Raw genomic sequence first — 115343 nt, 5'->3', positions numbered from 1 at the left:
GGGCCGCCGGGGCCGACGACATCACCGTCGTCGTCGGCGGCACCATCCCGCTGGCCGACGTGCCCCGTATGAAGGCGGCGGGCGCGGCGGCGGTCTTCCCGACCGGCACGCCCCTCGACGCCATCGTGGCGGAGGTGCGCGCTCTGACGGCGGTCCTTCCCGCCTCGCCCGTGAGGCCCTGACTGGAATATCGGAACATCGCGAACTGGGAGGCACTGTGCGGGTCGGTGTGATGATCGGGCCGGAGCGCGGGGACTCCGCGCGCAAGGTCGCGCGGATGATCGACGACGTGACATGGGCGGAGCAGGCGGGCCTGGACACCGCCTGGGTGCCGCAGATACCCACGGACTTCGACGCGTTGACGGCCGTGGCCCTCATGGGCGCACGGACCGAGCGGATCGAGATCGGAACCGCGGTCGTACCGCTCCAGGCGCAGCACCCGATCGCGCTCGCGCGTCAGGCGCTGTCCGCGCAGGCCGCCGCGAGCGGGCGGCTCGCGCTGGGCCTCGGACCCTCCCACCACTGGATCATCCGGGACATGCTGGGGCTGCCCTACGAGCGGCCCGCCGGCTTCACCCGCGACTACCTGGACGTCCTGGACGCGGCGCTGCACGGCCCGGGGCCCGTCGACGTGGAGAACGGCACGTTCACGGTGCACAACCCGCTCGACCTCGGCCCGGTGGCCCCGCTGCCGGTGCTGCTCGCCGCGCTCGGCCCGGTCATGCTGGCGCTCGCGGGGGAGCGGGCCGACGGTACGGTCCTGTGGATGGCCGACGAGCGCGCGGTCGCCGACCATGTCGTACCCCGCATCACCAAGGCGGCGGACGGCGCGGGGCGTCCGGCGCCGCGGATCGTCGCGGGCATCCCGGTCTGCCTGTGCCGCCCCTCCGAGGTCGACGCGGCGCGCGAGCGGGCCAACCGGATCCTCGGGGAGGCCGAGATCTCGCCCAACTACCAGCGGGTGCTGGACTACGGCGACGCCCGGGACATCGGCGACCTGTGCGCGGCCGGTGACGAGGCGGCCGTCGCGGCCCGGTTCCGGCGCTTCGCCGACGCGGGGGTCACCGACCTGTCGGTACGGCTGCTGCCGATCGGCGAGGGCCGCGAGGAACTGATCGCCTCCAAGCACCGGACCCGCGAGGTGCTCGCCGGGATCGCGGCGGCCTTCCGATGACCTCCGGCGGTACGGTCCCCGGCCCGCTGTCCGGCATCCGGGTCCTGGAGGTCGGCCATATGCTGGCGGGACCGTACGCCACGATGATGCTCGCCGACCTGGGCGCCGAGGTCATCAAGATCGAGCCGCCGGGCGGGGACATCTCCCGGCAGGTGAGCGACGCCTACTTCGCCAGCCTCAACCGGGGCAAGCGCAGTGTCCGCTTCGATCTCACCACGGCGGACGGTCAGGCCCGGCTGGGCGAACTCGTCGCCGACGCACACGCGTTGCTGGTCAATCTCAAACCGTCGGCGATCCACCGGCTCGGGCTCACCTACGAGGCGTTGAAGAAGTGGAACGAACGGATCGTCTGCGTCGCGCTCACCGGCTTCGGCCTCGACGCCGGTGACGCCCCGGCCTTCGACTACGTCGTCCAGGCGGCCACGGGTGTCGCCGCGCTCACCGGCGACCCGGACGGACCCCCGACGCTGCCGGGCTACTCCTCCGCCGACAACTCCTCCGGCCTGACCGCCGCCCTCGGCCTGCTCGCGCAGATCGTCTCCGGGCGCGGCGGCCAAGTGGAGGTCTCATTGCGGGACGTGATGCTCTCCCAGCTCAACTACCGCGCGTCGGCCTACCTCAACGAGGGGGTCGAGCCGCGTCGTCTGCCGCTCGGCGCGCACTCCTACTACGTACCGGCGCAGCTCTTCCCCACGGCCGACGGCCACCTGGCCCTCTTCATCACCCACGACAGCTTCTGGAAGTCCTTCGCCACGGAGGCGGGCATCGAGGGCTTCCCGACGATGGCCGAACGCGCGGCGCGCCGCGAGGAGGTCCTCGACGTCGTGACCACGTCCCTGGCCACCGACACCGCGGCCGGCTGGGAATCCCGGCTGCGCCCCCTGGGCGTACCGGCGGCGGCCGTACGGACGTTGCCGCAGGCGCTGGCGGCGACGCCGGAGGCGATCGTGTCGGCCGGGGACTTCCGGCTGGTACGCGGTCCGGTCCGGGTGGCGGGCTACGAGCCGCACTACGGGCCGCCGCCCCGGTTGGGCGAGCACGGCTCGTAGTCGTCACACCATGAGGTCCCGGGAGCCTGGCTCCCGGGACCTCGTCCGTGCGGGCCTCGTTCAGACCCGCACGGCCTCCGACCGCTGGACGGTGCCGGTGACCCCGCCGGCGTCCAGGCCGGCCAGCAGCACGGCGGCCTGCGCCATCGCCTCCGGGGGTTCGACCATGTCCGGCGGGATCTCGCGTCCGCCGCCCCCGGCCTGCCAGCCCTCGGTGACGACGACCCGGGAGGGGGCGAGGCAGTTGACCGCGATGTTGTCGGACCTGAGAGTGGACGCGAGCCCCAGATAGAGGCGTTCGACGCCCGCCTTGGAGACCCAGTAGGCGTTGGCGCCCTTGTCGGTCATGCCGACGCCGCTGGTCGTCACCGCCACCATGGAGCCGCCGCCGCGCGCCCTGATGTGCGGGACGACGGCCTTGGTGACGAGGAAGACCCCGGTGAGGTTGACGTCCAGGCACAGCTGCCAGCGCTTGAGCGGGGTGGACTCGACCGGGCCGAGCCACATGACCCCGGCGTTGGCGATCAGGATGTCGATCCCGCCGAACTCCGCGACGGTCGCGGCCACGGCGGCCTCGACCGACTCCTCGGAGGTCACGTCGCAGGGGACCGCGAGCGCACGGCCTCCGGCCTGGGTGATCTGTTCGGCGACGGCGTGGATCGTGCCGGGGACCCGGCCCTCCTTCTCGGAGCGCGCGGCGACCGCGACGGCGGCTCCGGCCTGCGCGAGTCCCTGCGCGATGTTCCGGCCGATGCCCCGGCTCGCCCCGGCGACGAACGCCACCTTCCCCTTCAGCTCTCCGCTCACGTTCGGCCGGCCGTTCACTTCGGCGGGAACCGGAGAGCGCCGTCGAGGCGGATGACCTCGCCGTTGAGATAGTCGTTCTCGCAGATGTGCTCCACGAGAGCCGCGTACTCCGGCGAGCGGCCCATGCGCTTGGGATGCGGGACCTTGGGCCCCCAGTAGGCCTCCAGCTGGTCGCCCGCGGCGCCGTAGGCCGGGGTCAGGAAGGTGCCCGGCGCGATGGTGACGACGCGGATGCCGAGCGGCGAGAGGTCGCGGGCGGCGACGAGGGTCATGCCGACCACCCCGCCCTTGGCGGCGGCGTACGGGATCTGGCCGATCTGCCCCTCGTACGCCGCGATCGACGCGGTGTTCACGATGACGCCCCGGTCGCCGTCGACCGCCTCCTGCCGCGCGATGGCGGCGGCGGCCAGGCGCATCACGTTGAAGACGGCCGTGAGGTAGAAGTCGATGGTCTTCCGGAAGCCCGCGAGGTCCAGGGGTTCGCCGTCCTTGCCGACGAGCCGGCCACCGCTGGCCGGACCGCCGTGCGCGTCCACCGAGATCCTGAGCGGTCCCGCCGCCTCGGCCTCGGCCATCGCCGCCTTGACGTCGTTCTCGTCGGTGGCGTCGGTCCGTACGTAACGGACCCCCAACTCCGATTCGAGCGCCTTGCCCTTCTCGTCGGCGAGGTCGGCGACGACCACCTTCGCTCCCGCCGCGTGGAGGCGACGGACGGTGGCCTCGCCCAGGCCCCCCGCGCCACCGACCACGACCGCGGAACTCCCACTGATCTGCATCAAGGTTATCCTCTCTTGCAAGCAGGGCTCTATGTATATGAGAATAGCATTCTCATGAATATCACCATGATCCTTGAGATGGCGGCTTCGGCCGGCGATCGGTCGGTGATAACGGCGGGCGGCCGTTCGCTGACCGCCGCCGAGCTGCTGCACCGCGCCCATGCCGCCGCCCACCGCTTCCGGCGCCATCAGGCCGTCGTGTACCTGGGCGCCAACCAACTCGCCTACCCCGTCGCCCTGTTCGGAGCCGCGCTGGCGGGCGTGCCCTTCGTCCCGGTCAACTACCGGCTCGGCGAGCAGCAGTTGAACGCCCTCCTGGCCCGTCATCCGGACGCGGCGGTGCTGCGCGCCGACGACCTCGACGCCCTCCTCGACGAGCGGCCCGACGTGGAGTACCTGGACCCGCCGCAGGACCAGGACTCCGTCGCCGTGCTGCTCTACACCAGCGGGACGACCGCCGAGCCCAAGGCGGCCGTGCTCCGGCACCGGCATCTGCTCGCCTATGTGCTGAACACCCAGGAGTTCGCGTCGGCCGAGGAGGGCGACGCCTCGCTGGTGGCGGTACCGCCCTACCACGTCGCGGGACTGATGAACCTGCTGACGAACCTCTACTCCGGCCGCCGGATCGTGTACCTGGAGGCCTTCGACCCGAGGCAGTGGCTGGAGACGGTACGGCGGGAGCGGATCAGCCATGCCCTCGTCGTGCCGACGATGCTCGCCCGGATCGTCGCCGAGGTCCCCGGCGACGACGCCGAAGCGCCTTTGCTGCGCAGCCTCGCCTACGGCGGTGCCCGCACCCCTCAGCCCATCGTGGAACGGGCGTTGCGCATCTTTCCGCAGACCGGCTTCGTCAACGCCTACGGCCTGACCGAGACCGCCTCCTCCATCGCGGTCCTCGGTCCGGACGACCACTGGCAGGCGTCCGTGTCGGACGACCCGGCGGTACGCGACCGCCTCGGCTCGGTGGGCCGGGCACTGCCCGGAATCGAGATCCGGATCCGCACGGACGAGGACGAGCCCGCCCTGCCGGGGGAGACCGGACTGGTCTTCGTACGGGGTGAGCAGATCTCCGGCGAGTACGGCGGCCGCAGCGCCCTGGACGCGGAGGGCTGGTTCGCCACCCGGGACCGGGGACGGCTCGACGCCGAGGGCTACCTCTTCGTCGAGGGGCGCGCCGACGACACCATCATCCGCGGCGGCGAGAACATCGCCCCGGCCGAGATCGAGGACGTACTCCTCGCCCATCCCGGCATCGTCGAGGCGGCCGTCGTCGGGCTGCCCGACCCCGAGTGGGGGCAGCGGATCGTCGCCATCGTGGTCGGCGCGGGCGACCCGGCCGAGATCCGGCAGTGGGTCAAGGACCGGCTCCGCTCGTCCAAGACGCCGGACACCATCGTGTTCCGTGCCGAACTGCCCAAGACCGAGACCGGAAAACTGCTGCGCCGCACCCTCCTGGCCGAGTTGGAGACCACCCATGCCTGAAGCAGTCCTCGTGTCCGCCCTGCGCACCCCCATCGGCACCGCCGTCAAGGGGACCCTGCGCGACACGACCGCGTTCGACCTGGCCCACCACATCGTGACCGCCGCGGCCGAAGGCCTCGACCCGGCCCTGATCGACGACGTGATCCTCGGCGAGGGGCTCTACGGCGGCGGCGTCCTGGCCCGGCACGCCGCGGTCACCGCCGGGCTCACCTCGGTCGCGGGGCTGGCGAACAACCGGCACTGCGCCGCGGGCATGGCCGCTGTCCAGAGCGCCGCCGCGAGCGTGATGGCGGGCATGGACGAGCTCGTCGTCGCGGGCGGCGTCAACTCCGCCTCCACCTCGCCGAAGGCGCTCTTCCGCGTCAACGGGGAGTGGGAGCCGTGGATGTCGCCCACACACCCCGACCGGCCGGACGCTCCCAACAAGGACATGTCGATCACCGTGGGCTGGAACACGGCCGTCGCGGCGGGCCTGACCCGCGCCGAGCTGGACGCCTGGGCGCTGCGCTCGCACCGCAACGCCGTGGCGGCCATCGACGAGGGCCGCTTCAAGGAGGAGCTCGTCCCGATCGGGACCCCCCACGGCCTCTTCTCCGTCGACGAGCACCCGCGCCGGGACACGAGCGCGGAGAAGCTGGCCAGGCTGAAGCCGCTGCACCCCGAGATCGAGGGGTTCAGCATCACCGCGGGCAACGCCGGTGGCGCCAACGACGCCGCGGCCGCCCTGGTCGTCGCCAGTGACACGACGGCGGCCAGGGAGGGGCTGACGGTCCTGGGCACCGTACGGTCCTGGGCGTCGGTCGGCGTCGACCCCGCCGAGATGGGCCTGGCACCGGTGAAGGCGATCCCCAAGGCCCTCGCCCGCGCCGGCCTCTCCCTGGCCGACGTCGACCTGTTCGAGATCAACGAGGCGTTCGCCTCGGTGCCGGTCGCCGCCGTACGGCTGCTCGAACTCGACGCGGACACGGTGAACTTCAGCGGCAGCGGCTGCTCGCTCGGCCACCCTGTGGCCGCCACCGGGGCGCGCATGCTGGTCACGCTCGTCCACGAACTGCGCCGGCGCGGCGGCGGCATCGGGGTGGCCGCCCTGTGCGCGGGCGGCGGCATGGGCTCGGCGACGGTCATCGAGGTCCCGGCGCCCTGACATGACACCGCGCCCCGGCGGAGGTGCCTCCGTGACGCCCACCACGATCGAGCGCGAGGCACCCCGATGGGGCGTGTACGTCCCGCAGTTCCGCGCCGACATCTCCACGATGACGACGCTCGTGGCCCGCGCCGACGAGGCGGGCATCGACAACTTCTGGCTGATGGACCACCTCGTCACGCCGGGGGCCATGGACTCGGACGTGTTCGAGGGCTGGACGCTGCTCACCGCGCCGGCCGCGGCCACCATCGGGGGCGGCGGGCGGCAGCTGACCATGCCCCTGGTGGCCAAGCACGTCGACTGGTGGAGCTGCGTCGCCTCCGCCCGCGAGCGCCTCGGCGAACTCGCCCCGCTGCGCGGCGCGGCCCGCGTCTCCGCCCAGTACGCGGTGGGTCTGGTCGACGCCTCGGCCGCACCGGCATCGGCGTCGGGCAGACAGTCCGTCGCGGCCTCGGTGGCCCGGCGCATGCCCGCGCCGGGCTGGGGCGTCCCGCTGATCGGCACCCCGGACGAGCTGGTGGAGCAACTGCGTGCCGAGCGCGCGAAGGGCGTCGAGATGTTCGTGCTGCGCTTCCACGACCACCGCGATCCGACGCTCTACCGGCGGTTCATGACCGAGGTCGCCGCGCACGTGAGGTGAACCCGCGCGCGGCGGGCCGGGTCAGCCGCGGAAGCGGAGCAGCGCCTCCTGGGCGTACGAGGCGACGAGGGTGCCGTCCTCGGTCAGGACGTCGCCCCGGCCGAAGCAGCGGCCGTGCGCCAGCAGCGGGCTGTGCTGGTGCAGCAGCAGCCAGTCCTCGGTGCGCGGCGGCCGGTGGAACCAGAGGGTGTGCGAGGTGACGGCCGAGGTGAACGCCGTGTGCGCGTCCCGCTGGGAGAGATCCTCCAGACGGCGCACGGAGGTGCCGATGAGGGTCAGGTCGGTCGCGTACGCGATGAGCGCCGGGGCGAGTTCCGGGGCGACCTCCGGCGTGCGCATCCACAGGTCGTACTCGGCCGGCTCCGCCTTCGGGGAGTCCAGGTCGGCGGTCGACCGGGTCGTCCAGGGAATCAGGCCGAGTTCCACGTCGTGCTCCGGGCCGGGCACGGAGGGCATCTCGAACTCGGTCTGCTGGTCGAGCCCGTCCTCCTGGGCGTGCATCGACACCGAGGCGGTGGCGATGACACCGGGGGTCTGCCGGGCGACGATCGTCAGCGTCGCGAACGTGCCGCCTTCGCGGTGGCGCGTCACCTCGTAGCGGACGGGCTCGTCGCTGCGGCCCTCGCGCGGGAAGAGCGCGTGCAGGGACTTGACGGTCTTGTCAGGGCAGCTGAGGGCGGCCGCCCGGACGAACTGCGCCAGCAACTGCCCGCCGAACAGCCGGTGGTAGGTGAGGTGCTGGTTGTCCCCCTCGAAGCCCGTGACGGACTCGGGGGCCGATGCGTCGGCGCGCAGCTCCAGGCAGCTGAGCAGGTCGTTCCAGAGGTCGGTCACGGACACTCCCGGTGCGGATCGGTGAGATGCGGTGAGATGCGGTGAGATGAGGTGGGCTGAGGTGCGGCGCGGTTCAGCAGGCGCGCAGACGGGCGACGAGGTCCATGGCGGCTTCGCGGTCGAGGCTGGGCGGCGGAGTGAACGACAGACGGGTCAGCAGCCCGCCGAAGCGTTCCGCGACCCGGGCGGGCAGCTCGTCCGGGGCGGCTACCAGCGCGAACGCGTCGACCATCTCGTCGGTGATCAGCCCCGCCATGTCCTGCCACCGCCCCGCCTTGGACAGCGCGGTCAGCTCCTCGCTCGTGCCACCCCACCCGTGCAGTTCGAAGACACCGCGGTACGCCGGGGTGGACGCGTAGAAGGCGATACGGCCACGGAGCACCGGGAAGGTGGTCTCGATCTCCTTGTCGGTGCCCGTCACGATGAACGGGGTGCCCAGCACCTCGAAGCCGTCCAGGGAGGCGCCCACGCGGGCACGTCCCTCACGCAGGGCGGGCAGCGTCCGTTCGCGGATCCAGCGGGCGGTGGTGTAGCCGTGGCAGAGAAACCCGTCCGCGACCTCGCCCGCGGCCCGGGTCATCAGATCGCCGACGCCCGCGAGCAGTACGCGGGGCGGCCCGAAGTCGTGCGGGGGCGGGACGAAGTCCGGGGGCATGAGCGTGTGGCGGTAGTGCTCGCCCTGGAAGTCCAGCGGAGTGCCGTCGTGCCACGACGACCAGATCGAGCGCAGGGCGAGGACGTACTCACGCATCTGCGCGGCCGGTTTGCCCCAGGGCATCGAGAACCGGCGTACGACATGGGCCTTGACCTGCGAACCGAGGCCGAGCACGAACCGGCCGCGGCTGTGCCGTTGGAGGTCGTCTGCGGTGTGGGCGAGGGTCATCGGGGAGCGGGCGAGTGCGACCGCGATCGAGGTGCCCAGGGCGATGCGGTCGGTCGCCCCGGCGGCGACGGCCAGGGGGAGGAAGGGGTCCTGATTGACCTCTCCCGCCCAGGCGGCGTCGTAGCCGTGGTCCTCAAGGGTGCGGGCTCGGTCCGCGGCGTCCGACAACCCACGGACCGTACCGTCGATTTTCATGTGACGATAGTAAGGTATGCACATTCTGAGAACGAGGTTCTTGTAGCCGTGAGGCTTTTTGAGGTGGAGGTGGCACATTGGCCGGGCGGGAACCTGTCGTCCTTGTCGACGTCGAGGAGCGGATCGCCACGGTGACGCTCAACCGGCCCGAGGCGCGCAACGCGCTCAGCCGGGAGGTCACCTTCGCGCTGTGGGACGCGGTCACCGCCGCCGGGAAGGCACTCGACGTCGATGCCGTCGTCCTGACCGGCGCGGATCCCGCGTTCTGTGCCGGGGTGGACCTCAAGGAGGTGTCGGGGGAGTCGCCCCCCACCGTGATCCCCCGGGCGCCCGGTCAAGGGCCCGAGCGCGACACCAACGGCCTCTTCCGCTTCCTGCCGTTGATCGGCAAGCCCGTCATCGGGGCCGTCAACGGCGTCGCCGTGACGGGCGGCCTCGAAGTGGCCCTGCAGTGCACGTTCCTGGTGGCGTCCGAACGGGCCCGGTTCGCCGACACCCACGCCCGCCTCGGCATCATGCCGGGCGGCGGCATGACCGTGCTCCTCGCCCGGTCCATCGGGCACCGACGGGCCGTCGAGATGTCCCTCACCGGCAACTTCCTCACCGCCGAGGAGGCCCTCGGCCTCGGACTCGTCAACCACGTCGTCCCGCACGACGAGTTGCTCCCCTTCACCCGTAAGCTGGCCGCCGACATCGTCGACAACGACCAGCGAGGCGTCCGTCGGCTGCTGCGGCATTACCGTCAACTGGCCAACGCCGCCACTCTCGACGAGGCCCACCTCATCGAGGGATACATGGCCGAGACCTGGCAGCCGGGGACGAGTGAGGTCGCCGCCCGGCGCGCCGACGTCACCGCGCGGGGCCGCTCGCAGAACCGGTCCTGACGGCACGGCAGGAGGGTACGGAGGGTATGACGGCGTACGTCGTGGAGACCGTCGGCGGCAAGGTGCGGGGTGCCGAGCTCGACGAGGGCGTCCTCGCCTGGCGGGGCATCCCCTACGCGGCCCCGCCCGTGGGCCCGCTGCGTCTGCGGCTGCCGCGGCCGGCCGAGCCCTGGAGCGGGGTGCGCGACGCCACCGCGTACGGGGCGCCCGCCCTGCAGCCGCCGATGGTGATGCCGGCCGGCATGGCGGGCGCGCGGTCGACCGACGTGCCGGTGCTGCCCGCACCGTCGGAGGACTGCCTGTACGTCAATGTGACGGCGCCGGCCGACGCGGAGGGCCTGCCCGTCCTCCTGTGGATCCACGGCGGCGGTTACCAGGTCGGCACCGCAAGCGACATCGCCGGGGACGGCCGGGCCTTCGCGCGCCGCCACGGTGTGGTCGTGGTGACGTTCAACTACCGGCTGGGCGCGCTGGGGTTCCTCGCCCTGGAGGATGAGAAGCACTCCGGCGCTTTCGGCCTGCACGACCAGACAGCCGCGCTGCGCTGGGTGCGCGCGAACATCGCCGGGTTCGGCGGCGACCCGGACCGGATCACGCTCTACGGCCTGTCCGCGGGGGCCAAGTCCGTCGCCAATCTGCTGGCTTCACCCCTCACCCGGGGCATGATCCACCGGGCCGCCTCGTCCAGCGGCGGGGCGGATCACGTCGCCGACCGGGACCAGGACGCCGCCGTGACCCGGCGGTTCCTGCGCGCGCTGGGAGCCGGGGCGCAGCACCTCCGGAAGGTGAGCGCCGAGGAGATCCTCGACGCGCAGACGGCGGTGGGCGAGGGGGTGCGGGCCACCTGGCTGTGGCGACCGTCCCTCGACGGACTCGCCCTCACCGCCAGGCCGCTGGACGCCATCGCGGCGGGCGCGGCCGCGGGCATCGCGCTGCTGGCCCAGACCTGCGTCAACGAATGCGCCCTTTATCAGCTGCTGGCACCCGACGCGGCCGGGCAGACGGATCGCGTACTGGAGGAGTACTTCGGCGCCGCCGCACGTGAGGGGATCCTCGCCGCGTACACGGCGGCCCGGCCCGAACTGTCCCAGGACCGGGTCCAGTTGCACGTCGATGTCATGACCGACGAACGGTACGGCATCCCTACGACCCGCCTCGCCGACGCACAGTCCGCGCACGCCCCCGTGTGGCGCTCACGGTACGACGTGCCCCTGACCGGCCTCCCGCCCGCCGTCGCCCCCTCCGGGGACCTGCCCGCGATGCACGGCATGGACGGCACCGCCGTCTGGCTCGGCGGCCCAGGAGTGAACCAGCGGCTCCACGACGCCTTCGGAGCCTTCGTCACGACGGGCGTCCCCACCGCCGACGGCCTGCCGGACTGGCCCGCCTACGACACCGCCCGGCGCACCACCATGGTGTTCGGCGCGGCCGGGGCGCACACGGTCGACGACCCCCGTGCGGCCCGACGCGCCGCCTGGGACGGCCGGGAGTGGCAGTCGGGGACCTGGTGGCGCCTGGACGACCTCGCGGGCGATCGGCACGGCTGACCGACGGCCTCACGGGCGGGCGTCACAGCTGAGCGAGTCGCGGAGCCGAACCGCCCTCCCGTACCAGCGCCCCGGCCTCCCGCGTCAACTCCCGCGCGCTGCCCAGTAGTCCGTCCAGGACCAGAGCGCGTCGGACGTGCCGGTGCAGGTCGTGCTCGGCGGTGAAACCGATCCCGCCCAGGACCTGCTGACAGTGCCGGGCGGCTGTCAGCGCGGCCTGTCCGGCCGCCGCCTTGGCCAGCAGACAGCCGAGGTCGTCCTCGGCGGTCACGAGGGTCGCCTCGGCGCCGTCGAGCGCGACGAGGGTCTCGGCGAGCCGGTGCCGTACGGCCTGGAAGGAGGCCAGCGGGCGGCCGAACTGGGTCCGGTCGAGCACGTGCGAGCGGGCGAGCGCGAGCATCGCCCTGCCGGTGCCCAGCAGCCACCAGCCGAGCGCCCGGCGCCCCGCCGCGAGCGGCACGGGGTCACCGGCCGGGACCGTGCGCAGCGGCAGCTCCCCGTCCAGCGTGCCGCCCGGCTCGTCCGTGCGTTCCCACACGACCCACGCGCCGCCCGTGTACGGCAGCGGCAGCGTGCCCCCGACGGCACGACCCGCCGCGTGCAGCAGGACGTCGTTCAGCAACGGCGCGTGGGCGCCGGTCTCGCCGAGCAGCCGGAAGGCCGACGGGATCGCGACGTCGGGCACTTCGGTCAGCAGATCGGACCAGCCCAGGTCGGCCAGGGCGGTGTCGAGGGCGCCGCCCGACGCCGCCGTCATCGTCTTGCGGAGCGTCTCGGCCAGCAGGTCCCGCTCGGCGGCGTCCATGGTGTCAGTCCCTTCCCAGGTCCAGCAGCCGGCGGGCGATGATGTTGCGCTGGATCTCGGCGGTGCCGCCGTAGATGGTCGCCGCCCGCGAGTAGAGGTACTCCTCCCGCCACGGCGTGTCCGTCAGTTCCAGCACGCCGGGCAGCAGGTCCCGGGCCGTGTCGAAGAGGTGCTGCTCGGCGGTGGCCAGCAGCACCTTGTCGACGGAGGTCTCCGGGCCGAGCCGGGCGCCCTCCGCCAGCCGCCGCTGGGTGCCGTGGGAGCGGCAGCGCACGGTGTGCAGCGCCAGATAGGCGGCGCCGAGGGCCAGGTCGTCCCCGGCGTCGTCCGGTTCGGCCCGGTCCGCGAGCAGCCGGTCGAGCCGGGTGTAGAGGTGGGCGACGCGGTGCCAGAAGCAGGTGGAGCGCTCGTGCGGCAGCAGGTCCATCGCCAGCCGCCAGCCGTCGCCGGGGCGGCCGAGCATCCGCTGGTCGGGGACGACCACGTCGTCGAAGAACACCTCGGCGAACTCGTCCACACCGTGCATGGTGCGCAGCGGCCGTACGGTGATGCCGGGGGTGTCCATGTCGACGAAGAACGCGGTGATCCCGTGGTGGCCCGGCGCGGTCCGGGTGAGCAGGACACAGCGGGCCGCGTACTGCGCGAGGCTCGTCCAGACCTTCTGGCCGGTGACCACCCAGTCCTCGCCCCTGGGGACGGCACGGGTGGTGAGGGAGGCGAGGTCGCTGCCGGAGCCGGGTTCGGAGAAGCCCTGGCACCACTGCTCCCGGCCGCCGAGCAGCAGCGGGACCATCTCCGCCGCCAGCTCCGGACGGGCGTAGGAGATCATCGTCGGGGCGAGCACCTCGATCATCGAGTAGATGCCGGGCTCGGCCAGGCCCCTGGTCGCGACCTCCTCGCCGAGCACCGCCCGCAGTACGGCCGGCCCGCCGAGACCCCCCACCTCGGCGGGCCAGCCGTACCGCATCCAGTCCGCCTCGTGGAGGGCGCGCCGGACCCGGGCCAGCTGCGCGACCTGGCCGTCGAGGGAGTGGTCGGGCCCGGGGGACAGGTCGTGCGCGTCGAGCCAGCCGCGCAGACCCGACCGGAACTCCGTGACGTTCATGCGCCGGGGCGTTCGAACGCGTGCGGGCGGCCCGAGTCGTGTGCTCCGCTGCGGCGGATGAACGTCATCGCCCGGGTCCGCAGCCGCCAGCCCTCGGTGGTCCGCAGATAGGTGTCGTTGTAGTAGCCGATCCGCATGGCGTGGGTGGCGTGATCGATGAAGCAGAGCGGCTGGGTGCCGGTCGCGGTGTTCCCGACCCCGTCCCGGTCTCCGTCCTGTTCTCCGTCCGGGTCCCTGCCCTGGTCTCCGTCCGCGGGGAGTTCGACCACGGCCGTGCCGACCAGGAACAGGCCCTGGGGAGCGGCGGCGACCAGGGCCGGGAACTCGTCGAGGCCATAGGTGTCCCCGAAGGCGCTGTAGGTGCCGTCGGGGGTGAAGACCGCGAGCACGCCGTCGATGTCGCCCCGGGTCATGTGCACCGCGTAGCGGCCCAGCAGCTGCTGAATCTCCATCAGGTCGTCAGTGGACAAGGACCTGCCCGCCCTTCGGTGAGAATGGCATTCTCATTCACGAGTGGCAGGTTTCCATGTATGGGTCAGGGCGTCAACGGTCGCGGCGCAGCTTCGCGAAGTCCCAGCTCACGACCTTCCGTGCGGTGAGCCGGAGCCAGCCGTGCTTCCCGTCGTAGCGGAACGCGCCGCCGCCCATGTACTTGTCCGCGAAGAGCTGTTCCGGGCCGGCGAGCTCGTCCAGGGGGTCTCCTTTGCGGGGTGCCTCGCCGACGACCTCGACGCTGCCCCGTAGTTCGACGCCGCGCAGGGCCATGAAGTCGGTACCTCCGTCGTCGACGATCACGCTGAGCCGCGGATCCCGGTCGAGATCGGTCCAGCGCTGACTGCGTACCAGCGAGTTGAGCCACAGCGTGGACCCGTCCCAGACGAACCACAGGGCGCTGACATGGGGATCTCCGCTCGCTCCGACGGTCGCGACCCGGCATACCGGCTGGGTTCGCAAAAAGGCGTCCCGCTCGGTGTCGGTCATGGCGATCGCGGTTCCCCGGCGCTGTTCGCTCATCGTCTCTCCTGCCTTTGTTTGAATGGTTGATTCTCTCTTAACGAGAAGCTAGTTTCCACCAATAGAGAGGAGGAGAACCACCTCGCGCTCAAGGTGGCCGGGGCGATCACCTGTTCCCCCAGCCGGCTCGGGGACAGCACCGAGGAGGAGACCCCTTGAACCAGCCCACACCCTTCGCCGCCCTGGGGGCGGTCGCCAAGTACGCGTGGCAGCAGATGGCACCACCGCCGCTACGGCCCTTTCAGGCCTGGTTGACGTTCGCCACGTCCGCCGTGCCCTGCGCGGACGCGGCCCGCTGCTCGTGCGCCGACGCCGGCGCCACCGCCCTCCGGCCGACCGGCCGCCGAGACCGCTCGCCCTCGCCGTCCCCGGCGAGAGTGTGAGTGACGGCCCGCCATGGAGCAGTTCTTCACCTTCGGGATCGTCGGCCTGAGCACCGCCGCGATCTACGCGGTCATCGGCAGCGGTCTGGTGCTCACCTACACGACCACCGGCGTCTTCAACTTCGCGCACGGCGCGGCGGGCATGCTCTCGGCCTTCACCTACTGGCAGCTCACCGGCGGCTGGGGCTGGCCGGTACCGGTGGCGCTGGTCGTGGTCCTGTTCGTCCTCGCCCCGGCCTTCGGACTCTTCGTCGAGAAGGTCGTCCTCCGGCCCGTCCAGGCACTGGGCGAGGCCGAACGGCTGGTCATGACGGTGGCGCTGCTCAGCGGCCTCATCGCCGTCGCCCGGTGGGTCTGGGACCCCAATGTGCCGCGCACGCTGCCCACGTTCTTCGCCGACCGGAAACCCTTCCACATCGGCTCGGCCGTGGTCACCTGGCACCAGGCCCTCACGATGGCAGTCGCCGTACTGGTCGCGATCGGACTGCGGATCCTGCTGTACCGCACCCGGCCCGGCGCGGAGATGCGGGCGACCGTCGACGACCGCGCCCTGGTCGGACTCACCGGAGCCCATCCCGTACGGGCCAACAAGATCGCCTGGATCCTCGGCACCCAACTGGCGGCGATCGGCGGCATCCTCATCGCGCCGACCGTCACCCTCGACGCCGCCCAGCTCTCGCTGCTGATCGTCAGCGCCTACACCGCGGCCATCTTCGGCCGGCTCCGCAGCGTGCCCCTGACCTTCGTCGGCGCCCTCGTGGTCGGCTGCATGGAGAGCTATCTGACCGGCTATCTCCCGCAGAACGCCTATCTGCCCGGCCTCCGGCTGGCCGCACCCGCCCTGCTGCTGCTCGTGGCCCTGCTGGTGTTCCCGCACCGGCGGCTGCGCGGCCGGGACCGCAAACTGCGCCCGGTGCCGGTTCCGACCGCTCGCGGCACGGTCGTGTTCGCCGTGTGTGTCGTCGCCTTCGGCGCGGTACTGGCCTCGGTGCTCGGCGATGCCGACCTCATCACCTACGGCGCCATCTTCTCGCTCGGCGTGGTGGCGCTGTCGTACGTACCGCTGGCCGGGTACGCCGGCCAGATCTCGCTCTGCCAGCTGAGCATGGCCGGGATCGGGGCGGTCGTATGGGCCCACCTGGGCGCGCACGGGGAGTTCTGGGCCCTCGGGGCCGCCGTCGTGGTCTCCGCGGTGGCCGGAGCGCTCGTCGCGCTCCCCGCGCTGCGCCTGTCCGGGGTGTATCTGGCGCTCGGGACCGCCGCCTTCGCGGTCGTCCTCGACCGATGGATCTTCACACTGCCGGCGTTCCATCTGTTCGGGAAACGGATCGCACTGTTCGACCAGGGCTCGGTGGACGTGGCCGGCCCCCGGCTCTTCGGCCTCGACATGGACACCGCCTCGAAGCAGATGGTGTTCGCGGCCGGCTGCCTCGCACTCGCCTCGCTGGTCGTGGCGGCGGTGCGACGCGGCCGGTTCGGGCGGCGGCTGATCGCGCTGCGCGACAGCGAGGCCGCCTACGCCACGCTCGGCGGCAGCCTGCTGACGGCCAAGGTGGCGGTGTTCGCGCTCTCCTCGGGTATCGCCGGTCTCGGCGGAGCCCTGTACGGGATGCAGCAACGCTCCATCACCGCCGACCAGTTCAACGTGGTGGCGGGACTGCCGATCTTCCTGGTCGCGGTGGTCGGCGGCCTCGGCACCGTGGGCAACGGACTGTTCGCCGGGACCGCCTACATCGGCCCGACGAACGCGCTGGTCGCCGTGGCGCCCTGGGCGCAGAACCTCGTCGCCCTGCTGCCCGGCCTCGCCGGCATCGGGCTCGGCCACAACCCCGACGGCATCGTGGTGCGCTTCCGCCGCCAGTGGGAGCCCCTCGGCCGGGACCGGATCGCGCTGCCCGCCCTGCTCTGCGTACTCGCCCTGCTGTGGGTCCTGCGGCTCGGCGACCTGATCAACGGCTGGACGTTCCTGGGCTGTTCGGTGGCCGCCGGGGTGGCGCTGCGGATCTGGGCGACGATCCGGCAGACCGCCGCTCCGGCCGAACCGGAGATCCCCGTCGAGTGGTGGGGACTGCGGCGCGCCTGGCGCCCCGAGGACAGGGAGGTGCTCGCCCGTGGCCTCGCTGCGGATTAGCGGAGTGACCGTCGCCTTCGGCGGCAACCGGGCCCTGGACGGGGTCGCCCTGACCGCCGAACCGGGCCGGGTGACCGGCCTGATCGGCCCCAACGGTGCCGGAAAGAGCACCCTGTTCGACGTGGCGTCCGGACTGCGCAGACCCTCCGCCGGACAGGTCTTCCTCGACGGACAGGACGTCACCAGGACCAGCCCCGCGGGCCGCGCCCGGCGCGGACTCGCCCGCACCTTCCAGCGGCTGGAACTCTTCGGCCGCCTCACCGTCCGCGACAACCTGCTCGTCGCGGCCGAACTCGGCCCCGAGCGGCGCCGGGCGCACCACGCGGTCACCGAGACCCTCACCCGGCTCGGCCTGACCGACCTCGCCGACAGCCCGCCCGACGCCCTGCCCACCGGAGTCGGTCGCCTGGTCGAGGTCGGCCGGGCGATGGTCGGCCGGCCCAAGGTGCTGCTTCTCGACGAGCCCGCCGCCGGACAGGACAGCGAGGAGACCGAACGGTTCGCCGCGCTGCTGCGCTCGCTCACCGACGACGGCACGGCCGTGGTCCTCGTCGAACACGACATGACCCTCGTCATGGGCGTGTGCGACGAGGTGTACGTACTCGATCTCGGCAAGGTCATCGCCTACGGGCCGCCCGAGGTGATCCGAGGCGACGAGACCGTCCTGGCGGCCTACCTGGGGGACGCGTGAGCGCCATACTCGAACTGAGCGGCATCCGCGCCGCCTACGACCGGATCACCGTCCTGCACGGCGTCGACCTCCAGGTCGCCGCCGGGCAGGTGGTGGCCCTGCTCGGCCCGAACGGCGCGGGCAAGACCACCACCCTGCGGGTCGCCTCCGGAGTCCACCCCGTCGAATCCGGCCATCTCCTGCTGGGCGGCCGGGACATGACCGGAGCCGACCTCCGCGACCTGGCCCGCGCCGGTGTCTGTCTGATCCCCGAGGGCCGCGGCGTGTTCCCCAACCTGTCCGTCCGCGACAACCTCCTGATGATGACCTTCACCGGCCGCAGCCGTGCGGAGATCGAGGAGATCGCCTTCCAGCGATTCCCCATCCTCCACCGCCGTGCCTCCCAAGCGGCCGGCACCCTCTCCGGCGGCGAGCAGCAGATGCTCGCCCTTGCCCGCGGCCTCGCCACCGACCCCGCCGTGCTGCTGCTCGACGAACTCTCCATGGGGCTCGCCCCGTTGATCGTCGGCCGACTGTACGAGCAGGTCGCCGAGATCGCCCGGCAGGGCGTGGCCGTCCTGGTGGTCGAGCAGTTCGCGGCCGCCGTACTCGACATCGCCGATCACGCGGCCGTCCTCGTACGGGGGCGGGTCCAACGGCAGGGCCACCCCGACGGCGGGCTGCGCGCCGAACTGTCCGCCCTCTACCTGGGGAGTTCCGCATGACCACCACCGAGCCGCGCGCGGACCGCTTCGTCCGAGAACTGGCGGTACTGAAGATCCCCGACCCGGCCGCCGCCCGGGCCACCCTCTGGCTGCGCCTCGGCGTGCTGCTGATGGTGGGCGGCCTGGTGCTCGGCGTGTCGGGCTACCTGGTGTCCCACAACACCGTCGATCCGCTCGTCCAGGGCGACGGCCTCGCACTCGGCCTGGGCGGGATCTCCGCGAGCGTGGTGGGCTCCGCGCTCTTCCTGCGGTACTCGCTGACCGGCTTCCTGCGGTTCTGGATGGCACGCCAGTCCTACGACATCAACCTCATCGCCGATCGCCTGCTCGAAAGGGACATCCACCATGACCCCACCGGTAACGACGCCGCGCCCCGGTGAGCAGCTGGCCAGCGCCGTCTGCGGCACGAGGGTCGTCGTCGTCCGCGCCCCCGCCGACGGCTCGGTCGTACTCGCCTGCGGCGGGAGCCCGATGGTCCCCGCCACCGCCGCGAAGCCGTCGCCCCGCGCCGCGGCCGACGCCGTCACCCTCATCGGCAAGCGCTACGTGGACGCGAGCGGTGCCCTCGAACTGCTCTGCACCTCCTCCGGCACCGGCGAACTGAGCTGCGACGGCGTCCCGATGACCATCAAGGCGGCCAAGCCGCTGCCCGCCTCCGACTAGCCGTACTCCCGCCACCCCCCCCACCCGAGCCGCCTGCCTCCCCCTTCCGGAAGGGAACCCGTCATGGACCGAGACGATCTCATCCTCATCAGCGTCGACGACCACATCATCGAGCCCCCCGACATGTTCGTGAACCATCTCCCCGAGCGGTACAAGGACGACGCGCCCCAGCTGGTCCACCAGGACGACGGCACCGACACCTGGACGTTCCGGTCGACGGTGATCCGCACGGCCGCGCTGAACGCGGTGGCCGGACGGCCCAAGGAGGAGTACGGCCTCGAACCGCAGGCCCTGGACGAGATCCGTCCCGGTTGCTACGACGTGAACGAGCGCGTCGCCGACATGAACGCGGGCGGGATCCTCGCCCAGATGAACTTCCCGTCCTTCCCGGGGTTCGCGGCCAGGCTGTTCGCCACCGAGGACATCGACTTCTCGCTCGCGCTGGTGCGGGCGTACAACGACTGGCACATCGACGAATGGTGCGGGGCCCACCCCGGGCGGTTCATCCCGATGGCCATCCCGGTCATCTGGGACGCCGAACTGTGCGCGGCGGAGGTCCGCCGGGTGGCCGCCAAGGGCTGCCACTCGCTGACCTTCACGGAGAACCCCGCGGTGCTCGGGTACCCGAGCTTCCACGACCCGTTCTGGAACCCGCTCTGGCGGGCGCTGTCCGACACCAACACCGTTCTGTCGGTGCACATCGGCTCCTCGGGCAGGCTGGCGATTCCCGCGGTCGACTCACCGCCCGACGTCATGATCACCCTGCAGCCGATGAACATCGTCTCGGCCGCCGCCGACCTGCTGTGGTCCCAGCCGGTCAAGGACTTCCCCGATCTGAAGATCGCGCTGTCGGAGGGCGGCACGGGCTGGATCCCCTACTTCCTGGAGCGGGTGGACCGCACGTTCGAGATGCACTCGGCCTGGACCCTCCAGGACTTCGGCGGGAAGCTGCCGTCGGAGGTCTTCCGGGAGCACTTCCTCACCTGCTTCATCAGTGACCCGATGGGGGTGAAGCTCCGGCACGACATCGGCATCGACAACATCGCCTGGGAATGCGACTACCCGCACAGCGACTCCATGTGGCCGGAGGCGCCCGAGGAGCTCATGGGCGTGATGGAGCGCTTCGACGTGCCCGACTCGGACATCGCCAAGATGACCCACGAGAACGCCATGCGCTGGTACTCCTTCGATCCCTTCGCCCATGTCCCGCGCGAGCAGGCCACGGTGGGAGCGCTGCGGAAGCAGGCCGAGGGCCATGACGTCTCCATCCAGTCGCGCAGCCACCGGCTGATCGAGCCCGCCGAGAAGCTGGAGGCGTACCGCTCCCGGGCGCGCGCGGCGACGAGCGCCGCCTCATGAGCGACCTGGTGCTGACCGAGCGCGTCGACAACGTCCTGGTGGCCACGCTGAACCGGCCCGAGGCCCGCAACGCCCTCAACCCGGCCCTGATCGACGAGCTGTCCGGGGTGCTGCGCTCGGCCGACGCCGACCCGGCGGTCCGGGCGATCGTCCTGACCGGTGCCGGTACGGTCTTCTGCGCCGGCATGGACCTGAAGGCGTTCGCCCAGGGCGGCGGCAAGTTCGACGGCCTGGTGTGGTTCTTCCGCGAGGGCATCGGCACTCCGGTGATCGCGGCGCTGAACGGCTCCGCGCTGGGCGGCGGCTTCGAAATGGTGCTGGCCTGCGACCTGGTCGTCGCGGCGGAGGACGCCAAGCTGGGGATCGCCGAGGTCAAGCGGGGCCTGTTCGCGGCCGGGGGCGGTACGACGCTCGCCGACCGGGTGCCGCTGGCGGTCGCCCTGGAGATGGGTCTGACCGGCGATCCGGTCACGGCCGCGCAGGCCGAGCGGGCCGGCCTGGTGAACCGTGCCGTCCCCGCCGACCGGGTACGGGAGGAGGCGCTCGCCCTGGCCGGGCGGATCGCCGCCAACGGTCCGCTGGGCGTCGCCATGACCAAGAAGCTCATACGGGAACGCCGCTGGGCCGAACCGGACGAGGTCACCTCGGTGTTCCGCAGCAGGGACGCGGCCGAGGGCGCCCGGGCCTTCGCGGAGCGCAGGACGCCTCTGTGGACCGGCAGCTGACGCGCGGCGTCCCCCGACGGCCGTCGTCCGGGGCCCACGTCGCCCGGAGCGTCACCGCGGGGTGACGTCGGGCCAGGTCGGCACCTGTGCGCCGGCAGCTGCGCCGCGCGCGGTGGGTTCAGCGCCCGGCCGCCGCCGCGTCGGACGAGGAGGGGGGGCGTTCGCCGCGGTGATCTCGTCGACTACCCTCCGCGGAAGTCGTGAACACTAAACCGATTTAGTGCTCACGACTTCCGGCACACGTGCTGGGGAGCCGACATTCCGTCGACCAGGCCCCAGCCGAGCGCCTCCTCCGCGCTCAACGTGCCGCCAGACAGGGCGAGATACGCGGTGCGCTCCCGGCCGATGCGGACCGGGAGGCTCGCCGTGCCGCCCGCGCCCGGGATCAGCCCCATCCCGATCTCCGGCAACCGGAACGCCGTGTCCGGCGCGGCCAGCACCCGCCCCGCGAACGCCGCCAGCTCGATCCCGGCGCCGACACAGGCGCCGTGCAGATGCGCGGTCACCCGGGGCCCGCACTCCTGGAGCAGCGCGGCCGGGCTGCGGTGCACCCGCAGCAGATGGGCGTGGGCCGGATCGCGGGACGTCCCGAACTCCGCCAGGTCCCCCCCGCTGCAGAACGCGGGACCGTTCCCGTACAGGTCGACATGTGCGATCGAGGGATCCGCGACGGCGACGTGCAGCGCCTCGCACAGGGCGTCCCGGGTTCCGGCGTCGAAGGCGTTCCGCACCCATGGCCGGTCGAAGGTGATGGCCAGCCGGTCACCGTCACGACGCAGCCGTACGGGCTCGGCGGCGGGGCGTGGAGTGCGTGGGCGCGCCGATGCCAGCCAGGCACGGAACCCGGCGCCGCCCTGCAGCATCGAGTAGGCGAGGGATTCGAGCACCAGCCGCTCGGGCGCGGGTACCCCGACCCCCATGCGCAGCACCTGGACCAGCGCGACGGCGGCCGCGGGCTGTGCCGCCACGATGCCGGCCAGACGGTGGGCGACGGCGTACGGGTCCTCGCACCCCACCCACGGTCGCGGGGGCTCGGCGGCCCCCGTGAGCAGGACGTCGAACCCTTCGTCCGTCTCGGCCGGTTCCGCCGCCACACCGACGAGGACGCCGTCCTTCGACCCGTGCCCGCACGGCGCTTCCCGGTCGAGGTCGACCAGGCGGAAGGGCGAGTCCCTGGTCATGTCGTTCCCCTCCCCAACCGGCGGCGACTGGAGTGTAATGGGAGATCACCGGGACCGAGAAGGGGGTTTGTGAAGTGGAGAACGACACTCTCCACCGCTGGATGGAACCCGTCGAGCCCTTCCTCGGCCCCCTCCACGACGTGGCGAAGGCCTTCACCGGTCTCACCGGCGTACCCGTCGACGTGCCGACCGCCCTCTTCCTCCGCGCCCGGCTCAGCGGACTCCACCCCCCTGGCCGGGTCTCGGCCGGCGGCTCCTGCCACCTCCTGCGGACCGCCGACGGCTGGGCCGCGGTGAACCTGGCCCGCCCCGACGACCTGGCCGCCGTCCCCGCTCTCGTCGCACTCCTCGGCGGAGCAGGAAGGGAAGAGCTGCGCGAGGCGGCACGGCGGGCCACGGCCACCGAGGTCGCGGCGCACGCGCAGCTGCTCGGGATCGCCGCGGCCGCCCTTGGCTCGGCCCGGGGCACCCGCACTCCCGTACGCGCCGAACGAGGCGAAGCGGCGAGCCCGCGTGACCCGGCCGGACTGCGGATCGTCGATTTCTCGGCCCTGTGGGCGGGACCCCTGTGCGCACGGCTGTTGGGGGAGGCCGGGGCCCGGGTGGTGAAGGTGGAGAGCACGACCAGACCGGACGGCGCACGCCATGGATCGCCCGCCTTCTACCACTGGCTGCACGACGGACACGAGAGCGTGGTGCTCGACTTCGCCTCCGGCGCACCCGCCGAGATCGTCGCCGGGGCGGACGTCGTCATCGAGGCGTCGCGGCCGCGGGCACTGCGCCGACTCGGCATCCACGCCGAGGAGTTCCTCGCGGCCCGCCCCGGCCGTGTCTGGCTGAGCATCACCGGCCACGGCCGCGACGAGGACCGTATCGCCTTCGGCGACGACGCGGCGGCCGCGGGCGGCCTCACCGGCCTCGACCGCGACGGCGACCCCGTCTTCCTGGGCGACGCGCTCGCCGACCCCGTCACCGGCCTCTTCGCCGCCCACGCCGTCGCCCGCTCCCTGGCCGACGGCGGAGGAGACCTCCTGTGCCTGTCCATGGCGGCCTGTGCCGCCGCCCTCGCCGCCAGCCGTTGACGTGCTGATCACGGACGTGGAGGTCGCGGGGCACGGCCGGGTGGACGTGCGGCTCGGCGGCGGCAGGGTCGTCGAGATCGGCCGGCACCTCGCGGGGCGCGGCGAACTGGCCGGCCGGGGCGGCGCGTTGCTGGTCGGCCTGCACGATCACCACGTACACCTGGCGGCGCTGGCGGCCGAGGCCGCGTCGGTGCGGGTCGGTCCGGCGGACGTTCGCGACCGGGAGGGGCTGGTGGCCGCCCTGCGGCGGGGGACGCCGGGGGAGTGGGTGCGGGCCGTCGGCTACCACGAGAGTGTGGCGGGAGAGCTCGACCGACGGGTGCTGGACGGGTTCGCGCCCGATCGGCCGGTGCGGGTGCAGCATCGCAGCGGCGCGCTGTGGGCGTGGAACAGCGCCGCGTTGCGTGCCGCCGGGCTGGACGGCGAGGGTGACGGGCGGTTCTGGCGGGAGGACGAGCGGCTGCGCGGCTTCGTACCGCCCGTACGCCTTGATCTGCGCGGGGTGGGTTCCCGGGCCGCGGCGTACGGCATCACGGGCTTCACCAACGCCGATCCACGGCCGGGGGAGGGGCTGGCGGAACTGCTGTCGGTACTGCCGCAGCGGCTCGTCGTGATGGGGCTCGACGACGCGCCGGTGAAGTTCCTGCTCGACGACGCGACCCTGCCGACACCGGACGCACTCGCGGCGTCCATGGCCGCGGTGCGGCCCCGCCCGGTGGCCGTGCACTGCGTGACCCGGGTGCAGTTGCTGGTGACGCTGCTCGCCCTGGACGCGGCCGGACCGGTCGAGGGCGACCGGATCGAGCACGGCTCGGTGATCCCGGCGGAGACGATCGAGTGGCTGCGCCGGCTGGGGGTGTCGGTCGTGACGCAGCCGCACTTTCCGCTGGAGCGTGGACGGGAGTACGCGACGGACGTGGACCCCGACGACCGGGCTCACCTCTACCGCTGCCGGACCCTGGCCGAGGCGGGGATCCCGGTCGCCGCCGGGACCGACGCGCCGTTCGGGAGCGCCGATCCCTGGGCGGTCATGCGGGCGGCCGTCGAGCGGGGCCGCGGGGAAGCCGTGGACCGGTGGGCCGCGCTCGCCCTCTTCTCGGGCGAACCCGGACTCCCGGGCCGGGCAAGGCGGGTGACGGTCGGCTCGGCCGCCGACCTGTGCCTGCTCCACGTACCCCTGAAGGAGGCCCTCGACCTGCTGTCGGCGGACGTCGTACGCGCCGCCTTCGTCGGTGGACGGCGGATCACGCCGCAGGAGTGAAACGGGTCGCTACACGCTGTACCCGCCGTCCACTCCCAGCGCCTGTCCGGTGATGAATCCGGCACGGTCCGACGCCAGGAACGCCACCGCCTCCGCGATGTCCGTCGCGTCACCGAAGCGGCGCAGCGGGATGTTGCGACGGGTGATGTCCAGCGCCGCCGCGTCCAGTTCACCGGAGCTGATCAGCCGGGCGGCGATGCCGTCGGTCAGCATGCCGGGGGCGACGCAGTTCACGCGGACGCCGTACCGGCCCTCCTCGGCGGCCAGCGCCCGGGCGACCGCCTCGACGGCGCCCTTCGTACCCGACGACAGCCCGTCGCGGACCGGGAACCGACGGGTGGCCACGGTGGTGACGGCGACGATGCTCCCCCGGCTCTCCCGCAGCCGGGGCAGCGAAGGGTGGACGAGGTTGAAGAACGCCACCGCGTCCGCGTCGAGCTGGGCCCGGTACTGACTCGGCGTCACCTTGCTGAGGTGCACCATCGGCACATGCGGGCCGGCCGCGTACACGAGGGTGTGCAGGCCCCCGAAGGTGTCGGAGGCCTCGGCGACGGCCTGCGCGGTGGCCTGCTCGTCGGCCAGGTCGAGCCGCAGTGCGAGGACCTGCCGCCCGTGCTCCTTCACCTCGGCGGCGAGGGCGTCGGCCCCGGCCTGGCTGGCGCGGTACGTGAACGCCACGTCACTGCCGCGCTCGGCGAGCATCCGGACGACGGCCGCGCCGATGCCGCCGGTGCCGCCCGCGACGAACGCGACGCCGGCCTTGCTGGAGAAATCCGCCATGGTGTTCACAGCCCCAGGGATTTGGCGATGATGACCTTCATGACCTCGCTCGTGCCGGCGTAGATGCGGGTGATGCGCGCATCCGCGTACAGCCGGGCGATGGGGTACTCCAGGATGTAGCCGTACCCCCCGAACAGTTGCAGACAGCGGTCGACGGCCCGCGCCTGCATCTCCGTGCAGAACAGTTTGACCTTCGCCGCGTCCGCGCCGGACAACTCACCGTCGACGAGTTCGCGCACCGCCCGGTCGAGCATCGTCTGCGCGGCCTCGATCTCGGCGGCCACGGCGGCGAGTTCGAACTTCGTGTTCTGGAAGGAGGCGACCGGTGTCCCGAACACCTGCCGCTCCTTGACGTATGCGACCGTCGTGTCCAGTGCCGCCTTCGCCTGCGCGACCGAGCCGACCGCGACCGTCATCCGCTCCTGGGGGAGGTTGTGGCCGAGATAGCCGAAGGCCGCGCCCTCCTCACCGAGCCGGTTGGCGACCGGGACCCGGACCTCGTCGAAGGACAGCTCGACGGTGTCCTGCACCTTGATGCCCATCTTGTCGAGCACCCGGCCGCGCGCGAACCCGGGCATGCCGTCCTCCACGACCAGCAGCGTCAGACCCGCCCGCCGGTTGTCGGGATCGGTCGACGTACGCGCCACGACGATCACCAGATCGGCGAGCAGACCGCCGGTGATGAACGTCTTGGCCCCGTTGAGGACGTACGTGTCCCCGTCACGGACGGCGGTGGTGCGGATGCCCGCGAGATCGGAGCCCGTACCGGGTTCGGTCATGGCGACGGCGGTCAGGAGCCGGCCCGCCGCGAGCCCGGGGAACCAGCGCGCGCGCTGAGCCTCGTCGGCGTAGGCGAGGAAGTACGGCAGCACGACGTCGAGCTGGGTGCGTACGGTGCCGAGCGTGACCAGGGCACGGGCCGCCTCCTCCTGCAGCACGACGTTGTAGCGGTAGTCGTTCAGGCCCGCTCCGCCGTACGCCTCCGGTAGGGACATGCCCAGCACCCCGAGCGAGCCGAGCTTCTCGAAGAGCTCGCGCGGCAGGCGTCCCGCGTGCTCCCACTCGGTGTAGTGGGGGACCACCTCCTTCGCCACGAAGTCCCGGACGAGCTGCCGGAACGCTTCATGGTCGGCGGTGAAGAGTTCTCGGCGCACGACGTCCTCCGTGAGGATGCTCAGGATGCGGGGATGACGAGCTCGACGACGGTCGCATTGGCGGTGCCGCCGCCCTCGCACATGGTCTGCAGGCCGTAGCGGATCCCGTGCTCGCGCATGTGATGCGCCATCCGGGTCATCAGCACCGCACCCGACGCGCCGAGCGGGTGTCCGAGCGCGATCGCGCCGCCGAGCGGATTGAGCAGCGCCGGGTCGGCGCCGGTCTCGGCGAGCCAGGCCAGGGGTACGGGCGCGAAAGCCTCGTTCACCTCGAAGACGCCGACCTCCGACAGACCCACACCCGCCTTCCGCAACACCTTCTCGGTCGCCGGGATCGGCCCGGTGAGCATGAGCACGGGGTCGGAGCCGGTGACCACACCCGCGCGGTAGCGCACGAGCGGCGTCAGCCCCAGCTCGCGCGCCTTCCCGGGTGTCGTCACCAGCAGCGCGGCCGCCCCGTCGGAGATCTGGGAGGCGTTGCCCGCGTGGATCGCGCCGTCGTCGGTGAAGGCGGGCCTGAGCTTGGCCAGGGTCTCGACACTGGTGCCGCGCCGGATGCCCTCGTCGAGCGTCACGGTTCCCGCGCCCTCGGCCGACACGGGGGTGATCTGGGCCTCGAAGGCTCCGGCGTCCTGCGCCGCCGCGGCCCGTTCGTGCGACAGCGCCGAGAACGCGTCGAGCCGCGTACGGTCGAAGCCCCACTTCTGCGCGATCTTCTCCGCGGAGATGCCCTGGTTGAAAGAGAAGTCCTGGTAGCGGGCGAGGACCTGGGGCCCGTACGGCATCCCGGTGGAGCGCGCGGCCCCGAGCGGAACCCGGCTCATCACCTCGACACCGCCCGCCACCACGACGTCCTGCTGGCCGGACATGACCGCCTGCGCGGCGAAGTCCAGCGCCTGCTGGCTCGATCCGCAGGCCCGGTTGACCGTGGTGCCCGGGATGCTCTCCGGCCAGCCGGCGGCCAGGACCGAGTAGCGCCCGATATTGCTCGACTGATCCCCGACCTGGGAGACACAGCCCCAGATCACATCGTCGACCACGTCCGGATCGATCCCCGTCCGCTCGACAAGCGCCCTCAGGACGACGGCGGAGAGGTCGGCGGCATGCATGCCGGACAGTCCGCCGTTCCGCTTGCCGACGGCGGTGCGGACCGCCTCCGCGATCACTGCCTCACGCATGTGGACCCTTCCGCTCGTTGAGTTCGGCGCACCACGACCACCCGGTCTCCCGCACTACGACGACCCGTCCGCCCGGCCGGGCACCGGGCTCCCGGCGCCGCGGGCGGGCCTCGGCACCGCCCAGCGGCCCGTGAAGACCGGCGCCCGCTTCTCGGTGAACGCGGAGTACGCCTCGGGGACGTCCGCCGTGGCGAAGTTGACCGCCTGGGCCCGCGCCTCGCCCGCCAGCGCGTCCCGCATCGTGCGGTCGGCGCCCTCGTTCAGCAGCGCCTTGTTCTGTGCGAGGGCGACCGGCGCGCCGGCCACCAGCCGTGCGCCGAGGCGCTCCACGAAGTCGTCGATCTCCTCGGCGCGCACCACCCAGGTCACCAGATTCAGTGACCGCGCCTCCTCGGCGTCGATCGTCTCGGCGAGCAGTGCGAGCCGTTTGGCCTGCTGCAGGCCCACGAGTCTGGGCAGCAGCCAGGAGCCGCCGCAGTCGAGGGAGAGCCCCCGCCGGGCGAAGATCTGCGAGAACCTCGACTCCGGAGTGGCCACGACCAGATCGCAGCCGAGGGCCAGGTTCCAGCCCGCGCCGACCGCCACCCCGGTCACCTTGGCGATGCTGGGGACCGGCAACTCGTGCAGCAGCAGTGTGACCTCGCTCAGGGTCCGCATCCGGTACAGGGGGTGCGCGGTGCTCAGTCCGCCCGAGATGTCGGCGCCGGAGCAGAACGCGCCGCCGGCCCCGGTCAGCACGAGCGCCCGTACGGACCGGTCGTTCCCGGCGTCCGTGAGCGCGTCGCGCAGAGCGCCCCACAACTCCCCGTCGATCGCGTTCTTCCGGTGCGGCCGGTTGAGCGTCAGCGTCCGTACGCCGTCCGAGTCGCCCGAGAGCAGGACGGGCTCCTCGCTCGCGGCGGCGCTCGTGGCAGCGCTCACGGCAGCTCTCCCTCGGCGTCGATGCCCAGTTCGGCGAGGACGGCCGCGGTGTGTTCGCCGAGCGCGGGGATCGCCCCCATCGGCTGCTCGTAGCCGGAGATGACCGGTGGCGGCAGCAGCGCCGGAACCGGACCGCCCGGTGTGTCGATCTCGCGCCAGCGGTCGCGGGCCGTCAGATGCGGGTGCGCGACCACGTCGCTCGGGGTGTTGTAACGGGAGTTGCCGATCCCCGCGGCGTCCGCGCCGTCCTGGACGGAGGCCAGATCATGGCGCGCGCACCAGGCACCGATCTCCGCGTCCAGGAGCCCGCTGTGCGCGACCCGGCCGGAGTTGCTCCGGAAACGCTCGTCGTCCGCCAGGTCGGGGCGGCCGAGCAGCTCGCGCGCGAGGCGCTGCCACTCGCCGTCGTTGGTGGTGCCGAGGACCACGGTGTGGCCGTCCGCCGTGGGATAGGCCCCGTACGGCGCCACCGCGGGCGAGCCCATGCCCCTCGGCTCCTGATCCACCCCCGTGTGCCGCGTGTAGGTCAGCGAATAGCCCATCAGCTCCGTCATGGTGTCGAACAGGCTGACCGCGGCGGAGGTGGGCCCCTGCACCCGGCCGCGCTCCTTTCCGCAGAGCAGTGCCATGATCGACAGGGCGGCGTACAGGCCGGTGCTCACGTCGGCCATCGGTGGCCCCGCCTTGGCCGGCGCACCCGGCCGGCCCGTGGTCGCGCACGCTCCCGACTCGGCCTGGACCAGCAGGTCGTAGGCGCGCTTGTGGGAGAGCGGCCCCCCGGGCCCGTATCCGTCGATCTCCACCGCGATGAGCTCGGGATGGCTGACGGCCAGGTCGGCGGGTGCGATGCCGAGCTTCGCGGTCGCCCCGGGCGCGAGGTTGGAGACCAGTACGTCGGTGCGGTCGAGCAGGCGGTGCAGCGCCGCCATCCCGGCGGGGGACTTGAGGTCCAGGGCCACCGATTCCTTGCCCCGGTTGAGCCAGACGAAGTGCGCCGCGAGGCCGCCCACCACATCGTCGTAGTGCCGCGCGAAGTCGCCGCCCCGCGGGTTCTCCACCTTGATCACCCGGGCACCGAAGTCGCCGAGCGTGCGGGTGCACATGGGAGCCGACACCGCCTGCTCCAGGGCCACCACGGTGATGCCGGCCAGCGGTCCGGCGGAGCCTTCACGCGGCTTCTTCGGCTTCTCCGGCTTCTTCGGCTTCTTCGGCTTCTCCCGTTTCTCCGGCTTCTCGGCACTCTCCGCGTGATCACTTGCCACTGAGCTCGCTCCAATCGCGACGCAGCCCGTCCTTGAGTACCTTCTGGCCGGCGTTGCGGGGAAGTCCTTCGACGAACCGGACATGCCGCGGGACCTTGAAGTTGGCCATGTTCGCGCGGGCCCACGCGACGACATCGGCCTCGGTGAGACGGTGGCCCGGTTTCACGACGACGAACGCGCAGCCGACCTCACCGAGACGGTCATCGGGAACCCCGATGACGGCGGCCTGCTCGATGGCCTCGTTCCCGAGCAGCAACTTCTCGATCTCGGCCGGATAGGCGTTGAAACCGCCGACGATGTAGAGGTCCTTCTTGCGGTCGACGATGGAGAGGTTGCCCGCCTCGTCGAGGCGCCCCACGTCACCGGTGTGCAGCCAGCCCTCGGCGTCGACGGTCGCGGCGGTGGCTTCCGGGTCGTCCCAGTACCCGCGCGTCACGTTGTAGCCGCGCACCAGGACTTCCCCGTCGTGGCCTGCGGGAACGTCCCGGCCCTGATCGTCGACGATCCTCACCTCGACGTCCGGGATGGTCCGGCCCGTGGTGCGCGCGACCGTCTCCTCCGAGTCCCCGATCCGGGTGGTCGTCACCAGCGCCGTCGACTCCGTCAGCCCGTACGCGCTCATGACGATGTCGAAGGACAGGTCCGCCTTCATGGCACGGATCAGTGATTCCGGAATGGTGGTGCCGCCCGTCATGGACACCCGCAGCGAGGACAGGTCGAACGCGGCACGGTCCGGGTGGTTGATCAGGTCCTGGAAGATGGTGGGAGGCCCCAGCAGAATGCTGACGCGTTCCCTGCCGATGATGTCGAGCGCCCGCCCCGCGTCGAAGGTGCGCATGGGCACGACCGTCACGCCGTGCATCAGCGAAGCGAGCCATCCCGCCTTGTATCCGAAGCAGTGGAAGAACGGGGGGATGATCAGAAAGCTGTCGGAATGCGTGAAGGTGTACTCCTGCGACATCCAGCCGTAGGCGCGCAGGGACTGTCCGTGCGTCAGGACGACCCCCTTCGGATGGCCGGTGGTGCCGGAGGTGAACATCACGTCGGAGATGTCGTCCGGGGTCAGCCGGTCGATCAGGTCGTGGGCCCTGGAGTCGGGCACGGCTTCCGCCGCCCGCAGGAAGTCGTCCCAGGCGAGGTCCGCCGCGCCCCGCGGGCCGAGAATCGACACCGTTTTGCGCAGCGCGGGCAGGTCGGGATCGGCGCTCTTCAACGCGGCTATGTAGTCGTTGCCCAGGAACGACGAGGCGAAGACGGCCTTCGCCGCGGACTTGCGCAGGATGTAGGAGATCTCCTGCGCCTTGAACCGCGTGTTCAGCGGCACCACGATGCCTCCGGCGCCCTGGATGCCGAGTGCGGCGACGATCCACTCCGCCGAGTTGGGAGCGCACAGACCGACCCGGTCGCCCGGCTCGACCCCCAGCGCGACGGCGGCCTTCACGGCCCGGACCATCTGCCGCTCCAGCTCACGGAAACTCCACCGGTGGGTCCCGTCGACGAGGGCCGGCGCGTCCGAGAACTGCTTGGCGGCCGCTCTGATCACATGCGGAATACTCAGGTATTCGAGGTCGTATCGCACGGGTGAGCTCCCATCGGACAAGAAAATCCCGCCGGTCCAGGGTTAGCTGCCGGAAGGCAGTCCCAGGACCCGCTTCGCGATGATGTTGCGCTGGATCTGAGATGTTCCGCCGTACACGGACGCCGCTCTGGAATAGAGGTAGTCCCCGAAGAGCTCGCTGTCCTCGCCCCGGAGCTGCTCCTCGGGGAAGACCTTGAGCGCCGTCTCGTAGAGCCGCTGTTCGGTCCTGGTCATCAGGAGTTTGTCGATGGACGACTCCGGCCCGGCGACCTGCCCGCTCAGCCGCTCGGCGGTGCGGCGCCGGGCGTGCGCCACCAGGACCTCGTAGTCCACGAAGCAGCGCCCGATCTCGGACAGCAGCCCGTCCGGCAGGTTCCCCCGGCGCTCCCGGGCGGTGCGGCGCAGGCGCTCCACGAGCAGCCCGTACTTCGAGATGTGACCGGTGTCGAGGGCGTTGCGCTCGTACGACACCGTGGTCATGGCCAGCGGCCAGCCGTCGCCCTCGGCGCCGATGCGCTCGGACCTGGCGATACGGACGTCGTCGAGGAACAACTCGCAGAACTCGTCGTCGCCGCCTGCCGCCCGCAACGGCCGTACCGTCACGCCCGGCCGGTCCAGCGGCAGCGCGAACGCCGAGATCGACTTGTGCGCGGGCGCCGACGGGTCGGTGCGGGCCAGCAACAGGCACAGACCGCTGTACTGCGCATAGCTGGTCCAGAGCTTCTGGCCGCGCACGGTGTAGTGGTCGTCGTGCGGGGTCGCGACCGTGCTCATCCCGGCGAGATCCGAGCCGGCTCCCGGTTCGCTGAAGCCCTGACACCAGACGTCGTCACCGGCGAGCATGCGCGGCAGCCAGCGCAGCCGCTGCTCCTCGGAGCCGAACTCCAGGAGGGCGTGCGCGAGATAGCCGATCCGGGGGACCCCGGGGGCGTGGCAGGCCCCGAGTTCGTCGCTGATCGCGACCTGGTGCAGCGAACTCAGGCCCCGGCCGCCGTACTGGACGGGGACGTCGAGACCGACCCAGCCGCCGGAGTACAGCAGGCGGTGCCACCGGTGGAGGAAGACCGGGACCGGCTCGTCCGGGAGGCGTTCGGGCAGCGGGTGGGCGGCCAGCCAGGTACGGAACCGCCGGCGGAGCCGGTCGAGGTCGGCCGGATCGCCGAAGTCCAGGGGGATGTCGGTCATCGGGTCCCTTCCGGTCCGGTCGCCGCGGCTGTCTCCGGTTCGGCCAGTGTCGTCAGCAGATCGGCCGTCGTCGCCAGGGCCATGCTGCCCAGACGGACCTTGCGCAGATAGAGGTGCGCGATGTGCTCCCAGGTCTGGGCTATGCCCCCGAAGACCTGCATGGCGGTGTGGACCGCGTCGAGGGCCGATGGGCCGACCTCGGCCTTCGCGACGCGCGCCGCGGTCAGGGCGCGCGCGGGCGACTCGTTGTCGAGACACCACGCGGCATACCTGGTGGCACTGGTGCAGGCCTCCACCAGGACCGTCGCGTCGGCGAGCAGATGCTGTACGGCCTGGAAGGAGCCGATCTCCCTCCCGTACTGGCGGCGATCCCGGGCGTACTCGACGCTCTGCCGGACCAACGACCCGGCCGCGCCCACGAGTTCGCTGCTCACCATGACGAGCGCGTAGGCCTGCCAGTGCAAGTACTGCTCGGGATCGATCCGGCCGACCACCGTCACCGGGGCATCGGGCGACACCGCGCGGATGCCGCGCAGCAGGTCGACGCCCGGTACGGCGGTGCCGAGTCCGAGGCTGGTCACCGTTCCGTCGGGGGTGAGGCACAGCGCGCTGTCCGCGCCCGCGCAGTCCCAGCCGAGGAGTTCGGACGGGCGTGCGGAGGTGGGGAAGCGCAGATCGGGGGCGAGCGCGATCGTCGGTGTCGCGCCCTGGCCCGGGCCCGGTGGTCTGTCGTGCCCGAGGAGTCGCAGCAGCTCAGGGGCGAGCAGCACGGTGCCTACCAGGGAGGTGGTGAGGGGCTGCCTGCCGTGCTCCTCGGCGAGCAGGGCGCACTCCTGGACGGTGGCCGCCGGGGGTGACGAGCGCCGCAGTTCGGCGAGGCCCAGTTCGCCGAGCGCCGCCTGTGCGGAGGCGCGCGCGGACGGTTTCACCTCGTCGGCCGAGGCCATCCGGAACCGCGTGGCGAACGTACGGAACATGTCCCGTACGAGCAGGAACTCCTCCGCCTCCACCGTCAGCCCTCCTCGGCCTCGGTCGACCGGCGCCGGGCGCGGGACGCCAACTCCTCGACGATCCGGATGTGATCCGGGCTGGTCATGGTCGCCCGTTCGGCCATCAGCGCCGCCTCCATGCCGCCGCGGGACACCTGCTCCACCACCACGGCGAGGGCCATCTTGGTGGCGCGCAGCGCCTCGGCGGGCTGGGCCGCCAGTCGACGGGCCAGCGCGAGAGCCTCCTTCTGCAGGTCCTCGGAGGCAACGACGCGGTTCGCCAGGCCCAGTTCGACCGCCGTGGCGGCGGGAATGCGGTCCCCGGTGAAGAGGTACTCCTTCGCGCGGAGCAGGCTGGTGAGCAGGGGCCAGAGGGTCACCCCGCCGTCGCCCGCCACCAGGCCGACCGAGACATGGGGATCCGCGAGGTACGCGTCCTGCGCCATCAGCACCAGATCACAGCCCAGCGCCAGGCTGCACCCCAGCCCGACCGCGGGGCCGTTGACCGCCGCGACGACGGGCAGCGGGAAGCGGATCATCGCCGTCTGGATGGTGCGGTCGAGCCGGATCGAGCGCTCGCGGAGCTCCGGATCGCTGTGATGGGCCCGCAGATGGTCGAAGTCGCCGCCGGCGCTGAACGCGCGGCCCGCGCCGGTGAGGACGACGGCCCGGGCCGTGCGGTCCTCCGCGAGCTCCTGCCAGACCTCGGCGAGCCGACGGTGGAGTTCCTCGGACACGCCGTTCAGGCGCTCTGGCCTGTTCAGGGTGACGATACGGACGTCGCCGTCCGCTTCGACGGTGATGACGGAGCTGACCTCGCCCATGGGGACCTCTCTCCAGTGCCTCGGCCGCCCCAACCTCAGATGATATTAAAGGTCAGACCGAATAGCCGTCAATGATCCTGCGATGCGCCGTCCATGATGTTCCGGACATCCAGGATGGCGCACACCGGAGTCTGGGACCTCGGCGCCGGAGCCTCAGACCTCGAAACCCCGGAGTGTCGGACCTGGACCGTGAAGGGTCGGACCTGGACCGTGGAGGGTCGGACGGAGCGTCAGACCTCGGTCGGCCCGGACAGTTCCACCTGGTCCCGCCGGTCGACCTGGGCGACCGCGTCGGCGAATCCGCACACATGGCGTGCCATGCGCCGCATCGCCGCCGGGCCGTCCTGGTCGCGGATGGCCTCGGTGATCTTCGCGTGGGCGCGGGCGGTGAGCGCGCGGATGTCCGCGTCCATGAACTGTTCGAGATCCGTGGCGGCGTAGATCGACTGCGAGAGGGCGCTCATGAACCCGATCAGGAGCTCGTTGTCGCTGGCCCTCGCCACCGCGCTGTGCCAGTCGATGTTCGCCCGCAGGAAGCGCGGGATGTCGTCCCCGGCCTCGACCAGATCCCGCTGTGCGGCATCCAGTTCGGCGAGATCGCGATCGGAGCGACGCACGGCCGCCAGCGCGGCGCACGTGGGCTCGATGGCCTCCCGTGTCTCGTGCAGCGCCTCCAGCCGGATCCGCTGCCCCCGGATGACCAACTGCACCGTACTGGCCAGCGATTCGCGGCCCGGCCGGTGCACGAAGGCGCCGCCCCCGCGGCCCGGCCTGATCTGGAGGAGCTTCTCGACCTCCAGGATCCGCAGCGCCTCCCGCACCGTCGCGCGGCTCAGCCCCGTCTGCTCGACCAGTTGACGCTCGGGCGGCAGGGCCATGCCTTCGGTGAACTCGCCGGAGAGAATGCGCTCACGTACCTCCGACGCCAGGACGTCCGATGCCTTCGGGACCGTCAGGGCGTCGAAGCGCGGGTGAGACCTACCGGGCATGTACGTACTCCTGGGACCGATGCCACTGCTTTGGTTGAACCATTCAGCATAGTACGGATGCTCATGGTCACCTCGTCGCACGGCATCAGGTCACATGACCATGCCGCCGTCCACGGGCAGCACCTGGCCGGTGACGAACGACGCGGCGTCCGAGGCGAGGAAGACGAAGCTCCCGGCGATCTCCTCGGGTGCCGCCCAGCGGCCCAGCGGGATCCGGGCGAGCATCGCGTCCGCGAACTTCTTGTTGGTGCGGATCGTCTCCGTCATGGGCGTCGCGGCCAGCGGTGCCAGCGCGTTGACCTTGATCTGCTTGCGCGCCAGTTCACGCGCCAGGGACTTCGTCAGACCGATGATGCCCGCCTTGGCCGCGGAGTAGTTCACCTGGCCGAGCGTGCCGACGATGCCGGCCGACGAGGTGACGTTGATGATCCGCCCCGTGCCGTCGGTGGGCAGGAACGGCAGGGCGGCCTGCGCACAGTGGAAGGCCCCCATCAGGTGGATGTCGACGATCCTGCGGAACGCCTCCTCCTGGAGGTTCTCGAACATGTCCGGGGCGATGATTCCGGCGTTGTTGACGAGGATGTGCAGCTTTCCGTCGGCCAGTGCGGCCGCCCGGGCCGCCGCGGCGTCGGCGGACGCCCGGTCCCGGACGTCCAGCACGGCACTGTCCGCCGTCGCGCCGGTCGCGGAGATCTTCTCGGCGACCGCCGCGGCCGCCGCCCCGTCCACGTCGGTCACGAGCACCGCGGTGCCGGCGCGTGCGAGTGCCTCGGCGACCGCGGAACCGATACCGCCCGCGGCTCCGGTGACCAGTGCCGATCGTCCCGTGAGATCGAACAGACCGGTGTTGTCGGCCATCAATAGCTCCTCGGCATTCCCAGAGTGTGCGATCCCAGATAGTTCAGGATCATTTCCTGACTGATCGGCGCGATTTTCATCAGACGGGCCTCACGGAAATAGCGGGCCACGTTGTATTCCTCGGAGTAGCCCATACCTCCATGGGTCTGCAACGCCCGGTCGGCGGCGGTGAATCCGGCGTCCGCGCACAGGTATTTGGCGGTGTTCGCCTCGCGTCCGCAGGGCCGGCCGTTGTCGTAGAGCCAGGTCGCCTTGCGCAGGATCAGCTCGGCCGCGTCGAGTCGGGCGAGCGAGTCCGCGAGCGGGAACTGGATGGCCTGGTTCATGCCGATCGGCCTGCCGAACACCACGCGTTCGTTGGCGTAGCCCACGGCCTTCTCCAGCGCGACCCGGCCGATCCCGAGCGCCTCGGCGGCGATCAGCATCCGCTCCGGATTGAGACCGTCGAGGAGGAGGCGGAACCCCTGCCCCTCCTCGCCGACGCGGTCCTCGACCGGCACGCGCAGCTCGTCGATGAACAGCTCGTTCGAGGTCACGGCGTTGCGGCCCATCTTCGGGATGGGACGGATGTCGATCCTGTCGCGGTCCAGGTCGGTGAGGAAGAGCGTCATCCCGTCGGTCCGCTTGGCGACTTCGTCGACCTTCGTGGTGCGGGTCAGCAGCAGAATCTTCTCGGACTCCACGGCTTTGGAGATCCACACCTTGCGGCCGTTCACGACGTAGTGGTCGCCGTCCCGTCGGGCGAAGGTCGTGATGCTCGTCGTGTCCAGGCCGGCCTCCGGCTCGGTCACGCCGAAACAGACGTGGAGATCGCCGGTGGCGACGCGCGGAAGCGTGCGCCGTTTGAGTTCCTCGGAACCGTGCACCACCACGGGATGCATTCCGAAGATCGACATATGGATGGAGCTCGCGGCGTTCATACCGCCGCCGGATCGAGCCACTTCTTCGAGCAGCAGTGTGGCCTCGGTGATGCCGAGACCATGGCCGCCGTACTCCTCCGGAATGGTGAGTCCCAGCCAGCCGCCGCCCGCGACGGCGGCGTAGAACTCCTCGGGAAACTCGTGTTCCCGGTCCTTCTCCATCCAGTACCGGTCGTCGAAGTCGCGCAGGAGTCCGACGACCGCCTTGCGGATGGTTTCCTGATCTTCGGTCAGCTCAAAGTCCACAATTTTGGACCCCTCCGCAGCTTTGTTATGTGTGAAACATATCAAAGGTCAGACCGTACGTACAGAGTGAGGCCGCGACGGTCGTCCTGGCCGCGAAAGAGGTGCGCGAAGCCCGCGTGGGCGACGCCTGTGGGGTCGATATCTGTGGGGTCGATACCTGTGGAGGTGATACCTGCGGAGGTGATACCTGCGCGGGTGATGTCCGTGTGTGCTCTCGGGCCGGGGTGAGTCCTAGCGGTCCGCGGCCGGGTTCCCCTCGACCCACTGGATGAGCAGCTGCCGTACGTACGGGTTGCCCTCCTGGGCGGCATGCGCCAGCCGCTCCGCGCTCGCACGCGCGGCCCGCCAGGCCGCCGGGGTGTCCTCGGCGTACGCGGCGTCGGCGGCGCCCAGCGCGTCGGCCGCGAGACCGCGCAGGTCCTCGGCGAGGTCGTCGTCCGCCGCTGCCCGGTATGCCTCCAGGCGGAGTGCCGCCAGGTCCGGGGCGGGCGGAGAGGGCGGCGCCGGGGGCTGGGCGTAGCCGCTGACGGCGATGACCACGCAGAAGGTCGCCACGTCCCGGCGGCTCTCGCGCTTGCCCCGCTCGATGGCCGGCGCGAGCCACGAGGCGGCCTTCCAGTGGGAGACCGACGTGGCCACGAGGAGGGCGACGGTGAGGGACGCGACAGGAATCCAGCCGCCCACGAAGTAGCCGATCGGCCCGAGGACGACGAAGCAGGCTCCGCTGAGCAGCCATATGCGGCGGCGGCCGATGCGCAGGTGTCGGGACTCCATGCCCTTCAGTGTCGCAGGAGCGTGCGGGGAGCACGGGGGCGGTGGTGGATTCATGGAGTGGGCCGTGCGAGGTCCCGCGTGGCAGGGGGCCGCCCGCCACCGCGCACTCGTCGGCAACCGCTTTCTCCACGTCTTCCCGGTGTGTGGTGAATGGCCGGAGATCGCCCTGCCGAATCGGGCCGGGCGTACATACGATGCGGTCGATCCCGGCCTTCACAGCTCCTTCACAGGTCGGGATTGCATGTGCATGACCTTGTCATGTACATGATTCAACCAACCTGCACCGCTTGATCCAACGCACTGGTCTGCGACGGCCCTTCCCGCACCGCGTGCAGGGCCGCACCCCCCAATTCACGGCGGCACACGACTCGTACCGCCGGACATCACCAACGCAACGGATTGGAGCACCATGGCTGGTGGGCTGCTTCTGGGTGGCGCGATAGCCACCCTGTTCGCCACCGCACTACCGGGTCAGGACCCGTCCTCCGGGATCATCGACCCGCCCCCGGACAAGATCGTCATCAAGGTCGCCACGGTGAACGGCTCCGGCTGTCCGCAGGGCACCGCCGCTGTCGCGGTCTCTCCGGACAACACGGCCTTCACCGTCACCTACAGCGACTACCTCGCCCAGGTCGGAGGCACCTCCGACCCCACCGCGTTCCGCAAGAACTGCCAGCTCAACCTGATCGTCCACGTGCCGCAGGGCTTCACCTACGCCATCGCCAGCGCGGACTACCGCGGCTTCGCCGCACTCCAGCAGGGCGCGAACAGCACCGAGAAGGCGTCGTACTACTTCCAGGGCTCGTCGAACACGGCCGCCATCACCCATCCCTTCCGCGGCCCCTACAACGACAACTGGCAGGCCACGGACACCACCGACTGGGCCCAACTGGTGTGGGCACCCTGCGGTGTCCAGCGGAACTTCAACATCAACACCGAGCTGCGCGTCAACGCGGGGACGTCCGCTCCCGGCGCCACCAGCTTCATGACCATGGACTCGACGGACGGTGACATCAGCACCATCTACCACATGGCCTGGAAGGAGTGCCCCGCCTCCTGACCGACCGCTCTCCCCGTACGTACCTGACCGGCTCCGCCGCATCGGAGCCGGTCAGGCCGTCACGCTAGGGAAGCAGTCTCTCGATGGCTGCGGGCCCGTCCTCCTTCAGCCTGCGCTCGGCCCAGGCGAGGTTCTTCGGAGTGATGTCGCGCCCCGCGGCGAGCACCATGTCCTCGGCGGTCACAGGGCCGTCGGGGCAGGTGTGCAGCAGCGCGTCGGGGGTCGTCCTGTCGTCGGCCGGCACGGGCGAATCGGGTTGGCTGATTGGCATGGTCTCTCCCTCTTCCACCTGACCTGTTCTCACGCTACGGGCATTCCGCACGCCTCGCTCGACGCGTCCCGCGCGGACGCGGCTCAGGAGGGTCGGGGACCCGTGCGCCCCATTCGGACGTACAACGATGTCGGTCGTCGGCGGTGGAGGTGATGGTGGAGGGACTCGCACCCCTGCGACTGATCGGAGCTTGTCATGCGTATTCGTCTGATGGCCGCCGCCGGGCTGGCGGGCGTCGGCCTGCTGACCACCGCCGGGACCGCTGTAGCCGCCGACCCCAAGCCGGGCGGTGTCGCCGTGGGCAGCCCCGGCATCCTGTCCGGCAACGTCGTCCAGATCCCCGTCGACCTCGATCTGAGCCTCTGCGGCGACTCCGTCGACGTGGTGGGTCTGCAGAACCCGGCGGTGGGGAACATCTGCGTGAACAAGTGACCGGCTGACCGGTGAGCCGCGTCGGGCAGGGCCTACTTCTCCCACTCTGCCCGGCAGCCGGCCGCGGGATGCCGGGTCCGGGTCACCCGGTGGCTCACTCGTCCTTCCCGCCGAGCGGCTCGTGCGACGGCGGGATGATCCGGGCCGACAGGTCCGGGTCGGCCATCTCCGGGTCGAACGGGAACATGGGGCGGCGGACACGACGGTGTCCCAGCCGGACGAGGTCCTGGTCGACACCGCCCGGGGTGAGCGCGAGCTTCCAGCCGGCGGACATGTCGAACAGTTCCGGTTCGAGATAGCCGATCTTGACGACCACGATGTCGGCGCTCCGTGGGTCGAGCGCCAGGTCGGTGAAGTCGTGCTCGTGGTGGTACGGCTTGCGCAGTCCGGTGATGATCACATACACGCTGCCGACCCGCAGGACGACCTCGGTCCTGGCGTCCCGGTCCCCGTGCCGGACCGCGTGGACGACCCCGGTCATGGTCACCGGCCCGGCGTGCCGGTCGTCCACCTCGGCGCCGGCCGTGACCGTGACCGTCGCGCCGACCCCCGCCTTCTCCGCGGCCTCGACGGCGGCCGGGCCCGGCACCGAGGCGTAGACGACCGTCGGGCCGGACGGTTCCTTGAACTCCGGCCGGGCCAGGACGCGTTCGAGCCCCCAGGTGACATCGCCGGCGCCACCCGCCGTCGGATTGTCGCCCGTGTCGCTGATGAAGAAGGGCCGGGCATCGGGGGCGGAGGCCAGCGCCTCGTCGAGGCACTCGTCCAGAGATCCGGTCGGCGCGACGAACGCGAACGCGCGCCGCGCCTCCCAGAACCCGCGTGCCAGCCGCTCGGCGCCCTCGGTGACGGCGGCCTCGGACGGTCCGGTGACGACGACCGCGGCCCGATTGCGCGGTTCGTCCGCCCAGGCGTACCCGACCCAGATCGCGGCGTCGGTCACCCCCTCGGTCGCCTCCACGTCGTCGACCGCCGCGTAGACGCTTCTGGCCGGTTCGATACGGGTCGAGGTCTGCTCACCGGCCAGCAGCACGGGCACCGGGATCCAGGCCTTGACCGGCTGTGGCGCACCGGTCGTGAGCAGGTCCACGAGATGCCGGGCGGCCCGTTCCTTGGTCTCCATGTGGTCCTCGTGCGGGGCCGTCCGGTAGCAGGTGATGAGGTCGCTCAGGTGCGCGAGCTCCCGCGAGACATTGCCGTGCAGATCCATGGAGGTGGACACGATCACATCCGGTCCGACGGTCTCGCGGATCCGGGCGAGCAGCACCGCCTCGGCGTCGTCGACGCCCTCCACCGTCATCGCGCCGTGGATGTCGTACCAGAGCCCGTCGGGGCGCGGCAGGTCCGCGAGCCGCCGCAGGAGTTCGTCGGAGAGCTCGGCGAACGCGGCGGCGGTGACCGTGCCGCCGGGCAGCGCCTTGCCGACGAGCGCGCCGTGCCACTCGGCCGCGTCGCGCAGGGGTGTCCCGGGCGCGAGGAACGCACAGCGCGTCAGGACGTCCGCGCCGCGCTGCGGATGGAAGGCCGGGGCCTCGGTCCGCGCCGGTGAGAAGGTCGAGGACTCGATGCCGAGTCCGGCGATGGCGATGACGGGCCGGGCGACGGCGGTACGGGCGACGGCGGTACGGGGTTGCGTCATGGCTCCTCGATTCGGATGCGGTGGTCGGTAGGGGTTCTCGCCCCTGTACCTGTACCTGTTCCTGTTCCTGTTCCTGTTCCTGTTCCTGTCCCTGTTCCTGTTCCGGCCCCGGTCACGGCGTGGAGCGCGTGTGCCAGTGCCCGTTGCAGCGCGAACTGGCCCGCGCCGACCAGCCCCGCGTCCGCGCCGAGGCTCGCCCGCTCGATCACCAGATGCTTGGTCACCAGCGGATGGCAGCCCTCGTACAGCTGACTGCGTACGGCGGCCACGAACGGTTCGAGCGTGGAGAGGATGCCGCCGAGGTACACGGCGTCCGGGTTGAAGAAGTTGACGTTCGCGGCGAGCACCATGCCGAGGTAGCGCCCGGCCTGGCGGACGGCGCGGGTCGCCTCCGGGTCGGCGTCGGAGGCGAGGCGGACGACGTCCTCGATCGAGTCGACGTCGAGCCCCCGCTCCCGCAGGATCCGCACCAGCGCCGCACCGGAGGCGACGGTCTCCAGGCATCCGGTGTTGCCGCAGGAGCAGGGGATGTCATGGCCTGCTTCGACCCGTACGTGGGTGATCTCGCCGGCGGCGCCGGTCCCGCCCCGGTAGAGCCGTCCGTCGGCGATGACGCCCGCGCCGATCGCGGAGCCCATCTTCACCATGATCGACTGGCGTCGCTCGGCGGGCCGGACGCTGTGCTCGCCGACCGCCATGCAGTTGGCGTCGTTCTCGATCGCCGCCGGAACCCCGAACCGGTCCTCCAGCCACTCCCGGACGGGGAACCTGTTCCAGCCGGGCATGCGCGAGGGCAGCGTCACCACCCCGGAACCGACGTCGACCGGGCCCGGCAGCGAGAGGCCGACCCCCTTGAGCAGGTTCCGGCCATGTCGTTCGGCCAGCGCCTCCAGCGTCTCGGCGAGCCCCGGCAGCGCCACCTCGGGCCCGTCCGCCGTGGGAAACGGCACGGTCGAGACATCGGTCAGCCCACCGCCCGGCAGCACGACACCCACGTGCGCGTGTCTGCCCCCGAGTTCGGCCGCGACCGCGAACCCGTCACTGCCGCCGAGGCGCAGGACCTTGCGCGGACGCCCGCCGGCGGAGGAGCGCGTGCCCTGCTCCGCGACCAGTCCGTGGGACACGAGTTGACCGACCGTCAGCGAGATCGTGGACGGCGCGGCCCCCAGCAGTTCGGCGAGCTCGGTGCGCGTGGTCGCCTGCCCGGAGGCGAGAAGTTCGAGGACGCGCTCGGCCAGGGACGAGACACCCGTGACGCCCCTGCGGTGCGCCACACTTTTTTCAGGCATGGACGAAGTAACTTCCGACGGCGGGATCGAGATGCCGAGCGTACGTCCCTGAAGCGCCCTCTCCGCTTTTTTCAGAACAGCAGAAACAGGCTTTTTACAGCAGTGCGTCTGTTTCTTCGAACACGCGGGTCGTTGACTGGCTCCGCCACGTCCCCTTGCCCGTTGCCCCTTTGTTCACCCCGAGGAGAGTCATGTCCCCTGCTCGCGCGACACTCGTCGCCGGTGCGGTCGTCTCGGCGGGCACGCTGCTGCTCGCGGGCTGCTCCGGGACGAGCGGCACGTCGTCCGGGTCCCCCGACTCCATCAACTACGCGCTGCCCGCGAACTTCACCCCGAACTGGATCCTGCCGATCGGCACGGCGGCGCACCTCAACACCAACAACATCTCCATCGCCAACAGCCTCTGGGAGCCGCTCGTCGCGTACGACGGCTCGACCGGCCAGATCACCTGGAACAAGAAGGGGTCCATCGCCACCGCCGCCGACTTCGCGTCCGACGGCAGGAGTGTGAACATCACGCTCGGCGACCGCAGTTGGAGCGACGGGAAGCCGATCACCGCGCGCGACGTCGAGTTCTGGTTCAACCTCATCAAGGCGAACAAGGCGCAGTGGGCGGGCTACAACCCCGGCAAGGCACCGGACAACTGGACCTCGTTCAAGACCGTCGACGACCACCACTTCACGCTCACCTTCGACAAGGCCTACAACTCCGACTGGATGCTGGCCAACGAGCTGAGCTCGATCAACCCGCTGCCCCAGCACGTCTGGGACAAGGCCGGCGCCTCGGCCGCGGTGTCGGACGCCGACCGGACGGCCGCGGGCGCGAAGCAGGTGTGGACCTACCTCAACACGGCCGCCAAGAACATCTCCGGCTACGAGAAGGACGCGCTGTGGAAGACCATCAGCGGCCCGTACGCGGTCAAGTCCTTCTCGACCGCGGGCAAGGTCGTGCTCACCGCCAACAAGAAGTACGACGGCGGTGAGAAGCCGGACATCGCCACCGTGAACCTCCTGCCGTTCACGACGGCGGACGCCGAGAAGAACGCGCTGCGCTCCGGCGGCGTCGACTACGGCTACATCGAGGCGACCGACCTCGACCAGAAGGACCGGTTCGCCGCGCAGGGCTTCACGGTCGAGCCGTGGTCCGGCTGGGCGATCACGTACATGCCGTACAACTTCAACAACCCCTCCATGGGCGCGGTGTTCAAGCAGCTGTACGCCCGTCAGGCCGTCCAGAAGTCGATCGACCAGGCCGGCCTCGCGAAGGTCATCTTCAACGGCACCGCGGTCCCCGGCTACGGCCCGGTCCCGCAGGCACAGTCCTCCGACTTCCTCTCACCGACGCAGAAGAGCAACCCGTACCCCTTCTCGACCACGGAGGCGAAGGCACTCCTGACCGGCCACGGCTGGACCGAGCAGGGCGGCGTCATGGCCTGTACGGACCCGGGCACCGGCGCCTCGCAGTGCGGCGAAGGGGTCGCCGAGGGCACCAGGTTCCAGATGCAGGTGCTCTCGCAGTCCGGCTCGACGGTCACCGACAACATGATGAGCGCGATCCAGTCCTCGCTGGAGAAGACCGGGATCAAGTTCACGATCAAGACCGCGCCCGTCAACTCGGTGCTGTCCCAGACCCCGCCGTGCACCGCGAGCCAGTCGATCTGCAAGTGGCAGCTGTCGTTCTTCGGTACCGCCGGCAGCTGGTACTTCAACGCCTTCCCGACCGGTGACTCGCTCTTCCAGAGCAAGGGCGGCTCGAACTTCGGCGGCTACTCCAACCCCGAGGTCGACCGGCTCATCACCGCGTCCACCACCTCGAACTCCGCGCAGGCCGTACGTGACTACAGCGCGGCCGTGGCCAAGGACCTGCCGGTGATCTGGCTGCCGGAGCCCGACTACCAGATCTCGGTCGTCAAGAACGGCCTCGGCGGTTTCTCGCAGGACTCGCTCGCCAACTTCCATCCGGCGCAGTGGAAGTGGAACCGCTGACGGCATGGACACACTCCTGTATCTGACCCGGCGCGTCCTCCAGTCGCTCGCGGTGATCCTCATCGTGACGGTGGTCGTCTTCTGCCTCCTGCACGCGCTGCCCGGGGGTCCCGCACGCGGGATCCTCGGCCCGCAGGCGACCGCCCAGCAGATCGCGCAGTTCGACCACGAGCAGGGCCTCGACCGCTCGCTCCCCGTCCAGTACGTCTACTACCTGCGCACCCTCCTGCACGGCGACCTCGGCACCTCGTACACCCTGAACGAGGCGGTCTCTCGGCTCATCGAGCAGCGCCTGCCCAAGACCCTGGTCCTGACCGTGCTGTCCGCGCTGGCCGGGCTCGCGCTCGCGATCCCGCTCGGCATGTGGCAGGCGGTCCGGCGCAACAAGCCGGTGGACTACGTCATCACGACGCTGAGCTTCGTCGCGTACTCGACACCCGTGTACTTCCTCGGGCTCGTCCTGGTCCTGGTGTTCACACAACTGCTGCCCTGGTTCCCCTCGCAGGCACCCCAGGGCGACACGCTCGGCCAGGTACTCTCCCAGCCCAACGCGCTCGTCCTCCCGGTCGTCGCGGGAGCCGCCTCCATGGTCGCCGTCTTCAGCCGGTACATGCGCGCCGCGACCCTGGAGAACCTCTCCGAGGACTACGTACGCACCGCACGGGCCGGTGGCTCCCGGCCAGGGGCGATCCTGCGGCGGCATGTGTTCCGCAACTCGCTGACACCCGTCGTCGCGATGCTCGGCTACTACGTGCCCGTGCTCTTCGGCGGCGCCCTCGTGGTCGAGCAGCTCTTCAACTACCCGGGCATGGGACTGCTGTTCTGGAGTGCCGCGCAGTCCTCCGACTACCCGGTGCTGCTCGGCTGCGTCCTCGTCATCTCCGTCGCGACCGTCGTCGGCACCCTGCTCGCCGATGTCGTCCAGCGGATCGTCGATCCCCGAGTGAAGGCGGGCCGGACATGAGCGCCGTATTGCCGGTGACACCCACCGTCGAGGCGGCCGCCGGGTACCGCCTCGCGCTGCGCCGGTTCGCGCGGAACAGGCTCGCGGTGGCGGGTCTGGCGGTCGTCGTCCTGTTCCTGCTCCTCTGCTTCGCGGGCCCGCTGCTGTACTCGACCGACCAGACCCATACAAACCTCACCCAGGTGAACCTGGCACCGAGCGGCGCGCACCTGCTCGGCACCGACGCCGTCGGCCACGACGAACTCGGCCGGCTGATGTACGGCGGCAAGGTGTCGCTCCTCGTCGGCCTCGCCTCCGGCCTCCTCGCGACCGTCATCGGCACGCTCTGGGGCGCGATCGCGGGTTACGCGGGCGGCTGGATCGACGCCGTGATGATGCGGGTCGTGGACGCCGGAATCGCGATCCCGGCGCTCTTCGTCCTCCTCGTCGTCTCCGCCATCACGACCCCGGACAGCTGGGGGCTCGTCGTCGTCCTCGGCCTGGTGTCATGGCTCGTGCCCTCCCGCCTGGTCCGTGCCGAGACGCTCACCCTGAAGGGCCGGGACTACGTGCTGACCCTGCGCGCGATCGGCGGCACGCACGGCCGGGCGATCGCCCGGCACATCCTGCCGAACTCGGTCTCGACGATCGTGGTGGCGGCGACGTTCCAGGTCGCCGACGCGATCCTGCTCGTCGCGTACGTGTCCTATCTCGGCCTGGGCGTCCAACCCCCGTCGACCGACTGGGGCGGCATGCTCTCGGCCGGCCTGACCGCCGCGTACTCGGGACGCTGGTGGCTCATCGTGCCGCCCGGCCTCGCCATCATCCTCGTCGTCTGCGCCTTCAACGCCATCGGCGACGGACTGCGCGACGCCTTCGACGTGCGGGGGCGCGGATGACCGCCGACATCCTGCGGATCGAGAACCTGGGCGTCACCTTCGCCACGGAGACGGGCGAGGTGGCCGCGGTACGGGACGTGTCCCTGCGCGTCAGGGCCGGTGAGACGCTCGCCCTCGTCGGGGAGTCCGGCTCGGGCAAGTCGACCGTCGCGCTCGCCGCGATGGGGCTGCTGCCGGGCAGCGCCCGCGCCACGGGCCACGCCGTCGTCGGCGGCACCGACGTCATCGGCGCACCCGAGGAGGCCCTCGCGGGGCTGCGGGGCCGCACGGCGTCGATGGTGTTCCAGGAACCCGCGACCGCGCTCGACCCGCTGACCCGGATCGGCGCCCAGATCGCCGAGGTCATCCGCAACCACCGGCCCGTCACGGCCAAGGAGGCCGCCCGGGAGGCGGTCGCACTCCTGCGCCGCGTCGGCATCCCGGACCCGGAGACGAGGGCGTCCGCGTTCCCGTTCCAGCTCTCCGGCGGCCAGCGGCAGCGGGTGGTCATCGCCATGGCGGTCGCGAACGCGCCGAGCCTGCTCATCGCCGACGAACCCACCACCGCGCTCGACGTCACCGTGCAGGCCGAGATCCTGGACCTGCTGCGGGGACTCGCCGCCCATTCCGGCACAGGGGTACTGCTGGTCACGCACAACATGGGGGTCGTGGCGGACTTCGCCGACCGCGTCGCCGTGATGTTCCAGGGGGAGATCGTGGAGACGGGGCCGGTGGAGGACGTACTGCTACGGCCCACGCACGAGTACACCGCACGGCTGCTGGGCGCGGTGCCGCGGCTGGCGGTCGCCGGACCGGGGGTCGTCTCGCGCGCCGCCGACGGGCATCGGCCCGCCGCCGACCCGGTCGTCGATCTGCGGGAGGTGTCGGTGCGCTTCGGCCGGGGGCGCCGGGCGGTACGGGCGCTCGACGGCGTCTCGCTCACGGTTCGGCCCGGTGAGACCGTGGGCCTGGTGGGGGAGTCGGGCTCGGGCAAGTCCACCGCGGCGCGCGTCGCGCTCGGCCTCGTACCGCCGTCGTCGGGTTCCGTGTCGCTGTTCGGCGCCGACCTCGGCAGGACCCGAGGCAGGGCCCGGCGCGCCCTGCTGTCCGGTGTGGGTGTGGTCCTGCAGGACCCGGTGGCCTCGCTCGACGCCCGGATGAGCGTCGCGGAGTGCGTGGCCGAGCCGTTGCGCGTCCACCGCCGGCGGATGTCGGCCGCGGAGCGCCGGTCCAGAGTCGGCGAGGTGCTCGAACTGGTCCGGCTGCCGGGGGAGTTGGCGCACCGCGGCCCCCGCGAGTTGTCCGGCGGCCAGCGGCAGCGGGTGAGTCTCGCCCGGGCGCTGGTACTGGAGCCGCGGCTGCTGGTCGCGGACGAGCCGACGAGCGCGCTCGACGTGAGCGTGCAGCGGTCGGTGCTGGAGGTGATCGCGCAGCTCCAGGAAGAGCTCGGGTTCGCCTGTCTGTTCGTGTCCCACGACCTCGCCGTCGTACAGCACTTCGCGCAGCACGTGGTCGTCATGCGTGCCGGGCGCGTCGAGGAGGAGGGCAGTACCGCGACCACGCTCCTGCACCCGCGGACGGACCACACCCGACGGCTCATCGACGCCGTGCCGGTGCCGGACCCGGTGCTGCAACGCCGTCGGCGTGCGGAACGGCAGGCCGCCGCGGGGGTCACGGCGTGAGGGCACCGAAGGCTCGCCGGCCGACACCCGAGGTGTACGCCGGTGTCGACATCGGCGGTACGACCACCCAGGTCGTGCTCTGCGCGGCCGACCTCGACGTCGTCGACGAGGTGGAGGTGCCGACACCGGCGAGCGAGGGCGGGCGGGCGATGGTCCGCGCCGCGCTCGACGCCCTCGATCTGCTCCGGGGCCGTGTGCCCTCGCGGCTGCTGGGTGTCGGCGTCGGCGCGGCGGGCGTCGTCGACAGCCGCGCCGGCCGCATCCTCGTGGCGAGCGACTCGTTCCGCGCCTGGGCCGGGTTCGCGGTGACGGAGACGATGGAGAACGCGCTCGGCGTACCGGCCTTCCTCGACAACGACGTCAACGCCTTCCTCCGTGGGGAGGCCGCCAAGGGAGCCGTCGAGGGCGAGTCCTGCGCGCTCGGGATGACCCTCGGCACCGGGGTCGGCGGCGCACTGTGGCTGAACGGAGCGCTGTTCGAGGGAGCGCACGGGGCGGCCGGCGAGATCGGTCACCTCCCCGGTTTCGGCGAGCTGCCGTGCACCTGCGGCGGCCGCGGCCATCTGGAGACACTCGCCTCCGGCCGCGCCCTGGCGGCACGCTACGGCGAGCGGACCCGGCGGCGCCCGAGCAGTGCACGGGCCGTCGCGGCGGCGGCGGCCGACGGGGACCCCGACGCGCTCGCCGTGTACCAGGAGGCGGGGGCGGGGGTCGCCCGCGCGATCCTGATCACGGCGGGCCTGGTGGACCTCACGACCTGTGTGCTCGGCGGCGGCGTCAGCCGGGCCTGGGACCTGCTCGAACCATCGATCCGGGCCGCGCTCGCCGCCGAGCCGCCCGTCAGCGGGCATCCGATCCGGGTCGTACGGGCCCGGCTCGGGACCCGTGCCGTGGCGGTCGGCGCGGCGTCCCGGGCCCGTACGGAACTCGGCGCGGTGACAAGGGTGTCGGCACCGTGACTAGGGCGTAAGGGGCGTCATGGGTAACTACCGTTGGCCGGAAGGTGAGTTGACGACCAACGTCCCTTCATTGGTCTGTACATGACTGTAGTTGACGGGCCAGACTGTGCGCCGAAACCGCCCCCCACCGAGGAGCAGACCTCATGCGCATGTCCACCCGGCAACGTTGTCACACGGTCCTGGCCGGTCTTGTCACGCTCGCCACGGCCGCCGTCCTGTCCGTCTCCGCCACCACACCCGCCGCGGCCGCCGACACCTGGACCGAGGTGGGCTCCGACCGCGCCGACCCGCTCACCGAGAGCCAGGGCCTGACCTCGGTCGAGATCCCGGCCGGCAGCCCCAACCACTACACCGGGATCGGCACCATCCCGGTCGGTGTCAGCGTCCGCGGCTGGAACCACGTCGGAGACCCGGACGCCTCCTACAACGGCTACTACGTCGAGCCCTACCAGGCCGACTCCGGCAGCGCCAAGATGTTCCGGGTGCAGGCGCCGGGCGGCGCCTGGTCGGAGTACGTCCACGCGCTGAGCCCCGGAGAGGCGCTGAACAACTCCTTCGACACGATCACCCCGGACGGCCAGTGGATGGTGTCCGGCGAGTGGGGCACGATGACCCGGCTGCTGGTGTTCCCCACCCCGGGCGTGAACCCGAGCACCTCCCCCTCGGCCAACCTTCCGCAGGCCTCCACCATCAACCTCGACCACGCCGTCCGTGACGTACAGGGCTGCGACTTCGTCACCGCGACCCAGCTGCTGTGCTCCTCCGACGACCCGGCGGGCACCCTCTTCGGCATCACCAAGCCGCTGCTGCAGATCGACCTGTCCACCCAGCCCGGTACCTCCGACGTCACCGGCCATGTCACCGCCCTGCGCCAGCTCCCGCTGCGCAGCTCCTGCTCGGGCACCTTCGAGGCGGAGGGCATCGACTACGACCGGCGCTCCGCCACTCTGCGGGTGATCGTCGTGTCGCCGGGCTTCTGCGTCCTGACCGACAGCAAGACCTACCGGTTCACCAAGAGCTGAGGGCACGCGCGCGGCGCGTGACGCGGGGAACAGAACGGAGAACGACAGGCGCGTAGGCGTCCGACGGGGGTGAGGTCTAAGGTCGGAAGCAGAACCAGAGAGATGGGGAGGCGGCCGACAGTGGTGCAGGACGAGGCCGTGATCGGCTGTACCGGGGAGCTGCTCATCGGCACACGGGGGTCCGCCGGTCCCGGCGAGATCCTCGTGCGTGTCAGAGGCGGATCCGAGACCTTCCTCGCCTGGTCGCAGGAGCCCCTGCCCATGGGGGCGACCGTGCTCGTGGTCGAGTCCCGCGGATGCCGTGAGGTCGACGTCATCCGCTGGGTCGATCCGCTGGACGCGTTGGACGGCGATCCCGTCGTCGACGCCGGCTAAGGAGAATCAGGATGTTCGGTTACCGCGTTCCCGCTCCCGACGAGGCGATGCTGATATCGGGAGGCAGGCGGGGACTGGGGGGCGCGCCGTTCAGAGTGGTGACGGGGCACGGAAAGTTCGTGCTGCCCGTCTTCCGCAAGACCCGCTTCCTCACGCTGTCGATGTGCGAGGCCGAGGTCACCGAGACCTGTGTGACCCGGCAGGGCATCGCGCTGCACGTCCGCGCCGTGATCGCGTTCAAGGTCGGCAACGACCACGAGAGCATCATCAACGCCGGTCAGCGGTTCCTCTCCGACCAGGACCAGATGTCGGTGCTGACCGGCCGGATCTTCGCCGGTCATCTGCGCGCGATCATCGGCTCGATGACCGTCGAGGAGATCGTCACCGAGCGGCAGAAGTTGGCGGCGGAGGTCCTGGACACCTCGAAGATCGAGATGGCGAAGATCGGCCTGATCGTGGACTCGCTGCAGATCCAGTCGATCGACGACGGCGACGTCGGCTACATCGAGGCCATGTCCGCGCCGCACAAGGCGGCCATCCAGCGGCAGGCCCAGATCGCCCAGGCCCAGGCCACCCAGGCCTCGGTCGAGGCGCAGCAGGTGGCCGCGCGCAACCAGGCCGAGTACGCCCGGCAGACCGCGGTGGTGAAGGCGGAGTACTCGGCCGAGGTGGACCGTGCGCAGGCGCACGCCGCCCAGGCCGGGCCGCTCGCGCAGGCCCACGCGCAGCAGGAGGTGCTGGCCGCCCAGACCGAACTCGCGCAGAAGGCCGCCCAGTTGCGCCAGCAGCAGCTGGTCGCCGAGATCGTCAAGCCCGCCGAGGCCGAAGCCCAGCGGATCAAGGTGCTCGCCATCGCCGATGCGGAGCGCATGAAGATCCAGGCCGAGGCCGCGGCCTCGCACGACCGGGTGGCACTCGACCGGATGCTGATCGACCAGCTCCCGCTGATCGTGAAGGAGGCCGCGGGCGGTCTCGCCGGTGCCAACGTCAACGTCCTGAACGGCGCGGACGGCCTCGGTGAGATCGCCGCGGGGCTGGTCGCCCAGGGCCTGACGATCCTGGATTCGGTCCGTCAGAACCTCAACGGCCAGAACTCCGACGGCCGCTCCGGGAAGGCCGGCGGCCCGCTGGAGTTGCAGGGTTACGTACGTGTGGCGGAAAAGGACGCGGACGCGGACGTGAAAGAGGACAATCCGGCGGACACATCACAGGACGGGCCGCGCACGACGACCTGACTCCTGTGCCGAGGCCTGGACTCTCATGTGTGCGTGCCCGGAGGCACGCACACCCCCCGATCCGCGTGCGGTAGCGGACGAACCGTCAGGAGAGCCAGCCGGTGGAGCTGTTCCCGGGGGGAAGGGAGGGCGGCAGGGCACGAGGGCTGGGGACCGCACCGCCTGGAGGTCTCGGGAGCATGCCGCTCGACGATGGATCCGTCTTCAGGATCCATTCGAGCTCGCGCTGGATCCTGCGGGCCTCATTGCGGACCTGCAGCGGTATGTCGCCGCGTTCGGAGATCAGTTGGGCGTAGATCGGTGCTTCGTGCACGGGTGGCGCTTCTCCTCGGTTCTGGTGCCTTGCCTCTACGGTAAGGCCGCGGCGGCGCCGCAGTGGTCATCCTCCCAGTTCGGCCAGAACCGGAAGCAAATCGAACAGGGAATGGCACGTTCCCCCTCCGCGCCCCGCTTCCGGCGTCCCCGCGTCCCGGGGTCCCAGTAGTTCTCGCCGAAAAAACAACGCTAAGCCGTGCGGCAGCCTCTGATCTGGGCTGATCTCGGGGAAACAGCGCGATGGCCATGGGCGGCTCGGTAGCGTCGCGGCCATCCTGAGTGCCGACGAGCCACCGCTGAACGACCTGAACGACGAGCAGATCCAGAAGCTCCTGGGTGAGGTTGCCCCGAAGGTGAAGGAGCTGATGGAGGGCGTCACCCTCGCGATCGACTACTACAAGGAGGGCGGCTACGACCGGGAGACGTGGAACCGGATCTGCGACGGGCTCGCCCACGAGGCGATGAACCTGATGATGGCGCTGTCCGCTCCGGCTCATCCGTATCTGGCCCGGGACTGCGAGAGGGCCGTACGGGGGGTATCGCCGAGGTGAGCCCAAAAGGGGCCATGGGATGATCTTGAAGCTGTGAGGGCCCGGCCCGTCACCCGTTCGGCTCAGTGTCGTTGGTGGTGATATTGACTGTCGTCTGGGGCCTGGGGTGGGTTGTGACCTCGATCGAACGGACCGCTTATCCGCGGTTCAAGCGGCTGATCACCGCGCATGAGCTGCATCTGTTCTTCTCACCGACTCGCGATGAGCTGGAGTGGGCCGCCGACCGTACGGACGGCGATGAGCATCTGCTGGCCCTGCTGCTGACGCTGAAGTCGTATCAGCGCATGGGGTGCATCCCGAAGGTGGAGGACATCCCGGAGGCGGTGGCGGAGTTCGTGCGGCGGGCGGTGGAGCTGCCGGAGGGCACGCTGCCGGTGTACCGGGCGGCGAAGACCATGAAGAACCACCGGGGGCTGGTACGGCAGCGGGTCGGCGTGGCCTACGACCAGGTGCGGGCCCGGCGGATCGCCGAGGAGTCGATCCGCACGGAGGCGGCGTCGAAGAGCCGGCCTGCGGATCTGATCAACATCGCGTTGGAGAAGGTGGTGGAGGCCGGGCTGGAGCTGCCGGCGTTCTCCACCTTCGACGCGATGGCCTCGACCCTCCGCAAGGAGGTGAACGCCGAGATCTGCGGGGGTATTCACGACCGGATGAGTGCGTTCGAGCGGGCGGGGCTGCTGCGGCTGCTGGAGGAGCGCGAGAGCGACGGCACGACCCTGTACAACCGGCTGAAGAAGCCCGCCCAGGGCCCGACCTGGTCGCACTTCAAGAACCTGGCCAAGCGGCTGGAGTGGGTGGACGGGCTCGGCGACACGGGCGTGTGGATGGACGAGGTCGCAGCGGGGAAGATCACGGACTTCGCCGGGGAGGCGGACGCGGCCGACGTGGCGGAGCTGCGGGACTACCAGCCGGTCAAGCGCCTCGCGCTGGTGGCGTGCCTCACGCACAAGGCGCGGATGCGGGTCCGCGACGACCTGGCGCCGATGTTCTGCAAGCGCGTGGCGATGAAGATCAAGAAGGCCAAGGCGGAGCTGGAGGAGATCCGGCTCGCCGAGCGGGAGATCGTCGAGGCCCTGATCGGGAACTACCGCACCGTGCTCAAGCACATCGACGAGGGCGGCCCGGCCCAGGAGGCGTTGGAGAAGGCCGCGGCGATGACCGCCGAGGCCCGTCAGGCTCTGGAGGGCCTGGACGAGGAGGCGTCGGTGGACGAGGTCGCTGCGCGGCTTGAGGGCAGGGTCTCCCCGGCAGTCCTCGCCCTGGTGAAGGCACAGATGGTGCAGGCCGGCGGGTTCGGCGCGGTCACGAAGGCCGTGGAAGGCTTCGGCGGGTTCGCCAAGGAGTACGAGCAGATCGAGAAGGTCTCCGCTCACCACGGCAACTTCTGGGAGGTGCTGCTGTACGGGCAGATCGGCCGGGATGGGGCGGTGATGTTCGACCTGGCTGAGAAGTTGGAGTTCACCGCGACGTCGGAGGACGGGCGGGTACTGGACGCGCTCGCGCACGCCCAGCGGCACCAGGCGGCGCGCGGCGAGTACATCAGCGCCCTGAGCGAGGACGGCCGCGCGGTGTGGACATCTCCTTCGCCACCCAGAACTGGCAGAAGGCCGTCCTCGACAAGACCCGGCCGGGGCGGTTCGTCCGCAAGCACTTCGAGGCGATGGTCTTCACCGCGCTCGCCGAGGAACTGCGCAGCGGCGACGTCGCGGTGGTGGGCTCGGAGGAGTACGCGGACTGGTCCACGCAACTGCTGGCCTGGGAGGCCGTCAAGGAGAAGCTGGCGTCCTACCTGGTGGAGGTCGGTCTGTGTGAGGAAGGCGAGGCGGGCGAGTTCGACGCTGCCTTCTTCCGCCGGCAGCTGGACCTGATGGGGATTCTGGCCCGCACGGCGTACTGGGTGGAGTGGTGGCGCCGGTTCGGCCCGGCCTCCGGCAACGAGCCCAAGCTTCAGGACCCCTTCGGCAGGTATGTGATCACCACGTTCGTCAAGGGCACCAACATGGGCCCGTACGAGGCCGCCCGCCACATTTCCGGGGTGAGCGGGCACGAGCTGGCGTACACGGCGAACCGGCACTTCTCCCTGGTGCTGCTCAACGAGGCGGTCGCAGACCTGGTCAATGCCCACGCCCGCCTCGACATCTCCCAGGCGTGGGGCGACGGCACCGCGGTGGCCGCCGACGGCACCCACATGGACACCTACCTCGACAACCTGCTGGCCGAGACGAGCGTGCGGTACGGCAAGCCGGGCGGGATCGCCTACCACCACGTCTCGGACACCTACATCGCGCTGTTCACGCACTTCATCCCGTGCGGGGTGTGGGAGGCGGTCTACATCATCGAGGGTCTGCTGAAGAACACGTCCGAGGTGAAGCCGACCACCGTGCACGCGGATACCCAGGGCCAGTCCCAGCCGGTGTTCGCGCTCGCCCACCCGCTGGGCTTCGACCTGATGCCCAGGATCAGGAACTGGAAGGGCATGACCTTCTACCGGCCCAGCAAGACCACGGAGTACGTGCACATCGACGCCCTGTTCGGCGAGGTGGGCAAGAACTCAATCGACTTCGACCTGATCGAGTCGCAGTTCCGCCACCTGATGCGGGTGGCCGTCTCCGTACGCGAGGGCCCCATCTCTTCTTCCACGCTGCTCAAGCGGCTGCGGTCGGGCTCCAAGAAGAACGCCACCTACGCTGCCTTCCGCGAGGTCGGCCGGGTGATCCGCACCGTGCAGCTGCTGCGCTACCTCTCGGACGCGCCGCTGCGCCGGCGGGTGACCGCGGCGACGAACAAGGTCGAGTCGTTCAACCGGTTCTCCCAGTGGATCGGGTTCGGCAACCGCGGTGTCATCGCCGACAACGACCCGGTCGAGCAGGAGAAGGCGATGAAGTTCAACGCCCTGCTCACGAACGCGGTCATCTTCCACAACGCCCTGGACATCGCGGAGATCGTGCGCCAGCTCCTGGATGAGGGCCACGTCGTCGACCCCGAGGACCTGGCGCACATCTCGCCGTACCTGACCGAGCACATCAACCGGTTCGGCGAGTACTCCACCCACGAACTCGGCCTTGAGCCCGAGGCGTACGACCCGCACCTGGACGTCGACTTCAGCCCGCTGCGCGGCGACGGCCCCGGCGCGGACGGCTACGGCCAGGCAGCCTGACCATCGATGCCAGGTCACTACTTCAGCGGCAGCGTGATGCCGTCCCGCGCCAGCGCCATGCACACGCACGCGCACTTGGATCGGCGAGTGTGAGGCCGGTGCTGGCGGCCGCCGCGGGTATCGGCGGGCAGATTCGCGACCAGTTCCGCAAGCGCGTCCGCCGTGAGGTGGGCCGATTCCTCGGTGCGAGGCCGACGGCCCCGGGAAGGGTGGCCACGGGGCGCCGTCCGGCGCTGAATCGCCGGCCCTGGCTGCGCCGTCGTATCCGTTCTGGATGTGGGCCCGCCGGGAGCGGTGCACTGTGTGCGGATCAGCGGGCGATCGAGATCGCGAAGGGAGCGAAGCCGCTGGACCGAATCACGTGCGGTACGAACAGGATCGCGGCCTCCGTGGCGCGGGCGGTCTGGATCCCGCCGAGATCAGTGATCCACTCCTTGCGCCAGCCGAGGTCGATGAGCAGTTCACGGACGGTCTGCTTGGCCTGCGGGTCCTCGCCGGAGAGGAAGGCGGTCGGCGCCTGGGTGAGCGTGGCGGGCGCGGTCATCACCGGGAAGAGCATGGTGTTGAGTGTCTTGACGACGCGCGTTTCGGGGAGCGCTTCCTGGAGTTGCTCGGCGAGGCTTGAGCCGGGGTAGATCAGGTCGGCGGGCAGTCCGTCCGGTCCGTCGACGGTGGCGTTGGAGACGTCGACGAGGATCTTGTCGCGCAGTTCCTCGCGCAGGGCGACGAGCGTCTCCAGCGAGCCGGCGCCCGGGGTGGCGTTGATGACGATCTGGGCTGTCCGGGCAGCGTCGGCGGCGGCGCCCGGCGCGCGGTCCGCCACGGTCACCTCATGCCCTGCCCGGATGAGGGCTGTGGCCAGGTTGCCGCCGACGCGGCCGTTTCCGAGTACTGCGATCGTGGTCATGATGATCTGGTCCTTCCGTGTGTGCAGGTTGTGGTGCGCGGTCAGCGTGAGAGCGTGGCGACGGCCTCGGCGTGGACGCCGGGCGCGGCGGCCAGGAAGCTCTCGCTCTGCGGGGTCCAGGGGCGGCCCTCGGCGTCGGAGATCTGTCCGCCGGCCTCGGTGACGAGCAGCGCCCCGGGCAGCAGGTCCGCGCGGGCGCCGGCGAACTGCCAGAAGGCGTCGATCCGGCCGGCGGCCACGTTCGTCAGGTGCAGGGTCGCGGGCACGGAGGTGCGCACGACGAGCGCGTCGAAGAGCATCGCGCTGATCGAGGAGCCGACGCGCCGCACGACCTTCTCGTCCTCGTCCGGCCGGGCCTGGCTGGTGGCCACGATGCCCAGGCCGAGGTCCGCGGTCCGGGAGACGTGCAGCGGCCGGCCGTCGAGGTGGGCGCCCGCGCCGGTGAGCGCGGTGTAGGTCTCGCCGGTCAACGGCAGGTGGACCACGGTGAGCACCGGCTGGTTCTCCCGCACGAGGGTGGCGGTCACCGCCCACTCCGGCAGGGCGTGCAGGTGGTTGACGTTGCCTTCGGCCGGATCCACGACCCACCATTCGCCGGGCGGCAGCGCCCCGCCGTCCAGTTCGTCCTCCACCCAGCCGGCGTCCGGGCGCAGGCGCGTGAGGCGGGGGCGCAGGATGTCGAGGGCCGTGTCGTCGTTGGCGGCGAGCGCGCGCATCAGCTCTTCGCGGGTCTGGTAGCGGACCACCTCGCCGAAGCGCTCGCGCAGCGCCGAACCGGCCGCGCGCACGGCGATCGCGGTCTGGCCGAGCAGGTCGGCGTCGGAGGCGGCGACGTCAGTGGTCTGAAGCGTTTCGGACATGGTGGTACTCCCGTGTGAGAAGGGGGTGATGAGGTCGGTCGGGCCAAGGTGTGCGTTCCGTCTTGCGCTCTCGTCTCGAAGGTATAGAGCCCCTTGATTAACTTCAAATGCATGTGACGCACGGCTAGGATTACTCACATGCAATTGGATTTGAACCTGCTCGCCGCGCTCGACGCGCTGCTGGAGGAGGGAAGTGTGGCCGGGGCTGCCGCGCGCCTGCACGTCACCGCCCCCGCGATGAGCCGGAGTCTGGGCCGAATCCGGCGCACGACCGGGGATCAGATCCTGGTGCGCACCGGCCGCACGATGACCCCGACGCCGTATGCGATCGCCGTCCGGGAACAGGTGCACGAGCTGCTGCACCAGGTTCAGGGGGTGCTGGCACCGAGCCGTGAACTCGATCTGGCAACGTTGGAGCGCACTTTCACCCTCCGCTGGCACGATTCCCTGGTCGCCTTGAGCGGCCCCGCACTGCTTGCGGCCGTGCGCGGACAGGCGCCGGGCGTGCGATTGCGCTTCGTCGCGGAATCGAGCATCGACACCCCCGAGTTGCGGCGCGGCGAGGTCGACCTGGAGGCGAACGCCAACCGCCCGAGCGCACCGGACATCCGTGCCGAGAACGTGGGCGAGACCCGCCTCGTCATCGTCGTGAGGCAGGGGCACCCCCTCACCCGCGTCAGGACCGTCACCGCAAAGCGGTACGCCGCCGCTGAGCACGTCACCGTCTCGCGACGTGGAAACCACAGCAATGCCCTCGACGACGCCCTCGCGCGGCTCGGCCTCACCCGCCGCGTGGTGGCGACCGCGCCCACGGAAGCGGCCGCGCTGGAGTTCGCGCGCGGCTCCGATCTCCTGATCAGCGTCCCCGAAGCCACCACGCGGTCCGCGGTCGCCGACCTCGGCCTGGTCGTGCTCCCCCTCCCGCTCGAACTGCCATCGGCACCGATATACCTGTCGTGGCATCAGCGCTACGACACCGACCACGCCCACGCCTGGCTGCGCGGGCTGGCGCGAACCGCGCTGGCCATGTGCGGAGCGTCGTAGTCGGCGCCGTCCGGCCGCTTCACCCATACGTCCACGCGACCACAGCGATCTGCTTGAACGTCAGCAGCGGCTTGTCCGTGGGGGTGCTGGCCGTGGGGGCGGCCAGACCGACGCCTGCGGCTCAGGATCGCGGAACTGTGGGAGGGCGTCGGCGTGGCCCTCGGAGATCTGGGCGAGCAGCCGGCCCTGGTCCTAGTCCATCACGTATCTCAGTGCCAACGGCTGTACCGATGCCCCAAGGCCGATTTCATCCAGCAGGGAGAGGGTGGGCAGGCCGCCGGTCAGGCTCAACCTGACACTACCGGTCCACGGTCCCGCCGCAGTCGTCTGTCGGCAAACGTTCGTTATCTTGAGCTCCGAAATGCTGTGCCCCGATGACCTGGGGCGATGCGGTAAGGACAACGTCCTGAGGCAGCTCACGAGGCTGGCCGGGGTCCTGTCAGCAGGGTCCGATCGTTGCCGAACCTCGACCTTGGCGGCGGGCCTCCGGAACGGGCGGGCTCTGGAGTCTGGCGACGCGGAGGTCGCCGAGCGCGTGAGCGAGTTGTTCTCGGAGTTGTCGATTTTCCTCGGTGAGGCGGCGGTTGCGTTCGTTGGCGGCCTCCAGGCGCCGGATGAGCGAAGCGTCGGAGGCTCGCTGCCGGGCCGGAACCGGGTCGCCGGAGGCTCGCTGTCGATCGGTCCGCAGGCGTTCGATGTCGGCTCGCAGGTCGGGCTGGGTGTAGAGCCAAGATCTTGAGACGCCGGCGGCACGAGCCACGATGTCGAAGGTGACGGCCGTGCCTGCGGCGTCGATCTCGCGTAGGGCCTTGATCGCCTTGGCGCGGGTGTACTCGTGGCGGTTGCCGGCCGCGGCGACGATGTGGCGGGAGTTGTCAGCCCGCATCGGTCACCTCCGCTCCGCCGGGAGCTTCGTCGCCCTCCAGGGAAGTGATGATCCGGTCGAGGTTGCCGAGGGCCTGCTGGTTCATCTCGACGACGCGGAGCTGGCCGCGGGCCTCGGCTGCCGAGACGATCTGTAGGAGTTGCTGGCGCTGCTGTCGGTGCTGTGGCAGGAACTCCTGCGTTGTCACGAACATCGGGCACGTCAGGCAGGCATTGGCGTGCGGGCAGCTCTTCTGCACAGGCAAGCCGCAGAAGCCGTTGGGTAGGGCCTGGGTGACGCGGCCGAGACGCTGTTCGGCCCAGGACGCCTCGGCCAACGGCCCTTCGGGGTCGAGGGCGACGGTCTGGCCGGTGATGTCGACCTTGCGGACCTGTTCCCAATGCCGGCGGATCGTGGTGTCGCTCAGCCGGGCGTAATGCGCCGTCATCATGTGGGAGTCGTGGTCGAGGATCCGGCGCACGACTTCCTGCGGGACGTCTCGGTTGATCAGCCGTGTCCCCAGTGTGTGACGGAACTGGTGAGGGGTGACCTTCACGAGGCGACCGTGTTCGTCACGGACGTCGCATGCCTTCAACCACTGGTGCATGGCGGTCCGGTAGACGTTGTTGTCCGTGGGCTCGTGCCCGTCTGTGTTCTTCAGGGATCGCGGGAAGAGCACCGGAGTGCCGTGTGGCCAGCGATCACGAAGGCGGCGCTGGTGATCTCCGATCTCGCGTTCAAGCTCTTCGTCTCGTCCGGGATGCCTCCCTGTTCGGCGCACCACTCGGTCAGGGCCTGGGTCTGGCCCGCCCACAGCAGCAGTGCCCAGGCGAGTTCGTCCGGGCTGTGGGCGGCCATGTGTGCGGCGGCCTCGGTATCGGTGGTGGTCACGTGCTGGTCGGAACAGACCAGGCAGCCCTGGCCGACGCCCGCGTAGTCGACGAGCTGGGCCAGGGGTTCAATCTTCGCCATGCCCGGCAAGCTACGCCGCCCGGCCGCCCTCGTCCGGGAGTTCGCCGCAACCTCCCCCGACAGACTGACCCAAGGTAGGCACCGGAAGAGGGAAGATCGGCGGGTGACGATGCCGCCGCCGATGCCGCCGATACCCCTCCCGCCGTTCCCGCCCATGCCTGTCCCTGCCCTGCCTTCCTTCCAGCAGACCAAGGCGGAGGCCAAAGCGATCCTGCTGGCCGGGGCGGATGCTCCGCTGCCGTCCGCAGTCCGGCGTCATCAGGAACGGGTCCTGACCCGCCTCCGTGACGCCCTGACCAATACGGGCAAGGGTCATCGGCTGTACGTACTGGAGGTCGCCGGGCCCATCTCCCGCGTCAAGATCGGCCGCAGCAACGGTCCCAGGGGACGCATTCGCCGACACATCACCCTGATGAACGGCTTCCAGTACGGTCTCATCGACGCCCACGTCACCGACCCAGTGGACGACCTGCTCGCCATTACCCGGGCTGAGAACCAAGCCCATACCGGGGTGGGCAAGCGCTACAAGCGGATTACCGGGGAGGAGTTCCGGGACGCCGACTTCGCGTTCGCCGGGGCTTGGGCCGACATCGCCGTCTTCCTGCACCAGCCACAGGAAGACACCGAATGATCCCGGCGCCAGCTGAACGACGGGCCTCCCAGCTGTGAGGCACCCTCGGCTCAGCGCGTGCTGTCGCCGGGCGCGAGCAGGCTGGCGACTCCGGCGATCACCGCTTCGCCGGGGCCCACCACCGCCCGGCGGGCCGTCGCGGGCAACGGCAGTCGTCCGGTGAGCACGGAGCGGTGTTTCATAGGTGACCCCCGTTTCAGCACCGGGCGCCGACCGTATCGCCGCAGGTCGATTTGTTTCACGGGCCGTTTCCTTCCTCTTGGCCGGTGAAACGCACTTCTGAAACGATCCCGGCGTGATCACCGATCCGTACCGGCTCGTCGAGTCGCACGCCTGCCCGATGTCCACCTGCCAGGCCCCGGCCGGCTCCCCCTGCCGCACCACCTCCGGCAAGGTCGCACTCAAGTACCACACCGCCCGCTTCCAGCTCGTGCCCGCGCTCCGCTCCGAACTGCACGTCGCCACCCCCGCCGTACGGCACCCCGGCGCCGTCTGGACGGCCCTGCCGGTGCAGAAGCTCGCGGCGCCGGCCGTGCCGATGGAGGTCCGCCTCGCGTATGCCCGCGTCTCCAGCCGGACGCTGGAGATCCAGTCCCAGATCGACGCACTCGAAGCCTCCGGCGTGCACCGGCTGTTCCAGGAGCAGATCAGCACCCGGGTCAGGGAACGCCCGGAGATGAAGGCCGCCCTGGCGGCGGCCCGCGAGTACCGCTCGCTGGGGGCGAAGGTCATCCTCGTGGTGCACGAGATGAAGCGCCTGGGCCGCGGCGCCCTGGAACTCCTCAAGGTCGCCGAAGAACTGCGCGACGCCGAGATCGAGCTGGAGTTCCTCACAGGCCCACTGGCGGGCAAACACCACCCGGCCGGCCACGGCGCCGCCCTCTTCGCCTTCTTCGCCGCCATGGCGGAGTCCGAACGCGACTACATCCGCGACAAGACCCTCGAAGGCCAGGAGACCGCCCGCACCCAGGGCAAGACGATCGGCGGCGTCAAGGTCTCCGACGAGGACATGCTCGCCACCGCCCTGCGCCTGCGCGACGACGAACGCCTCTCGCTGCGCGAGATCGCCTCCCGCCTCGTCATCCGCACCGGAAAAAAGCGCGGCCAGCACCCCGCCCCGGCCACCGTCATGCGCATGCTGCGCGAGCACGACGAGCAGACAGCCACGGCCACTCTGGAGCCCAAAGCCTGACCTGCGACTCAGTCCTTAGCGTTGTTTTTTCGGCGAGAACTACTGGGACCCCGTCCCGCTTCCGGCGCCCCGCGCACCGTTGAGGCTGCCCTACGAGTCGTTGGCGCTCGACGGACCGAAGAACTCGATCTCCGCTATGGAGACCTGCTTGTTCCCTGCCGCGCCGTAGGCCGAACGGATGATGAAGCGCACCTTGGTGACGTCACCCACGCGGAACTTGCGGCGCTGGCCGCCCGCACTCTGGTCCAGGGTCAGGAAGCGGGTGCTCGTCTTGCCGTCCGCGGTGGTGACACGGGCCTCGATGCGGTGCGGCAGCGCGGACTCGGTGAGCTGGTCCGGGCGGGCCGACACCCCCGAGGTGATGATCAGGTCCAGCAGCCGGGTCGGCTGTTCGAAGCTCGCCTCCAGCCACTGGCCCTCCCCGGACTGCGAAACGCCGGGTCCCCACCAGGTGTTGTTGAGCTTGTCGAAGGCGAGCCCCGCGCCGTGGCCGGAGTAGGAACGGGACGCCTTGACGCTGTCCGGGCCGACCGGGGCCCGCTTGGCGAAGTGGTCCTTGACCGCCTGCACCGCACTGCCGGTGTTCATCGCGGCGAACACCAGCAGGCTGAGCACGACCGCGCCGACCACCCAGTTCATGACCCGTCCGAAGCCCCGGCGCAGCCGCGGCCGCTCCCCGGCCCACGCGGTCTCGCCGGTGCGGGAGTCGAGCAGCCGCCGCCACCAGGGCAGCCGTCCCGCGGTCTGCCGCTCGCCGGCCATGGACAGCGCGCAACGGCCGCAGAAGTGCCGGTCCGGACGGTTGGGAGTGGCGCACCAGGGGCACGGCACACCCCCGTCCGCGCCGTGTTCCGCACCCGGGGCGCGGACCTGCGGGCGGTTCGCGACGGGGCGGCCCGGCAGCACGGGCGCCACCGAGGGCGTCGCCGCGGCCCGGGGTTCCGGGTCCGCCACCGGCACCAGCAGGGACCTGGCCCGTTCGGCAGCGGAGTCCCGGTCGGGTTCGGGGTCGGGGCCGGGCGCGGCGGACGGCAGGGGTTCGGTGGCCGCGGTCGCGTCCGGCCGCGCGCCGACGTCGTTGCGCCGCAGGGGAGTGGTCGCGTGGGGGTCGGGGGCGGGGACCGGGTGGGGACGTGCGGTGTCGACGGCCGTCGGGATCGGGGCGACCGAGTCGGCGCGTACCGGCGTACTGGGGGGCGTGTCGCCCCCGGCCGGTCCGGCGCCGAGAGCACCGCGCTCGGGCGCGTCGACGGAGGCGGGCGCGGAGCCCGCCCGGTGGACGGTCCCGTCCGCTTCGGCGACGCCCCTCGGGTGCGAGCCCACGGCGTCCGCCCCGTGGACGGCGCTCACCGCCGGCCGCGCGTCGGCCCCGGACGCCGCGTCGTGTGCTGTACGCGAGGTCCCGGTACCTGCGCCCGGTCGTGCGAACGCGTCCCATCCCGGCTCACGGTCGGCGGACCCGGCGCGGGCCGCGCCCGCCGCGGCGGGCGCCCCCGCCCAGTCGAGCACCGCGCCGCAGGCGTCGCAGAAGGACTGGCCGGGCTCCGCCCGCGTGCCGCACTCGACGCAGGACGGGGCGCGCCCGGGGTCGGTGCCGGGGGTCTGGCTGGTCATTTCTAGGAAATCCTTTCGGCGGCGGTCACCTGGACCGTGTAGGGCATGTGGGCGGGACGGGCGGCCGCCACGAGACTCTCCAGCCGGTACTCGTCCGCCGGGGTCGGATCGGGCAGCCGCAGAGACACGTGGAGCCGGGGGCGGCGGTCGCCGGGGACCGGTCCGAGCGGGCGCGGGTCCCAGGCGGCCGCGCCGCTCTCGGTGATCTCCGGCTCGACTCCGAAGGCGAGACGTATCGCTTCGGACAGGCCGCGACGGGTGCCTCGTACGCGGTGCAGATACGCGGCGGCGGCGACGGCCGCGCGCAGCCGCGCGTCCGGTTCCGTGCCGTCGACCTCGGCGCCGACCCAGGTGGCCAGCCAGCGGGCGAAGTCGGCGGGTGCGAGCGCGGGGTCGAAGTAGGTGTGCAGACAGTCGAGGGCGAGCAGGATCGGCGCGACGACCTCGTCGAGTCCCGCGACGAAACGCAGTGCGAGGTCGTCGTCGGCGAAGACCGCGGGAAGCATGCCGGCGATCGGCGTCGAGGACTCCAGGCCGTCGATGGAGCCCCTCATGAGCCGTCCCCGATGACACGGACCCGGTGGTCGAAGGAGAACACCAGGGAGGGGGCCTCCAGGTCGATCCGGTCGGTCGGGTCGCCGCGCTTGCCCGTCAGGGGGTCGGCGGGGTGGAGCTGCACCGCGTCGACGAGTTCGACGCCGGGGACGCGCTGCAGCACCGCGAAGACCTCGCCCGCCTGCACGGGTCGGCCGAAGGGCCAACCGGTGCCGTCGGCGCCGCCGGTGAGCGGGTCGAGGTGGCGGTAGAGCGCGTCATGGGCCTGGCGGCGGACCCGGTCGGTGTCGACCCCGCGGAAGGCGTGCACGGTCGCCACGACGGTGATGCCCTGGTAGAAGGGCGGCCCGACCGCGAGCCGGGTGCCGATCAGCCGGTGCTCGTCGAGGTACCGGGTGATGCGCTGCAACAGGGCGTCGCCGGGCACGAGTTGCTCGAAACGCAGCCGTCCGCCGGGGTCGGGCACGGCCTGCGGGACGACCAGGACGCGGACCGCGTAGGCACCGTGCTCGCCCTCGTCGCCCTCCAGGCAGGTGATGCGGGCCGTCTCGGGGGCGGCGCGCCGGGCGAGCTCCTCGTAGTCGCGCAGGGTCACCGCCCGTTCCTGGGCCCGCAAGGTGATCGGCGCGCGGGTCTTCGCCTCCTGGACGGTCTCGCCCTCGACCCCGCCGCGCGCCGCCTCCCGGTTGACGACCTCGGCGACGTAGGGGATCGAGCTGCGCAGCACCTGGACGGCGCCCCGGGCGACATTGCCGGCCCGGCCGCCGCCGGTGCGGTAGCGGCGGGCACGGATCACGGCGCCCTTGGGCGCCACCGCCCCGTACTGGCGCAGGGTGCCGTCGGGTTCGCGGACGGCGGGGCCGAAGGCGAGTTCGCCGGTGGCGGCGTCCAGGGTGATGTGCCGGTCGTGGGGGCCGGACGCGGCGAAGTGCGGGACGACGTCCCAGTCGGTCCAGCCGTCGCGCTCGGCCGTCTGCAGCAGCACCGGCGGCGTGTCGCCGACGACGGGGAAGTGGGCGAGCCGCAGCCGCTGCCCGGGCAGACCGGTGGACTCGCCGAGCGCCTCGTCCTGGACGGTCTCGGCATGGATGGCCGAGGTGGTGCCGCCGAGGGTGAATGCCTCCGTGGACCGGACGGTCGGTGACGTGGTGTAGAAGGGCTGGTCGGGCAGCGGTTCGGTGACCCGGCAACGAAGCCAGCCCGCCTCCTGCCCGCCCGTGCGGGAGAGCGTGTGGCCGCCCGGGACGTGCAGAACGACCTCGCCGGGCCGGTTCAGACCACCGGTGCCGTCCCGGTCGACCTCACAGGCCGCCCAGCCGTCCTCGGTCCACGCCTCCCAGACCAGCGGCGGCTGGCGCGGGTCGACACCGACACCGTCGACCCGGCTGTCGAGCTCCAGCCCCACCGCGCAGTGCGGTACGGCGGCGGTGAGACCGAGGAGCATGCAGTCACCGGGGCTCGGAGCCTCCGCGAAACACATCACGTCCTTGCCCTCGGTGAGGTCGGCGGTCCGGTCCGCCACCGGACGGCCACTCTGCTGCACGACCAGGTGACGCAACGAACTGGGCACCACGGTCAGTTCGCGCTCGGTCGCGAAGACGACGGCCTCCTCGCTCTCGGTGCGCAGGGTGGCCGCCTCGGTGCCGACGGGCAGCACGATGGGCTCCTCGTGCGGCGCGGACAGCCAGAACGTGACGTCCGTACGGGCCGCCGACGGCGGGAACAACGTGATGCCGACGAGGTCCAGGAAGGCCAGGTGGTTCTTCTCCGGAACGCGGTTGAGCCGGTAGACGATCTGGTCGGCCATGTGGGCGACCGTTTCCACGAGGGTGACGCCGGGGTCCGACACGTTGTGGTCGGTCCATTCCGGGGCGCGCTGCTGGATGTAGCGCTTGGCGTCGTCGACGAACTGCTGGAAGCGACGGTCGTCGAGGTTCGGGGAGGGCAGTGCCATCAGCGGTCGCTTTCAAGGGAGGGACCCGGGCCGGAGGCGTCGGGCTCCTCGTGGGAGGGGATGACGTAGAACGGAAAGACCAGGCTGCGCGGGTTGTTGGTGCCGCGGATCGAGTAGCGCACGTCGATGAAGAGCACGCCCTGGTCCGCACCCGCCGTCACCTCGACGTCGTTGACCTCGATGCGCGGCTCCCAGCGGTCCAGGCTGGTGTACACCTCGTGCTGGATACGCCCCGCCGTCGCCTCGTTGACCGGCGCGAACACCAGGTCGTGGATGGCGCAGCCGAATTCGGGCCGCATCGGCCGCTCACCCGGCGCGGTCGCCAGCACCAGCCGGATGGCCTCCTCTACCTCCCGCTCCCCGCTGACCAGCGCGATGCCACCGGTCGGGCCGATGCGCATGGGGAACGCCCAGCCGGACCCGACGAACTGCTCGGCCATCAGTGGGCCACCCGCCTTCTCCTGACGAACTTCTCGGCCATCACGGCAGCGGATACGGCTTGTTGTTGACCATCACCAGGCCCTGCAGCGGGATGGTGACGGCCCGAATACCGACGGCCGCGATGGAGTTGACCTGGATGGTGCCGCCCGCGGAGATCATCGTGGCGCCGATCGCCTTGAGGTTGAGCGCCCCCATCGCGTCGACGGTGACCGCCCCGCCCAGCGATTTCAGGTTGACCAGCCCACGGCCCTCGATGTTGAGAAGCCCACCGCTCTTGATCGTCAGACGTCGGCGCGCGCTCAAGGTGAGGTCGGTGCCGGCCTCCACCGACACCGACCTACTGCCCTTGATCGTCACGGACCCCTTGCTGTCCACGGTGATCTCGGTCTTCGTGCGGTCGAGATTGATGGTCAGCTTGTCGTTGCCGGAGGCGATCCGCACCCCCTGCTTGCGGGCGCCGGTCTGCTGGCTGAGCAGGTCCACCCGGTTGCCCTTCCGGTCGGACAGGGTGTGCCGGATCGCCTGCTTCTTCAGCCCGTCGTGCAGGGGTACGTCACTGATGACGGTCGGCTTGTCCCTGCCGTTGTAGAGGCCGCCGATGACGAACGGATGGTCCAGCGCGCCCCGGTCGAAGGCCACCAGAACCTCGTCACCCACGTCGAACGGGAACACCCCGCCGCCGCCCTTCCCGCCCAGCTGCACCGTGCGCGTCCAGTCGCTCTCGTACGCGTCGTCCAGCCACGGGAACTGCAGCTTCACCCGCCCCTGTTTCAGCGGGTCCTGAACATTCGTCACCAGCGCGTTGGCCACGCTCGGCAGCCGGGGCGCGGTGGCCGAACCCCCGCCGGAGGTGAGGCCGTACAGGGAGCGCCACTGCCGGCCGCTGACGGTGATCCAGGTCTGGTAGTGCTCGTCATAGCCGAAGACGTGCCGCACGGAGGTCACCGTGTACTTGCCCTCGAACGGCTTGCCCACGTCGGCCAGTGTGACCGGGACGCCCGGGCGCAGCTTGGGATTGCCGTACACCATGACCTCCAGCTCGGCGAAGGAGGAGGTCACGTCGTCGGCGAGGGCGTTCGCGGCGAACTTCACCTCGGACTGGCGGTCGTAGGGCGTGTCGGTCTCGACCAGCTTGGCGGTCTTGAACTTCTTCGCCGTCTTCTGCGGAGTGGTCCCGATGGCGAAGCCGGAGTTGGACGTGGCGGGCGCCGTCGCCGTCAGCTTCTTCTTGGTGGTGACGTCCCAGCCGCGTGCCTCGGTCTTGGCGACCTGGTCGGCGGAGGTCACCGCGGCCCGGCAGCGCAGTACGTCCACGCCGCCCTGGAGGACGAACGGGCTCTTCTCGCCGGGCGTGCTGATCGGCGGCGCGCCGGAGGCCGGGTCGGGCTTGGCGAACCGGAACTTCCCCATGGAGTCGAGCGACATCACCACCTCGTTCTCGTCGGCGAGCCGGGCGAGGAAGTCCCAGTCGGTCACATTGGCCTGACTGATGAACTCGTAGACCGTCCTGGTGGACTCGACGCCGTCCTTGCCCGCGCTGAAGGGAATGCCGTTCATCCCGGCCAGCTTCTTGGCGATGTCGGAGGCCGTCTGATTGCGGTACGAGGCCACCCTGTGCTGGCGCAGCATGCGGTGGCCCATGTCGTAGCCCCGGATGACGGTGAAGGTGCCGGTGCCGTCGTAGTCGGTCTCCATGCCGGTGACCTCGCCGGTCAGCAGCGGGGAGGACGCGCCCAGGCCGTCGGCCACCGGCGCCAGGGTCACCGGGGTGCCGCAGTCGACCCCCAGTGCGCCGAGCACCAGTCGGTCCGGGTCGCGGAAGGTGAGCCGGAACGAGCCGGGCACCCCGGCGCCGAGGTCGACCCAGCAGCCGACGAGATCGGAGGCGATCTTCTCCGGGAGCGGGCTGCCGCCCATCGTGACGTGGACGACGCTGGAGTAGGACGCCTGCACCATCAGTGACCCACCTCCTCGGCGGCCGGAAGGACGAGTTCGTCGCCGTTCGACAGCCGGGACGGGTCGTCGATGCCGTTCGCCTCGGCGATCGCACGCCAGGCCGACGCGTCCCCGTACTCCCGCCAGGCCAGCGACTGCAACGAGTCGCCCGCGACGACCCGGTGCACACGCTGCGCGGTGAGCGCGCCCGACGTCGGGTTCTGCCCCTTGGTCTTGCTCGGGATCTCGTGCAGATGCACCTGGCAGGTGGCGCGGATCGGCACACCGGTCGTGCCGAACAGGGAGTAACTGGCGTCCACCGAGCTGACGTACGCAGTGAACCGCGCGGTCGAGAACGACCCCCATTGGAAGACCACCCACGGTGTGGACGGCTGCTTCGCCGCGATGCTCTTCGTCGTCACCTCGCAGCAGGAGAACAGCGCCTCCACCTTCTTCAGCACCGTGGTGCTGGTCGGGTCGTCCGAGGAGTCGAGGAAGATCTCGACGGTCAGCTCACGGGGCTCGGGCCCCATGAACTCCGGGAGGGAACCGTCCCGTACGGCCGCCGTCGGGGTGGTCTTCCACCGGGCGCGCCGGCTGAGCGAGAGCGTCGAGGGGTTGAAGTCGAAGTTGAACGTCTTGATCAACGCGCCCGGAGTGGTGCTGTGCCCGATGGGCGGCTCGTGGATGGCCAGCGTGGCGCGCACGAGGCTCTTGCCCGCACCGCCCTTGCCGCCCTTTCCTGCCTTGCCTGCCATGTTCTTCGCCGCTCTCTCGTTCCCTAGTCCGTGAAGCCGTGGTGGGTGATTTCCAGGACCTCCGTGGCCACACCCGGGCTGGCCGGGTCCAGGGAGGGGCCCTGCCAGCTCACCGGCAGCACGTCGATCAGCCCCCAGCGGGCCACCTCCGAACCGTCCGCGCGCAGTGCCGCGATCTGTGCGGTCGGGCGGTTGACCCCCGTGGTCACCGAGGAGATCCAGGCCGCGACCTTGGTGGTGTCCGGGGTGAGCGGGCGGGTCAGCCGGATGTTGGAGAACGTCACACGGGACGGAAGCTGCCACACGAACCCGTTGTTGCCGCCCTCCTGGCGCTGCTCGATCTCCACCTGCGACGAGAGTCCCTCACACCCGTTGAAGTAACCGAGGCTCTCGCCGTCGATGGTGAGGGTGAAGAAGATGGTGGAACCCGGGTCGAGATCGGTGGCCATCGGGGCTGGGCCTTTCTGGGGGCGAGGACGGTCGTACGGGGTGGTGGGGACGGCTGCCGGTCAGCGGCGGGGATCGCGCAGCTTGCCGATCCGCTCCCGCTCAAGGCGGAGTTCGGTCCGCAGCAGCCGGGTGATCGGACCGGCCATCTTGTGCGTCAGCTCGTCGATCTGTCCCTGGGTCAGGTCCCGGGGATTGAAATCGACGGGTGTGTACGTGGGCGGGGCCTCGTCGCTCGCGGAGTGCGAGGGCGGTGGCCGACGAGGCGGCTCGGACGCGGAGTACGCGGGCGGGGGGCCGCTCGGGGGCGGCGGGAGGGCGTCCCGCTGGACCCGGACGGTCGTCACGGGAGCGGGCGGGGCGGGTGGCACCGGCGGTGCGGGCGGTATGGGCGGTGCGGTGTGCGTGGCGGGGCGGGCCGGTACGGGAGGAGTGGCCGAGAAGCGCTGTACGGGGAGCGGCAGGGGAGGGGTGGTGAGGGGCGTGGTGAGGGGCGCGGTGCGCGAGACGGGTGCTTCGGTCCCGGACTCGGCGGACTTGGCGGGTGAGGGAGTGCCACCCGTGGCGGGGTGTACGGGGTGCATGGGGCGGGCGGGGTTTGCCGGGCTCATCGAGCTGGTCGGGCTGGTCGGCTGAGCCGGTGTCGTGGCGCTGTTGAGCCGTACGACCGCCGCCGTCCGGTGTGCGGGCTGCAGGTCGGGCAGATCGGCCGGGGCAGGGCCCGACGCGGAGCGTTGGACCACCGGTGCGGGGAGGCCCCCGGGCGGCGGCAGCGCGGGGGCACCGGGAGCGGTGGAGCGCCGCACGGTGGGGCCTGCCGGACGGGCCGGTCCGGCAGGGCGTCGCGCGGCAGGGGAGCCCGGAGCGGCCGAGAGCTGGACGACAGGCGTGCCGCTCGGTGCCGTCGGGCCGGCGCTTGCCGCGGAAGGACCGCCGGGGGACGCCGGGAGCGGAGACATGCCGTCGACGGCGGCTCGCCGCACCACGGGGACACCGCCGGAGGTCGTACCCGAAGCCGGGCCGCCCGGCCCCGGTCGCCCGGCGGCGGCCTTCGTCGCAAGCAGGGGCGCGGGTGCCCCGGAAGCCGCCGAACGCTGGACGACGGGAGTGTGGCCTACCGTCGTCGCGGAGGCGTTCGGCAGGTGCGGTGACGTGCGGGGTGCCGGGTCCGAAGTGCTTCGGGAGACACCGGAGTTCGGGACCGGCGACGGAGCCGCGGATGCCTGCGGCCCGGGAGCTGACCGCTGCACCACGGGGGCGCCCAGCCCGAGCCGGTGCGGAGTCGCGGAGGTCGGCCGAGGAGCGGGGGACCGCTGCGCCGACACCGAGGCCCCGGGCGTCGAGGCCTGCGGCTGCCGCACCGTCGACCGGGCGCCCAACGGCTGGGCGGGCGCGGCCTGTTGCGCTTGCGTCCCGGAACGACCGCCGGAGGTCGCGGTACCACTGCCGGAGATCGCGGAACCATCGCCCGATGCCGGGAAGTCGCTGTGCGGGTGCGCGAGGCGCTGGACCGCGGGCGGGCTGGGGGCAGCACGGCCGGGGGAGGGGGCGCTCGGGAGATGGGCGGCCGAGGAGGCATCCGTACGACTGCCGACGGGCTGTCCTGTCGAAACGGTGCTCGAGCCCGGCGCGGGGGTGCCGCTGTGGAGCGGCGGCCCTGGCACACCGGCGGAAGCTGAGGGCGCCGCCGGTGAGAGGGTGGCGAGCCGCTGCGCCGAGGGGGGATCGGCCGCCGGTGAACTGGCACTGGGTGGCGCCGAGAGGGTTCCGGAGGTTCCCCGGCCTCCTCCTGCCGATGGGCCGGGCACCCCGATGCTTCTGGTGGCCGCCCGTCGGACCACGGGAACAGCGGTGCCCGGCACGCCACCGGGCACCGCCGCCCGCTGCACCGTGACACCGCCGCCACCCGGCGCAACGGACCCGGCCGCCGAGGAGCGCTGCACGCCGGGAGCCGTCCCGGGCACGGAAGTACCGGGACCAGGGGCGGTCTTGGAGGCGCTGCCTGTCGGCGCAGGGGACGCGGCCCGCCGCAGCGGTACGGCCGCGGGAGCGGTCCGGCGCTGCACGGTTCCCCGGCCGGGAGCGGGCAGGGCGGAGGTCAGTGCGCGTGCGGGCGTGAGCGCGCGTACCGAGGGACGCGGGCTGGGTGTGTCGGTCCTCGCGGACCGGCCGGCCGGGCGCCGGTCCGTGACCGCACGCTGCACGGTGGCCACGCCCGGGACGGCGGGTTGATCACCCGGCACACCCGTTGCCGGGCCACGCCCCGCCCCGGGAGCGGGAAGAGGGGCGGTGACGGCAGAGACGGCAGTGACGGGGGGAGAGACGGGCGAGGAGACGGAACGCTGCAGAGGAAGGCCTCCCGTCGCCGCTGCCGACTCGGGGGAGGTAGAAGGACCGCTGTGGGTCCCGCTTTCCGGAGCACTCGGCTGTCCCGCCGGGGCCCCCGTCATGCGCTGCACCGGCGCCGGCAGCGCGGAACTCGGCGCGCGCACGGGACTCGGCGCGCGTACGGGGGAGTTGCTTCCCGCGGATGTCGTCGCCTGCGGAGGCGGAGCGGACAGCGGTGCGCCCAGGCCCGACCGCCGACGGGGCGGACCCGCCGCCGGGCTGACGGCGGGTGCCGCCGGTGCGCCCGGGCTCGTACGCCTGGAAACGTCGGACGTGCCGCGCCGGACCGGCGCGACCGGTCCGGCGGCGGAACCGTCCGGCGCTCGCTGCACCGAAACGGACGCGACGGGGGTCGGGCCGGAGGCAGCACCTGGACCGGGTACTGCTGCTCCGGGACCGGGAGTTGCCGGACCGGCGGCGGGAACCCTCGCCCCGGAGCCCAGGGACGGCGGTCTGGAAGCGGGAGCTGCCGGACCTGAAGCGGGCGACGTCGGCCCGGAACCGAGCGATGTCGGACCTGAACCGGGCGCCGGTGAACCCGAGTCGGCGCCGCCCGGCCCCGCGGACGTGGCCGCCGGGCCGGTGGAGCCGGTGCGCGCCCTGTCCGTGTCGGGGGCGGCGACCGTGGCGTTGGCGTCGGCGTCGGCGGTGGTCGCGGTGCCGGTCGTCGTCGTAGCGTCCGAAACGGACGGCGGTGTCGTCACCGGCAATGCCCGCCGCTGTACCGCAGGCAGCGTCCTGCGCTGTACCACCGGCCGGGCGGGAGCCCTGGTCAGCGGAGGCGGGGGCGACCCGGCGGGCCGGGGCGCGACAGGGGTCACTCGCGGCCCCGTCGCGCCGGAGGCCGTGCCCGGGGCGCTCAAGCGCTGCACGGGCACCGCACCGGCCCCGCCGTCCGCCGCGCCGAGTGTGGCCACCGGCAGGGAGAGTGAGGGGAGTTCGAGCCCGGAGGCGGGTGCCGCCGTGGTGGCGAGCACGCCCTTGACCAGCCCGCCGGGCGCCCCGTCGAGGACGGCGTGCGACAGCGTGCCGGTGAAGGAGGGGTTCTGCCAGGTGGTCAGCCGGCCCCCGAAGCCCGCGTCGGCGACGGAGCCCGGCCGGGCCGTGGCCCGCTGGATCGGCGGCAGCGCGGGCCAGGCGGCAGCCCGGACCGCACGCGCGCCGTCCCCGGGCGTGGCAGTGCCGACCCCGGAGACACCACTGCCCGCGGACACATCGCCGGTCCCGGCATCCGTACCCGTACGGCCCGTACCTCCGCCCGGAACCGAGGCACCTGCCGGCCCGGACCCGGACACGCCGACGGAACCGCTGTCGGCCCCGCGCTCCCGTTTGCCGCCCCGCAGCCGATCGAGCCGATCAAAGAGGCCCACGCCGTGTCACCCTTCCCCGGCGCCGCGGTGGACGAGTGCCGCGATCTGTTCCGTGAACCTGCGCCGGTCGCGGTGTTCGAGGTCCAGGATGTTCTCCAGGCTCCAGTGGAAGTGGTAGGCGATGTACGCGATCTCCTCGTGGATGCGATCGGTCGCGTACGTCACGATTCCCCCAGGCGGCTCCCGCCGAGTTCGACCTCGAACGGCTCCTCGCAGTGCGGGCAGGTGACAGCGGCGCGGGTGTGGCCCTCGGCGTTGACCTGGCGGTAGAAGTCCTGCAGGAAGGCGAGGTCCGAGGCGAACATGTTCTCCACCACCCCGTCGTGCACCAGCGGCAGTGTGCCGAGGCGGGTGACGACCCGGCCGAGGAGGACGACGGACAGGTACGCGGGGTTCTCCTGCACCCGCATGTCCCGCAGCGGGATCAGCTCGTCGCGGGCGGTCGCGAGACGCATCACGCCGTGCCGGTGCACGGTGCCGGAGTCGTCCACGTACCCGCGCGGCAGCTCGAACTCGAACTCGGTACGCAGGGGTTGCGGGGCCGCGGCCGGAGCCGGAGCAGCGGTCTGCTCCGGCTCCGGCAGGGCGGTCGCCTCCGGCACCGGTTCGGCGACGGCCGCAGCCGCGGCCGTCCTGGGAGCCGTACGGCGCATTACTCGATGACCAGTTCTTCGAAGGTGATGGTCACGGTCTCGGTGAGCGCGGACGCCTCGCCGGCCTTGACGGTGCTGGTGTCGATCTTGCTGCACCAGGCGTTGCGCATGTTGTAGCGCTTGACCGGGTTGTTCATGTAGTCCATCACCATGATGGTGGCGTTCTTGCGGGCGGTGCTCATCTGACCGGCGACGGACTCGGTGATCCACTGGTTGAAGGCCGCGGACTGCGTCATACCGCGGACGACCGTGCAGGTGCCGGCCTTCTTCACACCCGGCAGCTTCTTCGTGACGGGGATGCCCTGCGAGGAGACCTGCTGGTACTCGATGACGTCCTGCTCGATGCTGAGGCCGCTGACCTCCGCGAGGTACTCGACCATCACGCCGTCGATCTGCAGGCCGAAATTATGCGAAGTAAGGGCGTCACCCGGCTGGAGACTCATCTGTTCTCTGTCCTTCTAACGGTTCTTGGGCGTACGGGGCGGAGCGGGCGGCGGATCGCCGCCCCCGGGGCTACTCCTCCAGCTCGCCGCTGCCGCTGGAGAACTGGGCCAGCCGGAAGATCACGAACTCGGCCGGCTTGACGGGCGCGATGCCGATCTCGCAGATGACGCGGCCGAGGTCGACCGACTCCGGCGGGTTGGTCTCCTCGTCGCACTTGACGTAGTACGCCTCTTCGGGCCGCGAGCCGAAGAGGGCGCCGTTGCGCCACTCGTTGACCAGGAAGGCGGAGACATTGCGTCGGATCCGGGCCCACAGGGCGTGGTCGTTCGGCTCGAACACCACCCACTGGGTGCCGATCAGGATCGACTCCTCCAGGTAGTTGAAGTACCGGCGGATGTTGAGGTAGCGCCAGGCCGGGTCGGAGGACATGGTGCGGGCGCCCCAGACGCGGATGCCGCGGCCCGGGAAGGCACGGATGCAGTTGACGCCGATCGGGTTGAGCAGATCCTGCTCGCCGCGGGTGATCTGCAGCTCCAGGTCCACCGCGCCTCGTACGACCTCGTTGGCGGGCGCCTTGTGCACACCGCGCTCGGAGTCGTTGCGGGCCCAGATGCCGGCGATGTGGCCGCTCGGCGGGATCAGGCGGGACTGTCCGCTGGCCGGGTCGAAGGCCTTGATCCAGGGGTAGTACAGGGCGGCGTACTTGGAGTCGTAGCCGGCCGTCTCCTGACGCCACACCCGGATCTGACGGGCGTTGAGGCCCGGCGGCGGGTCGATGACCGCGACCCGGTCGCCCATCAGCTCGCAGTGCGCGATCATGCCGAGCTGGACGGCCTTGACGGCCTCCAGGTCGATGGCGCCGCGCTGGTAGGCCGCCATCAGGTCGGGGACGGCGACCATGGAGATCTCGTCCACGGCCTCCAGGCCGCCGAAGCCGGTGCGGTCGGCGGAGTCGCCGAGGTACTCGGCGGGACCCGGCTGGCGGTCGTCCGCCGGGGCGGAGACGGCCGGAGCGGGGGCCGGGGCCGCCAGCGCCACGGTCTGGTTGTCGGGCCGGACGAGCTGGGCGGCGGGCGCGGCCTCCTGCACGGCGATGAGCTTGGAGCGCTCCTTCACCTGCGTGACGACGTAGTTGCGGCCGCCCTTCTTGGCCGTCACGTCGAACGTCTCGACGGGCCTGTCGCCGTCCTTGACGATCAGCTTGAAGCGCTCGGCGGGGCCCTCGCCCTCGGGATCGGCCACCTCGACGCTCAGCGAACCGCCCGCGACGGCGCTCACCGTGAAGGTACCGAGCTGCTTGGGCTCACCGGGCGGCAGCGCGGCCTGCGCCGGGGCCCCCGTGACGGCGGCCGGGGACGCCGACTCGCCGGAGACACCGCCGGGCGTACCGCCCACCCGGACCACATAGGCGGCGCTGCCGCCGTTGTTGAAGAACCCGTAGACGGAGTGCGCGAGGTAGTACCCGTCGGTGAACTCACCGAAGGCCGCCACGTACTGCGTCCAGTTGGTCACCAGTGTCGGCTCGTTCAGGGGGCCGGCCGGGGCGAGCCCGACGAAGGCCGCCACCGAGGTGCCCACCCCCTCGATCGGACGCGAGCCGCTGGCCACCTCCTCGACGTATACGCCGGGTGACAGGTAGGACGGCATGCTCTGCTCTCCTCGGGGGTACGAGATGGGACGTCACTCACCCTCACGCGCGAAGCGCGCGCGCCGAAACGTCTTTACGTGCCTGGTCGGGGGCAACTTTGTTGCCCGCAAGGGCAAGAAGAAACGCTGCCCTCAGGACTGCCCTGGAGTGCGTTCCCCATGAGGGCGCGGGCCGGTATGCCTTGGAGATTGGTGCACCCGCGTAGTCCGAGGGGAGTCCTAGTGCACGCGCAGGGCAAGGAGACCGACAAGACCCGTGGCCGGACGGACGAGAGCCGCCCGTCCGGCCGGGCTCCCGCGCCGGGGCCCGCCGCGGGGCTCCTGGCGCTGCAACGCGCCGCCGGCAACGCGGCGGTGGCCCGTGCCGTCGAGGAGCAGCGCCACGAGCACGACGCGAACTGCGGCCACGGGCCCTCGGTCCAGCGCTCCGCGGTGCACGAGGTGCTGCGGTCCCCGGGGCGCCCGCTCGACGCGCCGCTGCAGACCGAGATGGAAGGCCGGTACGGCGGCGAGGACTTCAGCGGTGTACGCGTCCACACCGACGCGGCGGCCCAGCGGGCGGCGGCGCAGATCGGTGCGAAGGCGTTCACCTCCGGATCGGACGTGGTCTGGGACGGTCAGGACAAGCACGTCCTCGCCCACGAGCTGGATCACGTCCGCCAGCAGCTCCGGGGCTCCGTTCCCGGTACCGACAACGGCTCCGGGCTGATGGTCTCCGATCGCCGTGACTGGGCCGAGGTCGAGGCGGAGAGCAACGCCCGGCGGGTGATGAGCGGGGCGCCGCCGGTGCAGCGCGCGGTCCGCCACGGGGCGGGGCACAGCGAGTCGGGAACGGCGGAGGCGGCGGCGCCGGCGATCCAGCGCACGGTCTGGACGTACAACGCCAGCACCCAGACCCGCTTCGCCATGGGAATGCCGGCGTCGGGCGTCTGGCAGGACGAGACCAACCCCGCCCAGACCGCCACCTCCGCGGAGTTGGGCGTCGGGGTCGAGGATCCGCACCACGGGGACAAGTACGACGACGTCTCCAGGCGTCACTTCGGCAGCGGGAACGTCGACTTCTCGCAGCGCGGCACGATCCCCGACACCCCGCAGGCGCACCGGAACGGCACCGCGTACAAGGAGCGCGAGGCCAAGGTCCGCAACGCGCTGGTGGACGCGAAGAGGCAGCTGGCGTCGGCCATCGACATGCTGAGGGCGGCCGGTCCCCCCGGCGGCCGGTTGCTCGATGCCCTCAGGTCCGGCTTCCCGGGTCTCCAGCAGGCCTCACCGCAGCAGATCCAGCCGCTCCTGCCCCATGTCGCGGAGGTACTCACCCGGGTCCAGGCGGGTCTGAACGCGTCGGGCGCGCAGATCGCGCTGGTGGGGGAGACCCCTTGGCACGACCTCGGCGCGTTGGGGGCCGACCAGGCCAACGTGGCGGGTTGGGTCGCTCCCACCGTGGGGGAACGCCTGCGACCCCACGACATGAAGAGCGAGGATCTGCCGACCATGGACGCGGGGCGCGGGGGCCCGATCAACCTGCGGACGATCGGCGAGAACGTCTGGTACATCATCCACGAGGCCACCCACCGGTTCGCCGGCACGCTCGACTTCCAGTACAGCTCGTACGAGCACGAACTCAGCGAGGACCGGGCCGACATGGGGACGGCGCACAGCCTGGGCTGGAGTCAGCAGGAGTTGGCGGAGTACTCCGCGGACAGGCTGGGCAGACGAGCCGCCCGCGACCCGGACGAGTACACCGGCCAGGACGAACCGGCCCACCCCGCCAAGCAGTTGAACTGGTACGCCCTGGGCAAACGAGCCCTGATGAACGCCGACTCGTACGCGCAGTTCGTCACCGTGGTGAACGGAGGGACGTTGCCCCGGCGCTGACGGAACCACACCCACCTGGCGCCGGTGTCCCGCCACGGACCAAGAGGGCACTGTGCCTTCCCTGTTCGTGCAGCGGGCCATACCCCCGCGGCCACTGACCGTGCACCGTGGCTGCGGCTAGCGTCGACTGGTGAGCCTTTGGACTTCGCTGGAGCCTGCCTCCAGCACTGTGGACCCTGGCGGCAGCACCAAGGTGCGGCTGCGGTTGCGCAACACCGGTGACGTCGTGGACGAGTACCGTTTTGAGCCGGTGGGTGATGTGGCGCCCTGGACGTCGGTGGTGCCGCATACGTTGCGGCTCTATCCGGGGACGACGGGGACGGTGGAGTTGACGTTCGCGCCGCCGCGCAGTCCGGATGCGGCGGCGGGTCCGAATCCGTACGCGGTGCGGATCACGCCGACCGAGCATCCTGAGGCGACGACGGTTCCCGAGGGGAATCTGACGATCACGCCGTTCACGGAGGTGCGGGCCGAGCTCGTGCCGCCGACGGTGAAGGGGCGTTTTCGGGGGCGGCCGAAGCTGGCGGTCGACAACCTGGGCAACACCAAGCTCACGGCGTCGATCAGCGGGAGTGACAACGGGGATCATCTCTCGTACGACATCCACCCGAGCAACATCCAGATCGAGCCGGGACGCGCGGCCTTCGTCAAGACGACGTTGAAGCCGCGGCAGATCATCTGGTTCGGCTCGAAGGAACAGCGGCCGTACACGCTCGCGATCCAGCGCTCGGGGACGAGTCCGCAGCCCGTCGAGGGTACGTATGTGCAGCGGGGGTTCCTGCCCCGCTGGCTCGCCACCTTCCTCGGTGTCTTCATGGCGCTCGCGATCACCTTCGTGATGCTGTGGCTCGCCTACAAACCCCCGGTACGCAGCGCCGCCACGGAGAAGCTCCAGGAAGCCGGCATCAGCACACTCCCGGCGCCCACCCCGACGCTGCCCGCGCCGCCGAGTTCGGCGCCTGCGGCGGAGCCGACTGCCCCCCAGGCCGAGCCGACGCCGGAGACCAGTGCCGGCGGGGGCGGAGGCGGCGGGGGCGGAGGCGGCGGTGGGGCGGTGGCCAGCCCCAAGCCGTCGACCAAGACGGTGACCGGGCCGCTGCCCGCGTCCGACATCGTGCTCAGGAACGCCACGACCAAGAAGTGCGCCGACATCCCGGGCTATGACAAGGGACAGGTGAACGGCTCGGTCAGGGAGTACACCTGCGACGGCACCACCAACGACAACCAGCTCTGGGACCTCGAAGTGCGGGAGGAGGGCGCCGGTCCCGAGAAGTCGGACCTCTTCCAGATCCGCAACGTCAAGGACCAGATGTGCATGGATCTGCCCGACTTCGGGGCCAAGCCCGCGCGGACGGGTGTGTTCGAGTTCCAGTGCAACGGAACGACCGCCGACAACCAGCTGTGGTGGCTCGACAAACAGGACGACGGCCACTACTGGATCCGCAACTACTCCAGCAACCACCTGTGCCTGGACGTCGCCGGCTACAGCACCGGCGGCAACGACACACCGTTGACGCTCTTCACCTGCAGCAACGCCGACGATCAGGAGTGGGACATAGTCCACCCCAACTAGATAGGGGCCCAGGTGACCGAGAGGCCGTTCCGGCCGACGGAAAAGGGCAGTTCGCCGCAGCTCTTCGGGCACCGGTCCTGCCCCGAGGCTTGCTGACGGGAGCCCGTCGCCGGTCATAGCGTCGACTGGTGAGCCTTTGGACTTCGCTGGAGCCTGCCTCCAGCACCGTGGACCCTGGCGGCAGCACCAAGGTGCGGCTGCGGTTGCGCAACACCGGTGACGTCGTGGACGAGTACCGTTTTGAGCCGGTGGGTGATGTGGCGCCCTGGACGTCGGTGGTGCCGCATACGTTGCGGCTCTATCCGGGGACGACGGGGACGGTGGAGTTGACGTTCGCGCCGCCGCGCAGTCCGGATGCGGCGGCGGGTCCGAATCCGTACGCGGTGCGGATCACGCCGACCGAGCATCCTGAGGCGACGACGGTTCCCGAGGGGAATCTGACGATCACGCCGTTCACGGAGGTGCGGGCCGAGCTCGTGCCGCCGACGGTGAAGGGGCGTTTTCGGGGGCGGCCGAAGCTGGCGGTCGACAACCTGGGCAACACCAAGCTCACGGCGTCGATCAGCGGGAGTGACAACGGGGATCATCTCTCGTACGACATCCACCCGAGCAACATCCAGATCGAGCCGGGACGCGCGGCCTTCGTCAAGACGACGTTGAAGCCGCGGCAGATCATCTGGTTCGGCTCGAAGGAACAGCGGCCGTACGCACTGGCGATCCAGCGCTCGGGAACCAAACCGATCGACGTGGACGGCACCTACGTACAGCGGGGGTTCCTGCCCCGCTGGCTCGCCACCTTCCTCGGTGTCTTCATGGCGCTCGCGATCACCTTCGTGATGCTGTGGCTCGCCTACAAACCCCCGGTACGCAGCGCCGCCACGGAGAAGCTCCAGGAAGCCGGCGTCAGTACGCTGCCGCCCAGCGCCTCGGCGTCCGCCGTGCCCTCGATGCCGTCCTTGCCCACCACCCAGGCTCAGGACACCCCCGTGGCGCCCACCACCCAGGCCGCGAGTGGCAGCGGAGGGGGCGGAGGCGGAGGTGGCGGCGGCGGTGGAGCCACGGCCGAGGCCAAGCCGAAGGAGACGGTCCAGCCTCCGGAGGACACGGCGGCGACGGCCGTCGCCCAACTGGCCGCGGACGACCCAGGCCGGCACATCTGCTACCGGGCCTTTGTGACGGGCAAGGGCTGGACGAAACCGGTGTGCGACGGCGCCATGGCCGGCACGGTGGGACAGAGCCGCCCGCTCAAGTCCCTCAACATCGCCGTGTCGGACACCAAGGGCACGGCTGCCACCGCCTTCGTCTACGACCCCCTGTCGAGCAACGGCCTCGGTCACTACAACGCGCCGTGGAAGGGCGCGGCCGACGGCATCGACCTCTACATCGGCAGCACCAAGTCGGACGCTCCGAACCTGCTGGGCTTCGCCATGAACGTCGGTAACAGTTCAAGCGTCGTCTGCCAGACCGTGCACGTCCACAACTCGGGCTGGCTCGGCATGGCCTGCGACGAGCCCGGCGGGGACAACTTCATCTTCGGTGGCACCCTGAGCAACGCGTCCTGGCTTGAGGCCGTCAAGTTCACCGTGTGAACAGGCCGTTCAGGGCGTGAGGCGCCCCTGGCCCAGGTGTGATCCCGCGCGCCGTGCTTCCCCGCGAGCCCTACCACCGGGACGACATCGTCACCATCGAGGTGCAGGCCAGGATGTCGGCGGTCAGGACGCGGGGACCGGCTCCGACGGCGCGGCCGACCAGGGTTCCTCCTCGTCGGCCGCGCCCTCGATTTCCTGCGCGTCCGCCTCGCCGCGGGCGCCCGCCCCCGTGTGCTGCGCGTGCTGGTGCCGGTGACCGCGCGCGGCGAGCCGTACCTGGGCGGGAGCCGGTGGCGGCTCGAACTCAGCAGGCGCCGACCGCAGTTCGGCCCCGAGCGGGCCGGACATGTCCCGCCGTGCCGGTCCTGCATCCACGGCCCGGACCGCCTCCGTCGCTGTCGAATATTTGGTGCCGTGCCGGTCGATGGAAGTGCAGACTCGTCCTATGGCGGACATACGCGCATTCCGGGACGCGGTCAGCCGCTGGGCGGCCGGCGGTCCCGGCGAACCGGCGAGTGATCTGGCTGTGCAACTGGGGCTGCGGACGGCGGTGCTGCTGGAAGGACCGAGTGACCTCGCGGCCGTCGAGGCGCTGGCCGCACGGCGTGGCCGGGACCTGGCCGCCGAAGGGGTGTGCGTCGTGCCGATGGGCGGGGCGATGAGTGTCGGCCGCTACGCCGGTCTTCTCGGACCGCCCGGTCTCGGCCTGCGCCTGAGGGGACTGTGCGACGAGAACGAGCAGCGCTTCTACGACCGCGGCCTGAAGCGGGCCCGGGCACCGCACCGGGACTTCTTCGTGTGCGTGGCGGACCTGGAGGACGAGCTCATCCGCGCGCTGGGCACGGAGCCCGTCGAGGAGATCATCCGGGCCGAGGGAGACCTGCGGGCCTGGCAGACCTTCCTGCGCCAGCCCGCACACCACGGTCGGCCCCGGCAGCAGCAGTTGCGGCGCTTCCTCGGTACGAAGAAGGGCCGCAAGATCCGCTACGGCCGTCTCCTGGTGGAGACCCTCGACCCCGGACAGGTACCGGCCCCGCTCGACGACCTCGTCGCGAGCCTGTGACCGACGCACGAGAGCGCGGTCACAGCCACGTTGGGCGCTCTGTCCTGCTGCCGGACCGCCAGGAGGAGCATGAAGCGCGGATGCGCAGACCGTCGTGGCTGGGTGTGCCGGGCTCGGCGGTCAGGGTGATGAGCTGCTGGTCGGGGTCGGCGGTGCAGGTGAGGAAGGACCAGTCGAGGGTGAGCCGGCCGGCGATCGGATGGTGCAGGACTTTCGTGCCCTTGCCCTGGACGGCGACGCGATGGGCGCCCCACCACCGCCGGAAGTCGGGGTCCTGAAGGGACAGCTCGCCCACCGGTTCGGCCAGCCGTGGATCTTTCGGGTCCCGGGCGGCCTCCATGCGCAGCTGCGCCAGGCTGATCTGTGCCACCCAGTCCCGGTCCGGGTACAGCGCTCTGATGGCCGGTTCGCAGAAGACCAGCCGCACGAAGTTGCGTCTCCTTTCCGGGATCCGCGCGAAGTCGGTGAACAGGGCGGCGGCCATGGGGTTCCAGGCGAGGATGTCCGTGCGCCGGCCCAGGACGACGGCCGGCGTGGTGGACAGGTCGTCCAGCAGCCGCTGCAGCTCTGGCTGACCGCCTCGCGCAGCGCGCCTCCGGAGGATCTGCCGGCCGACTTCATCCCTGCGGACCTTGCGACGGACCAAGGAGTGGCGGAGCTGGGCCGACGGGTCCTCGACAGCGTGGGTGGGGTGGATGTCCTGGTCAACAACGCGGGCGCCGCGAGCGCCCCGGTGCCGACCCTGGAGCGGTCCGACGAGTCGTGGCGTGCGGATCTGGAGATGAACCTGCTCAGTGCCGTCCGGCTCGACCGGGTTCTGGTTCCGGGGATGGTCGAGCGGGGTTCCGGCGTGGTCGTGCACGTCTCGTCGATTGCGAGCCGTCTGCCGCAGCGCACCGAGGTGTCCTACGCGGCGGTGAAGGCTGCGCTCAATGCCTACAGCCGCGAGCCGGCGACCGAGGTGGGCGAGCACGGGGTGCGCGTGGTGTGTGTCCTGCCGGGCTCTGTGGCCACCGAGGGCGCCGTCGAGCACCTCCAGGTCATCGCCGATCGGCAGGGCGTTGGCGTGGACGAGACGCGGCAGCAGATCGTGGATCGCCTGAACGTGCCGATGGGCCGGCCCGGCGATCCCGAGGACGTGGCGGAGATGATCGCATTCCTCGCGTCCGGCCGTGCGAAGTGGCTCACGAGAGCCGAGTTCCGGGTCGACGGCGGCATCATCCCGGTGGTGTGACTTCGAGGCCGAGCAGGAGGGAGGACGGCCGAGCAGGAGGGAGGACGGAGAACAAGCATGAACATCAACCTCGGCGCAGTGATCATCGACGTTGCCGAGCTGGATCCCGAGAGTGCGTTCTGGCACCGGCTGCTGGGCGGCTCGATCGCGAACACCGCAACGCACCACTTCCTCCGGGATGACGGCCGGGCCGAAAGGGTCGGCAAGTCGCCTCGACAGACAGGTCGGTAGGGGGTGCGCTCAAACTTCTTGCGCTGTTTGGCCAGAGCCTCGGCGCGTCTTCGATGCTCTGTGCTTCCTCGTCGGAGTTGACACCCTTGGGGTGCGTCCACTGCCCGAACAGTCGTGACGGGTCCCAGGTCTGAAGAGGGAACAGTCACCTTCCCCCTGCGTCCGGCACCGTTCGACGCGCACTCCTCAAGATCGGAAGGCGGCACGCTGACAACATCATGCCCAGAGCGTGTCACACGTGATCCTCACAGCGGTAGACCGCACAGCGCACCTTTCGGCGAACATCTCCGGTGCGTAACGCGTTTACATAAAGAAGGTCAGCTCGCCGTGGATGTCATGTGACATCACGTGACGGGCCATCGGGTCCGCGGCCGCCGCGCATCCGGTGCGCGTACGCTGTGATGTGATCGCCATACCGTGAGTCGTGAGTAAGGAGTCGACCGGCCATGTCGGACAGCACCCTGGCCCCCGAAATCCAGCAGGATCTGTACGCAATCTCCCCGGAGAGTCAGAAATTACTGTTCACCGAGGCCAAGACGGCCTATAGCTTCAGTGACGAGCCGGTGGGCGAAGACCGCCTCCGGGCCATCTACGAACTGTTCAAGTGGGCTCCGACCTCGGCGAATATCAATCCGATGCGCATTTTGTACGTGCGTACCGAGGAGGGAAAGCAGCGGCTGCAGGCCGGGGTTGCGAAGCCCAATCAGGAGCAGACGGCTGCGGCTCCGGTCACCGCGGTGCTGGCCGCGGACACGCAGTACCCGGAGTACGTGCCGTTCCTCGCGCCCTCCAACCCGCAGTTGCGCCAGTTGCTGGAGGCCAACCAGCAACTGCGCGAGTCCCAGATGGACTTCAACGCGGTGCTCCAGGCCGGCTACTTCGTACTGGCCGTCCGTGCGGCCGGGCTGGCCGCCGGGCCGATGAAGGGCTTCAACGCCGAGGCGGTGGACCAGGAGTTCTTCCCCGACGGCCGCTGGAAGTCGATCCTGCTGGTCAACATCGGTTTCCCGAGCGCCGAGGCGTACCGGGACCGGCTGCCGCGCCCCTCGTACGAGCAGGCGGTTCAGCTGGCCTGACCTTCCCTCCGTGTCAGACGGGGGCCGTCGTCATGTCGGCCCCCGTCCGGCGGCGACGCCCCCAGCCACGCACACCGACCCCCACCGCAGAGCGACGATTCTCGGCCAATCACCGGCCAACCCCCTCGCCCAGGCCGCCCATACGATGCCCGGCCCAGCCGACAAAGGACCACGCTGCTCCAGCCGAAGAAGGTGGCGTGATCGTTTCGTGACCTACGACTCGTTCGCTTGACAGCGCGGAGTGCCGGGAATTATGCATAAGGTCCGACAGTTTCCCCTCATCTGATGCGTGTCACAGCCGTCTGCATGTCTGCATGCTGTTGAAATAGAAGACTCCGGCCTGCCACGCGCTTTCCCTCACTCAATCTCCCCCGACGTAATACGCCACGGGCAGCGCGCGTGGGCGGCATGCCCGCGCCGCTGTGGAGTTCTGCCTGCACGTCATTCGCTTTCGCGTGGACAGTCCTACGATCGGCCACGCGTATCGAGAAATTTCGGGATGGGGCGCCTGTGAGCCTGACGGAATGCCGCGATTTCACAGCCAATGCCGGTCGTCCGCCGGTCGGCTTCCGGAAAAACCAGGAGAACCAGGGAAACGACGGGGACGACCGGCCCGGCGCTGGCCTTTCCCATCTGGTCGAGCGCGACGACATCCTGGCCGCCCTGGGCGAACTGCTGGCCGAGGCCTCGCGGGGCAAGGGGCAGCTGGCCGTCGTGGGCGGGCCGTTAGGCAGCGGCAAGAGCAGACTGGTCCACGAGTTCCTCGAAGCCCTCGAACCGGGTGGTACCCGTGTCCTGCGGGCCACCGCCTCGCTGCGGGAACATCAGCTGCCGTTCGGCGTGGTGACCCAGCTCCTGCACGGCATGACGCTTCCGTCGCCCAACCGGGACCGCATGCACGCACTACTGTCCTCCGTGGTCGAGCGCACCGTCACCCAGGGGGAGTTCGTCGGCGGCGACCAACAGGCCCACGTCGTCGACGTGTTCCAGAAACTCACCGTGAAGCTGGCGCACCTGGCCGAGACCACGCCCCTGGTGATCTGCGTCGACAACGCCCACTACTTGGACTCGCCGTCCCTGCACTTCCTCGCCGGCATCGTGCCCTGGCTGCACTGCGCCCGCATCCTGGTCCTGCTCACCGACGACCAGACCCTGCGATGGCCGCGTTCACCCCTGCTGGCGGGGCTGCTCTCACAGAGCCCGAACGCACACCGGATCGCCTTGACTCCCCTGAGCCGGAGCGGAGTCGACGCCCTGGCCACCCGACTGCTCGGACCGCAGACCGCCACCCCCCGGCTGACCGCGGAGCTGCACGGCATCAGCGGCGGCAACCCCCTGGCCGTCCAGGCCCTCGTCATCGACCAGCAGGTCGGCGGCGCGAGTTACCCGGAAGGCTACGGACAGGCACTGCTCGACCTCGTGGCGCACTCCCGGCCCTCGATGCTGTCCGTGGTACGTGCCCTCGCCGCGCTCGGCGGTACGGCGGCGGTTGCGGACGTGGCCCGGCTGGCCGGGGTGGACGCCAAGGTCACCGGCTGGGCGCTGGACGCCCTGGTCAGCGCGGGCATGCTCACCGAACGGTACGCGTTCCGGCACCCGGTGGCCGTTGCCGCCGTACTGGACGACATGCCCGCCGACGACCGCGCCGCACTGCACCGCGCGGCCGCCGAGCTGCTGCACGAGGCCGGCGCACCCGCACTGACGGTGGCCAGACAGCTGATGAGCGCCGGGGACCCCGGCATCGACTGCGCCACCGACGTTCTGGTCGCGGCTTCCCAGGAAGCACTGGCGACCAGCGACGTGGGAACGGCACTCGACTGCCTCGACCTCGCCCAGCGTACCCAGGCGGACGGCCGCACCGCGGCACGCATCCGCGCCCGGCTCGGCCGGCTGGAGTGGCAGCTCAAGCCACAGGTGGCCGTCCGTCATCTGCGCCCCCAGTTACGGGACTTCACCGCCGGCCACCTGGACCGGCTGGAGACGTCCGAACTGGTGCTCACCCTGGCCGAGGCCGGTGCCCTCGACGAACTGACCACCCTGCTCGACGTGCTGCGCGTCCGCTCCCACCAGGGCACCGGACCCGGCACCGAGGACATCCGCCCCCTGACGAACTGGGCGGCGATGACCTACCCCTTGCACACCGGGCTGCGGAAGCTGGCCCACTCCGTCGCCGCGGCCACCGCCGAAGCCGCCCCCTGCCACGACCCGTGGCTGCCCTCGGCCGTCGCCCTGGCCGACGACCTGGTCCGCGGACGCCACGACCAGCTGGTGCACCGCGCCGAACTCCTGCTGCGCACCTTCCGCCTCGACCACGGCTCGCTGTGGAACGCCGAATCCGGAGCGCTCGCCCTGCGCGGGCTGCTGCACGCCAACCGCCTGGACGAGGTCGTGGCCTGGTGCGAGAGGCTGGAGGCCGAGGCCGCCGCCCACCACGCCGTCGCCTGGCAGGGCAGATTCCTCGCGATGCGGGCCGAGGCCCACCTGCGCCAGGGAGACCCGGTCTCCGCGCACGACCTGGCCGCCCGCTCCCTGGCCCTCGTACCGCCGCAGGGTTGGGGCATAGGCCTGGCCGGGGTCCTGGGCTGTGCCATCCTGGCCGCCGTCCAGTGCGGAAGGCTGGAGCAGGCGGAGAAGTACGTCGCGCAGCCGATACTCGAACAGGCCCTGCACAGCCGCTACGGCGCGCAGTACCTGCACGCCCGGGGCCACTACCGGCTGGCAACCCACCACCCGCAGGCCGCCCTCGCGGACTTCCTGGCCTGCGGCCAACTCGCCGAAACGGGGCACGCGCCCGGCACCGAACTGGTCCCGTGGCGGACCAGCGCGGCCGAGGCATGGCTCGCCCAGGACGACCAGGACCAGGCCAAACGCCTGGTACGGGAACAACTGGCCCGGCTGCTCCCCGGCCCGTCCCGGGCCCGCGGGCTGTGCCTGCGTACCCTGGCGGCGGTCAGCCGGGTCACCCGCCGTCCCCAACTGCTCACCGAAGCCGTCGACATGCTCAAGGACAGCGGGGACGACTACGAGCTGACCCGGGCGCTGATCGACCTCAGCACCGCCTTCAAGGACACCGGCGACCAGCGCAACGCCCGCCGGGTCGCCCACCGCGCCTGGCACCTCGCCAAGCAGACCGGCGCCGAGCACCTGTGCCGGGAGGCCGCCCTCGAACCCGTCGACCCCGAGGCCATGTCGTCCGCGAAGCAGCGTCAGGGCCGGCTGTCCTCGCTCACCACACAGGAGCGCAGGATCGCCTCCCTGGCGGCCAAGGGCCATACCAATCGGGAGATCGCCGCGAAGCTCTACATCACCGCGAGCACGGTCGAGCAGCACCTCACGCGGGTGTTCCGGAAGGTGAATGTCAAACGGCGGCAGGACCTGCCCTACCTCATCTGACTCCCCGCTCCCGCCAACAGTCCGGAGCCGAACCGGTCGACCAGTGCCGTCAGTTCACGTGAGACGCGGGCCGCACCGTAGATGTGGTGGTCCGGGCGCACCAGAAGGAACCGCGCCCGCACCGCCCTCAGCAGTGGCAGATACACCTCGTCGACGTCGACGACGGCGCCCGGAGCGGCCTCGGCGCCCGCCGGCACCACGTGCACGACACTGGTACCGAGTGCGGCGAGGGAGGCGAGCCGGGACTCCTCCAGCGCCGTACCGGGATCAGCCGATCCCAGCAGCACCGGACCGGTGCCCACCACCTCGTCGAACAGACCGGTCACGCCCTCGTGCCGCACCCGGCCCTGCGGCAGCACCTCCCCGGCCGGCGGCACCGGCGCCCTACCGACGCCGGTGTAGAGCAGACCGGTGCGCAGCGGCGTACCCGCGCCGTTCCCCCTGCCGCGGCCGGTGTCCGCGCCCGCCAGCAGCGAGGCGTCCCGGCTCGCGGCCGCGGCGGCGTCGGTCACGCACAGGACCCTGCCCAGCCGCACCGAGGTGTCGATGGCCTCCCGCACGTGGTCGGCGCGCTCACGCTGATAGGTGTCCAGCAGGCCTTCACCGGCGGCCCCGCGCAGCACCAGGTCCAGTTTCCAGGACAGATTGAGCACGTCCCGGATGCCCGCGCACATGCCCTGACCCGTGAACGGCGGCATCAGATGGGCCGCGTCCCCCGCCAGCAGCACCCGCCCCCGCCGCCACTCGTTGGCCCACGCGGCCTGGAAGCTGTAGACGGTGTGCCGCCGCAAGGTGGCGTTCTCCGGCCGGACATCGAAGCGTTCGAGCAGCCGCCAGGCCGTCTCCGCCCGGTTCAGCTCCGCCACGCTCTCCCCGGGCAGCCGCATGAACTCCCAGCGCCGGCGCCCCGGCCCGCTGCCCACCGCCGTCGTCGGACGGGCCGGATCACACAGCTGCACATTGAGCGGAGAGAACACCCGCGGTTCGTGCAGCACCACATCGCACAACAGCCAGTCGAAGGAGAAGCCGAGATCCGTCCTGCCCACTCCGACGCGCTCGCGGACGAAGCTGTTCGCCCCGTCGCATCCGACGACCCAGGAGGCGCTGCACCGCAGCTGCCCGCCCGACGTGTCCCTTGCCGTCAGCTCGACCCCACTGCCGTCGTCCACCAGGTCCGTCGCGGTGTACCCGCGGAACACCCGCAGACCGGGCAGCCGTTCGGCGCGGGCGCACAGCACCGCCTCCAGCGCGGGCTGGTGCATCGTGGTCGTCTCCGGCCAGCCGTGCGCACCCCGCTCGGCGAGCTCGACCCGCAGCAGTGAGCCGCCTTCGGCGTTGCGCCAGTCGTAGGCGTCGGCCGGCAGACCGATCTCCGCGAACGAACCGCCCACCCCCAGCGACGCGAGGGTCCTGGCCGTCTCCCCGTCGAAACTGGTCGCCCGGGGCAGGGCGTACGGGGTCTCCCACCGCTCCACCACCACCACGCGCCAGCCCCGGGCGGCCAGCAGGATGGACAGCACCTGACCGACGGGACCGTAGCCGACGACGAGCACATCCGCTTCCGGCACAACAGGCTGTGGACCAGAGCCCGCAGGGCGCATTCCGCTTCTCCCTCCTCCGGTGCGGCGAACGTACCAGCGCAAGCCGGCCCGACGACGCCGAAGGAGCCCGGCGATCAAGAAGTAAGGGGGGATGAGGGGGGCGAATCAGGGGATCTTCGTCCTCTTCCCGGCGTGAGGCTGTGGGTAGGCGAAGCCGCTGAAGCATCACCCGGAACTCTGACCACGGGAGTGTAAAGGCAGCATGCTGCGTGCTGAACTGATCCGCCCCATCCAGGACCTCCTCACCGAGCAGAGCAGCCGTTTCGGCGACAAGACCGCCTACGTCGACGCCCGGCGGTCCGTCAGCTACGCGGACCTGGAGGCGCGCACTCGCCGGCTGGCCGGCCATCTGGCCGAACTGAGCCTGCTGCCGGGCGACCGTGTGGCCATGTTCCTGGGCAACCGCGTGGAGATGGTGGAGAGCTACTTCGCCGTGGTCCGCGCCGGCGGAATCGGCGTTCCGGTCAATCCGCACGTCTCCCGGACCGAACTGGAGCACCTCCTCACCGCCAGCGGCAGCCAGGTCGTCATCACCGACACCGCCCACCTGCCGCTGCTGCGCCGACTGCACCCTGGGGCGAGTCCGCTGACGGTACTGGTGGTGGGCGAGGACCCGGTACCGCCGGGCTGCCTGTCCTACGAGCGGTTCGCCACCACCGAGTCCGGCACACCGGCCCGTGACAACCAGGGGCTCGACGACATCGCCTGGATGCTCTTCACCTCCGGCACCACCAGCGTGCCCAAGGGCGTGCTCGCCACCCAGCGCAACTGCCTCTGGTCGGTCGCCGCGTCCTACGTACCCGCGCTCGGCCTCACCGCCGAGGACCGTGTGCTGTGGCCGCTGCCCCTGTTCCACAGTCTCTCCCACATCGTCTGCGTACTGGCCGTGACGGCGGTCGGAGCGACCGCCCGGATCACCGACGGGCACTCCGCCGAGGACGTACTGGAGCTGTGGGGCCAGGAGCGTTCCACGGTCATCGCCGGAGTCCCCACGCTGTACCACTACCTCGTCCGCGCCGCCAACGCGCCCGGCTTCACCGCGCCCCAGCTGCGCGTGGGCCTGGTCGGCGGCGCCGTGACCACCGCCGCGCTGCGGCGCTCGGTCGAGGACGCCTTCGGGGCCCCGCTCATCGACGCCTACGGCAGCACCGAGACCTCCGGCTCGATCGCCATCAACTGGCCGACCGGCCCCCGGGTGGAGGGCTCCTGCGGACTCCCCGTGCCCGGCCTCGCCCTGCGGGTGGTCGACCACCGCACCGGCCTGGACGTACCTGACGGCACCGAGGGGGAGGTGTGGGTCCGCGGTCCGAACGTCATGGCGGGCTACCACAACCAGCCCGAAGCCACCGCCGAGGCACTGCGGGACGGCTGGTTCCACACCGGCGACCTCGCCCGCCGCGACCGCGACGGCTATCTGACCGTCACCGGACGGCTCAAGGAACTCATCATCCGCGCCGGGGAGAACATCCACCCGGTCGAGGTGGAGGACGTCCTGCGGATGGTGCCCGGCGTGGCCGACGCCGCCGTGGCCGGCAAGCCGCACGACGTCTTCGGCGAAGTCCCGGTGGCCTTCATCGTCCCCGCCCCCGGCGGCTTCGACCCGGCCCAGGCGCTCGCCCTCTGCCGGGAGAGGCTGTCGTACTTCAAGGTCCCCGAGGAGCTGTACGAGATCGCGCGCATCCCGCGCACCGCGACCGGCAAGGTCACCCGGCACAAACTGCTGGACGGCCCGGCACGGCTGCGAGCGGTCGGCAACACATACCACGACGCGCTCTTCCGCACGAACTGGACACCCCAGCCCTCCGCCCCCTCGCCCCGGCCCGGCCGCTGGGCCGTGCTCGGCCGGCCGAACCCCCGGCTCGCGGGCCTGCTCCGGGCCGCCGGTACCGAGGTGACCGGCTACATCGACACGAACGATCTGACAGCGGCGGTGGCCGCCGGGTCCCCCGCGCCAGACGTGGCCCTGCTGCCGACCTCCGCGGAGACCGAGACGTTCTCCAGGGAAGCCGGGGCGTGGTTGTCCTCCGCCGAACTGTCCGACGCGCTGCTGGTGGTGCTCACCCGGGGCGCCGTGGCCACCAGCACGACCGAGGACGTACGGAACCCGGAGCGGGCCGCGCTGTGGGGCCTGGTGCGCTCCTTGCAAGCCGCTCATCCGGGACGTATCGCCATCGTGGACCTGGACCTGGACCTGGACCTGGACCTGGACCTGGACCTGGACCTGGACGCGACGGATGACGAGACGGGTGACGAGGCCGGTGAAGAGGCCGGTGAAGAGACGTTCGTCCCCGGCCTGTTGGCCACGGTGGCATCGGGCGAGGCCCAGAGCGCGATCCGCTCCGGCGTCGTGCTGCTGCCACGGCTCGAACGCGTCGCCCTGGACATGGGCCTGGAGCCAGAGCAGAGCACCTCCGTGTCCCTCGACCCACAGGGCACCGCAGTAGTCACCGGAGTGGACACCCGGCGTGGGGCCGTGATCGCCCGGCACCTGGTGACCGGTTACGGCGTCCGCCGGCTGCTGCTGATCGCCTCGCCAGGGCAGGGCGGTCGGGCCACCGAACTGTGCGACGGGCTCACCGAAGCCGGAGCCGATGTCCAGCTCGTCGAATGCGACCTGGACAACCGTACGAAGCTGAAGCGGGCGCTGGCCAAGGCCACCAGCCCTTTGAATGTGGTCGTACACGCCTGGGAGGCCGTGGACGAGCCGTCCGACGGTCGAGTGGCCACCGAGGCCAGGACGCTGCACGAACTCACATGGCACCCCGACCTCACCGCGTTCGTGCTGTTTTCCTCGACCAAGGGGCTGCTGGGCGCGGCGGGGGAGACCACCGAGGCGGCATCAGCAGCCTTCCTCGACGCCTACGCCCAGCATCTGCGCAGGCAGGGCATACCGGCCAAGTCCATCGCCTGGGGGCCCTGGGAGGGGGAGACCGACGGCACGACCGGTGCGCTGAGCCCGCAGCAGGCACTCGCGGCCCTGGACGCCGCCCTGGCCGTGGACCAGGCCCAGCTCGTCGCGATGAAACTCGACGCGGCCGCCGTGCCGACCGGGACCTCCTCTCCGCTGCTGAAGGACCTGATCGATGTCCCGGTCCGCACCGCCACCGTGGACGAGGCCGTCACGGTCGCCCTGCGAGAACGCCTGACCCATGCGCCCGAGGCCGACCGCGACCGACTGCTCACCGATCTCGTCCGCGACCACCTCGCCGGTCTGCTCGGCCTGACCGACAAGCGGACCGTCGAGCCGGACCGGGCCTTCACCGACCTGGGCCTGACCTCGGTCACCGTGGTGGAACTGCGCAACCGGCTGAGCGAGGCCACCGGGCTCCGCCTGCCCGCCACCTCCGCCTTCGACCACCCCACCCCGGCGGCGCTGGGCAGCATGCTGCGACGGGAGCTGTTCGGCGGTACGGCCACGGCCACGGCCGCCGGACCGGGACAGCCGGCACCGGTTCTGACCTCGGCCGCTGCCCAGGACCAGGTCCCGGTTGCGGTCCACGAGCCGATCGCGATCGTGGGGATGGCGTGCCGGCTGCCGGGCGGGGTGGCCTCGCCGGAGGACTTGTGGGAGCTGGTTCTGGCGGGGGGTGAGGGGACCGGGGAGTTCCCGGAGGACCGTGGCTGGGACCTGGAGCATCTTTTCGATCCGGACCCGGATCACCCGGGAACGAGCTACGCACGGCAGGGCGGCTTCCTCTACGACGCGGGGGAGTTCGACGCGGAGTTCTTCGGTATTTCGCCGCGTGAGGCGTTGGCGATGGATCCGCAGCAGAGGTTGCTGTTGGAGACGTCGTGGGAGGCGTTGGAGCGGGCCGGGATCGACCCGACAGCCCTGCGCGGTAGGGATGTTGGTGTCTACTTCGGCACTCTCAACCAGGACTACGCCACCAATGTGGACACGGTCCCCGAGGGGGTCGAGGGCTATCTGATGACGGGCAGCGCGGGCAGTGTGCTGTCCGGGCGGGTGGCCTACACCCTGGGTCTGGAAGGGCCCGCGGTGACGGTGGACACGGCGTGTTCCTCGTCTCTGGTGGCGTTGCATCTGGCGGCGCAGGCGTTGCGGTCGGGGGAGTGCTCGATGGCGCTGGCCGGTGGGGTGACGGTGATGGCCGGTCCCGACGCCTTCGTGGAGTTCTCCCGCCAGCGCGGGCTTGCCGCCGACGGCCGCTGTAAGTCGTTCGCGGCGGCGGCCGACGGCACGGGATGGGCCGAAGGCGTGGGTGTGCTGCTGGTGGAGCGGCTGTCCGACGCGCAGCGCAACGGTCATCGGGTGCTGGCCCTGATGCGGGGCAGTGCGGTGAATCAGGATGGTGCGTCGAATGGTCTGACGGCGCCGAATGGTCCGTCGCAGCAGCGGGTTATTCGGCAGGCGCTGGCGAATGCGGGTGTTGCCGTGTCCGAGGTGGATGTGGTCGAGGCGCATGGTACGGGTACGGCGTTGGGTGATCCGATCGAGGCGCAGGCGCTGTTGGCGACATACGGTCAGGGGCGGTCGGAGGGTCGTCCGTTGTGGCTTGGTTCGCTCAAGTCGAACATCGGTCACGCCCAAGCCGCTGCGGGTGTGGCGGGTGTGATCAAGATGGTGATGGCGTTGCGGCATGGGGTGTTGCCGCGGACGTTGCATGTGGATGAGCCGTCGCCGCAGGTGGACTGGTCGGCGGGTGCGGTGGAGTTGCTGGTGGAGCAGCGGGTGTGGCCGGAGGTGGGGCGTCCGCGGCGGGCTGGGGTGTCGGGGTTCGGGGTGAGCGGGACGAACGCTCACGTGATCTTGGAGCAGGCTCCGGAACGGACGGGGGAGGACGCCCTGGTGCCGTTGGAGATTCCGGGTGGTGTGGTGCCTCTGTTGGTGTCTGCACGAGGTGAAGGTGCGTTGCGGGCGCAGGCGCGGCGGTTGCTGGATTTTGTTGAGGGTCACCCTGGGGTGGGTGTGGCGGAGTTGGGTGTTGCGTTGGGTGTGGGTCGTGCGGGGTTGTCGGATCGTGCGGTGGTGGTGGCGGGGGACCGGGGTGAGGTGTTGGGGGGTCTGGCTGCGGTGGTGGAGGGCGGTGGCCAGGTGGTGGGCCGGGTGGGTGTGTCGGGCCGGGTGGTGTTTGTTTTTCCTGGTCAGGGGGCGCAGTGGGTGGGGATGGGTGCGGAGTTGTTGGGGTCGTGTCCGGTGTTTGCGGAGGGGATGCGTGAGTGTGCGGGGGTGTTGGATCCGCTGACGGGTTGGTCGTTGCTGGATGTGGTGCGTGGTGTGCCGGATGTGCCGGGCGGTGTGTCGGATGTGCCGGCCGGTGTGCCGGGTGTGTTGGGTGGGGGTGTGGGGGCGGGTTGATGTGGTGCAGGTGGTGTCGTTTGCGGTGATGGTGTGTTTGGCGCGGGTGTGGGTGGCGGCGGGTGTGGTGCCGGGTGCGGTGGTGGGTCATTCGCAGGGGGAGATTGCGGCGGCGTGTGTGGCGGGTGGGTTGTCGTTGGAGGATGCGGCGCGGGTGGTGGTGTTGCGCAGTGGGGTGATTGCGGCGGGGTTGTCGGGTGGGGGGGGGATGGTGTCGTTGGGGGTGGGGCTGGCTGAGGCGGAGCGGCTGGTTGGGGGGTGGCCGGGTCGTGTTGAGGTGGCGGCGGTGAACGGGCCGTTGTCGGTGGTGGTGGCGGGTGAGCGGGCTGCGTTGGATGAGTTGGTGGCGGGGTGTGAGGCGGCGGGGGTGCGGGCCCGTCGGGTAGAGGTGGATTATGCCTCGCACACTGTGCAGGTGGAGGCGGTTGAGGAGGAGCTGGCCCGGGTCCTGTCGGATGTCAGGCCGGTGTCTTCTCGTGTTCCGTTTTTCTCCACGGTGGAGGCGGGGTGGGTGGATACGGCGGAGTTGGATGGCGGGTATTGGTATCGGAATCTGCGGGGCAGGGTGCGTTCGGGTGAGTCGGTGGAGCGGTCGGCGGGTGATGGGTTCGGGGCGTTTGTTGAGGTGAGTGCGCATCCGGTGTTGGCGATGAGTGTGGAGGCGGTGGCTGAGCGGGCGGGTGTGGGGCCGGTTGTGGTGGGTGGGACGTTGCGGCGGGGTGAGGGTGGGTTGCGGCGGGTGTATACGTCGCTGGCGGAGATGTATGTGCGTGGTGTTCCGGTGGACTGGGCGGCTGTGTTGGGCGGGGTTCCCGGGCATGCTGGGGATACCGGGTGGGAGTTGCCCACGTATGCCTTCCAACACCAGCACTACTGGCTCAAGAGTGGCCGCCGCACCGGCTCGACGGTCGCCGTCGGTCTCACCGACGTCCAGCACCCCCTGCTGGACACCTGGATTGAACTGCCGGACTCGGACGGAGTGTTGTTCACCTCCTGCCTCTCGCTGAGCACCCACCCGTGGCTGGCCGATCACACGGTGGCCGGTGTGGCCGTCCTGCCCGGGGCGGCGTTCGTGGAGCTGGCGGTGCGTGCCGGTGACGAGGTCGGCTGTGGTGTCCTGGACGAGTTGCTGATCGAGACGCCGCTCCTGCTGCCGCAGGGCACGAGTGTGCAGTGCCAGGTGGTCGTCGGTGGGGCGGACGAAGCCGGCCGACGACGCCTGACCGTCCACTCCCGGCGCCAGGACGGCGGCTCAAGCACGCCCTGGACCCGACACGCCACGGGCACGCTCGCCCAGATCACCAGCACACCTGACGTCGACCTCTCGGCGTGGCCTCCGGCCGGAGCCATTCCCGTCGACGTGGACCAGGCGTACGAGCGTCTGGCGCGGGCGGGGCGCGGCGTGGAGCCGGCGTTCCGGGTGCTGCGCACGGCGTGGACCCGTGGCAACGATGTCTTCGCCGAGGTGGAACTGGGTGACGACCAGCAGGCCGAAGCAGCGCGCTTCGCTCTGCACCCGGCACTGCTGGAAGCCGTGTGCCACGCCGACACTCACGGCGAGCCGTCCGCGCTGCCCGTCGCCTATCGCGCGGTGTCCCTGTCCGCGACCGGGGCGACCGCGCTGCGTGCGCGCATCAGCCCCGACGGCCGAGGGGGTGTGGCGCTGGAGCTGGCGGACACCTCCGGTGGGGCGGTCGGGTCCGTCGGCTCGGTGATGTCGCGGCCGCTGCCGGCCGACGAGTTGGTGTCCGAGGCCGGGACGAATGCGTGGGACGCGCTGTTCCAGGTGGACTGGGTCCCTCTCGCAGTCCCGGCGGCGGCCGAGTCGGCCTCGGCCACCTCGGAGCCGGTGACGGTGACGAGCCCCGCGGAGCTGACGGCGTTCGCCGCCCAGCGAGACATGCCGCCCTACCTTCGCGTGGACTTGATGGACACCACTCAGGACCTGCGGACGCTGACCTCGCAGGCGTTGGAGTGGGTGCAGACATGGCTGGCCGTTCCGGATACGAATACGAATACGAATACGGAGTCGCGGCTGGTCGTCGTCACGCGCGAGGTCACCGACCCCGTCAGCGCGGCGGTCTGGGGACTCGTCCGCTCGGCACAGTCGGAGGTCCCGCAGCGGCTGGTCCTGGTCGCCATGGACGAGGACGCCGCCTCCGACGCGCTGCTGCCCGCCGTCCTGGCCACCGGCGAACCGCAGATCGCCCTCACCGCCGGTATGGCCTCCGTACCGAGGCTGGTGCGCGCCACCTGGGACGAGGAAGGGCCGCGGCGACCGTTGGACCCGGCGGGTACGGTCCTCATCACCGGTGGCACCGGGACGCTGGGCCGGCTGCTCGCCCGGCACCTCGTGGTCGAGCACGGCGTACGCAACCTGCTGCTGGTCAGCCGCCGTGGCGGTGCCGCCGAAGGCGTGGCGGAGCTGGAGACCGAACTCGGCGCGCTGGGCGCGGTCGTACGCACCGTGGCCTGTGACATCGGCGAACGGGTTGCGGTGGCCGACCTGTTGGCCTCGATCCCCGTCGAAGCGCCTCTCACGGCGGTCGTCCACACCGCCGGTGTCCTGGACGACGGCGTGGTCACCGCCATGACGCCCGAACGACTGGAGACAGTACTCCGCCCCAAGGCGGATGCGGCCGTCATCCTGCACGAGCTGACCCGCGACATGGACCTCGCGGCCTTCGTGCTGTACTCCTCGGCCGCGGGCGTCCTCGGCAACCCCGGTCAGGCCAACTACGCCGCCGCCAACGCCTTCCTGGACGCACTGGCCCAGCAGCGCAAGGCGGCAGGGCTCCCGGCCACCTCGCTCGCCTGGGGACACTGGGCGCCCAGCAGCGGGATGACCGCGCATCTCACCGCGTCCGACCTGCGGCAGCACACCCGGCGTTTCGGCATGGCCGCCCTGGCGGAGGAGACCGGCCTGGCGCTGTTCGACGCCGGTCTGCGCAGCGCCACGCCCGCGCTGGTGGCGGCCCGGCTGGACCTCGTGTCGCTGCGCGCCGGTGTGGCCGACACCCCGACCCTCCCGCTGCTGCACAAGCTGGTGCCGCCGGGCCGCCGGGCCGTGAGGCGGACGGAGTCGTCGCGTACGGACCTCGTACGACGGCTGGAGTCGCTGGACGCCGCAGAACGGCAGCAGACACTGCTGGACCTGGTCAGGAGCCATGCCGCCCAGGTCCTGGGGCACTCCTCCGCGGACGGCATCGTCGCCGACCGGGCCTTCCGGGAGGCCGGCTTCGACTCACTGACCTCCGTGGAACTGCGCAACCGGCTGGGCACGGCCACCGGGCTCCGGCTTCCCACGACCCTGCTCTACGACCACCCCAGCCCGCTGTCCCTCACCAAGCATCTGCACGCCGCATTGCTGGGGTCGCCGAGCAGCATCCCCGCCGCCCCGCCCACCGTACGGGAGTCGCCGGACGACGCCATCGCCATCGTGGCGATGAGCTGCCGCTTCCCCGGCGGGGTGAACAGCCCCGAGGACTTCTGGCGCTTGATCAGCGAGGGCGGCGACGCCATCGGTGACTTCCCGGACGACCGTGGCTGGGACCTGTCGGCGCTCTACGACCGAGACCCGGACCACCCCGGCACCTCTTACGTCCGGCACGGGGCCTTCCTCCCCGATGCCGCCGGGTTCGATGCCGAGTTCTTCGGGATCTCGCCACGTGAGGCGCTGGCGATGGATCCGCAGCAGCGGCTGCTGCTGGAGACCTCGTGGGAGGTGTTCGAGCGGGCCGGGTTCGACCCGACCACGCTGGCCGGCAGCGACATCGGGGTGTTCACCGGCATGAACACCCAGGACTACGCGCTGCGCCTGCACCGCGTTCCGGAGGAGGTCGAGGGGCACCGGATCACCGGCGTCTCCGGGGCCGTGCTGTCCGGGCGGGTGGCTTACACCCTGGGTCTGGAAGGGCCCGCGGTGACGATCGACACGGCGTGTTCCTCGTCTCTGGTGGCGTTGCATCTGGCGGCGCAGGCGTTGCGGTCGGGGGAGTGCTCGATGGCGCTGGCCGGCGGGGTGACGGTGATGGCCGGTCCCGACGCCTTCGTGGACTTCTCCCGGCAACGCGGACTGTCGGTCGACGGCCGGTGCAAACCGTTCGCGGCCGCGGCCGACGGCACGGGATGGGCCGAAGGCGTGGGCGTACTGCTCGTGGAGCGGCTGTCCGACGCGCAGCGCAACGGGCACCGGGTGCTGGCCCTGGTGCGGGGCAGCGCGGTGAATCAGGACGGCGCGTCGAACGGTCTGACGGCGCCGAACGGTCCGTCGCAGCAGCGTGTCATCCGGAAGGCGCTGGCCGGTGCGCGGCTGTCGGCCGCCGAGGTGGATGTGGTCGAGGCGCACGGCACGGGAACGACGCTGGGCGATCCCATCGAGGCGCAGGCCATCCTCGCCACCTACGGGCAGGACCGCGACCGCCCGCTGTGGTTGGGCTCCGTGAAGTCGAACATCGGTCATGCGCAGGCGGCTGCGGGTGTGGCGGGTGTGATCAAGATGGTGATGGCGATGCGGCACGGAGTGCTGCCGCGGACGCTGCACGTGGACGCTCCCACTCCGGAGGTGGACTGGTCGGCGGGTGCGGTGGAGCTGCTGACCGAGGAACAGCCGTGGCCGGAGGAGACGGAGCGCCCGCGCCGGGCCGGGGTGTCGGCGTTCGGGGTCAGCGGCACCAACGCCCACGTCATCCTGGAGCAGGCACCGGTCACCGTCACCGCCGCCGACGATCAGGACGGTGTGGACGGTGCGGAGGACACGGGCACGAGCACGGTCGCTGTTGTTCCGTGGGTGATTTCGGCCCGGAGTGCGCAGGCGCTGGACGGGCAGGCGGCCCGGCTCGCGGACTTCGCCCGTCGGCACCCGGAACTCGACCCGGCCGACGTCGCGCACGCGTTGATCACCACACGAGCCGCGTTCGACCACCGGGCCGTGGTCGTGGGCACGGGCCGTGCCGAGCTGCTCAACGGCCTGGACTCCCTCACGGGGCCGGGCGACGACCTCGTCGCCCGGGGTGTGCCACGCTCCGGCAGGCTCGCGGTGCTGTTCACCGGACAGGGCAGTCAGCACACGGGCATGGGCCGGGAACTCCACGCGCTCTACCCCGTGTTCCGTGACGCCTTCGACGCTGCCTGTGCCGAACTGGACCGGCATCTGGTGGGCGTCGGGCAGGTGGCGTACCCCGTCCGGGACGTCGTGTTCGCCCGGCCCGGATCGCCCGAGGCGGCGCTGCTCGACCGGACCGTGTTCGCCCAGGCGGGCCTGTTCGCGCTGGAGACCGCGCTGTTCCGGCTGTACGAGTCCTGGGGAGTACGCCCCGACTTCCTCGCCGGACACTCCGTGGGCGAGTTGACCGCGGCCCATGTGTCGGGTGTGCTGTCCCTGGCGGACGCCGCCGCTCTGCTGGCCGCACGCGGACGGCTGATGCAGGCCCTGCCCGGCGGCGCGATGGCCGCGCTCAACGCCCCCGAGTCCGTGGTCCGGCCGCTGCTGGCCGACGCTCCGGGCGCCGTCGACATCGCGGCGGTCAACGGCCCCGCCTCCGTCGTCGTCTCGGGCGACCGGGACGCCGTCGAGGCCGTCGAGCGGATGTGCGCGGCCGAGGGATACCGGACCAAGCGTCTGCGGGTCAGCCACGCGTTCCACTCCGCCCACATGGACGCCATGCTCGACGCGTTCCGCGACATCGCCGCCGGGCTGTCGTACGCGCCCCCTGCCATACCCATCGTCTCCAACGTCACGGGCGAGCCGGCCACCCCCGAGCAACTGTGCTCCCCGGACTACTGGGTCCAGCACGTCCGCTCGACCGTCCGCTTCCTCGACGGCGTCACCACACTCAACGCCCAGCAGGTCACGACCTTCCTCGAACTGGGCCCCGGCGGTGTCCTCACCGCCATGACACAGGAAGCGCTGGGCGACGACACCGACCCGGCGATGTTCGTGCCCGCGCTGCACGGCGAACAGACCGAACCGCTCACCGCCGTGGCCGCCCTCGCCCGACTGCACGTCCGTGGTGTGCCGGTCGACTGGACCGCACTGCTCCCGGACGCGGCGCGGCGCGGGGCCGACCTGCCGACCTACGCGTTCCAGCACCGGCGGTACTGGCCGGACGCCTCCGTGCCGTCGGATGCCCGCCCGGCGGACAGGCCGAGTCCGGCACACGGGTCGCTGCAGGAGGCCGCACCGCACCTCGGCGGCGCCACCGCCACCCCCACCGCCTTTGTCGAGCGGCTGATGGCCGGCACCGAGGCCGAGCGGCACCGGTCGGTCCTCGACCTGGTGCTGAGCAGCGCGGCCATGGTGCTGGGCCACGAGGACACATCGGCCATCGATGCCGAACGGCCCTTCCAGGACCTCGGCTTCGACTCCCTGAACGTGGTCCGGCTCCGCAACCACCTGCGCGAGCTGACCGGCGCCGAACTGCCCACCACCCTCGCCTTCGACCATCCGACACCGACCGAGCTGGCTTCCTACCTGCACGCCCTGCTCCTCGGGCAGAACTCCGCACGGGCCGAAGTGGCGCTGGCGACGGGCAACCTCACCGAGCCGATCGCGATCGTGGGGATGGCGTGCCGGCTGCCGGGAGGCGTGGCCTCGCCGGAGGAGCTGTGGGAGCTGGTTCTGGCGGGGGGCGAGGGGATCGGGGAGTTCCCGGAGGACCGGGGATGGGACCTGGACAACCTCTTCGACCCGGACCCGGACCACGCGGGCACCAGCTATGCCCGGCGAGGTGGCTTCCTCTACGACGCGGCCGAGTTCGACGCGGAGTTCTTCGGTATCTCGCCGCGTGAGGCGCTGGCGATGGATCCGCAGCAGCGGCTGCTGCTGGAGACCTCGTGGGAGGCGCTGGAGCGAGCCGGCCTCGACCCGGCCTCGCTCCGTGGGCAGGACATCGGTGTCTTCGCCGGCATGGTCAACCACGACTACACCAGTCGCCTCGCCACGGCTCCCGACGGCTCCGAGGGCTACCTGATGACGGGGGGTGCGGGCAGCGTGCTGTCCGGGCGGGTGGCTTACACCCTGGGTCTGGAAGGGCCTGCGGTGACGGTGGACACGGCGTGTTCCTCGTCTCTGGTGGCGTTGCATCTGGCGGCGCAGGCGTTGCGGTCGGGGGAGTGCTCGATGGCGCTGGCCGGCGGGGTGACGGTGATGGCCGCGCCGGACGCCTTCGTGGAGTTCTCCCGCCAGCGCGGGCTTGCCGCCGACGGACGGTCCAAGTCGTTCGCGGCCGCGGCCGACGGCACGGGATGGGCCGAGGGTGCGGGTGTGCTGTTGGTGGAGCGGTTGTCGGATGCGGAGCGGCTCGGTCATCGGGTGTTGGCGGTGGTGCGGGGTAGTGCGGTGAATCAGGATGGTGCGTCGAACGGGTTGACGGCGCCGAATGGTCCGTCGCAGCAGCGTGTTATCCGGCGGGCGTTGGCGAGTGCGGGTCTGGCCGCCTCCGAGGTGGACGCGGTCGAGGGGCACGGCACGGGTACGGCGTTGGGCGATCCGATCGAGGCGCAGGCCCTGCTGGCCACATACGGCCAAGGGCGGCCGGAGAACAGCCCGTTGTGGCTCGGCTCGCTCAAGTCGAACATCGGCCATGCCCAAGCCGCTGCGGGTGTGGCGGGTGTGATCAAGATGGTGATGGCGTTGCGGCATGGGGTGTTGCCGCGGACATTGCATGTGGATGAGCCGACGCCGCAGGTGGACTGGTCGACGGGCGCGGTGGAGCTGCTGGTGGAGCAGCGGGTGTGGCCGGAGGCGGGGCGTCCGCGCCGGGCCGGGGTGTCGGCGTTCGGGGTGAGTGGCACCAACGCCCACATCATCCTCGAACAGCCCACAGCAACTCCCAAGGTGAATCTCCCTACACCGCGAACGCCAAACGGACTGGTGCTCCTTCCCCTGTCCGCACGAGGCGAAGGTGCGCTGCGCGCCCAGGCACAGCGATTGCTGTCCTTCCTCGACCAGCGGCCGGACCAGGATCTCGGTGACCTCGGGTTGGCGTTGGGTGTGGGTCGTGCGGGGTTGTCGGATCGTGCGGTGGTGGTGGCGGGTGGTCGGGATGAGGCGTTGGCGGGGTTGGGTGCGGTGGTGCGGGGTGAGTCGGTGGGTGGTGTGGTGTCGGGTTCGGTGGGGCGGGGTCGGCTGGGGGTGTTGTTCGCTGGTCAGGGGTCTCAGCGGGTGGGGATGGGTCGTGGGTTGTATGAGGCGTTTCCGGTGTTTGCGGAGGCCTACGACCGCGTTCGCGGACTTCTCCACATCGCGGTCCCGGACTTGGACCAGGAGGCGCTGAACCGGACGGGCAACGCACAACCGGCTTTGTTCGCCCTGCAGGTGGCGCTGTTCGAGTTGGTGTCGGCGCTGGGGGTTCGGCCCGAGGTCGTCGGCGGTCACTCGATCGGCGAGCTGACGGCGGCGTACGCGGCGGGGGTGTGGTCGTTGGAGGATGCGTGCCGGGTGGTGTCGGCGCGGGCGCGGTTGATGGAGGCGCTGCCGGGCGGTGGCGCGATGGCGGCGGTGGCCGCCGGTCCCCGGGAGGTGCGCGGGTTGCTCGCGGGCGTGTCAGGGGTCGGTGTCGCCGCTGTCAACAGCCCGTCGTCCGTGGTGGTTTCGGGTGACGCGCCCGGGGTGGACGCGGTGGTCGCGGCTGCGAGGGACCGGGGGGTGAAGGTGACGCGGCTGCGGGTGTCGCACGCGTTCCACAGCGTCCTGATGGAGCCGATGCTCGCGGAGTTCCGCCGCGCACTGCACGGGATCGCCTTCCGGGAGCCGGAGTTGACCGGGCTCTCCAATCTCACTGGTGGTGTCGCGGACCTCTGGTCCGATCCGGAGTACTGGGTGGAGCATGTACGCGGCGCGGTCCTGTTCGCGGACGGGGTGCGGGCTATGGCCGGGCACGGGGTGGAGACGTTCCTGGAGTTGGGTCCGGATGGCACGTTGTCGGCGATGGGCCGCGAGTGCCTGGACGGCGACGGCGACCGGGCCGTATTCGTACCGGCGCTACGCCGGGAAGGTGACGAGGCCCGGGCGCTGATGTCCGCCCTGGCGCAGCTCCATGTGACAGGTGTGGAGGTTGACTTCACCGCCCTGTACGGCGGCACGGCCCTCCCCGCCCTCACGCCGGACCTGCCGACGTATGCCTTCCAGCGAGAGCGGTACTGGCTGCACGACACCCGGCCCGCTCCTCAGCCGAGCCCCGCCGGTGCGGCCGACGACACCGACGCCCGCTTCTGGGCCGCGGTCGAACGCGAGGATCTGAGCTCGGTGGCCGAGGCGTTGGACCTGGGCGACGGCGAGGACGATCGCGCGGCGCTGGACGCGGTGGGCGGTGCGCTGGGCGTGCTGTCGGCCTGGCGACACAAGCGCGACGAGAAGTCCGCGGCGGACCGGCTGCGTTACCAGGTCGCCTGGAAGCCGCTGCCCGGCGCCACATCCGGCTCACCCGTCGGCACCTGGCTGGTCGTCCTGCCGCACGGCTGCCGCGACGAGGAGTACGCGGCCCAGGTGGCTTCGGTGCTGAAACGCCAGGGCCTGCGGACCACGGTCCTGTGGCTCGACGCGGCCGGCACGGCGGACCGTGCCGCTCTCGTCGAGGCGCTGCGCGACGCGCTGGCGGACCAGGAGGACATCGGCGGAGTGCTGTCCCTGCTCGCCCTCGACGAGCGCGTACGGCCGGGCACCGCGACGCTCACCGAGGGGGTCACGGCGACATTGGCTCTGGTGCAGGCCCTCGGCGACATCGGCTCGGGGCATCGTCTCTACTGCGCCACGAGGGGCGCGGTGAGCGTCGGAGCTTCGGATGCGCTCGTGTCCCCGGAACAGGCGGCGGTGTGGGGGCTGGGGCTGGCCGTGGCGCTGGAACAGCCGGACCGATGGGGGGCGCTGCTGGACCTTCCGGACGTGTTCGACGACCGGGCCGCCCGGACCCTGCTCGGTGCGCTGGCCGACCCGGGCGGTGAGGACCAGCTAGCGATCCGTGCCAGGGGCGCGTTCGTGCGCAGGATGCGGAGCCACCCACTGTCCGCCGGTGGGGCGAAGGCGGAGTGGCGGCCGCGGGGCACCGTCCTGGTCACCGGCGGTACGCAGGGCCTCGGCAGGCATGCCGCACGCTGGCTCGCCGGTGCCGGCGCCGAGCACCTGGTGCTGACCGTCGCGCCGGACGACGCGGAAGCGCCGCATGTCGTGGCCCTGCGGGACGAGCTGAGCGGCCAGGGCGCGAAGGTGACGGTGTGCCCGACGGACCTTACCGACCGGGACGCGGTCGAGCGGCTGCTCACCGGCCCCGCCGCGACGCCCGAGCTCACCGGCGTCGTCCACACCGCTGACCTCGCGCGGATCGCCCAGGCCGACGCCACCGGAGCCGACGAACTGGCGGAGACGCTGGCGGCCAAGGTCGACGGACTGCTCCATCTCGATGCGCTCCTGGCGGAACGCGAACTGGACCTGTTCGTGGTCTTCTCGTCGGTCGCCAGTGTGTGGGGCGGTGGCGGCCAGGGACTGATCGGTGCGGCCAACGCCCAGGTGGACGCCCTGATCGAGCGTCGCCGCGCCAGGGGGCTGGCGGCGACCTCCGTGGCCTGGGGTGTCATCGACGGCTTCGGTGTGGCCGCCGACGCCACGGCCCAGGAGCAGCTGCGCCGCCGTGGTGTGCTGCCGATGGCGCCGGAGGCGGCCATGGCGGCCCTCACGCACGCCGTCCGGCACGACGACACACTCGTGGCCGTCGTGGACATCGACTGGTCGGCGTTCGTGCCGGCGTTCACCTCGCTGCGGCCCAGCCCGTTGATCGGTGACCTGCCGGGCGTCCAGAAGATCGTGGACAGCCTCCGGCCGGACGAGTCAGGCGACGAGTCCGCCCCGAAGTTCCTGCGTGAACTGGCCACGGGCTCCGACGCCGAGCGGGAACGCGCGCTGATGAAGGTGGTGCGTGAGAACGCGGCCGTCGCCCTGGGACACAGCGGCGCCGAGGCGATCAAACCGCAACGCGCCTTCCAGGAGATGGGATTCGACTCCCTCGCTGCCGTGAACCTTCGCAACAGCCTTGGCGCCGCTCTGGGCACCAAGCTGCCGGCCACCCTCGTCTTCGACTACCCCACGCCCGTCGCGCTGGTGGAGTACCTGCGCACCGAACTCCTGGGCGACCAGGGCGAAAACGACGCGACCGAGGCCGATGAGGAAGAGATCCGCAGGGTGCTGGCCTCCGTGCCGCTCAACCGGTTCCGCGAGGCCGGAGTGCTCGACGCGCTGCGGTCGCTGGCCCAGACCGAGACGGCCGCACAGGACGGGAACCGACCGTCCGCCGACGAAGAGCTCGACCTGATCGATGGAATGGATATCGCCGGGCTGGTCCAACGGGCGTTCGACGGAACCCAGTTGTGATCGATCACTCGAAACGGTGGGAGCGGCCATGAGCAGCCAGAGTGAACAGATCGTCGAAGCCCTGCGCGCTTCGCTGAAGGACAACGCCAGGCTGAAACACGAGTACGACAAGGCGGTCGCGGCCGCCTCCGCCCCCGTCGCGATCGTCGGAATGGCGTGCCGACTGCCGGGCGGGGTGACCACCCCGGAGGAGCTGTGGGAGCTGGTGTCCACCGGCGGTGACGGCATCACCGGCTTCCCGGTGAACCGCGGCTGGGACCTGGACAACCTGTTCCATCCCGACCCGGACCACCCCGGCACCAGCTATGCCTCGGAAGGCGGCTTCCTGCACGACGCCGGTGAGTTCGACGCGGGCTTCTTCGGCATCTCCCCGCGGGAGGCCCTGGCGATGGACCCCCAGCAGCGGATCATGCTGGAGCTGTCCTGGGAGGTGTTCGAGCGGGCCGGGATCGACCCGACCACCCTGCGTGGCAAGGACGTCGGCGTCTACTCCGGGATCGCCTTCCACGACTACGGGGCCGGTCTCGCCGAGGTCCCCGAAGGGCTGGAGGGATTCATCCTCACCGGTGGCGCGGGAAGCGTACTGTCCGGTCGGGTCTCCTACGCCCTCGGGCTCGAAGGCCCCGCCGTGACGATCGACACGGCGTGTTCGTCGTCCCTGGTGGCGCTGCATCTGGCGGCACAGGCGCTGCGGGCGGGGGAGTGCTCGCTGGTGCTGGCCGGCGGGGTGACGGTGATGGCGGAGTCCGACGCCTTCGTGGGCTTCTCCCGGCAGCGCGGACTCGCCCCCGACGGCCGGTGCAAGGCCTTCGCGGCCTCGGCGGACGGCACCGGATTCTCCGAAGGCGCCGGTGTGCTGTTGTTGGAGCGGCTGTCCGACGCGGTCAGCGCGGGACACCCGGTACTGGCGGTGGTGCGGGGCTCGGCGGTGAACCAGGACGGCGCGTCCAACGGGCTCACGGCACCGAACGGCCCCTCACAGCAGCGGGTCATCCGGCGGGCGTTGAGCAGCGCCCGGCTGTCGGCCGCCGACGTGGACGTGGTGGAGGCACATGGCACGGGCACGGCGCTGGGCGACCCCATCGAGGCACAGGCCCTGCTGGCCACGTACGGCCAAGGCCGCGACCGCCCGCTGTGGCTGGGGTCGGTGAAGTCGAACATCGGCCACACCCAGGCCGCCGCCGGCGCGGCAGGTGTGATCAAGATGGTGATGGCGATGCGGCACGGCGTGCTGCCGCGCACCCTGCATGTGGACACGCCCACGCCCCAGGTGGACTGGTCGGTGGGCGCCGTACAACTTCTGACCGACGAACAGGCGTGGCCGGTGACGGAGCGGCCGCGCCGGGCGGCCGTGTCGGGCTTCGGCATCAGCGGCACCAACGCCCATGTGATCCTCGAAGAGGCCCCGGCCCCCCAGCCCGCCGGAACCGGCACCACGACCGGCTCGGCCACCGCCGCCACCGCCGCCGACCAGTCGCAGTCACAGTCACAGTCGTCGTCGAGGCCGCCGGTGCTGAACGACGCCCCGGTGCCGCTTCCGCTGTCCGGGCGGAGCGAGTCGGCACTGCACGCCCAGGCTCAGCGCCTCCTGTCGTATCTGGACGGACATCCCGACGTGCCCCTGCCGGACCTCGGCTGGTCACTGGCTGCCGGGCGCGCGGCGCTGGAGCAACGAGCCGTGGTGCTGGCCACCGGCCGGGATGCCGCGCTGAGCGGCCTGACGGCACTGGCCCGCAACGCCCCCGCACCCGAGGTGGTCCGCGGCACCAGCCCGGCCACCGGGCACATCGCCTTCGTCTTCCCCGGCCAGGGCTCGCAGTGGCCGGGCATGGCAGCCGAACTGCTCGCCTCCTCACCGGTGTTCGCCGCCCGGTTCGCCGAGTGCGACGCCGCGTTGCGCCGCCTGGTGGACTGGTCCGTCACCGATGTGATCCGGCAAGCCGACGGAGCCCCGTCCCTGGACCGGATAGAGGTCCTGCAACCGGCGCTGTTCGCGGTGCACGTGTCCTTGGCGGCGGTGTGGGCGGCGGCCGGAGTGGAACCGGCGGCGGTGGTCGGCCACAGCCAGGGTGAGATCGCGGCGGCGTACGTGGCCGGGGCACTGTCGCTGGAGGACGCCGCAAGGATCGTCGTCCTGCGCAGCGCGCTGTTCGCCGAGGAACTGGCGGGCAAGGGCGCGGTGGCTTCCGTCGCGTCGTCGGCCGAGGCCGTGGAGAAGCGGCTGGCGGCCTGGGGCGACCGGCTGGTGATCGCCGGTCGTAACGGCCCCTCGGCGGTGACCGTGGCGGGCGAGGTGGCCGCGCTGGAGGAGTTCGTGGCCGGCTGCAAGGCCGACGGCCTCCGGGCGCAGGTCGTGGGCTCGACGGTGGCGTCGCACTGCGCCCAGGTCGACCCGTTGCGGGACCGCATCCTGGCGATGTTCGCCGACATCACCCCGCGCCGCGGACACATCCCGTTCTACTCGACGGTCACCGGCGGTGTGCTCGACACCGCCGAACTGGGCGCCGAATACTGGTTCAGCAACGCGCGCCGGCCGGTGAACTTCGAGGGTGCCGTCCGCGAACTCCTCGCCGACGGGTTCGGCCTCTTCGTCGAGTCCAGCGCCCACCCCGTGCTGGTGACGGCCATGCAGCAGCTCTTCGAGGACGCCGACGCCGACGCGGTGGCTGTGGGCTCGCTGCGGCGCGACGAGGGCGGTGCGCGGCGCTTCATGACTTCGCTCGCCGAAGCCCATGTGGGCGGGCTGCCGGTGGACTGGTCCACGCTGTTCGTCGGCTGGGCCCCGAGCCGGGTCGAGGGTCTGCCCACGTACGCCTTCCAGTGGCGGCACTACTGGCTGGAGTCGGCCCAGACCCCCGGCGACGCCGCGGGACTCGGGCTCGAACCGGCCCAGCACCCCCTGCTGGGCGCGGTGACCGAGGTCTCCGAATCCGGCGGAGTGCTGTTCACCTCCCGTCTGTCGCTGCGGTCGCATCCGTGGCTGGCCGACCACGCGGCGGCGGGCACGGTGCTGCTGCCCGGAGCGGCGTTCGTGGAGCTGGCGGTGCGCGCCGGTGACGAGGTCGGCTGCGGCTCGGTGGAGGAACTCGTCATCGAGGCTCCGCTCACCCTGGCCGAGGGCGACGGCGTGCGCCTCCAGGTGTTCGTGGGCGAGGCCGGCGACTCCGGCCGGCGCTCGCTCACCGTGCGCTCCCGCACCGGGGGAAGCGGACCGGGAGCGGCCTGGACACGGCACGCCACCGGCGTCCTGGCCCCGGCCCCCGCCACCCCGCCGGACACCGGCCTCACCCAGTGGCCCCCGGCCGGGGCGGTCCCCGTGGACCCGGAGCGGGTGGCGCAGGGGTACGAGGACATGACCGCCGCCGGCTACGGCTACGGACCGGCCTTCCGGGGACTGCGCGCGGTGTGGACCCAGGGCGAGGAGGTGTTCGCCGAGGTCGCACTGACCGAGGACCAGGGACTCTCCGCCGACGGCTTCGGTCTGCACCCCGTGCTGCTCGACTCCGCCATGCACGCCATCGCCTTCCGCGACCTGGGCGGCGCCGAGCCCCAACTTGCCCTGCCCTTCGCCTACCGCGAGGTCGCCCTGCACGCCGCCGGGGCATCCGCGCTGCGCGTCCGCATCACCCCGAACGGCTCCGAGGGGGTGGCCCTCCACCTCGCGGACACCGGCGGCACCGCCGTCGCCACCGTCGGATCGGTGGTCTCCCGGCCGGTGGCCACCGGACAGCTGGACACCGGAGCCTCCCCCGTCCGGGAACGGATGTTCCGCGTCGGCTGGGACGAACTGCCCGCACCCGCCGCCGACGCCCAGGCGGACCCACCGCATCCCGTACCGGTGCAGACCGCGGAAGACATCCGGGAACTGGCCGAGACGGCCGACCTGGGCGTGCCCGAGGCGCTGCTCCTCGAACTGACCGCGGCCGACCGGGAGCCGGGCGCCGACGGCGTACGGGAGGTGACCGGCCGGGTGCTGGAACTGCTCCAGACCTGGCTGGCCGCACCCGAACTGGAGGACACCCGGCTGCTCGTGCTCACCCACGGCGCGGTGGCGGTGCACCACGACCGCGAGCTGACCGATCCCGCCGCCGCGGCCGTGTGCGGTCTGCTGCGGTCCGCCCAGGCCGAGAACCCCGGGCGGATCACCCTGGTCGACACCGACCGGGCGGAGGCCTCGCTGGCCCTGCTGCCCGGCGTGTTCACCGGCGAAGAACCGCAACTGGCCCTGCGCGACGGCGTCCGCCACGCCCGTCGCCTGACCCGCGCCGACACCGCAGGGGCGCTGACCGTCCCCGCCGGCGCGGCGGCCTGGCGGCTGGAGCCAGGTACCGACGGCACCCTCGAAGGACTGGCGCTACGGCCCGCGCCCGCCGCGCCTCAGCCGCTCGCAGCCGGTCAGGTCCGCATCGAGGTACGGGCGGCGGGACTGAACTTCCTGGACGTCCTGGTCGCGCTGGACATGAACAGGGTCGACGCCACCATCGGCAACGAGGGCTCGGGAGTGGTCACCGAGGTCGGCCCCGGTGTGCACGGGCTCACCGTCGGCGACCGGGTGATGGGGCTGTTCCCCGACGCCGTCGGCCCGCTGGCCGTGGCCGACCACCGCACGGTGATCAGAATTCCGCGCGGCTGGTCCTTCCAGCAGGCCGCCACCGTGCCGATGGCGTTCCTCACCGCCTACTACGGCCTGCGGGACCTCGCCGGTCTGCGCTCCGGTGAGTCCGTACTGATCCACGCCGCCGCCGGCGGGGTCGGCATGGCCGCCGTGCAGCTCGCCCGGCACTGGGGCGGCGAGGTGTTCGCCACCGCCAACCCCGCCAAACAGGACGCCGTACGCGCCACCGGAGTCGGCGAGCAGCGGCTCGGCAACTCGCGCACCCTGGAGTTCGAACGGCGCTTCCTGGACGCCACCCAGGGCCGGGGCGTCGACGTGGTGCTGGACAGCCTGGCCGGGGAGTTCGTGGATGCCTCGCTGCGGCTGCTGCCCCGGGGAGGCCGGTTCCTGGAGATGGGCAAGAGCGACCTGCGCAGTCCCGAAGAGGTCGCATCCGCCCACCCCGGCGTTTCCTACCAGGCCTTCTCCCTCTACGAGGCGGGGAACGACCGGATCGGGGAGATGCTGCGCGAACTGGTCGAGCTGTTCGACCGGGGCGTACTGCACCCGCTGCCGCTGAACAACTGGGACGTGCGACACGCCCCGGCCGCCTTCCGGTACATGAGCCAGGCGCGGCACATTGGCAAGAACGTCTTCACCCTGCCCCGTTCCCTCGACACCGCCGGTACCGTCCTGGTCACGGGCGGCACCGGCACACTGGGCCGCCTGGTGGCCCGGCGCATGGTCACCGAACACGGGCTGCGCAACGTCGTCCTGGCCGGCCGGCGCGGCAAGGCAGCCGCGGGAGCGACAGAGCTGGAGGACGAGCTCACGGCCCTGGGAGCCACCGTGCGTACGGTCGCCTGCGACGTCGCCGACCGGGAGGCGACGGCCGAACTGCTCGCCTCGATCCCGCGGGACGCCCCGCTGACCGCCGTGGTGCACACCGCGGGACTGCTGGACGACGGGGTGATCACCACCCTGACCCCGGACCGGCTGGACGCGGTGTTCCGCCCCAAGGTGGACGCGGTGTTCAACCTGCACGAACTGACCCAGGACCTCGACCTCGCCGCGTTCGTCCTCTTCTCCTCCGGAGCCGGCACCTTCGATTCCCCGGGCCAGGGCAACTACTCCGCGGCCAACGCCTTCCTCGACGCGCTGGCCCGCCACCGCCACACCAGGGGTCTGCCCGCCGTCTCGCTCGCCTGGGGACTGTGGGGACAGGCCACCGACATGAGCGCCCACCTCGACGACACCGACCAGCGGCGCATGGCCAAGGGCGGCATGCTCGGCCTCTCCGTCCCCGAGGGCATGGAGCTGTTCGACACGGCGTTGCGCGGACCCGACACCGTGCTTGTCCCCGCCCACATGGACTTCGCCGCCCTGCGCGCCCTGGCCGGCTCCGGCTCACTGCCCGCGCTGCTGCGCGCCCTGGTCCGCGCCCCGCGCCGGGCCGTGGACAACTCGGCGGCGGACACGGACGACCTGGTGAGCAGGCTGGGCAGGGCCACCGCCGGCCAGCAGGAGAAGATCTTGCTCGACCTGGTCCAGCAGGAGGCCGCCGCCGTCCTCGGCCACTCCTCGGCCGACGCCATCGAACCCCACCAGCCCTTCAAGGAGATCGGCTTCGACTCGCTCACCGCCGTCGAACTGCGCAACCGGCTCTCCCGCCGGGCCGGGGTACGGCTCCCGGCCACGCTCGTCTTCGACCATCCCGCTCCCGCGGCACTGGCCCGCTTCCTGCTGGCCGAACTGGGCCAGGAGGTCGACATCTCCGAGATGCTGCTGTCCGAACTCGACACCGTGGCCGCCACCCTGGCCGGGGTGACACCCGACGCCTCGACCCGCGCCGAGGTGCTGACCCGCCTCCAACTGCTGGTCGAGCAGTGGGAGAACACCATCACGGATGCCACCGCGACCACCGACGCGGACAACGAGTTCGACGTGGACACCGCGACCGACGAGGCCATGTTCGAGCTCATCGACCGGGAGTTCGGCACGTCCTGACCGGCCGTCCCCACGCGACAGCACACCACCCGCCGACCCTTCGGCAGCCGCAACCGTTTCCTTCAGGAGCTGACTCCCATGGCAGATGACGGGAAGCTACGCGAATACCTCAAGCGCGTGCTGGCGGACGCCCGCCGTTCCCAGAAGCGGGTCCACGAGCTGGAGGCCGAGCGGTCCGAGCCGATCGCGATCGTCGCGATGGCCTGCCGGCTCCCGGGCGGGGTGTCCTCCCCGGAACAGCTGTGGGACCTGGTGCTCCAGGGACGGGACGGCATCACCGGCTTCCCGGCGAACCGCGGCTGGGACCTGGAGAACCTCTTCCACCCCGACCCCGACCACCGGGGCACCAGCTACGTCCGCGAGGGCGGATTCCTGCACGACGCCGGGGAGTTCGACGCCGGCTTCTTCGGGATCTCCCCACGCGAAGCGACCACCATGGACCCGCAGCAGCGCATCATGCTCGAACTCTCCTGGGAGGCGTTCGAACGGGCGGGCATCGACCCGACCACGTGCCGCGGCAAGGACGTCGGTGTCTTCTCCGGCTTCGCGGGCAGCGACTACGGGGCCGAACTTCCGCAGCTGCCCGAAGAGCTGGAGAGCTACCTCATGACCTCCGGCGCCGGGAGCGTGCTGTCCGGCCGGATCTCCTACACCTTCGGCTTCGAAGGCCCCGCCGTCACGGTCGACACCGCATGCTCCGCCTCGCTGGTCGCCCTCCACCTGGCCGCGCGGGCCCTCCGGGCCGGAGACTGCTCGATGGCACTGGCCGGCGGCGTCACTGTGCTGGGCACACCCCGGGCGTACATCGGTTTCTCCCGCCAGCGCGGACTCGCGGCCGACGCACGCTGCAAGGCGTTCGCGGCCGCGGCGGACGGTACCGGCTTCTCCGAGGGTGCGGGTGTGCTGTTGGTGGAGCGGTTGTCGGATGCGGAGCGGCTCGGTCATCGGGTGTTGGCGGTGGTGCGGGGCAGTGCGGTGAATCAGGATGGTGCGTCGAACGGGTTGACGGCGCCGAATGGTCCGTCGCAGCAGCGTGTCATCCGGCAGGCGCTGGCCGGTGCGCGGCTGTCGGCTGCAGAGGTGGACGCGGTCGAAGCGCATGGCACGGGTACGGCGTTGGGTGATCCGATCGAGGCGCAGGCCCTGCTGGCCACGTACGGCCAAGGCCGGCCCGAGGGCCGGCCGCTGTGGTTGGGGTCACTCAAGTCGAACATCGGCCACACCCAGGGCGCCGCGGGTGTGGCGGGTGTGATCAAGATGGTGATGGCGTTGCGGCATGGGGTGTTGCCGCGGACGTTGCATGTCGACGCTCCCACTCCGCAGGTGGACTGGTCGGCGGGTGGGGTGGAGCTGCTGACCGAGCAGCAGGTGTGGCCCGAGGTGGGGCGTCCGCGCCGTGCCGGGGTGTCGGGGTTCGGGGTCAGCGGGACGAACGCCCACGTGGTCCTGGAGCAGGCTCCGGAACGGACGGGGGAGGACGCCCCGGTGCCGTTGGAGATGCCGAAGGGCGTTCCTGTGCCGCTGGTGGTGTCGGGGCGCGGTGACGCCGCCCTGCGGGCCCAGGCGCAGCGACTGCTGGACTTCGTCGAGAGCCACCCCGAGGTGAGTGTGCCGCAGTTGGGTGTTGCGTTGGGTGTGGGTCGTGCGGGGTTGTCGGATCGTGCGGTGGTGGTGGCGGGTGGTCGGGGTGAGGTGTTGGCGGGGTTGGGTGCGGTGGTGCGGGGTGAGGTGTTGGGGGGTGTGGTGTCGGGTTCGGTGAGGCGTGGCCGGCTGGGGGTGT

91 protein-coding genes and 3 pseudogenes (2 of these 94 running past the window's edge) are annotated in these 115343 nt (G+C 71.2%); 47 read left to right on the top strand and 47 right to left on the bottom strand.

The annotated features are described in order from the left end of the window. The 3 genes in view from RV986_RS02895 to RV986_RS02885 are tightly spaced (at most 35 nt apart) and all read left to right on the top strand, a layout consistent with a single transcriptional unit that may run on beyond the window. Positions 1–182 carry the 3' portion of a cobalamin B12-binding domain-containing protein gene (locus RV986_RS02895; protein ID WP_475915858.1) on the top strand. 232 nt of this gene lie to the left of the window's left edge, so only the last 182 of its 414 coding nucleotides appear in the window; its start codon lies off the left edge, out of view; it ends in the stop codon at positions 180–182. Positions 183–217: 35 nt separating this feature from the next. Further along, complete coding sequence (locus RV986_RS02890; protein ID WP_475915857.1) at positions 218–1174, top strand: TIGR03564 family F420-dependent LLM class oxidoreductase; 957 nt, start codon at positions 218–220, stop codon at positions 1172–1174. Continuing rightward, entirely contained in the window at positions 1171–2223 is a 1053-nt protein-coding gene (locus RV986_RS02885; protein WP_475915856.1) for a CaiB/BaiF CoA transferase family protein, read from the top strand. The genes RV986_RS02890 and RV986_RS02885 overlap by 4 nt, the downstream gene beginning before the upstream one ends. Positions 2224–2283: 60 nt before the next feature. Here the strand turns inward: RV986_RS02885 and RV986_RS02880 are convergent, their stop codons facing one another. Both RV986_RS02880 and RV986_RS02875 read right to left on the bottom strand, forming a co-directional pair. After that, positions 2284–3030: an SDR family NAD(P)-dependent oxidoreductase gene (locus tag RV986_RS02880; protein ID WP_475915855.1), complete on the bottom strand. Its 747-nt coding sequence runs from the start codon at positions 3028–3030 to the stop codon at positions 2284–2286. 14 nt (positions 3031–3044) lie between these two features. Further along, on the bottom strand, positions 3045–3806 hold the full coding sequence (locus RV986_RS02875) for an SDR family NAD(P)-dependent oxidoreductase (RefSeq protein ID WP_382036717.1): 762 nt from the start codon (positions 3804–3806) through the stop codon (positions 3045–3047). A 54-nt stretch (positions 3807–3860) separates the two neighbouring features. On the opposite strand from RV986_RS02875, the gene RV986_RS02870 reads away from it, so the two are divergent. The 3 genes from RV986_RS02870 to RV986_RS02860 are packed head-to-tail and all read left to right on the top strand — an operon-like array spanning position 3861 to position 7072. Further along, complete coding sequence (locus tag RV986_RS02870; RefSeq protein ID WP_475915854.1) at positions 3861–5288, top strand: class I adenylate-forming enzyme family protein; 1428 nt, start codon at positions 3861–3863, stop codon at positions 5286–5288. Next, a complete protein-coding gene (locus tag RV986_RS02865) occupies positions 5281–6432 on the top strand; it encodes a thiolase family protein (protein ID WP_475915853.1) in 1152 nt (383 codons plus the stop codon). Before RV986_RS02870 ends, RV986_RS02865 begins: the two co-directional genes overlap by 8 nt. A gap of 31 nt (positions 6433–6463) precedes the next feature. Then, entirely contained in the window at positions 6464–7072 is a 609-nt protein-coding gene (locus RV986_RS02860) for a hypothetical protein (RefSeq protein ID WP_475915852.1), read from the top strand. A 21-nt stretch (positions 7073–7093) separates the two neighbouring features. On the opposite strand, the gene RV986_RS02855 is transcribed toward RV986_RS02860, so the two are convergent. Continuing rightward, positions 7094–7906, bottom strand: a complete 813-nt coding sequence (locus RV986_RS02855; protein ID WP_475915851.1) for an acyl-CoA thioesterase — start codon at positions 7904–7906, stop codon at positions 7094–7096. Between the two features lie 73 nt (positions 7907–7979). Continuing rightward, on the bottom strand, positions 7980–8984 hold the full coding sequence (locus tag RV986_RS02850; RefSeq protein ID WP_475915850.1) for a TIGR03617 family F420-dependent LLM class oxidoreductase: 1005 nt from the start codon (positions 8982–8984) through the stop codon (positions 7980–7982). Positions 8985–9061: 77 nt separating this feature from the next. Between RV986_RS02850 and RV986_RS02845 the strand changes: the two genes are divergently transcribed. Next, a complete protein-coding gene (locus tag RV986_RS02845) occupies positions 9062–9868 on the top strand; it encodes an enoyl-CoA hydratase (RefSeq protein WP_475915849.1) in 807 nt (268 codons plus the stop codon). Positions 9869–9894: 26 nt separating this feature from the next. Beyond that, positions 9895–11415: a carboxylesterase/lipase family protein gene (locus RV986_RS02840; protein WP_475915848.1), complete on the top strand. Its 1521-nt coding sequence runs from the start codon at positions 9895–9897 to the stop codon at positions 11413–11415. Positions 11416–11437: 22 nt separating this feature from the next. Here the strand turns inward: RV986_RS02840 and RV986_RS02835 are convergent, their stop codons facing one another. The 4 genes from RV986_RS02835 to RV986_RS02820 form a co-directional block, all read right to left on the bottom strand. Beyond that, positions 11438–12220, bottom strand: a complete 783-nt coding sequence (locus RV986_RS02835) for an acyl-CoA dehydrogenase family protein (RefSeq protein ID WP_475915847.1) — start codon at positions 12218–12220, stop codon at positions 11438–11440. Positions 12221–12224: 4 nt separating this feature from the next. After that, positions 12225–13325 carry an acyl-CoA dehydrogenase family protein gene (locus RV986_RS02830; protein ID WP_475915846.1) on the bottom strand — a complete coding sequence of 367 codons (1101 nt, stop codon included), beginning with the start codon at positions 13323–13325 and terminating at the stop codon, positions 12225–12227. After that, on the bottom strand, positions 13322–13795 hold the full coding sequence (locus tag RV986_RS02825) for a nuclear transport factor 2 family protein (protein WP_475915845.1): 474 nt from the start codon (positions 13793–13795) through the stop codon (positions 13322–13324). The genes RV986_RS02830 and RV986_RS02825 overlap by 4 nt, the downstream gene beginning before the upstream one ends. Positions 13796–13868: 73 nt before the next feature. Beyond that, a complete protein-coding gene (locus RV986_RS02820) occupies positions 13869–14339 on the bottom strand; it encodes a pyridoxamine 5'-phosphate oxidase family protein (protein WP_475915844.1) in 471 nt (156 codons plus the stop codon). A 155-nt stretch (positions 14340–14494) separates the two neighbouring features. Here RV986_RS02820 and RV986_RS02815 point away from each other — a divergent pair, with 155 nt between their 5' ends. The 8 genes from RV986_RS02815 to RV986_RS02780 all read left to right on the top strand — a co-directional run bounded on the left by RV986_RS02815 (position 14495) and on the right by RV986_RS02780 (position 20995). Further along, entirely contained in the window at positions 14495–14722 is a 228-nt protein-coding gene (locus tag RV986_RS02815) for a hypothetical protein (protein ID WP_475915843.1), read from the top strand. Positions 14723–14735: 13 nt separating this feature from the next. Beyond that, on the top strand, positions 14736–16853 hold the full coding sequence (locus RV986_RS02810) for a branched-chain amino acid ABC transporter permease (RefSeq protein WP_475915842.1): 2118 nt from the start codon (positions 14736–14738) through the stop codon (positions 16851–16853). Next, on the top strand, positions 16834–17544 hold the full coding sequence (locus RV986_RS02805; RefSeq protein ID WP_475915841.1) for an ABC transporter ATP-binding protein: 711 nt from the start codon (positions 16834–16836) through the stop codon (positions 17542–17544). The genes RV986_RS02810 and RV986_RS02805 overlap by 20 nt, the downstream gene beginning before the upstream one ends. Continuing rightward, complete coding sequence (locus tag RV986_RS02800; RefSeq protein ID WP_475915840.1) at positions 17541–18248, top strand: ABC transporter ATP-binding protein; 708 nt, start codon at positions 17541–17543, stop codon at positions 18246–18248. Before RV986_RS02805 ends, RV986_RS02800 begins: the two co-directional genes overlap by 4 nt. Then, positions 18245–18628, top strand: a complete 384-nt coding sequence (locus tag RV986_RS02795) for a hypothetical protein (protein ID WP_475915839.1) — start codon at positions 18245–18247, stop codon at positions 18626–18628. The genes RV986_RS02800 and RV986_RS02795 overlap by 4 nt, the downstream gene beginning before the upstream one ends. Continuing rightward, positions 18594–18911, top strand: coding sequence for a hypothetical protein (locus RV986_RS02790; RefSeq protein ID WP_475915838.1), 318 nt, complete (start codon positions 18594–18596; stop codon positions 18909–18911). Before RV986_RS02795 ends, RV986_RS02790 begins: the two co-directional genes overlap by 35 nt. A 63-nt stretch (positions 18912–18974) precedes the next feature. Beyond that, on the top strand, positions 18975–20270 hold the full coding sequence (locus RV986_RS02785; RefSeq protein WP_475915837.1) for an amidohydrolase family protein: 1296 nt from the start codon (positions 18975–18977) through the stop codon (positions 20268–20270). After that, the gene (locus RV986_RS02780; protein WP_475915836.1) at positions 20267–20995 is read left to right on the top strand and encodes an enoyl-CoA hydratase-related protein; all 729 of its coding nucleotides are present in this window, start codon (positions 20267–20269) and stop codon (positions 20993–20995) included. Before RV986_RS02785 ends, RV986_RS02780 begins: the two co-directional genes overlap by 4 nt. A gap of 224 nt (positions 20996–21219) precedes the next feature. Here the strand turns inward: RV986_RS02780 and RV986_RS02775 are convergent, their stop codons facing one another. Then, entirely contained in the window at positions 21220–22176 is a 957-nt protein-coding gene (locus RV986_RS02775; RefSeq protein WP_475915835.1) for an enoyl-CoA hydratase/isomerase family protein, read from the bottom strand. 74 nt (positions 22177–22250) lie between these two features. On the opposite strand from RV986_RS02775, the gene RV986_RS02770 reads away from it, so the two are divergent. After that, positions 22251–23258, top strand: coding sequence for a CoA transferase (locus tag RV986_RS02770; RefSeq protein ID WP_475915834.1), 1008 nt, complete (start codon positions 22251–22253; stop codon positions 23256–23258). A 1-nt stretch (position 23259) separates the two neighbouring features. Next, positions 23260–24519, top strand: a complete 1260-nt coding sequence (locus RV986_RS02765; protein WP_475915833.1) for an amidohydrolase family protein — start codon at positions 23260–23262, stop codon at positions 24517–24519. Between the two features lie 9 nt (positions 24520–24528). On the opposite strand, the gene RV986_RS02760 is transcribed toward RV986_RS02765, so the two are convergent. The 13 genes from RV986_RS02760 to RV986_RS02700 form a co-directional block, all read right to left on the bottom strand. After that, positions 24529–25299: an SDR family NAD(P)-dependent oxidoreductase gene (locus RV986_RS02760; protein ID WP_475915832.1), complete on the bottom strand. Its 771-nt coding sequence runs from the start codon at positions 25297–25299 to the stop codon at positions 24529–24531. 5 nt (positions 25300–25304) lie between these two features. Further along, a complete protein-coding gene (locus RV986_RS02755) occupies positions 25305–26453 on the bottom strand; it encodes an acyl-CoA dehydrogenase family protein (RefSeq protein WP_475915831.1) in 1149 nt (382 codons plus the stop codon). Positions 26454–26473: 20 nt separating this feature from the next. Then, complete coding sequence (locus RV986_RS02750; protein ID WP_475915830.1) at positions 26474–27631, bottom strand: thiolase family protein; 1158 nt, start codon at positions 27629–27631, stop codon at positions 26474–26476. 54 nt (positions 27632–27685) lie between these two features. Beyond that, entirely contained in the window at positions 27686–28552 is an 867-nt protein-coding gene (locus tag RV986_RS02745) for an enoyl-CoA hydratase/isomerase family protein (protein ID WP_475915829.1), read from the bottom strand. Further along, complete coding sequence (locus RV986_RS02740) at positions 28549–29703, bottom strand: CaiB/BaiF CoA transferase family protein (RefSeq protein ID WP_475924165.1); 1155 nt, start codon at positions 29701–29703, stop codon at positions 28549–28551. Before RV986_RS02740 ends, RV986_RS02745 begins: the two co-directional genes overlap by 4 nt. Positions 29704–29803: 100 nt before the next feature. Then, positions 29804–31393: a FadD3 family acyl-CoA ligase gene (locus RV986_RS02735; RefSeq protein ID WP_475915828.1), complete on the bottom strand. Its 1590-nt coding sequence runs from the start codon at positions 31391–31393 to the stop codon at positions 29804–29806. A gap of 42 nt (positions 31394–31435) precedes the next feature. After that, complete coding sequence (locus RV986_RS02730) at positions 31436–32578, bottom strand: acyl-CoA dehydrogenase family protein (protein WP_475915827.1); 1143 nt, start codon at positions 32576–32578, stop codon at positions 31436–31438. Next, positions 32575–33588 carry an acyl-CoA dehydrogenase family protein gene (locus RV986_RS02725; RefSeq protein WP_475915826.1) on the bottom strand — a complete coding sequence of 338 codons (1014 nt, stop codon included), beginning with the start codon at positions 33586–33588 and terminating at the stop codon, positions 32575–32577. Before RV986_RS02725 ends, RV986_RS02730 begins: the two co-directional genes overlap by 4 nt. A 2-nt stretch (positions 33589–33590) precedes the next feature. Continuing rightward, positions 33591–34391 (bottom strand): enoyl-CoA hydratase/isomerase family protein, encoded by an 801-nt coding sequence (locus tag RV986_RS02720; RefSeq protein WP_475915825.1) that lies wholly within the window; start codon positions 34389–34391, stop codon positions 33591–33593. Between the two features lie 230 nt (positions 34392–34621). Then, on the bottom strand, positions 34622–35380 hold the full coding sequence (locus RV986_RS02715; RefSeq protein WP_475915824.1) for a FadR/GntR family transcriptional regulator: 759 nt from the start codon (positions 35378–35380) through the stop codon (positions 34622–34624). Between the two features lie 90 nt (positions 35381–35470). Then, positions 35471–36238 (bottom strand): SDR family NAD(P)-dependent oxidoreductase, encoded by a 768-nt coding sequence (locus RV986_RS02710; RefSeq protein ID WP_475915823.1) that lies wholly within the window; start codon positions 36236–36238, stop codon positions 35471–35473. Next, the gene (locus tag RV986_RS02705; RefSeq protein WP_475915822.1) at positions 36238–37404 is read right to left on the bottom strand and encodes an acyl-CoA dehydrogenase family protein; all 1167 of its coding nucleotides are present in this window, start codon (positions 37402–37404) and stop codon (positions 36238–36240) included. The genes RV986_RS02710 and RV986_RS02705 overlap by 1 nt, the downstream gene beginning before the upstream one ends. A 231-nt stretch (positions 37405–37635) precedes the next feature. Further along, positions 37636–38178: a hypothetical protein gene (locus tag RV986_RS02700; protein ID WP_475915821.1), complete on the bottom strand. Its 543-nt coding sequence runs from the start codon at positions 38176–38178 to the stop codon at positions 37636–37638. A gap of 409 nt (positions 38179–38587) precedes the next feature. Between RV986_RS02700 and RV986_RS02695 the strand changes: the two genes are divergently transcribed. Beyond that, entirely contained in the window at positions 38588–39238 is a 651-nt protein-coding gene (locus tag RV986_RS02695) for a DUF4360 domain-containing protein (protein ID WP_475915820.1), read from the top strand. Positions 39239–39302: 64 nt separating this feature from the next. On the opposite strand, the gene RV986_RS02690 is transcribed toward RV986_RS02695, so the two are convergent. Then, entirely contained in the window at positions 39303–39509 is a 207-nt protein-coding gene (locus RV986_RS02690; protein ID WP_475915819.1) for a hypothetical protein, read from the bottom strand. Between the two features lie 195 nt (positions 39510–39704). Between RV986_RS02690 and RV986_RS02685 the strand changes: the two genes are divergently transcribed. Then, the gene (locus tag RV986_RS02685) at positions 39705–39941 is read left to right on the top strand and encodes a chaplin (protein WP_475915818.1); all 237 of its coding nucleotides are present in this window, start codon (positions 39705–39707) and stop codon (positions 39939–39941) included. A gap of 94 nt (positions 39942–40035) precedes the next feature. On the opposite strand, the gene RV986_RS02680 is transcribed toward RV986_RS02685, so the two are convergent. Both RV986_RS02680 and RV986_RS02675 read right to left on the bottom strand, forming a co-directional pair. Further along, positions 40036–41580 carry a M81 family metallopeptidase gene (locus RV986_RS02680; RefSeq protein ID WP_475915817.1) on the bottom strand — a complete coding sequence of 515 codons (1545 nt, stop codon included), beginning with the start codon at positions 41578–41580 and terminating at the stop codon, positions 40036–40038. Further along, positions 41577–42869: an ROK family transcriptional regulator gene (locus RV986_RS02675; RefSeq protein WP_475915816.1), complete on the bottom strand. Its 1293-nt coding sequence runs from the start codon at positions 42867–42869 to the stop codon at positions 41577–41579. The genes RV986_RS02680 and RV986_RS02675 overlap by 4 nt, the downstream gene beginning before the upstream one ends. Positions 42870–43060: 191 nt before the next feature. On the opposite strand from RV986_RS02675, the gene RV986_RS02670 reads away from it, so the two are divergent. From RV986_RS02670 to RV986_RS02635, 8 genes are all read left to right on the top strand, one after another. Further along, a complete protein-coding gene (locus tag RV986_RS02670; RefSeq protein WP_475915815.1) occupies positions 43061–44854 on the top strand; it encodes a peptide ABC transporter substrate-binding protein in 1794 nt (597 codons plus the stop codon). Between the two features lie 4 nt (positions 44855–44858). Next, positions 44859–45818, top strand: coding sequence for an ABC transporter permease (locus RV986_RS02665; RefSeq protein ID WP_475915814.1), 960 nt, complete (start codon positions 44859–44861; stop codon positions 45816–45818). Continuing rightward, a complete protein-coding gene (locus tag RV986_RS02660; RefSeq protein WP_475915813.1) occupies positions 45815–46696 on the top strand; it encodes an ABC transporter permease in 882 nt (293 codons plus the stop codon). The genes RV986_RS02665 and RV986_RS02660 overlap by 4 nt, the downstream gene beginning before the upstream one ends. Then, positions 46693–48357 carry a dipeptide ABC transporter ATP-binding protein gene (locus RV986_RS02655; RefSeq protein WP_475915812.1) on the top strand — a complete coding sequence of 555 codons (1665 nt, stop codon included), beginning with the start codon at positions 46693–46695 and terminating at the stop codon, positions 48355–48357. The genes RV986_RS02660 and RV986_RS02655 overlap by 4 nt, the downstream gene beginning before the upstream one ends. A gap of 32 nt (positions 48358–48389) precedes the next feature. Further along, entirely contained in the window at positions 48390–49316 is a 927-nt protein-coding gene (locus RV986_RS02650) for an ROK family protein (protein ID WP_475924164.1), read from the top strand. Positions 49317–49459: 143 nt separating this feature from the next. Continuing rightward, positions 49460–50338, top strand: a complete 879-nt coding sequence (locus RV986_RS02645) for a hypothetical protein (RefSeq protein WP_475915811.1) — start codon at positions 49460–49462, stop codon at positions 50336–50338. A 120-nt stretch (positions 50339–50458) separates the two neighbouring features. Beyond that, the gene (locus RV986_RS02640) at positions 50459–50713 is read left to right on the top strand and encodes a hypothetical protein (RefSeq protein ID WP_475915810.1); all 255 of its coding nucleotides are present in this window, start codon (positions 50459–50461) and stop codon (positions 50711–50713) included. A gap of 11 nt (positions 50714–50724) precedes the next feature. Next, complete coding sequence (locus tag RV986_RS02635; protein WP_475915809.1) at positions 50725–51948, top strand: SPFH domain-containing protein; 1224 nt, start codon at positions 50725–50727, stop codon at positions 51946–51948. Positions 51949–52033: 85 nt separating this feature from the next. Here the strand turns inward: RV986_RS02635 and RV986_RS02630 are convergent, their stop codons facing one another. Continuing rightward, positions 52034–52261, bottom strand: coding sequence for a hypothetical protein (locus RV986_RS02630; protein ID WP_475915808.1), 228 nt, complete (start codon positions 52259–52261; stop codon positions 52034–52036). 355 nt (positions 52262–52616) lie between these two features. Here RV986_RS02630 and RV986_RS02625 point away from each other — a divergent pair, with 355 nt between their 5' ends. The 3 genes and pseudogenes from RV986_RS02625 to RV986_RS02615 all read left to right on the top strand — a co-directional run bounded on the left by RV986_RS02625 (position 52617) and on the right by RV986_RS02615 (position 55971). Further along, the gene (locus RV986_RS02625) at positions 52617–52814 is read left to right on the top strand and encodes a hypothetical protein (RefSeq protein ID WP_475915807.1); all 198 of its coding nucleotides are present in this window, start codon (positions 52617–52619) and stop codon (positions 52812–52814) included. A 65-nt stretch (positions 52815–52879) separates the two neighbouring features. Next, a pseudogene (locus RV986_RS02620) lies at positions 52880–53404 on the top strand (DUF4158 domain-containing protein); the annotation flags it as partial. Positions 53405–54474: 1070 nt separating this feature from the next. After that, positions 54475–55971, top strand: a complete 1497-nt coding sequence (locus RV986_RS02615) for a transposase (RefSeq protein WP_475915806.1) — start codon at positions 54475–54477, stop codon at positions 55969–55971. Positions 55972–56281: 310 nt separating this feature from the next. On the opposite strand, the gene RV986_RS02610 is transcribed toward RV986_RS02615, so the two are convergent. Together RV986_RS02610 and RV986_RS02605 are read right to left on the bottom strand one after the other, a co-directional pair. Beyond that, on the bottom strand, positions 56282–56878 hold the full coding sequence (locus RV986_RS02610) for an NADPH-dependent F420 reductase (protein ID WP_475915805.1): 597 nt from the start codon (positions 56876–56878) through the stop codon (positions 56282–56284). Between the two features lie 41 nt (positions 56879–56919). Then, positions 56920–57738, bottom strand: a complete 819-nt coding sequence (locus RV986_RS02605; RefSeq protein ID WP_475915804.1) for a 3'(2'),5'-bisphosphate nucleotidase CysQ — start codon at positions 57736–57738, stop codon at positions 56920–56922. A gap of 138 nt (positions 57739–57876) precedes the next feature. Here RV986_RS02605 and RV986_RS02600 point away from each other — a divergent pair, with 138 nt between their 5' ends. Beyond that, positions 57877–58782 carry a LysR family transcriptional regulator gene (locus RV986_RS02600; protein ID WP_475915803.1) on the top strand — a complete coding sequence of 302 codons (906 nt, stop codon included), beginning with the start codon at positions 57877–57879 and terminating at the stop codon, positions 58780–58782. Positions 58783–59221: 439 nt separating this feature from the next. Here the strand turns inward: RV986_RS02600 and RV986_RS02595 are convergent, their stop codons facing one another. From RV986_RS02595 to RV986_RS02585, 3 genes are read right to left on the bottom strand one after another with little or no spacing between them, the layout of a single operon-like run. Beyond that, positions 59222–59668: a DUF6262 family protein gene (locus RV986_RS02595; RefSeq protein WP_475915802.1), complete on the bottom strand. Its 447-nt coding sequence runs from the start codon at positions 59666–59668 to the stop codon at positions 59222–59224. Further along, positions 59658–60326: a tyrosine-type recombinase/integrase gene (locus tag RV986_RS02590; protein WP_475915801.1), complete on the bottom strand. Its 669-nt coding sequence runs from the start codon at positions 60324–60326 to the stop codon at positions 59658–59660. The genes RV986_RS02595 and RV986_RS02590 overlap by 11 nt, the downstream gene beginning before the upstream one ends. Next, complete coding sequence (locus RV986_RS02585; protein WP_475915800.1) at positions 60305–60619, bottom strand: hypothetical protein; 315 nt, start codon at positions 60617–60619, stop codon at positions 60305–60307. The genes RV986_RS02590 and RV986_RS02585 overlap by 22 nt, the downstream gene beginning before the upstream one ends. A gap of 103 nt (positions 60620–60722) precedes the next feature. On the opposite strand from RV986_RS02585, the gene RV986_RS02580 reads away from it, so the two are divergent. Further along, positions 60723–61250, top strand: a complete 528-nt coding sequence (locus RV986_RS02580) for a hypothetical protein (protein ID WP_475915799.1) — start codon at positions 60723–60725, stop codon at positions 61248–61250. Between the two features lie 50 nt (positions 61251–61300). On the opposite strand, the gene RV986_RS02575 is transcribed toward RV986_RS02580, so the two are convergent. Continuing rightward, positions 61301–61432 (bottom strand): hypothetical protein, encoded by a 132-nt coding sequence (locus RV986_RS02575; protein WP_475915798.1) that lies wholly within the window; start codon positions 61430–61432, stop codon positions 61301–61303. A 113-nt stretch (positions 61433–61545) separates the two neighbouring features. Here RV986_RS02575 and RV986_RS02570 point away from each other — a divergent pair, with 113 nt between their 5' ends. After that, positions 61546–62442 (top strand): recombinase family protein, encoded by an 897-nt coding sequence (locus RV986_RS02570; protein WP_475915797.1) that lies wholly within the window; start codon positions 61546–61548, stop codon positions 62440–62442. Positions 62443–62532: 90 nt separating this feature from the next. Here the strand turns inward: RV986_RS02570 and RV986_RS02565 are convergent, their stop codons facing one another. The 12 genes from RV986_RS02565 to RV986_RS02510 form a co-directional block, all read right to left on the bottom strand. After that, a complete protein-coding gene (locus RV986_RS02565; protein WP_475915796.1) occupies positions 62533–64056 on the bottom strand; it encodes an NADase-type glycan-binding domain-containing protein in 1524 nt (507 codons plus the stop codon). A gap of 2 nt (positions 64057–64058) precedes the next feature. After that, positions 64059–64610, bottom strand: coding sequence for a phage tail protein (locus tag RV986_RS02560; protein ID WP_475915795.1), 552 nt, complete (start codon positions 64608–64610; stop codon positions 64059–64061). Further along, positions 64607–66565, bottom strand: a complete 1959-nt coding sequence (locus RV986_RS02555) for a putative baseplate assembly protein (protein ID WP_475915794.1) — start codon at positions 66563–66565, stop codon at positions 64607–64609. Before RV986_RS02555 ends, RV986_RS02560 begins: the two co-directional genes overlap by 4 nt. Continuing rightward, positions 66565–67005, bottom strand: coding sequence for a GPW/gp25 family protein (locus RV986_RS02550; RefSeq protein ID WP_475915793.1), 441 nt, complete (start codon positions 67003–67005; stop codon positions 66565–66567). Before RV986_RS02550 ends, RV986_RS02555 begins: the two co-directional genes overlap by 1 nt. A gap of 40 nt (positions 67006–67045) precedes the next feature. Further along, entirely contained in the window at positions 67046–68962 is a 1917-nt protein-coding gene (locus tag RV986_RS02545; protein WP_475915792.1) for a VgrG-related protein, read from the bottom strand. Further along, positions 68962–69699: a CIS tube protein gene (locus RV986_RS02540; RefSeq protein WP_475915791.1), complete on the bottom strand. Its 738-nt coding sequence runs from the start codon at positions 69697–69699 to the stop codon at positions 68962–68964. The genes RV986_RS02545 and RV986_RS02540 overlap by 1 nt, the downstream gene beginning before the upstream one ends. Before the next feature lie 23 nt (positions 69700–69722). After that, a complete protein-coding gene (locus RV986_RS02535; protein ID WP_475915790.1) occupies positions 69723–70148 on the bottom strand; it encodes a phage tail protein in 426 nt (141 codons plus the stop codon). A gap of 60 nt (positions 70149–70208) precedes the next feature. After that, the gene (locus RV986_RS02530) at positions 70209–70952 is read right to left on the bottom strand and encodes a hypothetical protein (RefSeq protein WP_475915789.1); all 744 of its coding nucleotides are present in this window, start codon (positions 70950–70952) and stop codon (positions 70209–70211) included. Between the two features lie 2958 nt (positions 70953–73910). Then, on the bottom strand, positions 73911–74069 hold the full coding sequence (locus tag RV986_RS02525; RefSeq protein ID WP_475915788.1) for a DUF6760 family protein: 159 nt from the start codon (positions 74067–74069) through the stop codon (positions 73911–73913). After that, positions 74066–74557, bottom strand: coding sequence for a hypothetical protein (locus RV986_RS02520; RefSeq protein ID WP_475915787.1), 492 nt, complete (start codon positions 74555–74557; stop codon positions 74066–74068). Before RV986_RS02520 ends, RV986_RS02525 begins: the two co-directional genes overlap by 4 nt. Continuing rightward, entirely contained in the window at positions 74557–75000 is a 444-nt protein-coding gene (locus RV986_RS02515; protein WP_054230236.1) for a phage tail protein, read from the bottom strand. Before RV986_RS02515 ends, RV986_RS02520 begins: the two co-directional genes overlap by 1 nt. Positions 75001–75070: 70 nt before the next feature. Continuing rightward, positions 75071–76648, bottom strand: a complete 1578-nt coding sequence (locus RV986_RS02510) for a phage tail sheath subtilisin-like domain-containing protein (RefSeq protein ID WP_475915786.1) — start codon at positions 76646–76648, stop codon at positions 75071–75073. A 222-nt stretch (positions 76649–76870) separates the two neighbouring features. On the opposite strand from RV986_RS02510, the gene RV986_RS02505 reads away from it, so the two are divergent. The 3 genes from RV986_RS02505 to RV986_RS02495 all read left to right on the top strand — a co-directional run bounded on the left by RV986_RS02505 (position 76871) and on the right by RV986_RS02495 (position 81685). Then, on the top strand, positions 76871–78523 hold the full coding sequence (locus RV986_RS02505) for an eCIS core domain-containing protein (protein ID WP_475915785.1): 1653 nt from the start codon (positions 76871–76873) through the stop codon (positions 78521–78523). Between the two features lie 130 nt (positions 78524–78653). Further along, positions 78654–80096 (top strand): RICIN domain-containing protein, encoded by a 1443-nt coding sequence (locus RV986_RS02500; protein WP_475915784.1) that lies wholly within the window; start codon positions 78654–78656, stop codon positions 80094–80096. Between the two features lie 128 nt (positions 80097–80224). Beyond that, a complete protein-coding gene (locus RV986_RS02495) occupies positions 80225–81685 on the top strand; it encodes a hydrolase (protein ID WP_475915783.1) in 1461 nt (486 codons plus the stop codon). Between the two features lie 123 nt (positions 81686–81808). On the opposite strand, the gene RV986_RS02490 is transcribed toward RV986_RS02495, so the two are convergent. Then, a complete protein-coding gene (locus tag RV986_RS02490) occupies positions 81809–82060 on the bottom strand; it encodes a hypothetical protein (RefSeq protein WP_475915782.1) in 252 nt (83 codons plus the stop codon). Positions 82061–82130: 70 nt separating this feature from the next. Here RV986_RS02490 and RV986_RS02485 point away from each other — a divergent pair, with 70 nt between their 5' ends. Next, entirely contained in the window at positions 82131–82748 is a 618-nt protein-coding gene (locus RV986_RS02485) for a TOPRIM nucleotidyl transferase/hydrolase domain-containing protein (protein ID WP_475915781.1), read from the top strand. 19 nt (positions 82749–82767) lie between these two features. On the opposite strand, the gene RV986_RS02480 is transcribed toward RV986_RS02485, so the two are convergent. After that, positions 82768–83394: an MmyB family transcriptional regulator gene (locus tag RV986_RS02480; RefSeq protein ID WP_475924163.1), complete on the bottom strand. Its 627-nt coding sequence runs from the start codon at positions 83392–83394 to the stop codon at positions 82768–82770. On the opposite strand from RV986_RS02480, the pseudogene RV986_RS02475 reads away from it, so the two are divergent. The 4 genes and pseudogenes from RV986_RS02475 to RV986_RS02460 all read left to right on the top strand — a co-directional run. Continuing rightward, a pseudogene (locus tag RV986_RS02475) lies at positions 83320–83982 on the top strand (oxidoreductase); the annotation flags it as partial. The gene RV986_RS02480 and the pseudogene RV986_RS02475 overlap by 75 nt on opposite strands. Before the next feature lie 57 nt (positions 83983–84039). After that, complete coding sequence (locus RV986_RS02470) at positions 84040–84213, top strand: hypothetical protein (protein WP_475915780.1); 174 nt, start codon at positions 84040–84042, stop codon at positions 84211–84213. A gap of 446 nt (positions 84214–84659) precedes the next feature. Further along, entirely contained in the window at positions 84660–85289 is a 630-nt protein-coding gene (locus RV986_RS02465) for a malonic semialdehyde reductase (RefSeq protein WP_475915779.1), read from the top strand. A 510-nt stretch (positions 85290–85799) separates the two neighbouring features. Beyond that, a complete protein-coding gene (locus RV986_RS02460) occupies positions 85800–88682 on the top strand; it encodes a helix-turn-helix transcriptional regulator (protein WP_475915778.1) in 2883 nt (960 codons plus the stop codon). Here RV986_RS02460 and mhpA read toward each other — a convergent pair. Then, positions 88670–90250, bottom strand: coding sequence for a bifunctional 3-(3-hydroxy-phenyl)propionate/3-hydroxycinnamic acid hydroxylase MhpA (mhpA, locus tag RV986_RS02455; protein ID WP_475915777.1), 1581 nt, complete (start codon positions 90248–90250; stop codon positions 88670–88672). The genes RV986_RS02460 and mhpA overlap by 13 nt on opposite strands. A gap of 235 nt (positions 90251–90485) precedes the next feature. Here mhpA and RV986_RS02450 point away from each other — a divergent pair, with 235 nt between their 5' ends. The 5 genes and pseudogenes from RV986_RS02450 to RV986_RS02430 all read left to right on the top strand — a co-directional run. Further along, complete coding sequence (locus RV986_RS02450) at positions 90486–95600, top strand: beta-ketoacyl synthase N-terminal-like domain-containing protein (protein WP_475915776.1); 5115 nt, start codon at positions 90486–90488, stop codon at positions 95598–95600. Beyond that, a pseudogene (locus RV986_RS02445) lies at positions 95506–96318 on the top strand (acyltransferase domain-containing protein); the annotation flags it as partial. The gene RV986_RS02450 and the pseudogene RV986_RS02445, both read left to right, overlap by 95 nt. A gap of 123 nt (positions 96319–96441) precedes the next feature. Continuing rightward, complete coding sequence (locus RV986_RS02440) at positions 96442–106962, top strand: type I polyketide synthase (protein WP_475924162.1); 10521 nt, start codon at positions 96442–96444, stop codon at positions 106960–106962. Continuing rightward, entirely contained in the window at positions 106907–113563 is a 6657-nt protein-coding gene (locus RV986_RS02435) for a type I polyketide synthase (RefSeq protein WP_475915775.1), read from the top strand. Before RV986_RS02440 ends, RV986_RS02435 begins: the two co-directional genes overlap by 56 nt. Before the next feature lie 117 nt (positions 113564–113680). After that, positions 113681–115343, top strand: the beginning of a protein-coding gene (locus RV986_RS02430; protein ID WP_475924161.1) for a type I polyketide synthase. Its footprint extends 3911 nt past the window's final position; 1663 of the gene's 5574 nt are visible here — the first part of the coding sequence; the start codon lies at positions 113681–113683; its stop codon lies off the right edge, out of view.

This window comes from Streptomyces sp. RLA012 (assembly GCF_056270325.1).
This window is presented reverse-complemented; position numbering and strand designations above follow the sequence as displayed.

What these genes read in the sequence shown, in the direction of transcription:
- RV986_RS02545 (WP_475915792.1), bottom strand. Translation starts at nt 68,962, where the DNA reads ATGGTGCAGGCGTCCTACTCCAGCGTCGTCCACGTCACGATGGGCGGC.
- RV986_RS02885 (WP_475915856.1), top strand. Translation starts at nt 1,171, where the DNA reads ATGACCTCCGGCGGTACGGTCCCCGGCCCGCTGTCCGGCATCCGGGTC.
- RV986_RS02600 (WP_475915803.1), top strand. Translation starts at nt 57,877, where the DNA reads ATGCAATTGGATTTGAACCTGCTCGCCGCGCTCGACGCGCTGCTGGAG.
- RV986_RS02670 (WP_475915815.1), top strand. Translation starts at nt 43,061, where the DNA reads ATGTCCCCTGCTCGCGCGACACTCGTCGCCGGTGCGGTCGTCTCGGCG.
- RV986_RS02610 (WP_475915805.1), bottom strand. Translation starts at nt 56,878, where the DNA reads ATGACCACGATCGCAGTACTCGGAAACGGCCGCGTCGGCGGCAACCTG.
- RV986_RS02550 (WP_475915793.1), bottom strand. Translation starts at nt 67,005, where the DNA reads ATGGCCGAGCAGTTCGTCGGGTCCGGCTGGGCGTTCCCCATGCGCATC.
- RV986_RS02840 (WP_475915848.1), top strand. Translation starts at nt 9,895, where the DNA reads ATGACGGCGTACGTCGTGGAGACCGTCGGCGGCAAGGTGCGGGGTGCC.
- RV986_RS02435 (WP_475915775.1), top strand. Translation starts at nt 106,907, where the DNA reads ATGGAATGGATATCGCCGGGCTGGTCCAACGGGCGTTCGACGGAACCC.
- RV986_RS02470 (WP_475915780.1), top strand. Translation starts at nt 84,040, where the DNA reads ATGAACATCAACCTCGGCGCAGTGATCATCGACGTTGCCGAGCTGGAT.
- RV986_RS02720 (WP_475915825.1), bottom strand. Translation starts at nt 34,391, where the DNA reads ATGGGCGAGGTCAGCTCCGTCATCACCGTCGAAGCGGACGGCGACGTC.
- RV986_RS02790 (WP_475915838.1), top strand. Translation starts at nt 18,594, where the DNA reads ATGACCCCACCGGTAACGACGCCGCGCCCCGGTGAGCAGCTGGCCAGC.
- RV986_RS02780 (WP_475915836.1), top strand. Translation starts at nt 20,267, where the DNA reads ATGAGCGACCTGGTGCTGACCGAGCGCGTCGACAACGTCCTGGTGGCC.
- RV986_RS02515 (WP_054230236.1), bottom strand. Translation starts at nt 75,000, where the DNA reads ATGAGTCTCCAGCCGGGTGACGCCCTTACTTCGCATAATTTCGGCCTG.
- RV986_RS02485 (WP_475915781.1), top strand. Translation starts at nt 82,131, where the DNA reads ATGGCGGACATACGCGCATTCCGGGACGCGGTCAGCCGCTGGGCGGCC.
- RV986_RS02450 (WP_475915776.1), top strand. Translation starts at nt 90,486, where the DNA reads ATGCTGCGTGCTGAACTGATCCGCCCCATCCAGGACCTCCTCACCGAG.
- RV986_RS02535 (WP_475915790.1), bottom strand. Translation starts at nt 70,148, where the DNA reads ATGGCCACCGATCTCGACCCGGGTTCCACCATCTTCTTCACCCTCACC.
- RV986_RS02685 (WP_475915818.1), top strand. Translation starts at nt 39,705, where the DNA reads ATGCGTATTCGTCTGATGGCCGCCGCCGGGCTGGCGGGCGTCGGCCTG.
- RV986_RS02760 (WP_475915832.1), bottom strand. Translation starts at nt 25,299, where the DNA reads ATGGCGGATTTCTCCAGCAAGGCCGGCGTCGCGTTCGTCGCGGGCGGC.
- RV986_RS02870 (WP_475915854.1), top strand. Translation starts at nt 3,861, where the DNA reads ATGAATATCACCATGATCCTTGAGATGGCGGCTTCGGCCGGCGATCGG.
- RV986_RS02835 (WP_475915847.1), bottom strand. Translation starts at nt 12,220, where the DNA reads ATGGACGCCGCCGAGCGGGACCTGCTGGCCGAGACGCTCCGCAAGACG.
- RV986_RS02775 (WP_475915835.1), bottom strand. Translation starts at nt 22,176, where the DNA reads ATGACCAGGGACTCGCCCTTCCGCCTGGTCGACCTCGACCGGGAAGCG.
- RV986_RS02585 (WP_475915800.1), bottom strand. Translation starts at nt 60,619, where the DNA reads ATGGCGAAGATTGAACCCCTGGCCCAGCTCGTCGACTACGCGGGCGTC.
- RV986_RS02655 (WP_475915812.1), top strand. Translation starts at nt 46,693, where the DNA reads ATGACCGCCGACATCCTGCGGATCGAGAACCTGGGCGTCACCTTCGCC.
- RV986_RS02645 (WP_475915811.1), top strand. Translation starts at nt 49,460, where the DNA reads ATGCGCATGTCCACCCGGCAACGTTGTCACACGGTCCTGGCCGGTCTT.
- RV986_RS02540 (WP_475915791.1), bottom strand. Translation starts at nt 69,699, where the DNA reads ATGGCAGGCAAGGCAGGAAAGGGCGGCAAGGGCGGTGCGGGCAAGAGC.
- RV986_RS02700 (WP_475915821.1), bottom strand. Translation starts at nt 38,178, where the DNA reads ATGGAGTCCCGACACCTGCGCATCGGCCGCCGCCGCATATGGCTGCTC.
- RV986_RS02850 (WP_475915850.1), bottom strand. Translation starts at nt 8,984, where the DNA reads ATGAAAATCGACGGTACGGTCCGTGGGTTGTCGGACGCCGCGGACCGA.
- RV986_RS02690 (WP_475915819.1), bottom strand. Translation starts at nt 39,509, where the DNA reads ATGCCAATCAGCCAACCCGATTCGCCCGTGCCGGCCGACGACAGGACG.
- RV986_RS02660 (WP_475915813.1), top strand. Translation starts at nt 45,815, where the DNA reads ATGAGCGCCGTATTGCCGGTGACACCCACCGTCGAGGCGGCCGCCGGG.
- RV986_RS02560 (WP_475915795.1), bottom strand. Translation starts at nt 64,610, where the DNA reads ATGAGGGGCTCCATCGACGGCCTGGAGTCCTCGACGCCGATCGCCGGC.
- RV986_RS02875 (WP_382036717.1), bottom strand. Translation starts at nt 3,806, where the DNA reads ATGCAGATCAGTGGGAGTTCCGCGGTCGTGGTCGGTGGCGCGGGGGGC.
- RV986_RS02830 (WP_475915846.1), bottom strand. Translation starts at nt 13,325, where the DNA reads ATGAACGTCACGGAGTTCCGGTCGGGTCTGCGCGGCTGGCTCGACGCG.
- RV986_RS02750 (WP_475915830.1), bottom strand. Translation starts at nt 27,631, where the DNA reads ATGCGTGAGGCAGTGATCGCGGAGGCGGTCCGCACCGCCGTCGGCAAG.
- RV986_RS02820 (WP_475915844.1), bottom strand. Translation starts at nt 14,339, where the DNA reads ATGAGCGAACAGCGCCGGGGAACCGCGATCGCCATGACCGACACCGAG.
- RV986_RS02635 (WP_475915809.1), top strand. Translation starts at nt 50,725, where the DNA reads ATGTTCGGTTACCGCGTTCCCGCTCCCGACGAGGCGATGCTGATATCG.
- RV986_RS02810 (WP_475915842.1), top strand. Translation starts at nt 14,736, where the DNA reads ATGGAGCAGTTCTTCACCTTCGGGATCGTCGGCCTGAGCACCGCCGCG.
- RV986_RS02605 (WP_475915804.1), bottom strand. Translation starts at nt 57,738, where the DNA reads ATGTCCGAAACGCTTCAGACCACTGACGTCGCCGCCTCCGACGCCGAC.
- RV986_RS02665 (WP_475915814.1), top strand. Translation starts at nt 44,859, where the DNA reads ATGGACACACTCCTGTATCTGACCCGGCGCGTCCTCCAGTCGCTCGCG.
- RV986_RS02680 (WP_475915817.1), bottom strand. Translation starts at nt 41,580, where the DNA reads ATGACGCAACCCCGTACCGCCGTCGCCCGTACCGCCGTCGCCCGGCCC.
- RV986_RS02715 (WP_475915824.1), bottom strand. Translation starts at nt 35,380, where the DNA reads ATGCCCGGTAGGTCTCACCCGCGCTTCGACGCCCTGACGGTCCCGAAG.
- RV986_RS02615 (WP_475915806.1), top strand. Translation starts at nt 54,475, where the DNA reads ATGGTCTTCACCGCGCTCGCCGAGGAACTGCGCAGCGGCGACGTCGCG.
- RV986_RS02565 (WP_475915796.1), bottom strand. Translation starts at nt 64,056, where the DNA reads ATGACCAGCCAGACCCCCGGCACCGACCCCGGGCGCGCCCCGTCCTGC.
- RV986_RS02510 (WP_475915786.1), bottom strand. Translation starts at nt 76,648, where the DNA reads ATGCCGTCCTACCTGTCACCCGGCGTATACGTCGAGGAGGTGGCCAGC.
- RV986_RS02595 (WP_475915802.1), bottom strand. Translation starts at nt 59,668, where the DNA reads ATGCGGGCTGACAACTCCCGCCACATCGTCGCCGCGGCCGGCAACCGC.
- RV986_RS02730 (WP_475915827.1), bottom strand. Translation starts at nt 32,578, where the DNA reads ATGACCGACATCCCCCTGGACTTCGGCGATCCGGCCGACCTCGACCGG.
- RV986_RS02465 (WP_475915779.1), top strand. Translation starts at nt 84,660, where the DNA reads ATGTCGGACAGCACCCTGGCCCCCGAAATCCAGCAGGATCTGTACGCA.
- RV986_RS02710 (WP_475915823.1), bottom strand. Translation starts at nt 36,238, where the DNA reads ATGGCCGACAACACCGGTCTGTTCGATCTCACGGGACGATCGGCACTG.
- RV986_RS02575 (WP_475915798.1), bottom strand. Translation starts at nt 61,432, where the DNA reads ATGAAACACCGCTCCGTGCTCACCGGACGACTGCCGTTGCCCGCGACG.
- RV986_RS02695 (WP_475915820.1), top strand. Translation starts at nt 38,588, where the DNA reads ATGGCTGGTGGGCTGCTTCTGGGTGGCGCGATAGCCACCCTGTTCGCC.
- RV986_RS02785 (WP_475915837.1), top strand. Translation starts at nt 18,975, where the DNA reads ATGGACCGAGACGATCTCATCCTCATCAGCGTCGACGACCACATCATC.
- RV986_RS02520 (WP_475915787.1), bottom strand. Translation starts at nt 74,557, where the DNA reads ATGCGCCGTACGGCTCCCAGGACGGCCGCGGCTGCGGCCGTCGCCGAA.
- RV986_RS02555 (WP_475915794.1), bottom strand. Translation starts at nt 66,565, where the DNA reads ATGGCACTGCCCTCCCCGAACCTCGACGACCGTCGCTTCCAGCAGTTC.
- RV986_RS02865 (WP_475915853.1), top strand. Translation starts at nt 5,281, where the DNA reads ATGCCTGAAGCAGTCCTCGTGTCCGCCCTGCGCACCCCCATCGGCACC.
- RV986_RS02675 (WP_475915816.1), bottom strand. Translation starts at nt 42,869, where the DNA reads ATGCCTGAAAAAAGTGTGGCGCACCGCAGGGGCGTCACGGGTGTCTCG.
- RV986_RS02795 (WP_475915839.1), top strand. Translation starts at nt 18,245, where the DNA reads ATGACCACCACCGAGCCGCGCGCGGACCGCTTCGTCCGAGAACTGGCG.